Origin of the sequence: Aeromonas sp. A04 (genome assembly GCF_047780465.1) — a bacterium.
Lineage (GTDB): Bacteria > Pseudomonadota > Gammaproteobacteria > Enterobacterales > Aeromonadaceae > Aeromonas > Aeromonas bestiarum.
This window is the reverse complement of the sequence record NZ_JBLNHP010000001.1, coordinates 115344-230686: the sequence shown is the minus strand read 5'-3', so window position 1 is coordinate 230686 and position 115343 is coordinate 115344. Positions and strand designations below refer to the sequence as shown.

Annotated in this window: 97 protein-coding genes and 1 other annotated feature (2 of these 98 cut by a window edge); of the genes, 58 read left to right on the top strand and 39 right to left on the bottom strand. The window is 60.1% G+C overall.

Translation table 11 applies throughout. The features are described 5' to 3' along the window. Together ACM3N8_RS00975 and ACM3N8_RS00970 are read left to right on the top strand one after the other, a co-directional pair. Nucleotides 1-1174, top strand: partial view of an acyl-CoA synthetase gene (locus tag ACM3N8_RS00975; protein ID WP_290018286.1) — the 3' portion only. 449 nt of this gene lie to the left of the window's left edge; only the last 1174 of its 1623 coding nucleotides appear in the window; the start codon falls outside the window, past its left edge; the stop codon is at nt 1172-1174. A gap of 143 nt (nt 1175-1317) precedes the next feature. Next, nucleotides 1318-2802: a P-loop NTPase fold protein gene (locus tag ACM3N8_RS00970; RefSeq protein WP_416015303.1), complete on the top strand. Its 1485-nt coding sequence runs from the start codon at nt 1318-1320 to the stop codon at nt 2800-2802. A 31-nt stretch (nt 2803-2833) separates the two neighbouring features. Here ACM3N8_RS00970 and hisIE read toward each other — a convergent pair whose 3' ends face one another. The 11 genes from hisIE to hisG all read right to left on the bottom strand — a co-directional run bounded on the left by hisIE (nt 2834) and on the right by hisG (nt 17697). Continuing rightward, on the bottom strand, nt 2834-3469 hold the full coding sequence (gene hisIE / locus ACM3N8_RS00965; protein WP_290018284.1) for a bifunctional phosphoribosyl-AMP cyclohydrolase/phosphoribosyl-ATP diphosphatase HisIE: 636 nt from the start codon (nt 3467-3469) through the stop codon (nt 2834-2836). After that, nucleotides 3462-4235, bottom strand: coding sequence for an imidazole glycerol phosphate synthase subunit HisF (gene hisF / locus ACM3N8_RS00960; protein ID WP_290018282.1), 774 nt, complete (start codon nt 4233-4235; stop codon nt 3462-3464). Before hisF ends, hisIE begins: the two co-directional genes overlap by 8 nt. 180 nt (nt 4236-4415) lie before the next feature. Then, nucleotides 4416-8387 (bottom strand): PAS domain S-box protein, encoded by a 3972-nt coding sequence (locus ACM3N8_RS00955; RefSeq protein WP_290018280.1) that lies wholly within the window; start codon nt 8385-8387, stop codon nt 4416-4418. Then, nucleotides 8384-10543, bottom strand: a complete 2160-nt coding sequence (locus ACM3N8_RS00950; RefSeq protein WP_290018279.1) for a PAS domain S-box protein — start codon at nt 10541-10543, stop codon at nt 8384-8386. The genes ACM3N8_RS00955 and ACM3N8_RS00950 overlap by 4 nt, the downstream gene beginning before the upstream one ends. Continuing rightward, a complete protein-coding gene (locus ACM3N8_RS00945; protein ID WP_098984098.1) occupies nt 10536-11645 on the bottom strand; it encodes a two-component system response regulator in 1110 nt (369 codons plus the stop codon). Before ACM3N8_RS00945 ends, ACM3N8_RS00950 begins: the two co-directional genes overlap by 8 nt. A 153-nt stretch (nt 11646-11798) precedes the next feature. Next, nucleotides 11799-12545 (bottom strand): 1-(5-phosphoribosyl)-5-[(5-phosphoribosylamino)methylideneamino]imidazole-4-carboxamide isomerase, encoded by a 747-nt coding sequence (hisA, locus tag ACM3N8_RS00940; protein ID WP_241278785.1) that lies wholly within the window; start codon nt 12543-12545, stop codon nt 11799-11801. 5 nt (nt 12546-12550) lie between these two features. Then, entirely contained in the window at nt 12551-13174 is a 624-nt protein-coding gene (gene hisH / locus ACM3N8_RS00935; RefSeq protein WP_241278784.1) for an imidazole glycerol phosphate synthase subunit HisH, read from the bottom strand. 85 nt (nt 13175-13259) lie between these two features. After that, nucleotides 13260-14369 carry a bifunctional histidinol-phosphatase/imidazoleglycerol-phosphate dehydratase HisB gene (gene hisB / locus ACM3N8_RS00930; protein WP_290018278.1) on the bottom strand — a complete coding sequence of 370 codons (1110 nt, stop codon included), beginning with the start codon at nt 14367-14369 and terminating at the stop codon, nt 13260-13262. Between the two features lie 11 nt (nt 14370-14380). Then, complete coding sequence (hisC, locus tag ACM3N8_RS00925) at nt 14381-15481, bottom strand: histidinol-phosphate transaminase (RefSeq protein WP_416015302.1); 1101 nt, start codon at nt 15479-15481, stop codon at nt 14381-14383. After that, nucleotides 15478-16788: a histidinol dehydrogenase gene (gene hisD / locus ACM3N8_RS00920; protein WP_098984093.1), complete on the bottom strand. Its 1311-nt coding sequence runs from the start codon at nt 16786-16788 to the stop codon at nt 15478-15480. The genes hisC and hisD overlap by 4 nt, the downstream gene beginning before the upstream one ends. Before the next feature lie 12 nt (nt 16789-16800). Next, nucleotides 16801-17697: an ATP phosphoribosyltransferase gene (gene hisG, locus ACM3N8_RS00915; protein WP_043134870.1), complete on the bottom strand. Its 897-nt coding sequence runs from the start codon at nt 17695-17697 to the stop codon at nt 16801-16803. Between the two features lie 29 nt (nt 17698-17726). Further along, nucleotides 17727-17851 (bottom strand) — a sequence feature (His leader region). 186 nt (nt 17852-18037) lie between these two features. Here hisG and ACM3N8_RS00910 point away from each other — a divergent pair. The 7 genes from ACM3N8_RS00910 to rnd all read left to right on the top strand — a co-directional run bounded on the left by ACM3N8_RS00910 (nt 18038) and on the right by rnd (nt 25840). Beyond that, complete coding sequence (locus tag ACM3N8_RS00910; RefSeq protein WP_043134867.1) at nt 18038-18280, top strand: hypothetical protein; 243 nt, start codon at nt 18038-18040, stop codon at nt 18278-18280. A 67-nt stretch (nt 18281-18347) separates the two neighbouring features. After that, nucleotides 18348-20258: an ATP-dependent DNA helicase gene (locus tag ACM3N8_RS00905; RefSeq protein ID WP_416015301.1), complete on the top strand. Its 1911-nt coding sequence runs from the start codon at nt 18348-18350 to the stop codon at nt 20256-20258. Nucleotides 20259-20592: 334 nt separating this feature from the next. Continuing rightward, complete coding sequence (gene tsaB, locus ACM3N8_RS00900; RefSeq protein ID WP_043555648.1) at nt 20593-21291, top strand: tRNA (adenosine(37)-N6)-threonylcarbamoyltransferase complex dimerization subunit type 1 TsaB; 699 nt, start codon at nt 20593-20595, stop codon at nt 21289-21291. Between the two features lie 101 nt (nt 21292-21392). Continuing rightward, nucleotides 21393-21908 (top strand): Slp family lipoprotein, encoded by a 516-nt coding sequence (locus tag ACM3N8_RS00895; protein ID WP_416015300.1) that lies wholly within the window; start codon nt 21393-21395, stop codon nt 21906-21908. Between the two features lie 8 nt (nt 21909-21916). Beyond that, nucleotides 21917-22768 (top strand): alpha/beta fold hydrolase, encoded by an 852-nt coding sequence (locus tag ACM3N8_RS00890; RefSeq protein WP_416015299.1) that lies wholly within the window; start codon nt 21917-21919, stop codon nt 22766-22768. 198 nt (nt 22769-22966) lie between these two features. Beyond that, on the top strand, nt 22967-24646 hold the full coding sequence (gene fadD, locus ACM3N8_RS00885; RefSeq protein ID WP_103470893.1) for a long-chain-fatty-acid--CoA ligase FadD: 1680 nt from the start codon (nt 22967-22969) through the stop codon (nt 24644-24646). Between the two features lie 81 nt (nt 24647-24727). Further along, nucleotides 24728-25840 carry a ribonuclease D gene (gene rnd, locus ACM3N8_RS00880; RefSeq protein WP_416015298.1) on the top strand — a complete coding sequence of 371 codons (1113 nt, stop codon included), beginning with the start codon at nt 24728-24730 and terminating at the stop codon, nt 25838-25840. A 57-nt stretch (nt 25841-25897) separates the two neighbouring features. On the opposite strand, the gene ACM3N8_RS00875 is transcribed toward rnd, so the two are convergent. The 3 genes from ACM3N8_RS00875 to dusC all read right to left on the bottom strand — a co-directional run bounded on the left by ACM3N8_RS00875 (nt 25898) and on the right by dusC (nt 28161). Continuing rightward, nucleotides 25898-26656 (bottom strand): substrate-binding periplasmic protein, encoded by a 759-nt coding sequence (locus ACM3N8_RS00875; protein WP_416015297.1) that lies wholly within the window; start codon nt 26654-26656, stop codon nt 25898-25900. A 94-nt stretch (nt 26657-26750) separates the two neighbouring features. Next, entirely contained in the window at nt 26751-27119 is a 369-nt protein-coding gene (locus ACM3N8_RS00870; protein WP_241278776.1) for a TraR/DksA family transcriptional regulator, read from the bottom strand. 97 nt (nt 27120-27216) lie between these two features. Then, nucleotides 27217-28161 (bottom strand): tRNA dihydrouridine(16) synthase DusC, encoded by a 945-nt coding sequence (gene dusC / locus ACM3N8_RS00865; protein ID WP_241324924.1) that lies wholly within the window; start codon nt 28159-28161, stop codon nt 27217-27219. Between the two features lie 176 nt (nt 28162-28337). Between dusC and ACM3N8_RS00860 the strand changes: the two genes are divergently transcribed. The 4 genes from ACM3N8_RS00860 (at nt 28338) to ACM3N8_RS00845 (ending at nt 32601) form a co-directional block, all read left to right on the top strand. Next, nucleotides 28338-28715, top strand: coding sequence for a YbaN family protein (locus ACM3N8_RS00860; RefSeq protein WP_042871295.1), 378 nt, complete (start codon nt 28338-28340; stop codon nt 28713-28715). Between the two features lie 132 nt (nt 28716-28847). Then, nucleotides 28848-29393, top strand: coding sequence for an adenine phosphoribosyltransferase (gene apt, locus ACM3N8_RS00855; protein WP_043134853.1), 546 nt, complete (start codon nt 28848-28850; stop codon nt 29391-29393). A 179-nt stretch (nt 29394-29572) separates the two neighbouring features. Beyond that, on the top strand, nt 29573-32146 hold the full coding sequence (dnaX, locus tag ACM3N8_RS00850) for a DNA polymerase III subunit gamma/tau (RefSeq protein ID WP_416015296.1): 2574 nt from the start codon (nt 29573-29575) through the stop codon (nt 32144-32146). Nucleotides 32147-32271: 125 nt separating this feature from the next. Then, nucleotides 32272-32601 carry a YbaB/EbfC family nucleoid-associated protein gene (locus ACM3N8_RS00845; protein ID WP_042037688.1) on the top strand — a complete coding sequence of 110 codons (330 nt, stop codon included), beginning with the start codon at nt 32272-32274 and terminating at the stop codon, nt 32599-32601. 305 nt (nt 32602-32906) lie between these two features. Here the strand turns inward: ACM3N8_RS00845 and ACM3N8_RS00840 are convergent, their stop codons facing one another. Then, nucleotides 32907-34229: a YjiH family protein gene (locus ACM3N8_RS00840; protein ID WP_290018266.1), complete on the bottom strand. Its 1323-nt coding sequence runs from the start codon at nt 34227-34229 to the stop codon at nt 32907-32909. 622 nt (nt 34230-34851) lie between these two features. Between ACM3N8_RS00840 and ACM3N8_RS00835 the strand changes: the two genes are divergently transcribed. The 7 genes from ACM3N8_RS00835 to ACM3N8_RS00805 all read left to right on the top strand — a co-directional run bounded on the left by ACM3N8_RS00835 (nt 34852) and on the right by ACM3N8_RS00805 (nt 46297). Next, nucleotides 34852-35922: a helix-turn-helix transcriptional regulator gene (locus ACM3N8_RS00835; RefSeq protein ID WP_043134848.1), complete on the top strand. Its 1071-nt coding sequence runs from the start codon at nt 34852-34854 to the stop codon at nt 35920-35922. 85 nt (nt 35923-36007) lie between these two features. Next, on the top strand, nt 36008-36430 hold the full coding sequence (locus ACM3N8_RS00830) for a CBS domain-containing protein (protein ID WP_043134846.1): 423 nt from the start codon (nt 36008-36010) through the stop codon (nt 36428-36430). Between the two features lie 215 nt (nt 36431-36645). Beyond that, complete coding sequence (gene hrpA, locus ACM3N8_RS00825; RefSeq protein WP_290018264.1) at nt 36646-40575, top strand: ATP-dependent RNA helicase HrpA; 3930 nt, start codon at nt 36646-36648, stop codon at nt 40573-40575. Between the two features lie 96 nt (nt 40576-40671). After that, a complete protein-coding gene (locus ACM3N8_RS00820) occupies nt 40672-41529 on the top strand; it encodes a hypothetical protein (RefSeq protein WP_290018263.1) in 858 nt (285 codons plus the stop codon). Nucleotides 41530-41635: 106 nt separating this feature from the next. Then, entirely contained in the window at nt 41636-41923 is a 288-nt protein-coding gene (rplY, locus tag ACM3N8_RS00815) for a 50S ribosomal protein L25 (RefSeq protein WP_042037696.1), read from the top strand. Between the two features lie 205 nt (nt 41924-42128). After that, the gene (locus ACM3N8_RS00810; protein WP_416015295.1) at nt 42129-45299 is read left to right on the top strand and encodes a response regulator; all 3171 of its coding nucleotides are present in this window, start codon (nt 42129-42131) and stop codon (nt 45297-45299) included. After that, nucleotides 45296-46297, top strand: a complete 1002-nt coding sequence (locus ACM3N8_RS00805) for an HD domain-containing phosphohydrolase (protein ID WP_416015294.1) — start codon at nt 45296-45298, stop codon at nt 46295-46297. Before ACM3N8_RS00810 ends, ACM3N8_RS00805 begins: the two co-directional genes overlap by 4 nt. Here the strand turns inward: ACM3N8_RS00805 and ACM3N8_RS00800 are convergent. The 4 genes from ACM3N8_RS00800 to ACM3N8_RS00785 form a co-directional block, all read right to left on the bottom strand. Beyond that, nucleotides 46287-46931, bottom strand: coding sequence for an MBL fold metallo-hydrolase (locus ACM3N8_RS00800; protein ID WP_416015293.1), 645 nt, complete (start codon nt 46929-46931; stop codon nt 46287-46289). The two genes, ACM3N8_RS00805 and ACM3N8_RS00800, sit on opposite strands and share 11 nt — an antisense overlap. A gap of 31 nt (nt 46932-46962) precedes the next feature. Beyond that, entirely contained in the window at nt 46963-48078 is a 1116-nt protein-coding gene (gene mnmH / locus ACM3N8_RS00795; protein WP_043555681.1) for a tRNA 2-selenouridine(34) synthase MnmH, read from the bottom strand. A gap of 28 nt (nt 48079-48106) precedes the next feature. Further along, a complete protein-coding gene (gene selD, locus ACM3N8_RS00790; RefSeq protein ID WP_378080105.1) occupies nt 48107-49144 on the bottom strand; it encodes a selenide, water dikinase SelD in 1038 nt (345 codons plus the stop codon). Nucleotides 49145-49546: 402 nt separating this feature from the next. Beyond that, complete coding sequence (locus ACM3N8_RS00785; protein ID WP_290018255.1) at nt 49547-50731, bottom strand: acyltransferase family protein; 1185 nt, start codon at nt 50729-50731, stop codon at nt 49547-49549. A gap of 265 nt (nt 50732-50996) precedes the next feature. Between ACM3N8_RS00785 and ACM3N8_RS00780 the strand changes: the two genes are divergently transcribed. Then, nucleotides 50997-51641, top strand: a complete 645-nt coding sequence (locus ACM3N8_RS00780) for a glutathione S-transferase family protein (RefSeq protein ID WP_098984075.1) — start codon at nt 50997-50999, stop codon at nt 51639-51641. Nucleotides 51642-52102: 461 nt separating this feature from the next. On the opposite strand, the gene ACM3N8_RS00775 is transcribed toward ACM3N8_RS00780, so the two are convergent. Further along, on the bottom strand, nt 52103-53293 hold the full coding sequence (locus ACM3N8_RS00775) for a class I SAM-dependent methyltransferase (RefSeq protein ID WP_043134834.1): 1191 nt from the start codon (nt 53291-53293) through the stop codon (nt 52103-52105). A gap of 348 nt (nt 53294-53641) precedes the next feature. Here ACM3N8_RS00775 and ACM3N8_RS00770 point away from each other — a divergent pair, with 348 nt between their 5' ends. Then, complete coding sequence (locus tag ACM3N8_RS00770; RefSeq protein WP_290018254.1) at nt 53642-55156, top strand: flagellin; 1515 nt, start codon at nt 53642-53644, stop codon at nt 55154-55156. A gap of 150 nt (nt 55157-55306) precedes the next feature. Here ACM3N8_RS00770 and ACM3N8_RS00765 read toward each other — a convergent pair whose 3' ends face one another. Next, nucleotides 55307-56737: a methyl-accepting chemotaxis protein gene (locus tag ACM3N8_RS00765; RefSeq protein ID WP_290018252.1), complete on the bottom strand. Its 1431-nt coding sequence runs from the start codon at nt 56735-56737 to the stop codon at nt 55307-55309. Nucleotides 56738-56822: 85 nt separating this feature from the next. Here ACM3N8_RS00765 and ACM3N8_RS00760 point away from each other — a divergent pair, with 85 nt between their 5' ends. Further along, nucleotides 56823-57095 (top strand): acylphosphatase, encoded by a 273-nt coding sequence (locus ACM3N8_RS00760; protein WP_043134832.1) that lies wholly within the window; start codon nt 56823-56825, stop codon nt 57093-57095. 69 nt (nt 57096-57164) lie between these two features. Here the strand turns inward: ACM3N8_RS00760 and ACM3N8_RS00755 are convergent, their stop codons facing one another. Both ACM3N8_RS00755 and metG read right to left on the bottom strand, forming a co-directional pair. Next, entirely contained in the window at nt 57165-57800 is a 636-nt protein-coding gene (locus ACM3N8_RS00755) for a glutathione S-transferase family protein (RefSeq protein ID WP_290018251.1), read from the bottom strand. Between the two features lie 195 nt (nt 57801-57995). Continuing rightward, on the bottom strand, nt 57996-60029 hold the full coding sequence (gene metG / locus ACM3N8_RS00750) for a methionine--tRNA ligase (protein WP_290018250.1): 2034 nt from the start codon (nt 60027-60029) through the stop codon (nt 57996-57998). Between the two features lie 186 nt (nt 60030-60215). Between metG and apbC the strand changes: the two genes are divergently transcribed. From apbC to ACM3N8_RS00730, 4 genes are all read left to right on the top strand, one after another. After that, a complete protein-coding gene (apbC, locus tag ACM3N8_RS00745) occupies nt 60216-61298 on the top strand; it encodes an iron-sulfur cluster carrier protein ApbC (RefSeq protein ID WP_290018249.1) in 1083 nt (360 codons plus the stop codon). Nucleotides 61299-61407: 109 nt separating this feature from the next. After that, nucleotides 61408-62052: a uridine kinase gene (udk, locus tag ACM3N8_RS00740; protein WP_042866357.1), complete on the top strand. Its 645-nt coding sequence runs from the start codon at nt 61408-61410 to the stop codon at nt 62050-62052. Between the two features lie 63 nt (nt 62053-62115). Continuing rightward, entirely contained in the window at nt 62116-62697 is a 582-nt protein-coding gene (gene dcd / locus ACM3N8_RS00735) for a dCTP deaminase (protein WP_043134827.1), read from the top strand. 433 nt (nt 62698-63130) lie between these two features. Continuing rightward, the gene (locus ACM3N8_RS00730) at nt 63131-64603 is read left to right on the top strand and encodes an inorganic phosphate transporter (RefSeq protein WP_042866360.1); all 1473 of its coding nucleotides are present in this window, start codon (nt 63131-63133) and stop codon (nt 64601-64603) included. An 827-nt stretch (nt 64604-65430) separates the two neighbouring features. Here ACM3N8_RS00730 and rne read toward each other — a convergent pair. Continuing rightward, the gene (gene rne, locus ACM3N8_RS00725; protein ID WP_290018248.1) at nt 65431-68610 is read right to left on the bottom strand and encodes a ribonuclease E; all 3180 of its coding nucleotides are present in this window, start codon (nt 68608-68610) and stop codon (nt 65431-65433) included. 413 nt (nt 68611-69023) lie between these two features. Between rne and rluC the strand changes: the two genes are divergently transcribed. Together rluC and ACM3N8_RS00715 are read left to right on the top strand one after the other, a co-directional pair. Next, nucleotides 69024-69968 carry a 23S rRNA pseudouridine(955/2504/2580) synthase RluC gene (gene rluC, locus ACM3N8_RS00720; protein ID WP_241324943.1) on the top strand — a complete coding sequence of 315 codons (945 nt, stop codon included), beginning with the start codon at nt 69024-69026 and terminating at the stop codon, nt 69966-69968. Then, a complete protein-coding gene (locus ACM3N8_RS00715) occupies nt 69968-70615 on the top strand; it encodes an HAD family hydrolase (protein WP_416015292.1) in 648 nt (215 codons plus the stop codon). Before rluC ends, ACM3N8_RS00715 begins: the two co-directional genes overlap by 1 nt. 76 nt (nt 70616-70691) lie before the next feature. Here the strand turns inward: ACM3N8_RS00715 and ACM3N8_RS00710 are convergent, their stop codons facing one another. Further along, nucleotides 70692-71273: a Maf family protein gene (locus tag ACM3N8_RS00710; protein WP_241278758.1), complete on the bottom strand. Its 582-nt coding sequence runs from the start codon at nt 71271-71273 to the stop codon at nt 70692-70694. Between the two features lie 272 nt (nt 71274-71545). Between ACM3N8_RS00710 and ACM3N8_RS00705 the strand changes: the two genes are divergently transcribed. The 3 genes from ACM3N8_RS00705 to ACM3N8_RS00695 all read left to right on the top strand — a co-directional run bounded on the left by ACM3N8_RS00705 (nt 71546) and on the right by ACM3N8_RS00695 (nt 74511). After that, nucleotides 71546-72775 (top strand): MdtL family multidrug efflux MFS transporter, encoded by a 1230-nt coding sequence (locus ACM3N8_RS00705; protein ID WP_290018242.1) that lies wholly within the window; start codon nt 71546-71548, stop codon nt 72773-72775. A 2-nt stretch (nt 72776-72777) separates the two neighbouring features. Continuing rightward, nucleotides 72778-73746 (top strand): HTH-type transcriptional regulator YidZ, encoded by a 969-nt coding sequence (yidZ, locus tag ACM3N8_RS00700; protein ID WP_043134819.1) that lies wholly within the window; start codon nt 72778-72780, stop codon nt 73744-73746. Nucleotides 73747-73845: 99 nt separating this feature from the next. Further along, nucleotides 73846-74511: an START domain-containing protein gene (locus tag ACM3N8_RS00695; RefSeq protein ID WP_098984063.1), complete on the top strand. Its 666-nt coding sequence runs from the start codon at nt 73846-73848 to the stop codon at nt 74509-74511. Between the two features lie 83 nt (nt 74512-74594). Here the strand turns inward: ACM3N8_RS00695 and ACM3N8_RS00690 are convergent, their stop codons facing one another. Continuing rightward, entirely contained in the window at nt 74595-74900 is a 306-nt protein-coding gene (locus ACM3N8_RS00690) for a hypothetical protein (protein WP_290018236.1), read from the bottom strand. 61 nt (nt 74901-74961) lie between these two features. Here ACM3N8_RS00690 and ACM3N8_RS00685 point away from each other — a divergent pair, with 61 nt between their 5' ends. The 16 genes from ACM3N8_RS00685 to ACM3N8_RS00610 all read left to right on the top strand — a co-directional run bounded on the left by ACM3N8_RS00685 (nt 74962) and on the right by ACM3N8_RS00610 (nt 88283). Continuing rightward, nucleotides 74962-75360, top strand: coding sequence for a hypothetical protein (locus tag ACM3N8_RS00685; protein ID WP_098984061.1), 399 nt, complete (start codon nt 74962-74964; stop codon nt 75358-75360). 742 nt (nt 75361-76102) lie between these two features. After that, nucleotides 76103-76624: a 23S rRNA accumulation protein YceD gene (gene yceD / locus ACM3N8_RS00680; RefSeq protein WP_042866373.1), complete on the top strand. Its 522-nt coding sequence runs from the start codon at nt 76103-76105 to the stop codon at nt 76622-76624. 19 nt (nt 76625-76643) lie between these two features. Next, nucleotides 76644-76811 (top strand): 50S ribosomal protein L32, encoded by a 168-nt coding sequence (gene rpmF / locus ACM3N8_RS00675; RefSeq protein ID WP_005311492.1) that lies wholly within the window; start codon nt 76644-76646, stop codon nt 76809-76811. Between the two features lie 9 nt (nt 76812-76820). Next, entirely contained in the window at nt 76821-77840 is a 1020-nt protein-coding gene (gene plsX / locus ACM3N8_RS00670; protein WP_098984060.1) for a phosphate acyltransferase PlsX, read from the top strand. Between the two features lie 7 nt (nt 77841-77847). Continuing rightward, nucleotides 77848-78807, top strand: a complete 960-nt coding sequence (locus ACM3N8_RS00665) for a beta-ketoacyl-ACP synthase III (RefSeq protein WP_042866376.1) — start codon at nt 77848-77850, stop codon at nt 78805-78807. A gap of 72 nt (nt 78808-78879) precedes the next feature. Then, nucleotides 78880-79815, top strand: a complete 936-nt coding sequence (gene fabD / locus ACM3N8_RS00660; protein WP_042866378.1) for an ACP S-malonyltransferase — start codon at nt 78880-78882, stop codon at nt 79813-79815. A gap of 13 nt (nt 79816-79828) precedes the next feature. Beyond that, nucleotides 79829-80563 (top strand): 3-oxoacyl-ACP reductase FabG, encoded by a 735-nt coding sequence (fabG, locus tag ACM3N8_RS00655; protein WP_043134809.1) that lies wholly within the window; start codon nt 79829-79831, stop codon nt 80561-80563. A 157-nt stretch (nt 80564-80720) separates the two neighbouring features. Continuing rightward, entirely contained in the window at nt 80721-80957 is a 237-nt protein-coding gene (acpP, locus tag ACM3N8_RS00650) for an acyl carrier protein (RefSeq protein ID WP_005300909.1), read from the top strand. An 81-nt stretch (nt 80958-81038) separates the two neighbouring features. After that, complete coding sequence (gene fabF / locus ACM3N8_RS00645; protein WP_290018227.1) at nt 81039-82280, top strand: beta-ketoacyl-ACP synthase II; 1242 nt, start codon at nt 81039-81041, stop codon at nt 82278-82280. A 20-nt stretch (nt 82281-82300) separates the two neighbouring features. Beyond that, nucleotides 82301-83155, top strand: a complete 855-nt coding sequence (gene pabC / locus ACM3N8_RS00640; RefSeq protein ID WP_290018226.1) for an aminodeoxychorismate lyase — start codon at nt 82301-82303, stop codon at nt 83153-83155. Continuing rightward, on the top strand, nt 83145-84146 hold the full coding sequence (mltG, locus tag ACM3N8_RS00635; protein ID WP_043555702.1) for an endolytic transglycosylase MltG: 1002 nt from the start codon (nt 83145-83147) through the stop codon (nt 84144-84146). Before pabC ends, mltG begins: the two co-directional genes overlap by 11 nt. Continuing rightward, nucleotides 84146-84787, top strand: a complete 642-nt coding sequence (tmk, locus tag ACM3N8_RS00630) for a dTMP kinase (protein ID WP_290018224.1) — start codon at nt 84146-84148, stop codon at nt 84785-84787. Before mltG ends, tmk begins: the two co-directional genes overlap by 1 nt. Then, a complete protein-coding gene (gene holB / locus ACM3N8_RS00625) occupies nt 84772-85719 on the top strand; it encodes a DNA polymerase III subunit delta' (protein ID WP_290018223.1) in 948 nt (315 codons plus the stop codon). Before tmk ends, holB begins: the two co-directional genes overlap by 16 nt. Nucleotides 85720-85744: 25 nt before the next feature. Next, nucleotides 85745-86524, top strand: coding sequence for a TatD family hydrolase (locus tag ACM3N8_RS00620; protein ID WP_290018222.1), 780 nt, complete (start codon nt 85745-85747; stop codon nt 86522-86524). Between the two features lie 375 nt (nt 86525-86899). Beyond that, nucleotides 86900-87841 carry a site-specific integrase gene (locus ACM3N8_RS00615; protein ID WP_290018221.1) on the top strand — a complete coding sequence of 314 codons (942 nt, stop codon included), beginning with the start codon at nt 86900-86902 and terminating at the stop codon, nt 87839-87841. Between the two features lie 169 nt (nt 87842-88010). Continuing rightward, nucleotides 88011-88283: a RepB family protein gene (locus ACM3N8_RS00610; protein WP_241278745.1), complete on the top strand. Its 273-nt coding sequence runs from the start codon at nt 88011-88013 to the stop codon at nt 88281-88283. Nucleotides 88284-88493: 210 nt separating this feature from the next. Here ACM3N8_RS00610 and rsmF read toward each other — a convergent pair whose 3' ends face one another. The 4 genes from rsmF to ACM3N8_RS00590 form a co-directional block, all read right to left on the bottom strand. Then, nucleotides 88494-89924, bottom strand: coding sequence for a 16S rRNA (cytosine(1407)-C(5))-methyltransferase RsmF (gene rsmF / locus ACM3N8_RS00605; protein ID WP_241278849.1), 1431 nt, complete (start codon nt 89922-89924; stop codon nt 88494-88496). Nucleotides 89925-90054: 130 nt separating this feature from the next. Next, on the bottom strand, nt 90055-92607 hold the full coding sequence (locus ACM3N8_RS00600) for an MlaD family protein (protein ID WP_241278744.1): 2553 nt from the start codon (nt 92605-92607) through the stop codon (nt 90055-90057). A gap of 133 nt (nt 92608-92740) precedes the next feature. Continuing rightward, complete coding sequence (locus ACM3N8_RS00595; RefSeq protein WP_043134796.1) at nt 92741-93349, bottom strand: paraquat-inducible protein A; 609 nt, start codon at nt 93347-93349, stop codon at nt 92741-92743. Next, nucleotides 93327-93959, bottom strand: coding sequence for a paraquat-inducible protein A (locus tag ACM3N8_RS00590; protein ID WP_043134795.1), 633 nt, complete (start codon nt 93957-93959; stop codon nt 93327-93329). The genes ACM3N8_RS00595 and ACM3N8_RS00590 overlap by 23 nt, the downstream gene beginning before the upstream one ends. 148 nt (nt 93960-94107) lie before the next feature. On the opposite strand from ACM3N8_RS00590, the gene prpB reads away from it, so the two are divergent. The 3 genes from prpB to ACM3N8_RS00575 all read left to right on the top strand — a co-directional run bounded on the left by prpB (nt 94108) and on the right by ACM3N8_RS00575 (nt 97717). After that, nucleotides 94108-94995, top strand: a complete 888-nt coding sequence (gene prpB, locus ACM3N8_RS00585; protein ID WP_264303598.1) for a methylisocitrate lyase — start codon at nt 94108-94110, stop codon at nt 94993-94995. Between the two features lie 11 nt (nt 94996-95006). Further along, on the top strand, nt 95007-96134 hold the full coding sequence (gene prpC / locus ACM3N8_RS00580) for a 2-methylcitrate synthase (protein ID WP_290018220.1): 1128 nt from the start codon (nt 95007-95009) through the stop codon (nt 96132-96134). Nucleotides 96135-96271: 137 nt separating this feature from the next. Then, a complete protein-coding gene (locus ACM3N8_RS00575) occupies nt 96272-97717 on the top strand; it encodes a bifunctional 2-methylcitrate dehydratase/aconitate hydratase (RefSeq protein ID WP_290018218.1) in 1446 nt (481 codons plus the stop codon). An 84-nt stretch (nt 97718-97801) separates the two neighbouring features. Here ACM3N8_RS00575 and ACM3N8_RS00570 read toward each other — a convergent pair whose 3' ends face one another. Then, complete coding sequence (locus ACM3N8_RS00570; RefSeq protein ID WP_290018217.1) at nt 97802-98545, bottom strand: FFLEELY motif protein; 744 nt, start codon at nt 98543-98545, stop codon at nt 97802-97804. A 259-nt stretch (nt 98546-98804) separates the two neighbouring features. On the opposite strand from ACM3N8_RS00570, the gene ACM3N8_RS00565 reads away from it, so the two are divergent. Beyond that, on the top strand, nt 98805-99137 hold the full coding sequence (locus ACM3N8_RS00565) for a polyhydroxyalkanoic acid system family protein (RefSeq protein ID WP_043555719.1): 333 nt from the start codon (nt 98805-98807) through the stop codon (nt 99135-99137). Nucleotides 99138-99438: 301 nt separating this feature from the next. Then, the gene (locus ACM3N8_RS00560) at nt 99439-100866 is read left to right on the top strand and encodes a wax ester/triacylglycerol synthase family O-acyltransferase (protein WP_290018214.1); all 1428 of its coding nucleotides are present in this window, start codon (nt 99439-99441) and stop codon (nt 100864-100866) included. Nucleotides 100867-100946: 80 nt separating this feature from the next. Here ACM3N8_RS00560 and ACM3N8_RS00555 read toward each other — a convergent pair whose 3' ends face one another. The 4 genes from ACM3N8_RS00555 to ACM3N8_RS00540 all read right to left on the bottom strand — a co-directional run bounded on the left by ACM3N8_RS00555 (nt 100947) and on the right by ACM3N8_RS00540 (nt 104301). After that, on the bottom strand, nt 100947-101747 hold the full coding sequence (locus ACM3N8_RS00555; protein ID WP_290018212.1) for a hypothetical protein: 801 nt from the start codon (nt 101745-101747) through the stop codon (nt 100947-100949). Between the two features lie 42 nt (nt 101748-101789). Beyond that, nucleotides 101790-102440: a TetR/AcrR family transcriptional regulator gene (locus ACM3N8_RS00550; protein WP_043555722.1), complete on the bottom strand. Its 651-nt coding sequence runs from the start codon at nt 102438-102440 to the stop codon at nt 101790-101792. 1 nt (nt 102441) lies between these two features. Then, complete coding sequence (locus ACM3N8_RS00545) at nt 102442-103626, bottom strand: patatin-like phospholipase family protein (RefSeq protein ID WP_241278736.1); 1185 nt, start codon at nt 103624-103626, stop codon at nt 102442-102444. Between the two features lie 93 nt (nt 103627-103719). Then, on the bottom strand, nt 103720-104301 hold the full coding sequence (locus ACM3N8_RS00540; protein ID WP_290018207.1) for a phasin family protein: 582 nt from the start codon (nt 104299-104301) through the stop codon (nt 103720-103722). 247 nt (nt 104302-104548) lie between these two features. Here ACM3N8_RS00540 and ACM3N8_RS00535 point away from each other — a divergent pair, with 247 nt between their 5' ends. After that, the gene (locus ACM3N8_RS00535; RefSeq protein ID WP_290018206.1) at nt 104549-106519 is read left to right on the top strand and encodes an SDR family oxidoreductase; all 1971 of its coding nucleotides are present in this window, start codon (nt 104549-104551) and stop codon (nt 106517-106519) included. Between the two features lie 36 nt (nt 106520-106555). Here the strand turns inward: ACM3N8_RS00535 and ACM3N8_RS00530 are convergent, their stop codons facing one another. Beyond that, nucleotides 106556-107452 carry an esterase/lipase family protein gene (locus tag ACM3N8_RS00530; RefSeq protein ID WP_290018205.1) on the bottom strand — a complete coding sequence of 299 codons (897 nt, stop codon included), beginning with the start codon at nt 107450-107452 and terminating at the stop codon, nt 106556-106558. Nucleotides 107453-107624: 172 nt separating this feature from the next. Here ACM3N8_RS00530 and ACM3N8_RS00525 point away from each other — a divergent pair, with 172 nt between their 5' ends. The 4 genes from ACM3N8_RS00525 (at nt 107625) to fabA (ending at nt 112360) form a co-directional block, all read left to right on the top strand. Beyond that, nucleotides 107625-107945: a YebG family protein gene (locus ACM3N8_RS00525; RefSeq protein WP_043135339.1), complete on the top strand. Its 321-nt coding sequence runs from the start codon at nt 107625-107627 to the stop codon at nt 107943-107945. 292 nt (nt 107946-108237) lie between these two features. After that, on the top strand, nt 108238-109515 hold the full coding sequence (locus ACM3N8_RS00520) for a tyrosine-type recombinase/integrase (RefSeq protein WP_290018203.1): 1278 nt from the start codon (nt 108238-108240) through the stop codon (nt 109513-109515). 226 nt (nt 109516-109741) lie between these two features. Further along, on the top strand, nt 109742-111718 hold the full coding sequence (locus ACM3N8_RS00515; RefSeq protein WP_290018114.1) for a Lon protease family protein: 1977 nt from the start codon (nt 109742-109744) through the stop codon (nt 111716-111718). 81 nt (nt 111719-111799) lie between these two features. After that, entirely contained in the window at nt 111800-112360 is a 561-nt protein-coding gene (fabA, locus tag ACM3N8_RS00510; protein WP_042037785.1) for a 3-hydroxyacyl-[acyl-carrier-protein] dehydratase FabA, read from the top strand. An 84-nt stretch (nt 112361-112444) separates the two neighbouring features. On the opposite strand, the gene rmf is transcribed toward fabA, so the two are convergent. The 3 genes from rmf to ACM3N8_RS00495 form a co-directional block, all read right to left on the bottom strand. Beyond that, a complete protein-coding gene (rmf, locus tag ACM3N8_RS00505) occupies nt 112445-112624 on the bottom strand; it encodes a ribosome modulation factor (RefSeq protein WP_005315693.1) in 180 nt (59 codons plus the stop codon). A gap of 159 nt (nt 112625-112783) precedes the next feature. Continuing rightward, nucleotides 112784-114421, bottom strand: coding sequence for a DUF3466 family protein (locus ACM3N8_RS00500; protein ID WP_290018113.1), 1638 nt, complete (start codon nt 114419-114421; stop codon nt 112784-112786). An 8-nt stretch (nt 114422-114429) separates the two neighbouring features. Then, nucleotides 114430-115343 carry the 3' end of an ABC transporter ATP-binding protein gene (locus ACM3N8_RS00495; protein ID WP_290018112.1) on the bottom strand. 997 nt of this gene lie beyond the right edge of the window, so the window shows 914 of its 1911 coding nt (coding positions 998-1911); the start codon falls outside the window, past its right edge; it ends in the stop codon at nt 114430-114432.

Sequence of the window (115343 nt, the reverse complement as noted above, 5' to 3'; positions counted from 1 at the left end):
TCCCCTCTATCGGGAGGGGGAGCTGATAAGCGAGCTCGACTATGAACAGTTTCTTGCCCAGGGGAACGGGGATGAGCCCGGTTGGCTGCCGAGCGATGAATGGCAGGCGATCTCCCTCAACTACACCTCGGGCACCACGGGCAACCCCAAGGGCGTGGTCTATCACCACCGCGGCGCCCACCTCAATGCGGTCAACAACGTACTCTCCTGGGAGCTGCCCAAGCACAGCGTCTATCTCTGGACCCTGCCGATGTTCCACTGCAACGGCTGGTGCTTCCCCTGGACCCTGGCGGCCACCGCCGGGGTGAGCGTCTGCCTGCGCCATGTGCAGGCGGCGGCCATCTTTGATGCCCTGCGCGAGCACAAGGCGAGCCACTTCTGCGCCGCGCCCATCGTCCTCAATATGCTCAACAACGCCAGTCCTGCGCTTAAATACGGGCTCAATCATCCCATCAAGGTGATGACGGCGGGGGCGGCGCCGCCCGCCACCGTGATCGCCAGCATGGAGGCTATGGGGATCGCCGTGACCCATGTCTATGGTCTCACCGAAACCTATGGTCCCTGCGTGCTGTGCGAACCCCAGCGAAGCTGGCAGGGGCAGGATGCCACCACGCTGTCGCGTCTCAAGGCGCGCCAGGGGGTGGCATCCCCGCTGCAGGGGGAGATGCGGGTCATCAACCCGGTCAGCGGCGAGCCGGTTCCCCAGGATGGCAAGACCCTGGGGGAGATAGTGCTGCGCGGCAATGTGGTGATGAAGGGCTATCTCAAGAACCCGGCGGCCAGCGCCGAGGCGATGGCGGAGGGCTGGTTTCGCAGCGGCGATCTGGCGGTCTGGCACCCGGACGGTTATGTGGAGATCAAGGACAGATCCAAGGACATCATCATCTCGGGCGGGGAGAACATCTCCAGTCTGGAGGTGGAGGACGTGCTCTATCGCCATCCCGATGTAGACGAGGTAGCGGTGATCGCCATGCCGGACGAGAAGTGGGGGGAGGTGCCCTGCGCCTTTGTGAAGCTCAAGGAGGGGCGCGAGCTCACCCAGGCAGAACTCATAGCGTTTTGCCGCGAGCATATGGCCCATTTCAAGGCCCCCAAGCGCATCATCTTCACCCCGCTGCCGAAAACCTCCACCGGCAAGGTACAAAAATTTATGCTGCGCCAGCAGCTGGGATAATAGCTGGCGGTCACTGTCCTATGAACGTTTAAGTTGGCGTCATATTGCCCTGGGGTGATATGGCGCCAAATTCGTATGTTCATCAAACTCTTTCGGAACTCACTCTGGTAATATCCTACTCAATATCGAGACAGGGAAACACTATGACGGTTGCAGCATTTAATTGGGGTGAGCCACTCCCATGGGATGGCCCAGGAGCCATTGAAGGGATGGAGGAAACTCTCGCGGGAGATCGACTGGACCGCGCTCGCTATGCCGAGTTTCTGACCAACTATTTGGCAGCCGAGGGCAAGCAGCGCAACTATGTGCTCAACCTCAATGCTGAATGGGGGGCGGGCAAGACTTGGTTTATCAAGCGCTGGTATATGGAGCTGAAACAGCACTATCCCACCGTCTATATCGATGCTTGGCAGCAGGACTTTTCCGATGATCCTTTGCTGACGGTTATTTCATCGATTATCGACCAGCTAAAAGAAGTTGCAGGAAAAGAAAATAAAATCCCGGACGGTATGCGCCAGCGGCTACTTGGATTATTCAAGGTCGGCGGCAAGCTTGCGTTGAAAGCGGCCATCAAGAAAGCTGGACTGGAAGAAGACGATTTTTCTCTGGAAGGAGAGGATGCGAATCAGTTGGTCGATGCCCTTTGCAGCAATCAGAAAGAGCGTTATGAATCTATCCAGTATCTTAAACAAGAAATACGGCAATGGGTGGAGGGAGCTGTTGGATTAAGTAAAGGAAAACTGGATTATCCCGCCTTTATTTTGATTGATGAGCTGGATCGCTGTCGCCCTTCCTATGCGGTAGAAATGCTGGAAACAATCAAACATATATTCGATATCCCTAGAGTGGTGTTTGTGCTGGCAACAGATACCGAGCAGTTACAGCATGCAATCAAGGTGATTTATGGGGAGGGGTTTGATGGTAAAAAATATCTTGAACGATTTTATGATAGCCAACGTACTTTGAAACAAGGCTCTCGTTATGAGATGGCTAAGTCAAGATTAGATCTTTATGGTGATGACTTTTGGTTATCAGAAGAATTCTTTTTGTATCCCAAGATGTCAAAGATGCAGCTTTCTGAAACCATCGCTGATATTTCAAAGGCTTTTGAATTGTCGCTTCGAGATATGCATAGATTAATATCACATCTAGTTGCAATATTAACCAATATTAGGAAAAACATAGATATTGTGTTCTTGGTGACTCTTTATTGTATTCATCTTAGGAAACGAGATGCTTACAATACCTTGTTGATGGAACGGAATAACTTAAAAAGAGTTCTGTCAGAGGGGGGAGATCCAAATTTTGAATGGATAAAATGGGCACAAAAACTCGATATTCATGCATTGCAGTCTGTAAGTATTAGTTTTGATCTATCTGGATTAGATGAAAGGTGTCAATCTACAATATCAAAAGTAGATGCTCTAAATTACTTTATTTGGTTGTATGCTTTAAGTTTTGATTATAATACAGATATTGATTTTCTAGATAAGCAAATAGATTCTGGAATTATGTTTGATAGAACATCATATTCAATGCAGCAGGCAGTTATTCAATTAATCAATAAGCATTCTGATTTTAATATAATGGACTATGATGATTTTTTAATGCTCGGATTTAATGATTAAACGGGCTGTCAGCCCGTTTAATCATTTACGGTTATTTATTGTGGCGCTCATAGAGCCGCTGCACCACATCCTTCAACTCCAGTCCCTCGTTTTGCAGCAAGACTGTGAGGTGGTAGAGCAGATCGGCGGATTCGTTGATGAGCTCCTCACGATCCTTGGCCATGGCGGCCAGCGCCACTTCCACACCCTCTTCACCCACCTTCTGGGCGATGCGCTTGGTGCCCTTGCCATAGAGGCTGGCGGTGTAGCTGGTGGCCGGGTCGGCGCCCTTGCGCGATGCCAGGAGCTGCTCGAGCTCTGCCAGGAAGCCGAGCGGCGGCACAGGGTGGCCGTCGAAGCAGGAGGGCGTGCCCAGATGGCAGGTGGGGCCGACGGGGTTGGCGGCGATCAGCAGGGAGTCCTGATCGCAGTCGGTGCTGATGGCGACCAGCTTGAGCACATGGCCCGAGCTTTCGCCCTTGGTCCAGAGGCGTTGCTTGCTGCGGCTGAAGAAGGTGACCTGGCCGGTGGCCTGGGTCTTTTCCAGCGCCTCGCGGGTCATGAATCCCTGCATCAGCACCTCGCCGCTCGCGGCATGCTGGACGATGGCGGGGATCATGCCATCACACTTTGCCCAGTCCAGGCGCTCGGCGAGCGGTAGCTCGTTGTTTACAGCTTGATTATTCACGGATGGCGACTCCTTCGGTTTTCAGCCAGCGTTTCAATTCGGGAATGGGGATAAGGCCCTTGTGGAACACGGAGGCGGCCAGGGCCCCGTCCACGTCGGCGATAGTAAAAGCATCGAGGAAGTGTGCCATGGTGCCGGCACCACCGGAGGCGATCAGCGGCACCTTGCAGACGGCGCGCACCAGCTTGAGCTGCTCGAGGTCGTAGCCCTGGCGCATGCCATCCTGATTCATCACGTTCAGCACGATTTCGCCGGCGCCGCGCTTTTGCGCCTCCTGCACCCAATCCAGGGTATGCCAGGCTGTGGTGCGGGTGCGGCTCTCGTCGCCGGTAAACTGCTTGACCTGATAGTGACCGGTCTGCGCATCAAAATAGGAGTCGATGCCCACCACCACGCACTGCACGCCGAAGCGCTCCGCCAGTCGGGTGATGAGGGCGGGATCGGCCAGGGCCGGCGAGTTGATGGAGACCTTGTCTGCGCCAAATTCGAGGATCTGGCGGGCATCCTCCACGCTCTTGATGCCACCGGCGACACAGAAGGGGATGTCGATGACTTCCGCCACCCGGCTGACCCAGCTCTTGTCGACCACACGGGCATCGCTCGAGGCGGTGATGTCATAGAACACCAGTTCGTCGGCCCCTTCCTCTGCGTAGCGGCGGGCGAGCTCGACGATGCCGCCCATCACTTCATGATTTCGAAATTGCACTCCCTTGACCACAACGCCATCTTTGACGTCCAGACAGGGGATAATACGCTTTGACAACATGCTCGTTGCTCCATGTAACGCACGGTTAAAAACATCGTTATTGCCGGGTGACGCGGGCGTCAGACGGCCAATGAGTGAAGATCGTCGGCATGCTTCAACAGGTGGTGCCCAACCGGGCGACAACGTGGCCGCAAGGGGACGTGTTCGACAGGGGAACCAACACTATATGCATGACTTTATTCAGTGATTCAACCCTTTATCTCTCTTTGTCGCCGCAGGATGCCGGGTCGGCGCATCCGGGCTGGCCGGTTCAAATTCTGTGGTATGTTCCTGCGTTGCCTGCAGGCTGCGCAGGGTGAGCAGGGCGCCGTCGAAATCGAACACTTTCAACTGGCGTGCCAGAGTATCCCCTTTGGGCCCGAGGCTAAGGAGCAGGGGGCCGGCGTACTGCTCGAACAGCGGAATGACGGCTGTGTCGCTTTGCAGCAGCAGGTCTTCAATCTGGCGCAGCAACTGCTGCTGCCAGTGACCGTTGAGGGGGGCCGACACTGCGGCGGGTTCAGGCTCTTCCTGACCCAGCAGTTCAAGCAGGGCACCGAGTGCGTTCGCTATCTCCGCCATTTGATCGGTCAGCTCGCTGCCATCGCGGGACAGGTCGTGTTCCAGCCGCTGGCTCTGGTCGGCCAGGGATACCCAGCCCAGAGTCGCGGCGACGCCGCGCAAGGTGTGGGCGAGGCGCGTGGCGGCCGGTTGATCGCCCGCTTGCAGATGGCTGCTGAGCAGTTGCATGTCCTGGCTGTGCTCACTGGCGAAGTGGCGCAGCAAGGCGGCGTATTTCACCTGATTGCCCTGCAGCGCCGCCAACCCCTGTTGCAGATCCAGACCGGGGAAGGATTGCAGTCGGGCGAGCGGGGCTATCAGGGTATCGCTGGCCCTGCGCTGGTATTGAGGCTGCACCGGCGTGCTGGCGGGCAACCACAGTTGCAGCGCCTCAAACAGCTTGGCGGGGGTCACTGGCTTGGCGATGAAATCGTTCATGCCCGCCGCCTCACAGGCTTTTTTGTCCTCTTCAAAGGCACTGGCGGTCAGCGCCAGAATGGGGATCTTCTCCCAGCCCGGCAAGATACGGATGGCGCGGGTGGCACTGTAGCCATCCATCAGGGGCATCTGTATGTCCATCAGGATCAGATCGAAGGCGTGCTGGCTGACGCGCTCCAGCGCCTCCTGGCCGTTGACGGCGGTCTCGATGACGAGGCCGCTGTTGTTGAGCAGTTCCAGCACCACCTCGCGGTTGATGGCGTTGTCCTCCACCAGCAGCACGCGGGCGTGGTTGGAGAAAAAGAGCGCCTGCTGCACCGTCTGCTCGAGTCGCGCGGCTTGCTGCGGCTCGCTCTGCCCCGGAGAGAGCAGGGCGGTGAACCAGAAGCAGCTGCCCTTGCCCGGCACGCTGCTCAGACCGACCTCGCCCCCCATCAGGGTGGCGAGCCGGCTGGTGATCGCCAGGCCAAGGCCGGTGCCGCCGTACTTGCGGGTGGTGGAGACGTCGGCCTGCTCGAATGCCTGGAACAGCTTATCGCTCTGTTCCGGACTGATGCCGATGCCGGTGTCTTCCACCTCGAAGCGCAGCAGATACCCCGTGGGCAGCGGGCGCTCTATCCGTACCCGCAGGGTGACCGAGCCCTGTTCGGTGAACTTGATGGCATTGGCCGCGTAGTTGAGCAGCGCCTGGCGCAGGCGGGTGATGTCGCCATGGACCCAGGCGGGTGTATCCCCTATGTCGACTATGATGGTGAGCCCCTTGGCGCGGGCTTGCTCGCTCATCAGGGCGCTGACATTGTCCAGCATGGCGGTGAGGGAGAAGTCACTCTGCTCCAGCACCATCTTGCCCGCATCGATTTTGGAGAGATCCAGTATGTCGTTGATGATGGTGAGCAGGTGCTGGGCGGCGTTGTCTATCTTCTCCAGCCGATCGTGCTGGGTGTGATCCGGAGTGTCGCGCTTGAGCAGATAGGTGAGCCCCAAAATGGCGTTCATGGGGGTACGGATCTCGTGGCTCATGTTGGCCAGGAAGGCGCTCTTGGCACGGTTCGCGCTCTCCGCCCTTTGATGGGCCTGGGCCAGTTGCAGGGTGCGCTCGTTGACCATCTCTTCCAGGTGGTAGCGGTATTGATCCAGCTCCTCGCCGAGCTGTTTCTTCTCCGTGATGTCCGCCTGCACGGTTACATAGTGGGTGATGACGCCGTTCTCCTGCCGGATGGGGGAGACGGTGGCCAGCACCTGATAGTGGGAGCCATCTTTGCGGCGGTTGATGAACTCGCCATGCCAGCGCTGACCCTGATGGATGGCGTCCCACAGGGCAACATAGGTCGCCTTGGGGGTGAGACCGGAGCGTAGCAGGGAAGGGGTCTGGCCCAGCACCTCGCTCTGCTGGTATCCGCTGGCGGCCAGGAAGGCGACGTTGACGTACTCGATGCGCGCCTGGGTATCCGTGATGAAGACGCCATCCGGGCTCTGCTCCAGGGCCAGCGACAGTTGCCGCAACTGTTGTTCGGCCTGCTTGCGCTCCGTGATGTCCAGATTGATGCCGAGCAGGCGCAGCGGGCGCTGCTGGGCATCCCGATAGACGCTGCCCTTGCTCACCAACCAGCGGGTGTCACCGCTGGGCAGCAGGATGCGAAACTCTATCTCGAGCGGTTTGCCTGCTCCTGGCAAGTCGGACAGCAGCTTGTCGATGCGGACCTTGTCGTCCGGATGCACGCAACTCTGCCAGGTGCTGAAGGTGTTGAGCTGCTCCACACTGCGGCCATAGAGGCGGGCACATTCGGGGGAGAAGAACAGCTGGCCACTCGGGATGTCCCACTCCCAGATGCCGACGTGTGCCCCTTCCTGAGCCATCAGCAGGCGCTGTTCGCTATTGCGCAGGGCTGTGCTGGTGGTCTCTGCGCGGATGCGGGCGCTGATGGCATCGTCCATCAGATTCAGTGCCGCCAGACGGGCACGGCGCTGGGTATCGAGTGCCACCTGCTGGTTTTGCAGCAGCTGCTGCTCGGTCAGTTTGCGCTCCGTGATGTCCTGTACCGTGCCGTACAGCTCGACTATGGTGCCACTGCCATCGCGCAAGGCGGCGCCCCGGGCAATGATCCAGATGGGCTCCCCCTGTTCGTGTATCACCTCGGCATCGCACTCGTAGGGATAGCCGGTCTGCAGGCAATGCTCGACTGCCTGGGCGATGGCGCGCCACCCTTCCTGGGTGAAATATTTCCTCACCTCGGGATAGACGGCGGGGGGCAGAGACTGGTCGCGGCCATAGATACGGTAGATCTCGGGTGACCAGTAGTGGCTGTTGTCGGCAATATGCCAGCGCCAGTTGCCTATCTTGGCCAGATGCTGGGATTCGCGCAGGATCACCTCGTTGCGGCGCAGGGCCTCTTCGGTCTCCTTGCGTTGCTGGTTGTCCTCGATGATCGAGATGAAGTAGTCGGGCTCCCCCTTGAGATCCCGGACCAGCGCCACTGTGAGGGTGATCCAGAGAATGTCGCCCCCCTTGCGCAGGTAGCGTTTCTCCAGGGTGTAATGAGGCCGCTCGCCCGCCAGCATCTGGGTCACATAGGTCTGGTCGATGAAGAGGTCATCCGGGTGGGTGATCTGCTGGAAGGTCATGCCCATCAACTCATCGGCCTGGTAGCCCACCATGTCGCACAGCCGCTGGTTGACCCGCAGCCATTTGCCGTCCGGGGCGACCAGGGCAATGCCCACCGCCGCCTGCTCGAAGGTGGCCTGAAAGCGGGTTTCGCTCTGCTGCAGACGGGACTGGATGTTCATCAGCTCCTGCCAGCGCTGGGTCTCCCTGGCGCGGGAGCTGTGCATGGCGGCGCTGAGCAGGCTGATGAGGACGCCGTTGGCGAGCAGTATTCCCCATTGCACCAGATCCTGGCCGGCGGCAATGGTCAGCGAATGGATCGGGGGCAGCAGGAAGTAGGTAGTGACCAGGGCGCTCACCAGGGTGCTGAGCAGACCCGGCAGCAGGCCACCGAGCAGGGAGCAGAGGATGATTGGCAGCATGAAGAGCACCAGCAGCGGCCGTTCGCCAAAGGCGATGGGCAGCTGTATCCGGATCTGCAACATGAGAATGGGCAGCAGAATGGCCAGCAGGCAGACCCCCCACCGTTGCCGGGGCTGGCGGGTATGCCACAGCTGAGACCAGCTCATCATTGGGACTCCTCTGGCGGTGTGGGGGCTTGAGGGTAGGGCGGCTGCTGCCCAAGCTGAAGTGACAGCGCATTGATCTGGTGCTTGAGGGTCAACATGGCCAGCTCCCTGTCCACCATCACCTTGTTGAAACGCTCCAGCTCGCTGTTTTGCTGGCGCAGTTCCGTGGCCTGACGGGTCAGAGCCTGCTCGACCTGCTCCCGCTCGGTCACGTCCAGCAAGAGGCCGAGAACGGCGGGCTGGCCACGATAGTCGACGCGCCGCCCATACAGCTCCACCTCTATGTTCTGATGGTCGTGGTGCAAGGCGGTGAACCGGGTGTGGATCTCGGTATCTTCCTGCTCGCAGCGCAGCAATTGCTCCGCCACCCTGTCGCTGTCTTTCGGGCTGGCCAGAGCGTGCAGCGTGCCGACTTTCAGCAGGGAGTTGGTCGAGCTGTAGCCGAACAGGCGAGCGAAGCCCGGGTTGATGTAACAGAGCTGGCCCTGCTGGAGTATGTAGATGCCGGCCAGGGACTGTTCCACCAGGGCGCGAAACAGACCTTCCCGTTCCTTGAGGCCCGCCTCGGCCCGTTTGAAATCCGTTATGTCGCGGGAGATGCCGAAGATGCCGATCACCTGGCCCTCGTTGTCTTGCAGCGGCCCTTTGGTGGCGAGGAACACCCGATCGCCGCTGGGCAGGGTGAGGTACTCCTCCTGTGTCTGTACCTTGTTGCGGGCGATGACCTGCTGGCCCAGATCCATCAACATTCGTGCCTGGTCGGGTGGGAAGATGGCCATGTCATCCTGACCCAGCATATCGGCGGCCGGCTTGCCGACGAACTGGCTGGCGGCACGGTTGAACAAGATGTATTTGCCTTCCATGTCCTTGGCGAAGATGGCGTCTTCCGAGCTGTCGGCAATGGCGGAGAGCAGTTGCAACGCCTGCAGGCGTCCCGCCTGGGATTGGCGGATCTGCTCTGCCATGAAGAGCTGGGTATGCTGGCGTAGCAATATGATGCCGGCGTTGGCGATGAAGAGCACCAGCATGCCTATGAGCCCAATCCAGATACTCTCCCTGAAAGCAGCGTGGTTGAGCTCCGTCTTGTCTATCTTGGCGATTAGATACCAGTCGGTGCCGATGACGGAGTGGATGGTGCCAAAGACCTCGACCCCCCGGTAATCCTGGCCAAAGAACGTCTGCCTGAGCCCCTCTTTGGCACCGCCGTTGAGAAACTGGGCCGCCAGCAGCGTCTTGTTGTCGATGGGGATCTGCAGGGTGAGGGCAGAGTGGGGGCGATAGCGCACGTCATTGAGAAACTGCACCTGATTGCCGTGTTTGCGAAACAGCAGGGCTTCCCCGCTGCTGGCCGGTATGGGCCACTGCTTGAGAATGTGGTTGAGCCAGTCGCTGGAGCTGATCTGCAGCACGACAAGAGGGGCGCCGCTGCCAGGCATGGACAGCGGGGCTATGAAGTCGAGCCTGGGCTGGCCCTGCTCATCGAGATAGGGCCCCACCCGCATGACGTTGCCCGCTTCCACTTGAGCCAAGGCCTCGCGCAGTGGCGTGCCAAGACCGCTGGCCCCCGGGGTCTGCCACAGGGCTGTGCCGGCCGGGCTGAATACGGTCGCCGCGCTGAATCCCCTGATGGAGATGAACTCGGCCAGCCGGGTCATCAGGGGGGTATGTCCATCCGCCGGATGTGCAACTTGTCCCTGGCGATAGAGATTGGCATAGAGCGGGCTTTCGATCAGCAGGCGGGCATCGCGCTCACGTGCATTGAGCCACTCGGTGATCTGTTTGCTCTTGAGATCGGCGATGGCCTCGATCCTGGCTATCTCCTTGTCCTGGGTGTGACCCAGGCTCTGGGCGATGGCCATGCCGGTGAGCCCCAGGATCAGGCCGTTGATCAGGATAAGGGGCAAGAGCTGACGGCGAGAGAATTGACGGTTGACCACTGGCATGTCGATGCGACGGCGCAGCATGGCATAGAGCATGAGCGCCGTGATGAGGATGAACAGCCAACCCTTGATGGTGCTGGCCAAGGCAAACTGGGCCTGAGTGCTGAACAGCCACTCCACTGCCTTGTCGGAGAGCAGGATCCACAGGCTGGCCACGGCGGCATAGGTCAGCACTATGTTGAGAATGTAGGCCCGGGTGAGCGGGGGCTGGTCAGCCATGCTGTGCCTCGTTGTCATCCTTGTAGCGCTCGGCGATGGCGACGAACTGTTCGAAATGGCTGTCGAATGCCGCCACCACGTCCGGATCAAAATGCTGGCCGCTGCCGGTGAGGATCAGGGTTCTCGCCTCGTCATAGGGCATGGCGGCCTTGTAGACCCTTACGCTGATGAGGGCGTCAAACACGTCGGCCAGCGCCATCAGCCGGGCCGAGAGGGGAATATCATCGCCGTGCAGGCCGTCAGGGTAGCCGCTGCCGTCCCACTTCTCGTGGTGCCAGTGGGCAATCTCCTTGGCCAGGGTAAGGAATGCCAAGGGTTGTTCTATGTCTTGCTCCGCTTGCTCGATGGCATCGCTGCCGAGCTTGGCATGGGTGCGCATGGTGCCCCACTCTTCCACCGTCAACTTGGCCGGTTTGAGCAGTATGTGATCGGGAATGCCCACCTTGCCGATGTCGTGCAAGGGGGCCGAGCGGCTCAGCAGGTCTATGTAGCGAGGGGTCAGGGTCTCGGCAAAGCGGGGATGCGTGGCGAGGGCGCTGGCCAGTTGCCGCACGTAGCCCTGAGTGCGCAAGATGTGGTTGCCGGTTTCGGGGTCACGGATCTCCGCCAGGTGGGCGAGGGCACGGATGGAGACCTGCTGGATCAGGTCGTTCTCCATCATGCGGCGTGCCACCTCGGCCTCCAGCGCCGTGTTCTGGCTCTGCAAGCCGTCACGGGCCTGTTTGGCCTCCAGCTGGGTACGCACCCGGGCCTGGACGATGGCCGGTTTGATGGGCTTGGTGATGTAATCGGCCGCTCCCAGCGACAATCCGTACTCTTCACTCTGGGGATCGGCGAGGGCGGTGAGCAGCACCACGGGAATACGGCTGGTCTCGGGGGTGATGCGCAACTGTTTGAGCACCTCATAGCCATCCATGCCCGGCATCATCACATCCAGCAGGATGAGATCCGGCGCCGTCTTGCCAGTGGCGATCCGCAGGCACTTCTCTCCGCTCTGGGCGGCCAGCACCCGATAGGTGGGAGAGAGCAGATCGGTCAGCACCATCAGATTCTCGGGCGAGTCATCGACGATCAGTATGGTGGCGGCGTGAGATGTGAACATAAGTCCTCCGTGACGTTGTCTCAATGAGTTCGAGTATAGAGTCAATTGTTACCAAGTAATAAGGACTTACCCCGACTTATCTCTGGATGGAGAGATACCTGCCCGACCCCTGTGGCCAGGCAGGCTCTCATGTCACGGTGGCTGATCAAACCGTCAATCTGGCGTGCCGTTGGCCCAGCAGGTGATGGCGTCACCCACGGAGAATTTGCCCTCCAGCAGGGCACGGCCGAGGATGATCCCCTTGACCCCGGAGCCCTTGAGCGCCTCTATGTCCTGGATCCCGCCAATGCCGCCCGAGGCCTGAAAGGCCACGCTCGGGTAGCGGGCACAGAGATCCCGATAGAGCTCGACGTTGGTGCCCGCCAGGGTGCCATCGCGGCTGATGTCGGTGCAGAGCACATGCTTGAGACCGACCGGCAGGAAGCGCTCGATCAGCGCCTCTATGGTCACGCCGCTGTTCTCCTGCCAGCCTGCCACGGCGATATGGCGATTGCCCTGGGCGTCGATATTGACGTCCAGCGCCAGCACGATTTGCTCGGGGCCATACTTCTCCATCCAGCTCGCCACCAGATCCGGGGACTTGACGGCGGTGGAGCCGATCACCACCCGGCTGGCACCGGCGGCCAGCAGATCCGCCACATCCTGCTCGGTGCGCACTCCGCCGCCCACCTGTACCGGCGCCTCGGTGGCCGACAGCAGCTGGGTCAGCAGGGGGAGTTGGCGGGCCTGTGTCTCTTTGGCACCGTCCAGATCCACCAGGTGCAGTTGCACCGCCCCCTGGGAGACATATTCGTCAAAGCGGGCCTGCGGGCTGTCGCTGTAGGCGGTCTTCTGGTCGTAGTCACCCTGATAGAGGCGAACCACCTGACCCTTGATAAGGTCAATTGCAGGAATGATCATCCTTGTCATAGCTCCAAAAAGTTTTGCAGTAAACGGGCTCCCGCTGCGCCTGAGCGCTCCGGGTGGAATTGGGCGCCGAAGAAGTTGTCCCGCCCGACGATGGCGGTAAAGGGCGTGCCATAGTCACAGGTGGCGAGCGTCGCGTCTGTCACCTCCAGGGCGTAGGAGTGGACGAAGTAGAAGTAGCTGCCGCTCGGGATGCCCTTGAGCAGGGGATGGCGCTCGTCGTGCTCAATCTGGTTCCAGCCCATGTGGGGCAGGCGCAGCTTGCCCACCTCCATCAGCCGGATCTTGCCCGGCACTATGCCGAGGCAGTCGATCAGATCGCCGCTGCTGCCATCTGCACTCATGCTCTCTTCGGACGCCTCCGCCAGCATCTGCATGCCGAGGCAAAAGCCCAGCAGCGGCTGTTTGGCGGCGCGGATCAGGGGCACCAGATTGCGCTCGTTGAGGTTTTTCATGGCCGCCACGGCTGTGCCGACCCCGGGCAGGATCAGCTTGTCGGCACTCTCGATATCGGCCGCCTTGCTGGAAACCAGGGGCTGCACGCCGAGGCGCTCGAACGCCATTCTGACCGAGGCCAGATTGGCGCAGCCGGTGTCGATGATGACCAGTTTCTGAGTACTCATCGTGTGCCCCTACCCATGTCGATTGGCGAGATCCGCACCATCAATGCGGTATCGATAATCACCAGCTTTTGAGAGTTCGTTGCCATTACAAAACTCCCTTGCTGGAGGGGAGCTCGCTCCCTTCCACCCGGATGGCCTGGCGCAAAGCGCGGCCAAAGCCCTTGAACAGCGCCTCCACCTGGTGGTGGGTGTTGCCGCTGCCGACCTTCATCTGCAATGTGATGGCCATGGCGTCCGACAGGGAGCGGAAGAAGTGGGGCACCATCTCGGTGGCCATCTCGCCCACGCTGTCGCGGCCAAAGCCGCTCGGGCAGTCAAACACGAAGTAGGGGCGACCGCTCAAGTCCAGGGCGGTACTCACTTCCTGCTCGGTGAGCGGGCGGGCATCGATCACCGCCTGTACCTCATCCATCGCCAGCACGAAGCCGAAACGGCCTATGCCGCGCTTGTTGCCGAGCGCCTGGCGCATGGCCTGACCCAGCGCCAGCCCCACATCTTCCACAGTGTGGTGATCGTCGATGTGCAGATCGCCGCTCACCTTCAGCTTGAGTCTGAAACCGGCGTGGGTCGCTATCTGATCCAGCATGTGATCGAAGAAGCCGATGCCGGTGGCGATCTGGTTGCCGCCGATCTTGTCGAGATCCACCGCCACCTGGATGCGGGTCTCCTTGGTGTAGCGCTCCACTTCGGCCACGCGTCCCTTGGACAGCAACTGATCACGGATGGCGAGCCAGTCGTGATCCTGCGGCTGATAGCGAATGCCACGGATGCCCATGTTGTCGGCGAGCTGCAGGTCGGTCTGTCTGTCACCAATCACGAAAGAGTTGGCGAAATCGATGCGACCGGAGGCCAGATACTCCTTCACCAGTCCCAGATTGGGCTTGCGGCAGCTGCAGCCGTCGGTCGGGAAGTGCGGGCAGATCAGCACCTGTTCCCAGTGGACCCCTTGCGATTCAAACAGGTGCATCATCAGGTCGTGGGGCGGCTGGAAGTTTTCCAGCGGCAGGCTGGCCGTACCCAGCCCATCCTGGTTGGTCACCATCACCAGCACGTAACCGGCGGCCTGCAGCTCGCGCAGTACAGGGATCACCATGGGTTCGAAGCGCAGCTTGGCGAGGCTGTCCACCTGCTTGTCGGTCACCGGCTCTTCAATCAGGGTGCCGTCGCGGTCGATAAACAAAAACGGGGTCTTCATCAATGACATCCTTATACGCTGGCGGCAGACGGGTTGTTGAGTGGCATCCGGTTGGCCGAGACGTCTCGCAATACTGCGATCACGGCGTCCATTTCGCCCTGATAGCCGATGGTGATGCGAATGCTGTTGTCCAGGCCCGGCTTGGTGGAGAAATCCCGCAATATGATGCCGGCGGCCTTCATGGCGGCAAAGACGGTGGCGCCGTCAACGAAGCGCACCAGTATGAAGTTGCCCTTGTCCTCGAAAAGCTCCCGCACGCAGGCCAGGCTGGCCAGCTCGGCCTTGATCATCGCCTTCTGCTTGTTGAGCTCGGTGACCCGCTCCTGCATCAGCTCCAGTCCCATGGGGGAGAGCGCCTGCGTCGCTATCTGGGCGATGGGATCCGGGATGGGGTAGGGAGCTATCACCTTGGCCAGCATGGCGATCACCTCGGGGCTCGCCAGCGTAAAGCCGCAGCGGATCCCGGCCAGGGCAAAGGCCTTGGAGAGGGTGCGGGTCACCACCAGATTGGGGAAACGGGCCAGCAAGTCCACCACGGACGCCTCTGGACAGAACTCGATATAGGCCTCGTCGACCACGATAATGGCGCGTTTTCTGGCTTTCTCCAGCAGGGCGATCAGGCCGTCGCGACCCATCAGATCCCCGGTGGGGTTGTTGGGGGAGCAGAGGAACACCAGCTTGACGTCGGAGAGGCGGTCGGCGATGGCGGCCCAGTCCGGCTGACGGCTGGCAGTCAAAGGCTGTTCGACGATACCCACGCCACAGGTCTCGGCACTGATGGCGTACATGCCGTAGGTGGGCGGGCAGATCAGGATCTGATCCTGCCCCGCCTCGCAGAAGGTGCGAACTAACAGCTCTATGGCCTCGTCGGCGCCCCGGCTCACCAGCACCTGACTTGGGCTAACCCCCGCATAGGCGGCGTAGCCGTTGATCACCTCGGCCGGTTGGGGCTCGGGGTAGCGGTTGAGGCGACTCCCCTCGATGGTGAAGGGGTAGGCCTGGGGCGCCTCGTTGGCATTGAGCCAGATGTGGCCCTTGCCGCCGATGCGGCGGGCGGATTGGTAAGGGGTGAGGGCCCGCACCACGCGGCGGGCCAGATTGACGATGCTCATGACAAATCCTTTTGCGGCTGGTTTGAAAGTGCGCTCAACCTGAGGGTGACGGCGTTTTTGTGGCCATCGAGCCCTTCTGCCTGGGCGATGCGCTGGACTATGGGGCCGAGCCCCTGGATGCCCTCGACGCTGAGCTCCTGCACAGTGTAGCGGCGCTGGTAATCGGCCAGCCCCAGGCTCGAGCAGGTGCGGGCGTAGCCGTAGGTGGGCAAGGTGTGGTTGGTGCCGCTGGCGTAATCGCCGACCGACTCCGGTGTCCATGCCCCAAGGAAGATGGAGCCGGCGTTCTCGAGCTTGCCAAGCAGTTCCCGTGGCGCCCGGGTCTGCACTATCAGGTGCTCCGGCGCATAGGCGTTGGAGATGGCGCAGGCCTCGTCCAGGCTGTCGCAGAGGATCACCAGGCTGGCGCCCAGCGCCTTGGCGGCGATCTCGCGGCGGCTGAGCCGGGCCAGCTGGCCCTTGATCTCGCCGGCAATGGCATCGGCCAGCAGGGGTGAGGTGGTGACCAGCACCACCTGACTGTCGGGGCCGTGCTCGGCCTGGGAAAGCAGATCTGCAGCCACGAAGGCTGGATTGGCGCTCTCGTCGGCAATCACCAGCACCTCGGAGGGGCCGGCGGGCATGTCGATGGCGGCGCCGCGCCAGTCACGGGAGACCTGGCCCTTGGCCTCGGTCACGTAGGCGTTGCCCGGGCCGAAGATCTTGTCCACCTTGGGGATGCTCTCGCTGCCATAGGCCATGGCGGCGATGGCCTGGGCGCCGCCGATGGCGAATACCTTCTCGACGCCGCAGGCGCGGGCGGCAAACAGTATCTCGTCGCTGGCCGGCGACGGGGTGCAGAGCACCACCTCACGGCAACCAGCTAGGCGTGCCGGAATTGCCAGCATCATGACGGTGGAGGGGAGCGGTGCACTGCCCCCCGGCACATAGAGACCGACCCGGCTGATGGGCTGGGTGCGCAGCTCGCACACCACGCCGGGCTGGGTCTCGACCCGCACCACCGGCTGCACCTGGGCGGCGTGGAAGGTGCGAATATTGGCAATCGCGGCTTCGATGGCACTCTTGATGTCATCATCCAGCCGCGCACAGGCGGCCTCGATTTCGGCCTCGCTGACCCGCAGTTGTTCACGGGGGGCGCGTTCGAAACGCAGGCCGAGCTCGCGCAGGGCCTCGTCGCCACGGCTGCGCACGGCTGCGATGATCTCCTTGACCACGGCGCCTATGTCCGCCTCGTCATTGAGGGCGGGCCGGGTCAGCACGTCGGTTTGCTGGGCGGGGGAGAGGGTCTTCCAGATCAGGGTCTGCATGGTGTCCCCTCCTTATTCCATCATTTTTTCGATGGGCAGCACCAGGATGGAGCTGGCACCTAGGGCCTTGAGCTGCTCCATGGTTTCCCAGAACAGGGTCTCGCTGGATACCACGTGCAGCGCCACCTGATTGGTGTCACCGGCCAGCTGCATTATGGTAGGGCGCTCGGCGCCGGGCAGCAGATCCGTGATGGCATCGAGCTTGTCTTTGGGGGCGTGTAGCATGATGTACTTGCTCTCGCGCGCCTGTTGCATGCCCTGGATGCGGGGCAGCAGCTTGTCGATCAGCTTCTGCTTGGCCTCATTCAAGGGGTTGGGGGCCTGCACCAGCACCGCCTTGGAGCGGTAGATCACCTCCACCTCTTTGAGGCCGTTGGCCTCCAGGGTCGCGCCTGTGGAGACCAGATCGCAGATGGCATCGGCCAGACCAGCGCGCGGCGCCACTTCCACCGAGCCGCCCAGCATGACGCTCTTGAAATTGAGCCCCTTCTCATCGAAGAAGCGCTTGAGCAGACCTGGGTAGGAGGTGGCGATGCGCTTGCCCGCCAGGCTCTGCGGCCCCGTGTAGGCCACATCGTCCGGCACCGCCAGCGACAGGCGGCAGCCCCCGAAATCGAGCTGCTTGAGGGTTTTCACTTCCGCGGGCAGCCCCTGGGAGGCGCGAATGAGCTGCGCCTCTTCCAGCACGTTCTCACCTATGATGCCAAGGTCGACCACCCCTTCCATCACCAGACCGGGGATGTCGTCATCACGCACCCGCAGTATGTCGATGGGCATGTTTTCCACATGGGCGATAAGGCGCTGCTCGCGCAGGTTGATCTTGAGGCCGCAGCTCTTGAACAGGGCTTGGGAATCCTGGCTTAGACGACCGGACTTTTGCATGGCGATACGCAGGCGTTGTGTTTCCATTTGCTCGATTTCCTTCTAGTCAAAAACGAAAAAACCCTCGGAAGTATGTGCTTCCGAGGGTTTATGAATCTTGCGGTCCTTTTGGAAGTCACCAGTTAAGTGTCTTCCAGCAGTCAACCTCCTGAAAGACTAGTCGGGATGATGATGGTGGTGATGAGTCTTCAGCAGGGTGAACTTCATGTAACTAATCCTTTACAAATAAGATGTCGTAGTTGACGCCCGATTTAAACTACCTTCCTTGACGGAAAAAGCAACTCGAAAATGTGATTCCATCGATTAAAGTTGAGAAAACGGTTTCTTGGTCGATAACTAGACAAGATGCCCCAGAGGAGGCGAGATCATGCCCAGCCAGGACCTGTTGTTTCCCATTTTGCCGCGGGCGCCAGCGACCCCGAGTCCTGACGACATCAAGCGGGAAGTGACCCAGATCAGCCAGAAGCACCAGTTGCGCAAGACCAGCACCGACAACGGTGAGTCCCAGCAGCGCCAGCAGGCCTACCCCTCTGCCAAACGTGATCAGCCAAAGCCCGAAGAGGACGATCACAAGCCGGATCCCGAGCACCAGATCGATCTCTTCGTCTGAACGCATTATCAGTCCCGCTTTCACCGCATTTTTGGCATAATGCCCGCTTTTGCTGCGGGACGCCCTTTTGACCATCCAGACCCTGTTCAAGCCAGATGGCCCTCTGGCCAGCCACATTGACGGCTTTGTTGCCCGCGCCCCGCAACTGGCCATGGCCGAGGCCGTCTCCAGCGCCATCAAGAGCGGTGGCCGTCTGCTGGTGGAGGCGGGCACGGGCACCGGCAAGACCTATGCCTATCTGGTGCCGGCGCTGGAGTCCGGCAAGCGGGTGGTGATCAGCACAGGCTCCAAGAACCTGCAGGAGCAGCTCTTCTATCGCGATCTGCCTACCATCACGGGGGCGCTCTCCTACACCCCGCCGGTGGCCCTGCTCAAGGGGCGCAGCAACTACCTGTGCATAGAGCGCATGAATCGCCTGCTCAGCGAATCCCATCTGCAAAAGCCGGAAATCCTCAACGATCTGGTCAAGGTCAAGTCCTGGTCCACCGCCACCGACAACGGCGATGTGGGTGACATTCCGGGTCTGCAGGAGAACGCCGAGATCCTGGCCCACGTCACCAGTACCAACGACAACTGCCTAGGCCGCGACTGCCCCTATTACGACGACTGCCATCTGGTGGTGGCCCGCCGCCGTGCCATGGATGCCCAGGTGGTGGTGATCAATCATCACCTCTTCTTCGCCGATATGGCGGTGAAAGACACGGGATTTGGCGAGCTGGTGCCCGAAGCCCAGGTCTATGTGTTCGACGAGGCGCACCAGTTGGCGGAGATCGCCACCAACTACTTCGGCAAATCGGTGGGCAGCCGCACCATCCAGGATCTGGCGCAGGATATCCAGCTGGCCTATCGCGCCGAGGCCCACGACATGGGGCAGCTTGGCAAGGCAGCGGACCGGCTCTCCATCGCCAGCCAGGATCTGCGCCTCGCCTTTGGGGTGGACGGTGGCCGTGGCAATACCCGCGACATGTTGCGCCAGCCGCTCTGGGCCCAGGCGCTGGCCCGCCTCAACGATGCCCTCGGGCTCTGTTACGAGGTGCTCAAACTCGCGCTGGGGCGCGGTGAGCAGCTGGATCACTCCTTCGAGCGGATCTGCGAGCTGCGCGCCCGCCTTGGGGAGGTGTTGACTATCAACCAGACCGGTTTCTCCTACTGGTATGACTGCTCACGGCTGCACTTCTCCCTCAACATCACCCCGCTGTCGGTGGCCGAGCGCTTTGGCGCCGAGGTGCTGCGTCCCGAGGTGGCCTGGATCTTCACCTCCGCCACCCTGACGGTGGACATGCGCTTTGATCACTTTGTGGCTGAACTCGGGCTCGCGGGCAGCGCCGAGCTCATCCTCGACAGCCCGTTTGATTACGCCGAACAGGCGCGGCTGTGCGTGCCCCGTTTTCTGCCCGAGCCCAACGCCTTCGGGCGGGGCGAGCAGTTGGCCCAGCTGATGATCCCCCTCATCAACAAGACGCCGGGGGGTTGCTTCTTCCTCTGCACCAGCCATCAGGTGATGCGCCAGGTGGCCGAGGTGCTGCGCCGCGAGATAGGCCGCACCGTGCTGCTGCAGGGGGAGGACAACAAGCAGCGGCTGCTCAAGGAGTTCGTGGAGAATGGCCGTGCCGTGCTGGTGGCTACCAGCAGCTTCTGGGAGGGGATAGACGTGCGGGGAGCCGCGTTGTCGTGTGTTATCATCGACAAGCTGCCGTTTGCCAGCCCCGACGACCCGCTGCTCAAGGCGCGAGTCGATGATTGCAAGCTCAAGGGGGGCGATCCCTTCGCCGAGCTCCAGTTGCCCAAGGCGGTGATCGCGCTCAAACAGGGGGTGGGACGGCTCATTCGTGATCGCAGTGATCACGGTGTACTCGTCATCTGTGATCCACGCATGGTCAACAAACCCTACGGCGCCACCTTTATCAAGAGTCTGCCCGCCATTCCCCGTACCCGGGAGCTAGGGACGCTGGGGAGTTTCTTCGATCGCGGTGAATAAGACTGCCGGTTATGTGCCCTGCACTCGGGAACTGGAAACGCTGGGAAGCTTCATCGATCGCGGCGAATAAGACGGCCGGTTATATGCCCTGCACCCGGGAACTAGCAACGTAGGGAAGCTTCTTCGATCGTGGCGAATAGGTGCCCCGCTGATGGGTATCCAGTGGCCTGTTGACGGCAGTTAAGGCTATTTTTTCAAGAGATGCAGCGGCCACGCAGCCCGTATCGAGGTTTTTCATCGAGCCGCTTGCAGATAGATGACAGAATTGAACAACGGGCGAGCACAGCTTGCTTGCCTGTTATGTAATTGACTGATTTTATAGAGATTGGAAAGCATGAACGAGTTGAAGATCCTGGCCGTTGATACCGCCACCGAAGCCTGCTCCGCCGCCCTGCTGGTGGGTGACAAGCTGTTCTCCCGCTGGGAAGAGGCGCCGCGGGATCACACCCGCAAAATCTTGCCCATGGTTCAGGCTGTGTTGGACGATGCCGGGATAGCCTTGAGCGAGCTCGATGCCATCGCGTTCGGGCGTGGCCCGGGTTCTTTCACCGGCGTGCGGATCGGGATCAGCGTGGCCCAGGGGCTGGCCTTCGGGGTTGGCGTGCCGCTCATCGGCATCTCCACTCTGGCCGCCATGGCGCAGGGGGCTTATCGGCTGGAAGGCGCCGAGCGGGTGTTGACCGCCATCGATGCGCGCATGGGGGAGGTCTACTTCGGTCAGTACGCGCTGAAGGATGGCCGCATGCAGCTGGTGGGTGAGGAGGTCGTGAGCGATCCGGCTGCGCTGTTGGCGTCTGGCCCGCTGGCGGGTCGCTGGGCCCGTGTCGGCACCGGCTTTGAGACCTATGGCGAGATCCTGGGTGGTCTGGCCGAGGAGGTTGTCATGAGCCAGGTACGCTTCCCGGCGGCCGTCGACATGCTGCCGCTGGCGCGTGCCGCCTTGCTGGCGGGGGAGGCTGTACCTGTGGAGCAGGCCACCCCGGTATACTTGCGAGACAAGGTAACCTGGAAAAAATTGCCGGGTCGCGAATAAGGGCAGGAAGCGGCATGCCTGTCGCTCCTGCCGTAAACCAGGATCCCCATGCCGGACAGGGTCTGGTAACAGGTTCGGTATTCGGCAAACAGGAGAGTGACATGATGAAACGTGCGATTGTGATAGGGGTAGCTGGCTTGTTGCTCGGCGCGTGCAGCTCCGTGCCCAAGGAACTGGCCTATGAGCCGGAAAGCCAGCTGGTGGCGTATCAGCCAGCCCTGGCTGGTCAGGAAGGCAAGCCGGCGCGTTGGAGCGGGGTCATCTCGGCGGTGCATAATTTGACGGAAAAGAGTGTCATCGAAATGGTTTATCTGCCGCTCAAACCCAACGGCGTGCCGGAGCAGACCGAGCAGAGCCCGGGTCGGTTCTTCGCTGTCATGAAGGGCTTCGTCGATCCGACCCTGTATGCCAAGGGGCGCAGCCTGACGGTGCTCGGCACTGTCGACAAGCCGGTGGATGGCCAGATTGGCCAGCACAAGTATCGCTTCTCCGTGCTCGATGTCAGCTCCAGCAAGCTGTGGCCGCCGGTGAAGGAGGTGGAGATCCGTTACATGGACCCTTACTTCTACGACCCCTTCTATGATCCCTTCTGGCCGAGACGGCCGCTGCGTCGCTAAGGTTGCTCATGACACTCATCATGCAGGAGAAAATGGTCACCCTGACCGATGGTCGCCGGGTGGCCTTGCTTGACAACGAGCAGCAGGGCAAGCCGCTGCTGATCGCCTTGCACGGCTGGCTCGACAACGGCGCCAGCTTTCTGCCTCTGTCCCCCTATCTGGCGGATTTTCATCTGATCTGCGTCGATCTGCCGGGCCATGGCCACTCGGATCACAAAACCACCCCCTATGTCTTTGTCGACTGGCTGGACGATCTCTACCAGATCGTTCAGGCCGCAGGCTGGTCGCATTTCAGCCTGCTCGGTCACTCCCTCGGGGCGCTGATCGCCTCCGCCTATGCCGGTGTCTTTCCCGAGCAGGTGGAGCGGCTCATCATGCTGGAGGGGCTGGGCCCCTTGAGCCAGCCCGATGAGGAGGTGCCGGCCCAGCTGCGGCGGGCGATGTTAAATCGCAGCCGCACCCGTGAGCGGGTCTCCAATGGTTTTGCCTCCATCGAGGAAGCGGTAATGGCCCGTTGCAAGGTGGCGGACATTGCCCCGCACGCGGCGCGGCTTATCTGTGAGCGACAACTGGTGGAGCGGGCAGGGCGCTGGCATTGGCGCAGCGACCCCAGATTGCGGGATCTGTCGCCACTGCGCATGAGCGAAGGCCAGGCCCAGGCGTTGATCCGGGCCATCCGCTGCCCTGTGCTGTTTATCCGGGGCGAGCAGGGCTTTGCCAGCCTGCTGGCGCAGTGGCAGTTGCGTCATGGCGCATTCGAGCGAATAGAAATGGTCGTTTTAGCGGGAAACCATCATTTTCATATGGAAAATTCGGTCGATACCGCCGTTTGTATCGAAAAATTTTGTCAAATTCGGTAGAATCACCGGCTTTCAATAATTCCAGGTTTGTCTTCCCCCTCACACTTTTCCGTTGTTAATTTGCTGTTAATTGATGTTGCCCTATGTAAATATGTGCGGCATTAGAGCATGAGCTTAAAACAACCGATTTAAATGGATGTGAACAGGGACGGAGGCAACACAGTGAGCGCACAGGTGCTAGTTATGCAGGAGAAGTTCGTGGAAAAAGTCTGGCTGAAGCGTTATCCGGAAGGGGTCCCCGCCGAGATCAACCCAGACCAATACAGCTCCCTGGTCGACATGTTTGAGGCATCGGTGACCGAGTTTGCCGATCAGCCTGCCTTCGTCAACATGGGGCAGACCATCACCTACCGCCGACTGGAAGAGCAGTCCCGCGCCTTTGCCGCCTACCTGCAAAACGAGCTCAAGCTCAGTCAGGGTGATCGGGTGGCGGTGATGATGCCGAACCTGTTGCAATACCCCATCGCCGTGTTCGGCATACTGCGCGCCGGCATGATAGTGGTGAACGTCAACCCGCTCTATACCCCGCGCGAGCTGGAGCATCAGCTCAAGGACTCTGGCGCCAAGGCCATCGTCATCGTCTCCAACTTTGCCCATACCCTAGAAAAAGTGGTCTACGACACCCCGATCAAGCATGTCATCCTGACCCGCATGGGCGACAACCTGGGGCTGGCCAAGGGCACGCTGGTCAACTTCGTGGTGAAATACGTCAAGAAGCTGGTGCCCAAATACAATCTGCCCCACGCCAGCACCATGCGTCAGGCCCTCTCCAAGGGGCGCTACCTGCAGTACATCAAGCCCGAGATCACCAACGACGATCTCGCCTTCCTGCAGTACACAGGCGGCACCACAGGCCTCTCCAAGGGGGCCATGCTGACCCATCGCAACATGATCGCCAACGTCGAGCAGTGCCTCGGCGTCTACGGCCCCATGCTGGAGCGGGGCAAGGAGTTCGTGGTCACGGCACTGCCGCTCTACCACGTCTTCGCCCTGACCGTGAACTGCCTGCTGTTCATGCGCATGGGGGGATACAACCTGCTCATCAGCAACCCGCGCGACATCCCGGGCTTCGTCAAAGAGATCAGAAAATACCCCTTCACCTGCATCACAGGGGTCAACACCCTGTTCAATGCCCTGGTCAACAACGGCGAATTCCAGTCGATGGATTTCAGCAAGCTGAAGCTGACCATAGGGGGGGGCATGGCGGTGCAACGGGCGGTGGCCGAACAGTGGAAGGGACTGACCGATACCCCGCTGCTGGAAGGTTATGGCCTGACCGAGTGTTCGCCACTGGTGAGCGTCTGCCCCTACGATCTGCTCGACTACAACGGCTCCATCGGTCTGCCGGTTTGCTCCACCGACATCCGGCTGGTGGATGATGCCGGTCAGGTGATCACCGAGTTTGGCAAGCCCGGCGAGATGCAGGTGCGCGGTCCCCAGGTGATGGTGGGTTACTGGCAGCGTCCAGAGGCTACTGCCGAGGTGATGCAGGATGGTTGGCTCTGTACCGGCGACATCGCCGTGTGCGACGAGCAGGGCTTCTTCAAGATCGTCGATCGCAAGAAGGACATGATCCTGGTCTCGGGTTTCAACGTCTATCCGAACGAGATCGAGGATGTGGTGGCGCTTCACCCCAAGGTGCTGGAAGTGGCGGCGGTCGGCGTGCCGCACAAGGTTTCCGGCGAGCTGGTGAAGATCTTCGTGGTCAAGAAAGATGCAAAACTGCAGGAGGACGAGATTATTGCCCACTGCCGCACACATCTGACTGCCTATAAGGTGCCGAAACTGGTAGAATTTCGCGACGAACTTCCCAAGACCAATGTGGGCAAGATCCTGCGCCGCGTGCTGCGCGACGAGGAAATTGCCAAGCAGCAATAGCGGGCGATGCACCGCTGTCATGCAAAACCGTGGGTCATGCCACGGTTTTTTCTTTTGGCCCTGATCAACGCGCAGGCAAAGATGCACTATCAACTCATTTCACAGCAAGCCGAACTGGAACAGTATCTCGCTTCCCTGGCCGACGTTCCCCTGGCCATAGATACTGAATTCGTCCGCACCCGCACCTATTACCCCCAACTGGGCCTGTTCCAGATCTATGATGGCGAGCATCTGGCCCTGCTGGATCCTCTGGCCCTGGATCTCACCCCTCTCTGGCAACGGCTTGGTCGGGCAGAGCAGATCGCCATATTGCACGCCTCCGGCGAAGATCTGGAGCTGATCCAGCACGAGGCCGGCCATCTGCCCAATCAGATGCACGACACCCAGCTGGCGACTGCCTTCCTGGGGCACGGCGTCTCGGTGGGCTTCGGCGCCCTGGTCAAGGAGTTCCTCGGGGTGGAGTTGGAGAAGGATCAGGCCCGTACCGACTGGCTGGCCCGTCCGCTCACCGAGCGTCAGCTCGAATACGCTGCGGCCGATGTGTTCTACCTGATGCCGCTCTACGAGAAGGTGATGGCCCGGCTGCACGAGAGCGGCAAGTTTGCCTGGTTCGAGCAGGAGTGTCAGAACCACTCGGCCCGCAAAACCCAGGGCAGCGATCCCCGTCAGGCCTATCTCGAGATCATCAATGCCTGGCAACTGGGGCGCCGTGAACTGGCCATACTGCGCGAGCTGGCCGCCTGGCGTCAGCAAGAAGCGGTACGGCGGGATCTGGCCCTCAACTTCGTGGTCAAGGAGCTGCACCTGTTCAAGGTGGCGGAGCGCAAACCCACGTCGCTGCGCGATCTCAACGAGCTGGGGCTGGCTCCTATCGAAATCAAGATCCACGGCAAGCGGATGCTGGACATAGTCGCGACGGCCCAGCAGAGCGACCCTGCGAGCTGGCCAGAGCCCATTCGCCGGCTGGTGGATTATCCCCAGTACAAGGCCGAGCTCAAGCGCATCAAGGGGATGGTGGAAGAGAAGGCCAAGGCCAGCAACATTCCGCCGGAACTGGTGGCGAGCAAGAAGATCATTCACCAGTACTTCACCTGGAGCTGGCGCATGAGCGATGAAGAGCGCGCTCGCGCCGACAAGCCCATGCTGCTGCAAGGGTGGCGTCATGAGCTGGTAGGTCACCTGCTGGCACAATAAGCGACACAGTCAACAATGGGCCCGATGGGCCCATTTTTTTATCTGTCTCACTATGCCTCACTGCAGCGGGTAGCGGTAGCGTGCTAGGATCTGCCCATATTCCGGGCTCTGCAGCAGCGCCCGGATGGCCTCGTCGAGCCGTTGCAACTGCTGGGGCGTGGTGGTGCGGCGGCTCAACATCAGATGGACCGGGGTCTGCTGGATAGTGAGCAGTGTGGCCAGCTCATCGAGTGGCATGCCAACGAGGCTCAGTTCCTGCAGCCCCATGGGATCCATGACCACACCCTGGATGCGGCCTGCCAGCAGCAATTTCACCAGCTGGTCCAGCCGCAGCCTGACGAGCAGGCGATCTTTCAGCTGGGGAGATTGCATGAAGGCACGAAAATCCACGCCATAGTCAAAGTCGCGCAGCATGCCTATGGTGAATTCGGTGCGAGGCAGCAGATCGGAGAGCTGGGCTATCCCCTGCCAGCGTGACGCATCCTGGCGCCGGATGAGCAGCACAGTCTCTTCATTGCGATAGGGAATGGAAAAGCGGGCGAACTGTTCGCGCTGGGCGGTTTGACTGGCTGACATGGCCAACTGTATGGAGCCGAACTCCAGCTCGCGCAGCACGCGGGCCCAGGGCATCTCGCTGTAACTGGCGTCAAAACCGGCCCGGCTGAAGATGGCCTCCAGCAAGTCGATGTCCAGCCCCTGCAACTGCTGCTGTTCATCGCGAAAGCTGAACGGATGCCAGCTTGACCAGCCCACAACCAGTGACTCCTGTGCCCAGACGGTGCAGCACAGACACCATAACAACAAGACTCTGTACACGGATCTGTCCCTGTTCAGCGTGGTTGTTGTTGATTATTGGATAGAAACGGCAGGCTGACCAGCCCGGAAGCGAGGATGCACGAATGTGCATCCCTCAGAGTTCGTGGGCGTGGAATCCCTTGCGATAGCGGGCTTCGCAGCGCGGACAGCGTTGCAGGGTCGGATCCTGTTCTAGTTGTTCGATGGCAAGCGGCTCTTCGCAATCGGAACAGAGGCCATAGAGACCCAGATCCATTTGACAGAGGGCGGCATCGATCCGCTTGAGGCTGGCCACGCTCTGCTCCACCTTGGGCAAGTCGAGGCGACTGGTCAGATCCACCAGCTGATCCCGTTCGCAGTGATCCACTTTTTCCGCCCACTCGTCACGCCGACAGGCTTTGAGCTGACCGATCAACTCATCTCTTACTTGCGCCCAGTCAGTCAGCAGGCGATCACGCCACACGGCCAACCGAGCTTGCGTCATTTCACACACACTAGCCCCCAACAGACGAATTACAAATCCAGGGCAGTATAGGGAGACGACAGGATTATCAAGATGATATGCGTCAAGTAAAGGACGGTTAGATCACAGTTTTCGAGGCTTGCAGCAAGGCCTCCCGGATGGGATCCGTCTCTTTGTGCAGCCGGATGTCGCGAAACAGCAGATCGGCTTGCGGGTATTCCCGCTTGAGGTAGCTGAACCACTGCTTGATGCGGCTGGGGTAGTAGTCCGCCTTCTCGCTGGCCAGATCCTGTTCCGTGTAGTTCACCATCAGCTGCAGCACCTGGGCCCAGCTCATGTGGGCGCAACCCGTCTTCATCACGTTGGCTAGGTTGGGCAGGGAGATGGCGCCGCGCCCGACCATGAGGGCATCACAGCCGGAGACGCTGGCACAGGTCAGCGCATCCTGATGATCCCAGATCTCGCCGTTGGCGGTGACCGGGATGGGCAGGGCGCGGCGGATGGCGTCCACATACTCCCAGTGGGCCGGAGCCTTGTAGCCTTCGCGCTTGGTGCGGGCATGCACCGCCAGCTCGTTGGCACCCGCCTGATAGACGGCCTGGGCGTTCTCCAGGTAGAGATCCTTGTCATCGTATCCGAGGCGGATCTTGGCGCTGACCGGCAGGTGGGCAGGCACAGCCTCCCGTACCGCCTTGACGATGCGGTAGATGGTGTCGGGCTCTTTGAGCAAGACGGCGCCCCCCTTGCTCTTGTTCACCGTGGGGGCGGGGCAGCCGAAGTTGAGATCGACTCCGGGGGAGCCGAGTTCGATGGCGCGCACCGCGTTCTCGGCCAGCCATTCGGGGTGTTGCCCCAGCAGTTGCACCCGTACCGGGGTGCCGGCGCGGGTCTTGCCGCCCTGCTTGAGTTCGGGGCAGAGGCGATAAAACACCTTGGCAGGCAGCAGCTGATCGACCACGCGGATAAATTCGCTGACGCAGAGGTCGTAGTCGTTGACGGAGGTGAGTACCTCCCGCATCAGGTGATCCAGCACCCCCTGCATGGGGGCCAAAATAACGCGCATAGCTGCTTCCGAAGACAAGGGGAGAAAAAAGAGCGCAGATTGTAGTGGTAATGGCCGGTCTTGTCAGCCGTCAGCCCACTCGTTGAGCGTAATCAGCCGCCGTTCGCGGGGCTGGGCTGTCAGCTTTCGGGCCAACTCTGTTAGGCTAAGCAGAGCTGGATGGAAGAGGAGCGGCCATGAAACGTTGGTGTCTGATGGGATTGGGCTGGTTGGCATTCGTCACCGGCATCATAGGAATCGTGTTGCCCCTGTTGCCGACCACCCCCTTCATGTTGTTGGCGGCGGCGCTGTTTGCCCGCTCGTCCCCCCGTTTTCACCGCTGGCTGCTGGCTCACCCCTGGTTTGGCCCCCCCATCGCCGATTGGCAGCAGTATCGTGGCATTCGCCGCCACGCCCGGCGCCGGGCCATCATCTTCATCCTGCTCTCCTTCTCGGTGTCGCTGGCGGTGGTGCCCCTGCTGTGGGTCAGGCTGTTGCTCATTGCCATAATGGTGATCCTGCTCACCTGGTTAATGCGTCTGCCGGTACTGGAGCCAGTTGCAATGGCGAAGTGAAGTCCCTAAGCTATTGCGGCAATAATGCTATGGAGTCGGCCTGTCATTTTGCGTGACGGGCCTTTTTATTTCCCGCTGGCGGGAATCGAGAAATACGGCCACGCCTGGGCTCAAAAAATAAGCGGTCAAACAATGAATCCGGATACCCTGAAATTTATCGAAGCGAGCATCAAGACCATCCCCGACTATCCGAAGCCGGGCATTCTGTTTCGTGACATCACCAGCCTGATAGAGAACGCGGAGGCCTTCAAGGCCACCATCGATCTGCTGGCTGAGCATTATCGTGATCAAGGGATCACCAAGATCGTCGGCACCGAGGCCCGCGGCTTCATCTTTGGTGCGCCGGTCGCCTTCGCCATGGGCCTGGGGTTTGTGCCGGTGCGCAAGCCGGGCAAGTTGCCCCGCGACGTGATCGAGGAGTCCTATGCCCTCGAATACGGTACCGACACCCTGCAACTGCACACAGATGCCATAGTGCCGGGTGACAAGGTGCTGGTCGTCGATGATCTGCTGGCCACCGGCGGCACCGTCGATGCGACTGTCAAGCTCATCCGCCGTGCCGGTGGTGATGTGGCCGACGCGGCCTTCATCATCTCCCTGCCATCTCTGGGCGGCGATGCCCGCCTGACGGCGGCCGGCATCAAGGTCGTCTCACTGGTCGAACTGGCCGGCGAGTAATCCCCCAGGATGCAACGCAGGCCTCGTCAGCCTGCTGCGTGTCCCGAAACCGGTGCCCATCCGGGCATCGGTTTGAAATTCAAGCGATCCCTCCCGACCTCGCCGATAGCCGATACAGCCCGCCTGGCATTTGTGTTAGCATTCTGCCTCAATGCCTTGTCATCCCTGCATCGAGACTTATGAGCTATCAGGTTCTGGCGCGTAAATGGCGCCCCCATACGTTTGAACAAGTGGTAGGCCAGCACCATGTGCTGACCGCCTTGACCAACGCCCTGGATCAGGGACGGCTGCATCACGCCTATCTGCTGAGCGGTACCCGTGGGGTTGGCAAGACCACCATAGCCCGCATTCTGGCCAAGAGTCTCAATTGCGAGCAGGGGATCAGCAGCCATCCGTGCGGTGTGTGCGACACCTGCCGCGAGATCGATCAGGGCAATTTTGTCGATCTGCTGGAGATCGATGCGGCATCCCGCACCAAGGTGGAAGACACCCGCGAGCTGCTCGACAACGTGCAGTACCGGCCGGCCCGTGGCCGCTTCAAGGTCTACCTCATCGATGAGGTGCACATGTTGTCGCGCCACAGCTTCAACGCCCTGCTCAAAACCCTGGAAGAGCCGCCCCCCTATGTGAAGTTCCTGCTGGCCACCACGGATCCGCAGAAGCTGCCCATTACCATCCTTTCCCGCTGCCTGCAGTTCCATCTGAAGAGTCTGGATCAGACCCAGATCGCCAAGCAGCTAGAGTGGGTGCTGGATCAGGAGGGGCAACCGTTCGAGCCGCGCGCCCTGCTGGCCTTGGCCAAATCGGCCGACGGCAGCATGCGCGATGCCCTGAGCCTGACCGATCAGGCGCTGGCTCACGGTAATGGCAGCGTACGCCTCGAGAGCGTGCTGGCCATGCTGGGGACGCTGGATCATCGCCACCTTCACCAGTTGCTGGAGGCTATCCTGCGCCAGGATGCCCCGGCGACCATGGCCAAGATCACCGAGATTGCCACCCTGGGTCCCGATTTTGATCAGCTGCACGCCGAGCTGGAAGGGCTGCTCCATCGCATCGCCATGGCCCAGCTGCTGCCCGCCACAGTACAGGAGCAGGGGGCTGATGCCGATGCCCTGTTGCAGCTGGCCCAGGCCATGAGCCCGGAAGAGGTGCAGCTCTGCTACCAGATAGTGCTGGGGGGGCGCAAGGATCTGCCCTGGGCGCCCGATGGTCGCACCGCGCTCGAGATGACTTGCCTGCGCATGCTGGCGTTCTCGCCGCGCCGTGAGGCCGTGCACCCGGCCAACCTTGCTGCGCTGCCGCCCGGACTTGCCGTGGCAGGAAGGACCGCACCGGCCCCGCTGGGAAAGCCACAGGGGGTTGAGCCAGCCCCCGCTTCGGCCACAGCGACTGTGGCCCAACCGGCTGTATCTGGTGATGCTCCGCCCCCCACGCCGGGGGAGCACGCCCTTGTGCAGGCCGAGCCTGTCATCCCCTCTGCTGCGGATGAGCAAGAGAACGCCAGCGACGCGCTGAGTGCGCCGCTGTTTGCCGAGCAGGACGAGTTGCTGCGTGAGGCGCAGCAGATGGGCTATGAGGGATCCGCTGGCGCGAGTGAGCCAATGGCCTCCGTCTGCGAGAATAACTCAGCGATGCAGGACGTCTCATTGGCTGCACCGCCATCCTCCGAGCCTCATATGGAGGCGGCTCCCGTTGCCGAGCCGGAAGCTGCGCCCTCAGCCGCGTCCAGCATGCAGAGCCTGCTGGGCAAGCGCAATTTGCTGCGCAGCCGCCTGCGTGAGCCAGGAGCCCCCGCCGTTGCGTCTGCACCTCCTCGCGTTGCGCCCACCCGGCCGGTGGCGGCCCCCGAGGCCGACCCGATCGCGCAGCCGGTTGCGGCGCCCGCATCCCCCGCTTGGCAAGCCGCCGCCGTGGCGCCGGTCCAGCGTTCAGCGGTAGCGGGTTATGAGGATCTGCCGCCGCTCGATGCCTATGACGACAGTGGCAGCGACTATGAAGAGTATCTGAGCCAGGGCTTTAGCGATGCCGCTGCCAGTGCGCCCATGCCGAACCGGGTGCCGACGGCCAGCGCTGGACCTGCTTATGGTCAGGCTGCCCCGGCTCAGGCTCCCGCCAGAGCGAGTCCCAACCCGGACGATCTGCCGCCCTGGGATCTGGACGGTACGCCGGCCGCGAGGGCGCAGGTAGCGCCTGCCGTGCCCAGCCCCAGCGCCGCCCCCGCGACGCCCCGGGTTGCTGCTGCCAGCGAACCACAGCCGGCGGCGGCCTCCGTGATGGAGACCATCGACTGGGATGAACTGGAGAGCGACAGTCAACCCGAGGAGGGGGAAGAGGTCGCCAGACTGATCCCGTCCTCCTTGCTGGTCAACTGCGGCGATCCCTGGGCCGAGTTGATTGCCCGCACCGGGGTCGGTGGCCGGTTGCGTCAGCTGGCGATCAACTCCGTCATGAGCCAGCAGGGAGACACTGTGCTGCTGACCCTCAAGCCCGAGCAACGCCACCTCATCAGCGATCGGGCCCGCGCCGATCTGGCCGAGATCATAGGCCCCGAGCTGGGTCAGGCCGTGCAGGTGGAGGTGACCCTGGGCCTGGTGCCCGAGCAGGAGACGCCGCTGGAGATAGAGCATCGCCTCTATCTGGGCGTGCGCGAGCAGGTAAGCCGGGATCTGGAGCAGGATCCCAACGTGCAGTTTTTAGTTCAGCGATTCGGCGCCGTGCTCCACCACGAGAGCATAGAGCCGCTCAGCAATTGAATTCGATGCTTAATACCCATGCCGGGCTTTGTGCCCGGTTGAAAAGCGGTTTGCTTGTCCCCATCTAGGACAGACAAGCCCACAGCCCGGCGCTGGATGCCGGATTTCAAGACGAGAGACGACATATGTTTGGTAAAGGTGGAATGGGGAACCTGATGAAGCAGGCCCAACAGATGCAAGAGCGCATGCAGAAGATGCAAGAGCAGCTTGCCCAGATGGAAGTGGTCGGCGAAGCCGGTGCTGGCATGGTCAAGGTCACCATGGCCGGCAGCCACAGCGTGCGTCGCATCGAGATCGACCCGAGCCTGATGGAAGATGACAAAGAGATGATCGAAGATCTGGTCGCTGCCGCCGTCAACGATGCCGTTCGTCGTGTGGAAGAGCAGAACAAGACCAAGATGGGCGAACTGACTGGTGGCATGCAACTGCCCCCGGGCATGAAGCTGCCCTTCTAAGGATGTCAATCCAATGCTTCGACAGGGGCGCGGGCTAAGAGCCAGATCGGTCTGATGTTCCCGCGATGTGGCGCAGGGTGGGTGTTTCATTCGTTCCCCATCTGGCATGGCAAGCCCCATCAAGCATGACCAGAACGCAGTTGATGCAGGCACTCTGTATCAGCTGCGTTTTTTTATGCGTGCGTGCCAATCCAGCCCCTGTTGCGGCAGGAGCCATGGCTGCTGCGCAAAAAATGAAGGCGCCCTCGGGCGCCTTCCTGACTTGTGCACGCGCTTGCGCTTTATCACCAGCGTTGCCACCTCGCTTAACTCAGCCAGCCTGCCGCCATGGCCAGCTTGCCGCAGAGTGCGGCTAGCACTATGCCGAGCAGGGTGCGCAGGAACCAGATCACCACCAGCTGGCTCACGCTCACCGGGATCCTGGTGGCCAGGATGCAGGGAATGGAGGCGGAGAAGAAGAGGACAGAGCTGACCGAGACCACTGCGGTGACATAGCGCACCAGCAGATCCGCGTCCTTGAGCAGGATGGCGGGCAGGAACATCTCCGCCAAGCCGGCCGAGAGCGATCTGGCGGTCTCCAGTGGCTCGCCCAGATCAAGCAACCAGGTCAGGGGCCAGAGCAGCCAGCCCAGCAGATCGAACAAGGGGGTGTGCTGTGCCAGCAGCAGGCCGAGCAGGCCGACCGACAATATGGTGGGCACCACGGCGGCCGCCATGCTGAGGCCATCTTTGAGGTTGTCCTGCAACTGGCGCAGCACTGGGTCCGCCTGACGGGATTGAGCCAGCCCGGATGCCAGCGCGGCTTGCCAGCGGCGCATGCCGGCGGGCAGTGGCTCATCGGTCTCCCCGTGATGGGCCATGTTGGAGATGGGGGGCACGCGCGCCAGAATGGCGGTGATGACAAAGGTGATCACCAGGGTGGACCAGAAATAGAAGTTCCAGTGTTCCATCAGATTGAGGGTCTTGGCCACAATGATCATGAAGGCGGCCGACACGGTGGAAAACCCGGTGGCTATGATGACGGCTTCCCGCACCGTGTATTTGCCCGCGAGGAAGACCCGGTTGGTGATGAGCAGCCCAACCGAATAGCTGCCGACGAACGAGGCCACCGCATCGATGGCGGAGTGTCCCGGTGTGCGCCATAGCGGGCGCATCACGGGCTGCATCAGTACCCCGATCAGTTCCAGCAGGCCGAAGCCGAGCAGGAAGGTGAGGGCCATGGCACCTATGGGTACTATGAGGCCGACCGACATGGCCAGCTTGTCGAACAGAAAGGGCAGGCGATCCGGGGTCATCAGCCAGGCCGGTCCCAGCTCGGCGACATGCATCAATGCCAGCCCAAGACCGAGCAGCTTGAACAGGCTCAGGAGCCGGTCGATGGGACGCGCGCGCCAGCGGCCATCCAGCAGCGGAGTCACGGCCCCATAAGCGATCAGCAGCAGGATCAATCCCACCGCCAATGGCCGCTGTGCCATCAGCAAGCCAGCCAGATGATCCACTAGTATGGTGCTGCGTCCCGCCAGCTCGAACGGGATGAAAAAGATGGCGATGCCAAGCAGGCTGGTCAGCAACAGCTTGATGCCGGCACCTGATTTTGTGGGGGCTATGAGTACATTGTCCTGTTCCATACTGTCATTTCTCCTTGGGGTGTGACACCTGCCCGACATCTGACCGAGCTAATTGTATATACAATATCGTCACCGGCTCATAAATTAAACACAAAATTAACCAATGTGAAACATTGGCACTTTGAGTCCGGCATGAGAGGGCGAGCGGATGACCACGTCGATGGCGAGCTGGGTGCAGGGGAGGCAAAGGGTGGCGAGTGGGGTAGCCAGCCTGGCTGGGTAGATGGGCAGTAAAAGGGAGGCTCGCGGTTAGACAAGATGTGGCGCTGTCGTGTGGGCATCGCCAGACCAAGAATAACTAGGCCAGGGGAGGCAGGGGGCAGGAGCTTTATTGGAACCGGGCCGGTCGTCGGGGCCAAAGGGGAAAAAATGCGAGGTTTGTCGTGGGATACTGATCTCGCCGTGACGGGAACCCTGATGATGATAAAAAGATCTATAGCGACAAAAATCATATAAAACATTAACTTGGATTTCAGATTTTCGCTTTCGCTCATCCTTATGTACTTTCATCATTACTATTTATGGATCAGTTATAAAACCTTTGTTCATTTGACTACTTTTCGGGTTTCTCATTGCAGAGTAAGATGCCACTTCAATAAAAATAAGAATTAGGAGTTCGGGTGTGAAGGCATTAGCAAAAGAAAGGGTATCGCCCTATATAAGCCAGTTATATGAGTGCGGTATTAATGACTCTGACATTAAGTTGGTGGTGGATCAGTTCCGCTCCGATGTGTCGGGGAGTTCCTCGCTGTTTCTGTTACGGGATGATGACAAGAGCGACGGGATAAAACTCTTCTCCAGTGGGCTGACGGAGGCCCAGCAGCAGTTCTATGTGCAGCACCATCGCCAGGATGTGTGGTTCAATCACTATCTGGACAAGGGCTGCCAGGGCATAGTCAATGCCACCACATTGTCCAATTCGACCGGGCTGCTGGCCAGTTTCGGTGCCCAGTTTGCGGCCGGAGGCGTCTGCCGGGTGAAGGGGCGGGGCCTTAGCAGCCTGTGCACCTATCGCGGTGCCAGCCAGGATGACTTCAGCGCTCAGGATATCTCCTCGCTGACGGAGGTTTATTCTGGTCTTGCGGCCTGGAGCCACCATTATTGGAACCTGCTGGCCCTGGAAACCCAGAACTATCAGCTGCAGCAACTGGTTAAAAACCATAATAAGCCCAGCGCGATCGTCGATGACAAAGGTCATATCCATTATTCCAATGTGGCCTTCAATCGTATCTCCGATGAGAATGTGGAACTGCGGGCCATCAATGGTATTTTCTCGCTGCAAAATAAGGATCAACAACGCCAGTTCAAGGAGATCCTGAATGGCTTTGCCTACTTGTTGCCTGGGGCGAGCGCTTATATGTCGATTCCCCGCCAGGCCAATTTAAGGCCGCTGCTGATCCAGTGCACCCTGATGAGCGGTCTCAGCCGGTTCGAGCGCTATGTGGAAGTGGTGCTGCGGGATCCCGAGCACTCCTTCAATCCCGACATAGAAGCGCTGGCCAGCCTCTATCCGCTCACCATAGGCGAGAAGGAGCTGCTGGTGCTGATGAGCAAGGGTTACAGCAGCAACGACATCGCCGAGTTGCGCGGTGTCAAGGTGGAAACCGTCCGCTCGACCCTCAAGGGGGTGTTCAAGAAGACCGACTGCCACAGTCAGAACGAGCTGCTGCTGTTGCTGCAATCCATCTCCTGATCCGGTGCGAGCTATGCTTGGAGTGAGCCGGACATAGTGCCCGGCTTGCGCCTCCCGCCCGGGAGGCTGGTTGGGGGAACGCACAATGGAATCACTCAAGGCAAAGGATTACATGCAGACCCGGCCCATCACGTTCAGCGCTGACATGATGGTGCAGTCTGCGGTCGAAAAGTTTCTCAACAGCCACCAACTTGGTGGCCCCGTGGTGGATGCGCAAGGCCATCTGATTGGCTGGGTTTCCGAACAGGACTGCATCGCCGTCATGCTCAAGGAGGCCTATCACTGCGAGCAGGTCGCCCAGGTCAAGGATGTGATGCGCAAGGAGGTGCTGGCGGTCGGACCCGATACCAGCATTCTGGAGCTGGCCGAGATGATGATGGGGCAAAAGCCCAAGATCTATCCTGTGGTGGAGGAGGGGCACCTGCTCGGGGTGATCAGCCGTCACGATGTGATGCTGGCGATCCACGCCCAGCTGGGTACCTGTTTCGTACACAAGGCCCGGGCCTGATCGGATTGGGCACCATGCGTCATCGGGAGCAGGCCGGGTGCCTGCTCTTTTTATTCAGACGCGCCATTCAGATGCTTCTGCCCAGGCGCCCGTTATTCCGGTTTTCATCGCGACCCCAATCGCTTTAAGGCTTGCACCTCTCTTCCTCGCTCTTTAGGATCTCCCGACGCTTGTCGATATGGCCCCTCTGGGCACTCATTTAAGGAATTCGTACCTTGTCTCTCTCTATCGAGGCGCTGCGCCGCCGTCTTTCTGCCTGCATGAATCTCGATGCCCGTCGCCTTTCCAGCCGTCTGCACGGGGTCAAGAAGCTGCCCGAGGCCAAACAGACCGCCGTGCTGGAAACCATTGCCGCCGACCTGGATGTCGCCGAGGCGCGCTACCAGTCCCGTCTGGCGGGCGTGCCCAAGGTGACCTACCCGGCCAACCTGCCGGTCAGCCAGAAGCAGGCGGAGATCGCCAAGGCGATCAGCGAACATCAGGTGGTGATCATCGCCGGCGAAACCGGCTCGGGCAAGACCACCCAGATCCCCAAGATTTGTCTCTCGCTCGGGCGCGGGGTCAAGGGCTATATAGGCCACACCCAGCCACGGCGCCTCGCGGCCCGTACCGTGGCGGCCCGCATCGCCGAGGAGATGCAATCCGAACTGGGTCACTACGTGGGCTACAAGGTGCGCTTTACCGATCAGGTGAGCGAGCAGACCCACATCAAGCTGATGACAGACGGTATCCTGCTGGCAGAAATCCAGCACGACCGCATGCTCACCCAGTACGACACCATCATCATCGATGAGGCCCACGAGCGCAGCCTCAACATCGACTTCATCCTGGGCTACCTCAAGCAGCTGTTGCCAAGGCGCCCGGATCTCAAGGTGATCATCACCTCGGCCACCATAGATCCCCAGCGTTTCTCCCGTCATTTCAACAAGGCGCCGGTGATCGAGGTCTCCGGTCGCACCTATCCCGTCGATGTGCGCTATCGCCCCCTCGTCAGTGACAAGAGTGAAGGGCTGGAGGAGCGCGACGAGCTGCAGGGGATCTTCGATGCGGTGGAAGAGCTGGCCCGCGAAGGGCTGGGGGATATCCTCATCTTCATGAACGGCGAGCGGGAAATTCGCGATACCACTGAGGCCCTGCGCAAGCTCAACCTGCGCGATACCGAGGTGCTGCCGCTCTATGCCCGTCTCTCCAACGCCGAGCAGAACAAGGTGTTCCAGCAACACGCCGGCCGGCGCATAGTGCTGGCCACCAACGTGGCGGAAACCTCCCTCACTGTGCCGGGCATCCGCTATGTGATAGACCCGGGTACCGCCCGCATCAGCCGCTACTCCTGGCGTACCAAGGTGCAGCGCCTGCCCATCGAGCCCGTCTCCCAGGCCAGTGCCAACCAGCGCAAGGGGCGTTGCGGCCGGGTGGCGGACGGTATCTGTATCCGCCTCTACTCGGAAGAGGATTTCAACGGCCGTCCCGCCTTTACCGATCCGGAGATCCTGCGCACCAACCTGGCCTCCGTCATCTTGCAGATGCTGGCACTGGGGCTTGGCAACATGGAGGCCTTCCCCTTCGTCGAGCCGCCGGAATCGCGCCACATCAAGGATGGCCTGAGCCTGCTCAAGGAGCTGGAGGCGGTGCGCGAACTGCCTGCCCGTCACGCCACTGCCCAGCAAACCGGCCAGGAGCAGGATCTCGAACCCAAGTTGCAGCTGACCGACACAGGTCGCCAGCTGGCGCGCATTCCCCTTGATCCACGTCTGGCTAAGATGGTGATCACGGCGGCGCAAACCGGCTGCCTGAGCGAAGTCATGGTGATCACCGCCGGCCTCAGCATCCAGGATCCCCGCGAGCGGCCCATGGAGAAGAAGCAGGCCGCCGACGAGCAGCACAGACGCTTCGAGGACAAGGATTCGGACTTCCTCGCCTTCGTCAATCTGTGGAACTACCTGAAAGAGCAGCAGGATGCCCTTGGCAGCAACCCGTTCCGCCGCATGTGCCAGAAGGAGTTTCTCTCCTACCTGCGGGTGCGCGAGTGGCAGGATATCCACTTCCAGCTGCGCCAGACGGTGAAGGAGCTGGGCTTCAAGGCCAACCATGAACCGGCGGATTTCAAGACGGTGCACTGCGCCCTGCTGACCGGCCTCCTGAGCCATATTGGCAACAAGGATCTGGAGAAACCCGAGTTTCTCGGCGCCCGCAACGGCCGCTTCCACCTGTTCCCGGCTTCGGGCCTGTTCAAGAAGCCGCCCAAGTGGGTGATGGCCGCCGAACTGGTGGAGACCTCGCGCCTCTACGCCCGGGTCAACGCCAAGATTGAGCCGGAATGGGTGGAGCCGCTGGCGGCGCACCTCATCAAGCTGCACCACAGCGACCCGCACTGGTCGAAGAAAAGTGGCGCCGTCATGGCCAAGGAGAAGGTGACCCTCTATGGCCTGACCCTGGTCAACGAGCGCACCATCAACTTCAGCCGCCTCGATCCGGCCCTGTGTCGCGAGCTGTTTATTCGCCGCGCCCTGGTGGAGGGGGATTTCGAGACCCGTCACCGCTTCTTTGGCGAGAACCGCAAACTGCTCGCCGAGGTGGAGGCGCTGGAGCACAAGTCCCGTCGCCGCGACATCCTGGTGGACGACGAGGACCTGTTCCGCTTCTACGATGCCCGCTTGCCGGAAGACGTCATCTCCGCCCGTCACTTCGACAAGTGGTGGAAGGAGGCGCAAAAGCAGGATCCCGAGCAGCTCAACTTCGAAAAAGAGATGCTGATGAAGGGGGATGCGGCCCACATCAGCGATCTCGACTACCCCAACTTCTGGCAGCAGGGGCGACTCAAGCTCAAGTTGAGCTACCAGTTCGAACCGGGGGAGGCGGCGGACGGCGTCACCCTGCACATTCCGTTGCCGCTGCTCAATCAGGTGGAGGTGAAAGGGTTCGAGTGGCTGATCCCCGGGCTGCGCCATGAGCTGCTGGTGGCCCTCATCAAGTCGATGCCAAAGCCGATGCGCAAGAATTTCGTGCCGGCTCCCAACTACGCCGATGCGCTGCTCGCCAGCCTCAACCCAGAGCAGGGGCCGCTGCTGGACGAGATGGAGCGCCAGCTGCGTCGCATGACAGGCGTCTCCGTGCCCCGCGAATCCTGGGATTGGGCATCTGTGCCCGATCACCTGAAACTCACCTTCCGGGTGGTGGACGACAAGCAGAAGAAAGTGGCGGAAGGGAAAGACCTGGAAGCGCTGAAGGAATCCCTGCGCGGCAAGGTGCAGGAGACCCTCTCCCAGGTGGCGGACGATGACATAGAGCAGTCCGGCCTTACCCTGTGGAGTTTTGGCGAGCTGCCCCAGGAGTACAGCCAGAAGCGCGGCGGCTTCGAGGTGAAGGCCTATCCGGCGCTGGTGGATGAGAAGGACTCTGTCTCCATCCAGCTGGTGGAGAGCCCTGTGGCCCAGCAGCAGCTGATGTGGGCGGGTCAGCGCCGGCTGGTGCTGCTCAACGTGCCATCCCCCATCAAGTACCTGCAGGAGAAGCTGCCCAACAAGGCCAAGCTGGGTCTTTACTTCAACCCCTTTGGCAAGGTGGCTGAGCTGATCGATGACTGCATCGCCTGCGGCTGCGACAAGCTCATCGAGCGCCACGGCGGCCTGGCCTGGGAAGAGGCGGGATTCGAGGCGCTCAAGGAGTTCGTGCGCGCCGAGCTCAACGATGCCGTGGTGGAGGTGGCCAGCCAGGTGGAAGCCGTGCTGACCCTGTCTCACGAGATCAAGAAGCGGCTCAAGGGCAAGATGCAGCTTGATACCGCCTTTGCCATGTCCGATATCCAGCTGCAGCTGGGCAACCTCATTCACAAGGGCTTCGTCACCGAGACCGGCTGGCAGCGGCTGCCGGACTTGCTGCGCTACCTGCGCGCCATCGAGCGCAGGATGGAGAAGCTGGCCATCGATCCCAACCGGGATCGGGTCTATATGCTCAAGGTGCAGAGCGTGGAGGCCGATTACAAGGCGCTGCTCGCCAAGATCCCAAAATCCCAGCTGATCCCGGCCGAGGTGGCCAATATCCGCTGGATGATAGAGGAGCTGCGGGTCTCCTTCTTCGCCCAGAATCTGGGGACCCCCTATCCGGTGTCAGATAAACGGGTGCTTAACGCCATCGCCCAGTGCTAAGCTGCTATCTGTCTGTTTTAACTGCGTGATATAGCTTTATGAGGCGGCGCTGCCAGTCAGGCGGCCCCCTTCAAACCACAAGTCAGGGAGGCAAGGATGCTGGGGATCTGGTTGAGTGTGGCGCAGGTGGTGATCAGCGGTTACCAGCCTATTGCAGAGCAAACCTGGGTGCAGCTGAACCCGGAATATTACCCGCTGCACCGCTCACCGCCGGCCATGTTTGTGGCCTGGCGGGGCAATCAGTTTCCCCCTCTCGAGCTCAAGCAGAAAAAGGGGTGCTGGCAGGTGCTGTTTCCGGCCCGGCTGGTGCCGCCCTTCGATCTGTTCGAAGGGGAGGCGCAGCTCTCCAAGGCGTATCTGGCCAGGCTCAGGCGCATCGATGAGGCTGCCTATGGCCTGGCACCTGTCGCGCCCGTCACGTCGCCGTATTACAGCGAGCAGGAGGTGGCCGGTCTGGGAGTACCCTTCATGGCCGAATTCACGCCGCCAGTGATGCCGGGTCAGCCGCGCGCCGCCAGCCTGGGCACAGAACGGCTGGCGGTGAGCCTGGCTCTGAACGCGGCCCGGCGAGCGCCGGATACCCTGCTGGTCCGTGTTGCTAATGGTGAGACACCACCGGCGGTGAACGCATCCCCCGGCGGTGAGACGCTCACGCTCTCGGCGCCGGCGGCCGGCAATGGCAAGCGGGTCTGTCATCAGGTGGCATCCGGGGAGACACTGTGGCGTATCGCCGCCACCCTGGCCCAGAATGGCACCGTCACTGGGGCGGCGGGAGACACTTACAGCTATCTGCTGGCCATAGTCGATGACAATCGCCCGCTGATGGGCAACAGCATCCGGGTCAAGGCGGGGGATACCCTTTACTGTCCGGCGCCCCAGACCCTGGCCCGTTTCGATGCCCTGAGTGCGGCAGAGCGGCAGCAGCGGTTTGCCCGGCTGGAGCAGGGGCGTTAAGGTTTCTTGTCACTGTACTGGGCCCGTGCTAGTATGCGCCCTCGTTTTGCGAGGTGCTGACCGGTCGCAGTCAGCACCATAAATTCATCTATATGAGATAACCACTATGTCTTTCGTATTCCAAGCTGAAGTCCGTTCTGACCTGGGGAAAGGTGCGAGCCGCCGCCTGCGTCACGCTGACCAAGTTCCTGCCATCATCTACGGTGCAGGCAAAGAAGCCCAGTCCATCACTGTTGACCACAAAAAATTCATCATTGCCCAAGAGAAGCCGGAATTCTACGAATCCGTGCTGACCCTGGTCATCAACGGTGAAGAAGTCAGCGTTAAAGTGAAGGCTATCCAGCGTCACCCGGTTAAGCCGAAGCTGGTTCACCTGGACTTCGTTCGCGTTTAATCGGCAACGAACGTTCCTGTAAAGAGGCCACCCAATCGGGTGGCCTCTTTGTTTTTACGACGTTTTTTCCCGATAAAAATAAAATACTCAAATAGTACTGTTAGTCTTTACTTGTAGGCATGATTGACAGCAGGACACCCGTTGTGGTGCTCTGGCATATATAAAGTATTCGAACAAGTCCACATACGGGGTGATGTTGACCGTGATGAAGGGAATCATACGGGGATATTTCCTGCTGTTCTCACCCATTCTTGTGCTGGTTTTGGTGGGTGGGTATCTGCTGGGTGACGCACTGATCGAGCGTGAGCTCTACCGTGTACGTAGCGATGAGAGCACTTTTCTGACGCTCGCCAGCGGTCGTCTCGATGACGAGCTGGCGGTGCCGCTGCGCCATGTGCGTAGCATGTCTGAAGAGCCTATCCTGCTCGAGGCGGCGGGTCGCGACGAGCGTGACAACATTGCCGCCCAGTTCACCGTTCTGATGAACCGCAATCCCGACTATGCCCAGGTGCGTTGGTTGGCGCCGGATGGCATGGAGCTGGTGCGCTTCAATCGTCAGGGCCAGCATCTGCAGCGTGTGGCTGACGACCAGCTGCAAAACAAAAAGGATCGTTACTATTTCCGCGATGCCATGGCGCTGCCCTGGGAGCGGATCTACGTCTCGCCGCTCGATCTCAACGTCGAGCAGGGGGTGATCGATCGCCCCTTCAATCCCATGATCCGTATCGCCAAGCGCCTGCGCCTGGGGGATCGCGATCTGGGCTTGCTGCTTATCAACGTACAGGCCGGCCGTATGCTCAAGGTATTCGCCAACAGCAGTGGCAAGGCCGCCGATCACACCATGCTGCTCAATCAGGATGGCTATTGGCTGCGCAGCCCGGATCCGGCACAAGAGTGGGGCTTCATGCTCGAGCGTCCGGACCTCACCTTGAAGCAGTTTTCTCCCCAGGCCTGGCAGGCATTCTTGGGTGCTTCGAGCGGCCAGGTTGAGCTAGCCGACGGCCTGTGGAGCTGGACCACTCTGTACCCGGCCCTGAATCACGATCAGCTGGTCTGGAAGACTGCCTCCATGGTGCCACGCAGCGAGCTGCTGGCCATTCGCACTCACATCTGGGGGATCATCTCGGTCACCTGCGCCATCTTGCTGTTGCTGTTCGGTGCCGGAGTAGCCTCGCTGGTGCTCAGCCGGCATCGGGAGCAGCTGGCGCAGCAGGAGGCGGCCAGGCTGGCGCGGGTCAAAGGGGATTTCATCGCCAACATGAGCCACGAGATCCGTACTCCCATGAACGCCATCATGGGGTTGGCCTACCTGCTCGAACAAGGGGGGCTCGACGATGGCCAGCGCGCCCTGGTGCGCAAGATCCATCAGGCCGGGCAGGCTCTGCTCGGGATCATCAACGACATCCTCGATTTCTCCAAGATTGAATCGGGCCGGCTCGAGCTTGAGCAAGTGCCATTCAGCCTGGAAGAGGTGCTCGATCATGTGGCGGCCATCATGTCCACCTGCGTTGGCAACAAGCACCTCGAGCTGGTAGTGAGCAGTGCCCCCGAGCAGGCCGCTCATCTGGTCGGAGACGCCCTGCGCCTCGAGCAGGTATTGCTCAACTTGACGGGCAACGCCATCAAGTTCACCGAGCGCGGGGAGGTGGAGGTCAAGGTCGAGCTGGAAGCCGAGCAAGATGGCATGGCCACCTTGCTGTTTCGGGTGCGCGACACCGGGATCGGCATTCCGCCCGAGCAGCAGGCAAACATATTCAATGCCTTCTCCCAGGCCGACTCCTCCACCAGCCGCCGTTTTGGGGGAACCGGGCTTGGCCTGACCATCAGTCGCCGTCTGGTGAGCCTGATGGGGGGCGACATCGGCGTCACCAGCGAACTGGGCAAGGGGAGCGAGTTCTGGTTCCGCGTCCGGCTGGAGCAGGTAGAGCAGCCCGAGGCCTTCCACGAGCGGCTGCAGCACGTCTCGCTGCTTATCGCCGACGACAACCAGGTGACCCGCGATACCCTGTCGATGACGGTGGGCTCCCTCGGCTGGCAGTCACGGGTGGTGGAGTCAGGCGAGCAGGCCTTGCACCATCTGCTGCGTCAGGGGGAGCGTTTCGACGTGATCCTGCTCGACTGGATCATGCCGGGCATGGACGGGCTCGAGACCTGCGTGGCCATTCGCCGTGCCTTCGAGCTGCAGGAGCGCTCGCCCATCATCATCATGGCGACTGCCTATTCCCAGGAAGAGTTGATGCGCAGCCCCGGCTCGGAGCAGGTCGATCTGGTGCTGCACAAGCCGGTCACAGGTTCCAGCCTCTACAACGCGGTGGCACGCCTCATCCACGAGAAGCGCGAGCATGTGGATCTGCTGAAGAGCGGTCAGCGCCGTCTGCGCCTGCCTGGCGTTCATATACTGCTGGTCGATGACAGCGACATCAACCTGGAGGTGGCAACCCGCTTGCTGCAGCGGGAGGGGGCCGAGGTGATCACCGCCATCGACGGGGAGCGGGCCCTGGCCTGTCTTGCCGACCCGGCGCAGCGTATCGATCTGGTACTCATGGACGTACAGATGCCGGTGATGGATGGTTACGAGGCGACCCGTCGCCTGCGCCAGCTGCAGGGACGCAAGGAAATGCCCGTGCTGGCACTCACCGCCGGGGTGTTCAAGGATCAACGCGAGGCGGCGCTGGCCTGCGGCATGAACGATTTCATCGCCAAGCCGCTTGATGTGGAGCAGCTCATCGCGACCCTGCTGCGTTACCTGCCCGACAGTGTGGTGCCGCTAACGATCAGCGACGTGCCGTCTGCCCTGGAGCCGGTGGCCGGCATTGATATCGATACCGGACTTCGCAACTGGGGTGAGGCCTCCGTCTATCTCAAATACCTGCGCCGATTCCGCGATGACTACATGACGGTCGGTACCGTGCTGCCGGACTACATAGCCCAGCACGAGACAGATGCGGCCGCGAGCCTGACACACAAGCTCAAGGGGGTGGCGGGCAGCCTGTCGCTCACCGATGTGGCGCGCATCAGTGCAGAACTGAATGAGGCCATCGAGCAGGGGGGGGACACCAGCCAGCTCATGGCCCCCTTCCTTGAGGCGCTGGAACGGGCGCAGCAGGCCATCGACATCTATGCCGGGCGCGAGCCGGGGGCTGTCAACTCCCCGCTGGCTCAGGGCGAGGCGCAGGAGGTGTGTCTGCACGCTCTGCGTGAGGCCCTGATGAGCGAGGATCTGGAACTGATCGAACCGGCGTTGGGCCAGGCCAAGAGTTACTTGCCTTCTGAGCTGGTGAGCGAGATCAGTGCCGCCCTGGAGCTGTTCGACATCCAGCTCGCGACCTGCAAGCTGGAGGGGTATCTGGAAAATCGGGAGGCACCTAGATCATGAATCGACCGCGAGTGTTGATCATCGACGACGAGCCGAGCAACCTCGGGCTGCTGCGGCAAATCCTCAAGGAGGAGTACAGCCTCTTTTTCGCCAAGGGAGGCGAGGAGGGGCTGGCCGCCGTGGAGCGCCATGAGCCTGCCCTGATCCTGCTTGACGTGCGCATGCCTGATATGGACGGCTACGAGGTGTGTCGCCGGCTCAAGGCCGATCCGGCCCACGCCGGGATCCCGGTGCTGTTCATCACGGCGAGCGATAACGCAGACAGCGAGAGCCAGGGGTTCGAGGCGGGCGGGGTGGATTACATTTACAAGCCGGTTTGCCCAAGCACGGTGCGCGCACGGGTGCGCAACCACCTCTCTCTGGTACGCCTCGATCAGCTCGAGCGCAGCTACCGCACCGCCATCGTGATGCTGAGCGAGGCGGGTCACTACAACGACACCGATACCGGGGTACATATCTGGCGCATGGCCGCCTATGCCCGAGCCCTGGCCGACGCGGCGGGCTGGAGTTCGGAGCAGTCGGAGCTGCTGGAGCTGGCGGCCCCCATGCACGACATGGGCAAGATCGGGATCCCCGACTACATCCTCAAGAAGCCCGGCCCCCTCACCGAAGAGGAGTGGACCATCATGCGCACTCATCCGCGCATCGGTTACGAAATCTTGAAACGCTCCGACGGGCTCATCTTCCGTATGGCGGCGGAGATTGCCCTGCATCACCACGAGAAGTGGGACGGCTCGGGTTACCCCGCAGGAGAAACCGGCGAAGGGATCCCCGAGGCGTCGCGGATCGTGGCCATCGCCGATGTGTTTGATGCCCTGAGCGTGCGTCGCCCTTACAAGGATCCCTGGCCTCTGGAGCAGGTGCTGGCCACTATGCGTGACGGTGCTGGCCAGCACTTTGATCCCCGGCTGTTCGCATGTTTTCTCGAGATCATGCCGGAGATCTTGCGCCTCAAGGCCCAGTGGGACACCCGCGAGGAGCGGGGGGTTACCAGATAGGTTGCGTCAGGTAGGGATTGCTTGCCTTCTCACGGCCGAAGGTGGAACTGGGGCCGTGGCCCGGGATGAAGACGATCTCGTCACCCAGCGGCAGCAGGGTCTCGGTGATCGACCTAATCAAGGTGGCGTGATCGCCGCGCGGAAAGTCGGTCCGGCCAATGCTGCCGGCAAAGAGTACATCGCCGACCCAGGCAAGCCGCTCGCTCTGGCTGAGCAGGATGACGTGGCCAGGAGTGTGGCCCGGGCAGAAGTACACATCCAGCTCGCAGTTGCCCACCCTCACCTTGTCACCCTGCGCCAGCCACTGGTCGGGGGCGAAGGCGGGGGTATGGGCAAAGCCGAACATCTGGCTCTGCTGGGGCAGCATGTCGAGCCAGAAGGCGTCCTCCTTGTGGGGCCCCGTGATGGTCACGCCGGTCTTTTCACGCAGCTCGGCCGCTGCCCCCACGTGATCCAGATGACCGTGGGTCAGCAGGATATGGGTCAGGGTAAGCCCGCGCTTGGCGATGGCGGCCAGCAGCTTGTCCGCTTCGCCACCCGGGTCGATCAGCGCCGCCTGATGGGTCTCGTCACACCAGATAAGGGAGCAGTTCTGGGCGAACTGGGTGACCGTGATCACCTCGAATTTCAACATGTGGGGTCCTCTTGTTGGAAAGGCGACGGGGTCAGCCCTGTTGCGCTCTGGCGTGCTGCTCGGTGAAGTAGTCGAGACAGGCCTGTTTGTCACCCCGGAACACGATGCGCTCACGCTTGTTGCCAAGCTGGTAAAGATACATGGGGTCGTAGTAGCGGGTCAGCAGCAGGGTGATCCAGGCCAGATGCAGCTCGGTCGCGCCACTGCTGGCCTGCTCGGTGAGGGCCGTTTGCATCAGCGCATCCAGCTCGCGGTGAGCCTGATCCCCGAGGCGGCGTTTGAGGCGGGCCAGCGCATCTGTGAGGTAGGCGGCAAACAGCGGCCAGCCCGCTTCAGCGCCGAACATGGCCTGATAACGCAGCCAGAGATCGTGCACATAGTCCTGGCGGATCTGTTCGGCCCGCTCGCTCTGCGGCACATCCACCACCACCAGCGGGGCCTCGCACATGGCATCGAACAGGGTGTTCGGCAGGCAGCAGCGACCGATGAGCCGGCTCTCGTCCTCTACCACGAAGGCCTGTTCGCCCTTGTGGCGGCGCTTGAGCAGCTCGATGGCCATGTTGTTTTCAAAGTTGATGTTGCCGGGCTGGCCGCCGGGCAGCTGGCCAAAGGAGGATCCCCTGTGGCGGGCATGGCCTTCCAGGTCGAGCGCCTGGGTCACATGGCCCAGCATATGGGTCTTGCCGGAGCCTGTCATGCCGGTCAGCACAGTCCAGTGGCACTCGGCAGAGGCCTTGTCCTGGGTGTCGATGAGGAAGCGGCGCAGCTCCTTGTAGCCACCGGCGACGCGGGGACGAGTGACCCCGGCCTCATGCAGCCACAGTTGTACGGTTTGCGAGCGCAGACCGCCGCGAAAGCAGTAGAGCAGGGCGTCGGGCTGCTGGCGCAACTGCGCCAGCCAGCCTTCGAGGCGTTCGGCCCGCACGGCGCCCCCCACCAGCTTGTGGCCCAGTTCGATGGCGGCCGCCTGACCCTGCTTCTTGAAGCAGGTACCGACCTGGGCGCGCTCATCGTCTGTCATCAAGGGCAGATTGGTCGAGCAGGGGAAGGCCCCCTCCTTGAACTCGATGGGCGCACGCAAGTCGATGAGCGGGACATCGTCCAGAAAAATCCGGGCCAGATCCGTGGCCAGTGGCAGTTGGCTCATAGCATGGCCTCCGCAAGCAGCCGCTGACTCATTGGACAACCTCGATAAACTGATCGCCGGTACGCGCCTTCAGCTTGCCGACGGGGGAGAGGGTCAGCCCCGCTTGCGTCGCGATGGCAAGGAGCTCGGCTTCGCTTTCTTTACCGACGGCTACCAGCAGGCCGCCGCTGGTCTGCGGGTCGCACATGATGTTGCGGGTACGATCGTCCATGGCATCGAGCTTGTGGCCATAGGAGTCGAAATTGCGCAGGGTACCGCCCGGTACGCAGCCCTCGCTCAGGTAGTAATCCACCTCGTCGAGCAGCGGCAGCGCCTTGAAATCGAGGGTGGCGCACACCCCTGATCCTTCGCACATCTCCAGCAGGTGACCCGCCAGACCAAAGCCGGTCACATCCGTCATGGCGTGCACGCCGGGCAGTTCGGCAAAGCGCTGGCCAATCTTGTTGAGGGTGCACATGGCGTTGGGGGCCAGTTGCTCGTGCTCTGGCTTGAGCTTGCCCTTCTTCTGGGCCGTGGTGAGTATGCCGATGCCAAGGGGCTTGGTCAGATAGAGGATGTCGCCCACCTGGGCGGTGTCATTCTGCTTGATGGCATCGAGCGGCACTATGCCGGTCACGGCGAGGCCGAAGATGGGCTCGGGCGCGTCTATGCTGTGGCCGCCAGCGAGTGAGATGCCCGCTTCGTGGCACACCTGACGGCCGCCGTCGATCACCTGCTGCGCAATCTCGGGAGCGAGCGTATTGATGGGCCAGCCGAGGATGGCGATGGCGACGATGGGCTTGCCGCCCATGGCGTAGATGTCGCTGATGGCATTGGTGGCGGCGATGCGGCCAAAGGTGAAGGGATCATCGACGATGGGCATGAAGAAGTCGGTGGTGGAGACGATACCCTGACCGTTGCCGATATCGACCACGGCCGCGTCATCCTTGCTGCTGTTGCCGACCACCAGGGTCGGGTCGTCAAAGCCCGGGATCTGGCTCTTGAGAATGGTGTCGAGCACCTTGGGAGAAATTTTGCAGCCGCAGCCAGCGCCGTGGCTGTATTGGGTCAGACGAATGGAAGACATACTTACCCCTTATGCAGAGGCTCTGTGGAGCCGTCTTGGTCAATGGGCGGTCATCCGTCGCCTTGTAGACAGGCAGACAAGATACCGCAAAAAATGGGTGGCCTCGGTGCCAACAGGGGCAACGATTTCAGGCGGCCATGAGAAGGCCGCCAAGCCGGACGGGGGAGGAGGGGCGACATGGTGCGCCAGAGCAGCCCCGCCAAGGGCCACAGGACGGGCCATTATGCCACAAATGCCCTCTCTGGTTCGAACTGGAATTCACACAAAGCGCAGGGGATTGGCGGGAAAAATGAGAGAGGGGGACAGCCTTAGCCATACGCTGGCGGTGAGGCATATCCCCCTGTGTTACCCCCGATAAGGCCGAGCCTGTCTCACTTCGGGGCCATGTTTGGGCGGCGGACCTTACCCGGCTTGCTCCATCACCGGCTGGCGAGCCTTGCCCCAGCGACGCAGGCGCCGTTGCAGCGGTCGCTCCAGCAGGCTGTAGCTAAGGGCCGAGAGGCCGATCAGTACCGCCAGCATCAGCAGGGTCGCCGCTACCCCCAGCAGCGGGTGGGTCTGGGCATACCACCAGTCGGTGAGTCCCGGCGCCAGATAGTGGATCATTTCGCACCCGGTGAGCAGCACCAGCGCGTGCAGCAGGTAGATGGAGTAGGAGAGATCCCCCAGCCAGTTGGTGAAGCGGTTGTCCAGCAGGCGCAGCAGCGGGCTCCGGCGATCCCCCTGGCAGGCCGCAATCCAGATCAGCAGTACGTAGGAACTGATCAGCAGCAGGGTCAGCTGCGGCGTCATGGTGAACTGCATCAGCGCGAAGGGCAGCACAAAGGCGACCAAGAGAGGCAGATCCCGTTGCATCATGGGCAAGTGTCGCGCGGCCTTGACCCTGGGCAGCAGCCAGAGGCCGAGCACGAATTCACTCACCCCGCGTCCCACCGCCAGCGCGCCGCTGGTGACATCCAGGGTGCCCCGGCTGTGCACGATAAAGGCCAGCACCGTCAGCGCCAGCAGGGGCGCGAGATGGCTCCAGCGACTGCGGGTCACGGCGAGCGGAATAAGCAGCGGGAACAGCAGGTAGCTTATCCACTCCACGCTCAGGGACCAGGCGGCGAAGTTCCAGGTCAATCCGTGATCGGTCACCACCTGCAGCAGCAGGAAGGCGCTTGGCAGGGCCTCGGCCGGGGTGAAGGGGGAGCCGAAGGGAGGCATTCCCTCCCACTCCCACATCTTGAACAGGGGGCCGGCATAGAAGCCCACCCCATGGCGGGCCTTGTAGAGTTCCCAGCCCACCAGCAGCACCAGGGTCACAAAGTAGAGAGGGTAGACGCGGGTCAGCCGCAGCCAGAGGAAGCGGCCATAGCCCAGGGTGCGGGGCGTGTGGCTGAAGGCCTCACCGTAGACGTGGGCCAGCACCAGGCCGCTCAAAATAAAGAAGAGATCGACCCAGAGGTAGCCGTTCTCGATGAGTTGGGTGTGGCCGGCGATCGACTCCATCCACTGGGGAAAGAGCAGCAATCGGGCATGGAACAGCACCACCATCAGGGCAGCTATGCCCCGCAGCGGCGTCAACAGCGGCAATGATTGATTCATATCGGGATCCCTTGCGATGTTCAGCTTGGCCTGACATCGATTTTGTTGTTGTGCTGGGGCATCGAGCCTGATGCCCCAGCAGCCTGGACTCATGCTGGTCACAGGCGGGATCACCCTATCTAAAAGAGAGTCATACGGGTGTGATTTTCGTCATAAATATGCGTTTTTTACGCAAAAACAGCCAGCTGTATGGGGGCAAGATCAGGGGCTGGCGTGGGGATCTAGACTAGGGATGTCGTCCATCTGATCGCAAGGAGCACGCCCGATGAAACTCTATGCCCATCCCTTCTCATCCTACAGCCAGAAGGTGCTGATCGCCCTCTACGAGAATGCCACTCCGTTTGACTATCAGGATCTCGAAGATCCGGCGGCCAACGCCGAGCTTGCCGCGCTCTGGCCGCTCAAGCGCTTCCCCGTGCTGCTGGATGACGGGCGCTGCATCCTCGAGAGCAGCACCATAGTCGCGCATCTGCAGGCGCACCATCCGGGCCCCATCAGCCTGATCCCGGCTGGTGATGCGGGTCTGGAGGTTCACATGCTGGATCGCGTCTTCGACAACTACGTCATGACGCCGATGCAAAAAGTGGTGCTGGATGCGCTGCGCCCGCAGGCCGAGCGCGACGGCTATGGCGTGATGGAGGCCCGTGAGCTGCTCGACCAGATCTACTCCTGGCTCGATCAGCGACTCGAAGGGCGTCACTGGATCACCGGCGATGGCTTCAGCCTGGCCGATTGCGCCGCCGCCCCCTCGCTCTTCTATGCCGACTGGGCCCATGAGATACCGCACTCCCACGTCAGACTGCGGGCCTACCGTGCCCGCCTGCTGAGTCGGCCCTCTGTGGTGCGCGTGGTGGATGAGGCGCGGCCATTTCGGCATTATTTCCCGCTGGGGGCGCCGGCCCGTGACTGAGCCGGGTGCTTGAGCCCAACGACAGGCCTGCTGCCGACCCAGAGATGATGTGCAGCCGAAATGGGGGAATGGCCGGGAGCAGGAGAGGGGGAAAACTGATTTATGCAGCAGAGTGATTTTCGATGCGATTTATACCGATATTTCCCCGAGGATTTTCCAATCTTGATGATTTTATTTTCATATTTTCGCATAAATAAAAGATCGGTCAGGTTCCCGTAGGTGGACTGAGTGCCATTCCCTGGGTGGATGCTGTGAGCACAGGGCTTGGTTAAAGGGCTGGAAACGCACGCTAGAGGGATGGCAGCGGCAAGCCGAGGAGAGGGAGTGAGCGGCGTTATCTCTTTGGAGTGCAATGCAAAAAAGGCCCGCTAGCGATAGCGGGCCTTTTGATGGCTGGCTTGCCGCACCAAGCCCGGGTCTGGAACCGGGGTCAAGGGGCGGCCAACTCTGGTCGGCGGCTCTTAGCGGGCGCGCACCACCAGACCCTTGAGGTAGAAACCTTCCGGATAGGCGGTGCCGATCGGGTGATCGGAAGCCTGGGACAAGAGCTCCAGGATCTGGGCATCGCGACCGGCGTCGAGCGCCGCATCGGCCACTATCTTCTGGAACAGGCTCTGCTCCATCAGGCCGGAGCAGGAGTAGGTCAGCAGCACGCCACCCGGCGCCAGCAACTGGAACGCCAGCATGTTGATGTCCTTGTAGCCACGGCAGGCGCCCAGCAGCTGGGCCTTGCTCTCGGCAAACTTGGGCGGATCCAGCACTATGACGTCGAATTTCTCGCCCTTCTCGCGGTATTCGCGCAGCAGCTTGAACACGTCGTGACGGATGAACTGGGTGTTGGAGATATCCAGCCCGTTCAGCTCGGCGTTCTGGCGGGCGATGTCCAGCGCAGTCTGGGAGAGATCCACGTTGACCACTTCCTTGGCGCCGCCCTTGAGGGCATAGATGCCAAAGCCACCTGTGTAGCTGAAGCAGTTGAGCACCCGCTTAGCCGAGGTGTACTTGGAGACAGCCTGGCGGTTGTCGCGCTGATCCAGATAGAAGCCGGTCTTGTGGCCGTTGCGGATGTCCACCAGGATCTTGACGCCGTTCTCTTCGATCACCACAGGCTCGGTCGGAGTCTCGCCATGGATGACGCCGGTACGCTCTTTCAGCCCTTCCTTCTTGCGTACCGCCACGTCGGAGCGCTCATAGATGCTGCATTCGGGGTAGAGGGTACGCAGCGCCTGAGTGATGAGCTCGCGCTGGAACTCGGCACCGGCGGAGAGGATCTGGCACACCAGGAAATCGGCATAACGGTCTATGGTCAGACCCGGCAGGCCGTCGGATTCGGCGGCGCACAGGCGATAGCCGGTGAGGCCCTGACGCTTGATCAGCGGATCCCGGGACTCCTGGGCATATTTGAGGCGGCGCAGGAAGAAGTCGAGATCGACTGTCTCCTCTTTATCGAAGGTCCAGACCCGGGCACGGATCTGGGAGCTGCCTGACCAGGCACCACGGGCGAGCCATTTGCCATCGTTGGCGTAAATCTCGACGGTATCGCCGTCAACGGGGTTGCCTTCAACCCGCTCAATCCCTTTGGAGAAGATCCAGGGGTGACGGCGCAGCAGGGATTTTTCGCGGCCTTTGACGAGATAGATGAAAACGCTCATGGGTGTTTGCCGATGGTAAAAAGAAAAGGGGCCACATTCTATGTGCAATGGGGCGGCTAAGCCAGTCTTTGCTGGTATATGACGGACGTACTCACGTTGCTCTTGGATAACGGCCGGGCATCGGTTCTGCAAGGTTTGAAGAATCTCAATGTTGGCGTTTCACACGACTTATTTTGTTGGCTTTGGTTGGTTGTGCTTGTTTTGTGTTCAATACATGTTTTTAAGTGCACAAAATATAACCAATTTAGTGTTTTTATCTTTTCTTTGTGTGATTTTCTTTAAAGAGTCATTTGGTAATGTCGATAGAGGGGAAGACCATTTTGAATCTTTCCACTTATCGAGCTGTCCATGTCCCTCTCCATTGCCACCAATGTTTCCGCCCTTAGCGCTTCTCGCCATCTTGGTCAATCATCGAGCACACTGGACTCTGTGTACCGACGGATCTCATCCGGATTGCGCATCAACAGCGCTGCCGATGATGCGGCCGGCTTGCAGATCAGCAATCGCCTCACCAGTGAAGTGAACGGGACCAATACGGCTATTCGCAATGCCAATGATGGGATCTCGGTGATCAACGTGGCCGATGGTGCGCTCGATGAGTCGGTGAACCTGATGCAGCGGATGCGCACCCTGGCACTGCAGTCAGGAAGTGGTGCCAACACGGCAGAGGATCGCGTGGCCTTGAATGCTGAATTCAAGCAACTGCAGTTGGAGATGGATCGGATTGCCACAGGCACCCGGTTTGCCGGACAGGATCTGCTGGCCGGGAGCTATAAAGGCATCTTCTCGGTCGGTGCTTATGCAGGACAGAATACCGTCATTACCGATATCAATGCCCAGACCAAAAACCTGGGCGAAATGGAGTGGCAGGCGCGCAGTCTGGCAGGTAGCAAGCCGGGGGCGTATGACATTGCTGATCTCAAGCTTTCATCTCAGCCTGTCACTCTCAACGGCGTGACCTTTGACAAGGATTATTCCACCCTGGAAGCATTCGTGGCAGATATCAATGGCACTACCTTTCCCAATAATCAGGGGCCGGTAAAAGCGCAACAACTGCCATTTTCAGTCGCCTCCGCCGTCGATTTATCCGCCCTGCCATCCTATATCGATGTGGCGGGTCACTCTGTGGATCTGACTACCGGCATTGATATGACGGGTTGGCATCCGGTCAATCCGACAGCCAAAAATAGTGCAGTCATGGCAACGGTGGTTCAACGAATCAATGTGGCTGCTCATGCGGCGGGACTGGACTTTTATGTGAGTGGTTCAAGCGGTTGGAACCCGACCAGTAATGAACTGACTATTCATAGCTCTCAGGGCAGTAGCCTTGCGCTTGCAAATGGCACAACGCCACCTCCGCAGCCAGCACCACCGGCGCCTCCAATTATCAGCAATCCTTCTCTGAGCACTCTGCTACCCGATGTCACCCCCACGACCTATATTGGCCAGATGGAACTGCACTCATCAGGTGACAAGTATTCCAATATTGATATGCAAGGATCTAGCTTGAATGCACTGGGTTTTTATCAAGCAGACAAGAAGAAATATACCGTTGATAATATTGATGTTTTGAATGATGAGAACGCCAGCAGAGCCATCAAGACGCTGGATGCGGGCATGAAACAGCTGGGTGTTCAGCGTTCGCGACTCGGCGCCCAGGCCAATGCGCTGGATTCACGGGTGCGCAATCTGGCCAATGCCAATGAGAACCTCGGTGCCGCCCGCTCAAGGATCCGGGATGCAGATATGGCAAGTGAGTCGGCTCGTCTGGTACGTACCCAGATTTTGCAGCAGGCCAGTTCGACCATATTGAGCCAAGCCAACAGTCGGCCCAATATGGCACTCAGCCTGCTGCAGTCATGACCATCAAGTCGACATGGATGGACTCTGCCGCTCTGCAATCAGTTCAGTCGAGAGTCATGTGTCCATAGCAGGGCATTGTGAAGTATTGACTTGATGCTGAAACAACAGAGGCCATCCATGGGATGGCCTCTGTTGTTATTCCACAGTATGTCAGATCTTGAGCCCCTTCAAGGCCTGGGCCAGCTCGGTGGCGGTGGCCTTGAGGCCGGCGGTGCCGGCCACAGAGGCGCTGGCGGATTCTTCTACCTGGCCCGCTTCGTGGCGCACTTGATCCAGGTTGCGGGTGATCTCTTCGGCGACCGAGCTCTGCTCCTCGCTGGAGGTGGCTATCTGGGTGCTCATCTCCAGCACGGCATCGCTATGGTTGCTGAGCTTGTCGATGTCGAGCCCCACTTCGCTGATCAGCGCCTGGCTGCTGGCGGCGCGGCCAACTGTCTTCTCCATGATGTCGTTGAGGGCACCTGTGCCGGCCTGCAGCTCTTCGATCATCTGCTGGATCTCCACCGTGGCTTGCTGGGTGCGGCTGGCGAGGGTGCGCACCTCATCGGCCACCACCGCAAAGCCGCGACCCTGCTCGCCGGCGCGGGCCGCCTCGATGGCGGCATTGAGTGCCAGCAGGTTGGTCTGCTGGGAGATGGCGTTGATGACGTTGACCACCTCGTTGATGCGATTGGCGTTGTGGGTCAGCTGCTCGACGGCGCCTGAGGCGTTGCCTATCTCGTCGGCCAGGGTGCGGATGGCGGCTATGGTGCGCGATACCCGGGCGGCGCCATTGGCCGCCTCTTCGCTCGACTGGCGCGTCTGCTGCAGGGTGTCGTTGGCGTTGCGGGCCACTTCGCGAATAGCGGCCGACATCTGCTCCATAGCGGCGGCCAGGGAGTCCATATGCTGGCGCTGGGAGCGGGCCATGGTTTCCCCTTCGCTGGCGTGATCGCGAAATTCGTCGGCGGCTATGGTGAGCGCCTCGGCGGATTCTTCCACTAGCTGTACTATCTTGTGCTGGCGGTCGGTGAATCTGTCTATGCTGCCCGCCAGGATGGAGAACTCGTCCCGCACCGGGAAGAAATTGAGGCGGAAGGTGAGATCCCCGCCCGCCACGGTCTGCAACGCCTTGTTGGTGGAGTAGAGGGCGCCGGAGACAAAGGTCATCAGGTAGTGGGTGATGAGGGCCAGCAAGGCCGCCAGCACGGCGATGATGGTGAGGGTGGTGCCCTGGCCGTCCCACATGGAGTAACGCCCCGCATCCAGGCTGCCGGTCACGAAGCCGGCCTGGCCTGCGCTGGCGCTGAAACGGTAGTGGTCGCCCTGCTGGCTCAGGCCGGCACTGCCGGTCGGGCTGAGGATGAGATCGGCGGGCAGGGTGAGGCTGGCGTGCTGGCTCACCAGCTGGGCGCTGGTCTCGACCCTTTGCTTGAGTTGATCCAGCCGAACCTGCATCTGCTGATCATGAGCGTCGGCCAGCAGGTACCCGGTGAGCAAGGCGATGAACAACAGAGGGCACCAGAAGGTGATGAGAAATTTTTCGCTGATCGTGAGGTGAATGAGATAACGGTCAACCCACCGAAACTTTACTTCTTTCATAATGGTATTGCGTCCTGCAAGGGGAAGAGAGTGTCGCGCTCATTATCGCCTTGGGGGAAAATTTCTTAAGGGGAAGGTGTGAGAAATGGGAGAGCAATCGTTTGTCGTGCGCGTCTGGGGTCAGGTGCAAGGGGTGGGATTTCGCTACTTCACCCGGGAGCGGGCGCTGCAACTGGGACTGCGTGGCCACGCCTACAACCTGGAGGACGGGTCGGTGGAGATCCTGATCTGCGGGCCCGAGCACGGGGTGCAGATGATGCTGGGCTGGCTGGAACACGGGCCGCGCACCGCCGAGGTGACCCGGATGGAGTATGAAGAGGCGCTGCCGCCCAAAGGGAGTGGCTTTCATACCAATTGAGCGGGGTGAAACCGCCCATCCACGCATAAAAACGGGAGCCATCGGGGCTCCCGTTTGTGCATGTTGGCGTCAGCCGGCCTGGGCGGCGTCGGCGATGGCCTGGGTCTTGGCCAGCACGGCTTGCAGGGCGGGGCGTTTGGCCAGACGATCCCGATAGGCGGCCAGCTTGGGGGGAATGGTCTGCTCGAAGCGGGTGGCCCACATCAGGGTATGGGCCAGCAGCAGGTCCGCTATGGTGATCTGCTCCCCCAACAGGTAGCCCTGCTCGGGCACCCAGGACTCGGCGATGGCCGCCGCCTTGTCGAACTCCCACTTGGCGGTGGGGAAGATGGCTGGCAGGCGCTGGGGCTCCGGCAGGGCAAACTTGTGCTTGCCTATGGTCCACAGGGGTTGCTCCAGCTCGCAGGTGATGAAGCTGATCCACCTGGCGTGCAGCGCCGAGGCTTGCGTCCCTCTGGCTGGCAGCCAATCCGGGCCATAGACTTCGGCCAGGTACTGCATGATGGCGGCGGATTCGGTCAGCACGAAGTCCCCATCTTTGAGCACCGGCATCTTGCCGCTCGGGTTCAGCGCCAGAAACCAGTCGCTGTGATTCTCGCCCTTGGCGAAGTCGAGAAACTGAAACTGCCACGCCACGCCCAACTCTTCCAGTAACCAGGATATGCGCAGGGCTCGACTGACTGGGGTTCCGTATAAGGTGATCATGCTTGCTCCTTGCCTGATGGAGGGTGGGTCCATGTGCGACCCTAGGTGAACAGGCAGTCTAGGCAAATTGCGCGGTGGCAACAAGCCCATATGGGAGTGCTGACGATGGGGTGCAGCTGCCATGCCGTGGGAAAAGGGGATAAAAAAAGAGAGGCCGGATGGCCTCTCTTTTCATGGGGGTTGCAGCCAGCGCGCTTATTTGACGCGCATGCCTGGCTGGGCGCCTTCCTGCGGCTCCAGGATCCAGAGATCCTTGCCGCCCGGGCCTGCGGCCAGCACCATGCCTTCAGACATGCCAAAGCGCATCTTGCGCGGCGCCAGGTTGGCCACCATCACGGTCAGCTTGCCTTCCAGATCTTCCGGGTTGTAGGCGGACTTGATGCCGGCGAATACCTGACGGGTTTCACCGCCCAGATCCAGTTGCAGCTTGAGCAGCTTGTCCGCTTCCGGCACGGCTTCGGCCTTCTTGATCAGCGCCACCCGCAGATCCAGCTTGGCGAAATCCTCATAGGAGATGGTTTCACTGATGGGGTCGTCTGCCAGCGGGCCTGTCACTTTCGGTGCCTGCTCCTTGGCCAGATCTTCCTTGGAGGCCTCGATCATGGCTTCAATCTTCGCAGGTTCGATGCGGGAGAAGAGGGCCTTGAACGGGGCCAGCTGATGGTGGGTCAATGGCAGGGCGACGCCATCCCAGGTGAGGGTCTCGCCCAGGAAGGCCTCGGCGCGCTCGGCCAGCAGCGGCATGACCGGCTTGAGGTAGGCCATCAGTACCCGGAACAGGTTGATGCCCACGGAGCAGACCGCTTGCAGCTCGGCGTCTGCGCCTTCCTGCTTGGCCAGCACCCAGGGCGCCTTCTCATCTACATAGCGGTTGGCCTTGTCGGCCAGCGCCATGATCTCGCGGATGGCGCGGCTGAATTCGCGCGCTTCATAGGCCTCGCTGATGGAGGCGCTGGCATTGGCGAATTCGGCATAGAGCTCGGGCTCGGCGCAGGTCGCGGCCAGCTTGCCGTCGAACCGCTTGGCGATAAAGCCGGCGTTGCGGGAGGCGAGGTTGACCAGCTTGTTGACCACGTCGGCGTTGACGCGGGCCACGAAGTCATCCAGGTTCAGGTCCAGATCGTCGATGCGGCTGTTGAGCTTGGCGGCGTAGTAGTAGCGCAGGCACTCAGGATCCAGGTGATTCAGGTAGGTGGAGGCCTTGATGAAGGTGCCCTTGGACTTGGACATCTTGGCGCCGTTGACGGTCACATAGCCGTGCACGTTGACCTTGGTCGGCTTGCGGAAACCCGCGCCTTCCAGCATGGATGGCCAGAACAGGCAGTGGAAGTAGGCGATGTCCTTGCCGATGAAGTGATAGAGCTCGGCGGTGGAGTCTTTCTTCCAGTAGCTGTCGAAATCGATGTCGCCGCGCTTGTTGCACAGGTTCTTGAACGACGCCATGTAGCCGATGGGAGCATCGAGCCAGACGTAGAAGTACTTGCCCGGTGCGCCCGGGATCTCGAAACCAAAATAGGGGGCGTCGCGGGTGATGTCCCACTGCTGCAGGCCGCTCTCGAACCACTCCTGCATCTTGTTGGCCATCTCTTCTTGAATGGCGCCGGAACCGCGCACCCAGCCGGCCAGCCAGGTTTCAAACTGCGGCAGGTCGAAGAAGAAGTGCTCTGAATCCTTCATCACAGGCGTGGCGCCCGAGACGGCGGATTTCGGATCGATAAGCTCGGTCGGGCTGTAGGTGGCGCCGCAGCTGTCGCAGTTGTCACCGTATTGCTCCGGAGACTTGCACTTGGGGCAGGTGCCCTTGACGAAGCGGTCCGGCAGGAACATGGATTTTTCCGGATCGAACAGCTGAGTGATGGTGCGACCCTTGATGAAGTCACCGGCTTTCAGACGACCGTAGATCAGCTCCGCCAGCTCGCGGTTCTCATCGCTGTGGGTGGAGTGATAGTTGTCAAAGCTGATGTTGAAGCCGGCGAAGTCGGTCTGGTGCTCTTTGGAGACGGCGGCGATCATCTCTTCCGGGGTGATCCCCAGCTGTTGTGCCTTGAGCATGATGGGGGTGCCGTGGGCATCATCGGCACAGATGAAGTGCACCTGATGGCCACGCATTCGCTGATAACGAACCCAGATATCGGCCTGGATGTGTTCCAGCATGTGGCCAAGATGGATGGAGCCATTGGCATAGGGGAGGGCGCAGGTTACCAGCATTGTACGAGGATCAGTTGCCATATAGTCGTTCTTGATGTGCTTGTTGGGATGATACAGTGCCGTGCATGTTACCCGAATTGGGGGTAGCCTGCCTAGGGTTGTGGCGCTGTCCGCCCTGGTGCTCGCGCTGGTTGGCAAGCAGGCAAGCCACTGATTTGTGTGCGGTAACCGTTCACCTCAAGATAATGACAAGATAATGAGGAGTTAATGGTGATTGATTCAGTAAAACAGATCCTGGCCGAATTTAAGCCGACAGGGTGGGGCAAGGATCTGGTTGCGGCCGGGTTTGTGCGCAGCGCAGTGCAGCAAGGGCAAAGCCTGACCATCAGGCTGGTGTTGCCCTTTGCCGGACGTTCCCTGTTTGAGCAGATCAAGCAGGACTTCGATGCCCGGTTGCGCAGTGCCACCGGCGCTACCCGCATCGACTGGGTATGTGACATCGAAGTGGCCAGCCTGCCGCGGGCGCAAGGGCTGGCGGCGGTGCAGGGCATTCGCAACATCCTGGTGGTCGCCTCAGGCAAGGGCGGGGTGGGCAAGTCCACCACGGCCGTCAACCTGGCGCTGGCGCTGCAAAAGGAGGGGGCGCGAGTCGCCATTCTGGATGCGGACATCTATGGCCCCTCCATTCCGACCATGATGGGCACGGTCAAGGAGCGCCCCGTCAGCCATGACGGCAAGCTGATGGAGCCTGTGATGGCCTGCGGTCTCAAGAGCAACAGCATCGGTTATCTGGTGGACGAGCAGGATGCCACCATCTGGCGCGGCCCCATGGCGAGCAAGGCGCTGGCCCAGATCCTGCACGAGACCCGTTGGGGCGAAGTGGATTATCTGGTGGTGGACATGCCACCAGGCACGGGTGACATCCAGCTCACCCTGGCCCAGCAGGTGCCGACCTCGGCGGCGGTGATCGTGACCACGCCGCAGGACGTGGCGCTGACGGATGCCCGCAAGGGGGTCGCCATGTTCAACAAGGTCAATGTGCCCGTGCTCGGCATCATAGAAAACATGAGTTATCACGTCTGCAGCGCCTGCGGTCATCACGAGCCCCTGTTCGGTACCGGCGGCGGCCAGAAGATGGCGGAGCAGTATCATGTGGCACTGCTTGGTCAGCTGCCGCTGCACATAGATATCCGCCAGCATATGGATGATGGCTGCCCGACCGTGTTCGGCGCACCGGAAGGAAGCCTGGCTCAGGCCTATATGAAACTGGCTCGCCGAGTGGGTGCCGAGCTCTATTTCAGCGGTAAACCGATTGCGACCCCCCTTTATACGATGGCGGTGGATGAATAATCGGCTGTCGTGTGGTTGAGGTGGATTTGAGGGTGGGCATGGCTCACCCTTTTTTATATAATGGATCGGTTTAAACAATCCCCACTGCTCTTCTCTTTAGGTATTTTCAATGTCTGATACTCAACATTCGTGTGTGATCATCGGTATTGCTGGCGCATCCGCGTCCGGCAAGAGCCTCATAGCCCAAACCATTTATGAAGAGCTGGTGGCCGAACTGGGCGCGGGTCAGATTGGTGTGATCACCGAAGATTGCTACTACCGTGATCAGACCCACCTGACCATGGAAGAGCGGGTCAAGACCAACTATGACCACCCCAATGCCCTGGATCACGATCTGCTGGTACAGCACCTGAGCCAGCTGGTGAAAGGCGACGCGGTCAACATTCCCCAGTACTCCTACACAGAGCACACCCGCATGAGCGAGGTGACCCCCTTCGCCCCGCGCCGGGTGATCATTCTGGAAGGGATCCTGCTGCTGACCGACAGCCGCTTGCGGGATCTGATGGATGCCTCCATCTTCATGGATACCCCGCTGGATATCTGTCTGCTGCGCCGTCTGGTGCGTGACGTGCAAGAGCGCGGTCGTACCATGGATTCCGTGCTCAAGCAGTATCAGAAGACGGTACGTCCCATGTTCCTGCAGTTTATCGAGCCTTCCAAGCAGTACGCGGACGTGATAGTGCCACGCGGTGGCAAGAACCGCATCGCCATCGACATGCTCAAGGCGCGTATCCGCCACATGTTGATTGGTTAAGATGAAACAAGCCGGGTGATGCCCGGCTTTTTTAAATGAACATTTTGTCAGGAGAGTCGCCCAATGCGCCTTTGTGATACCGATATTGAACGTCATCTGGATGAAGGCAAGATCGTCATTGAGCCAAGACCCGGTGTTGAGCGGATCAGCGGCGTCAGCGTCGATGTGCTGCTGGGCAACGAGTTTAGAGTGTTTCGCGATCACACCGCCCCCTATATCGACTTGAGCGGCCCGAGCAGCGAGATGGCCGACGCCATCGATCGGGTGATGAGCGACGAGATCCACATCGCAGATGGGGAAGCCTTCTATCTGCACCCGGGCCAACTGGCACTGGCGGTGACTTATGAATCCGTTACTCTGCCGGCCGACATCGTTGGCTGGCTGGATGGTCGCTCCTCTCTGGCCCGTCTCGGCTTGATGGTGCACGTGACCGCGCACCGCATCGATCCGGGCTGGTCCGGCCGCATCGTGCTGGAGTTCTACAACGGCGGCAAGTTGCCGCTGGCGCTGCGTCCCAAGATGAAGATAGGCGCACTGAACTTCGAGATGCTCTCCGGGGCCGCGGCACGTCCCTACAACAAGCGGGAAAATGCCAAGTACAAGAGCCAGCAGGGCGCCGTTGCCAGCCGTATGAATCAGGATTGAGATCGGCGGTGCGTGATCCGGTCGACAGCGGATCCGGTTGCAATCTGTTAAACAAGAGGGCGCCATTGGCGCCCTTCGCCGTCGGATTTGGGCGGCAAGGCAAGATGGGACGGGTGTGATGGGGCAGGGGAGTGGCTTGCTTTTGCTTGTCCTTTGTACAGATGTCGCGATTCTGTCGGTCGAAAGCTGACGGTGACGCCGAGCAAGATCCGGTGCCGCCGGGCGATATCGTGATGAATTGTTCCCGTTTGGAGACTGTTTTTGTCAGCTTGGATCTGTTTAATTAATCATGGACAAGCCGCATGAATGCTGGCTCTAAGCTATTTTTTGAGAGAATGCTCTTTTTTTTTCTTACTGAAATATTTCAACAACGGGTATGGCGCAACCAGCCTTCTGGCATAATCCGCCGCAACTCATAAACAGGTTCGTTTTTATGTTTGAAATGTTTAGTGGTTTGGGTTTGTTATGGTCAATCGGTTTGGTATTGGCCGTTTTTTTTGTGTTGGCCTATGAATTCATCAATGGCTTTCACGATACCGCCAACGCGGTAGCAACGGTTATCTATACCAAGGCGATGCCGGCTCACCTGGCGGTCGTCGCATCCGGGATCTTCAACTTTTTTGGCGTCATGTTCGGCGGTCTGGGCGTAGCCTATGCCATTGTCCACTTGCTGCCGATTGATTTGCTGTTGGGCATGGATTCCACCCAGGGGTTGATCATGGTGTTCTCCCTGCTGTTTTCCGCCATTGTCTGGAATCTGGGGACCTGGTTCCTGGGCATTCCGGCCTCCAGTTCTCACACGCTGATCGGTTCCATCCTGGGGGTGGGCGGTGCCTATGCCTGGCTCAACCATCAGCCGCTGACTCAGGGTATCAACGTCGCCAAAGCGATCGATATCATGCTTTCCCTGATCATCTCCCCGACCGTCGGCTTTGTCGTGGCAGCCCTGTTGCTGTTTGCCATGAAGCGAGTCTGGCTGGGCAGCAAGATCCACAAGACCCCGGAAGAGCGCCTGCTGGTGGACGGCAAGAAGCATCCGCCGTTCTGGGCTCGCCTCACTCTGGTCGCTTCCGCCATGGGCGTGAGCTTCGTGCACGGCTCCAACGATGGCCAGAAGGGCATCGGTCTGGTGATGCTGGTGCTGATCTGCATGGCACCCGCCTATTTTGCTCTGGACATGAACAGCCGCTCCTACGATCTGGATCGCACCCAGGATGCCAACCAGCGCATCATGGAGATCTATCAGCGCAACCATGAGCAGGTTGCTCATGTGGTGGACTTCAAGGTGCCTGCTCAGGCCCAGGAAGAGCTGATGACCCATTGTGCGGCGAATGGCGCACTGCAAGCCATGGCAACCCTGGACAATCGTCTCGGCCAGGTACGGACCTATGAAGAGCTGGATCTGACCGACCGTCGTGAAGTGCGCCGTCTGCTGCTGTGCATCGACGATACCGCGCGCAAGGTCTCCAAGCTGCCGTTGCCGGCCAAGGAGCTGACCGATCTGGCCAAATGGCGCAAGGATCTGACTGCGACCGCCGAATATGCCCCGACCTGGGTTATCGTCTCCATCGCACTGGCGCTGGGTTGCGGTACCATGGTGGGCTGGCGTCGCATCGTCTACACGGTCGGCGAGAAGATTGGTTCCACCGGCATGACGTACAGCCAGGGCATCGCCGCCCAGATCACGGCAGCTGCCTCCATCGGTGTTGCCAGTTTGACCGGTATGCCCGTCTCCACCACTCATATCCTCTCCTCTGCGGTAGCGGGGACCATGGTGGCGAACAAGTCAGGCCTGCAGAGCCAGACCATCAAGACCATACTGATGGCCTGGGTGCTTACCCTGCCGCTCACCATGCTGCTCTCTGGTGGCCTGTTCCTCATCAGCCACCACCTGTTTGGCGGCTGATGACAGCGCAACCTCAGATATTGACGAAGGGCCTACGGGCCCTTTTTTCATGTCTACAGATCCCGCACAGCACCGTTCTTTGGTTGGGAGAGTGCAAATCATCTGCCCGGGCAGACGGGCAGAAAGAGAGTCGATGACCTGCTTCTGATGTTTTCACTCTTCATATGCCATCAAACTTGTAATGTTAAACACATAGCAACACAGATTGAGCGAAGTGAATAATCCAGCCTGCTCAACAACTGTCTACAGCAATAGGGACGTCAAACCCGGATGCTCCTATGCTGCGCTGTGTGCCATCCGTTGCAAGACACAAGGTCTTGCTCCGTATTTGATAGGGATTGAAGCGGGGAGCCAAGAGGGCGAAAAGGCGCAACCTCTCATTCTGTTGTCTGTGCTTGGCGCTGCGCGCGGGAGCGTTGTCACCTGGGGCAAGCCGAGCTGATGGGCGACCAGGATAGGCCAGGGTGCTATTCATTGACGAGGCATGGACAACAAGTCTGACGGGCACACAGGGTGACTCATAAGCGGCAGGGGGGATAAAGAATGAGATCTTGGCTTGGGTCGCCAGTGGCTTGGATGTGACAGCGAAAGGGGTAACCAGGCGTTGCAGCTTATTGGGGCGTACAACGGGCGAGTCTCTTCTTGCATTGGCTGACGTGCGAGGAGAAGGAGTGGCTCTGGTGTGACCGAGTGCTCGGTGCGACAAGAGAAAAGCGATGGGGGAAGGCTGGGAGTCAGTGACTCGGTTCACACCCAAGCCTAAACAGAAGATAAAAAAAGAGCCACACAGTGTGTGGCTCTTTTCCATCAGGCTAGCTGGCTGGCAATCAAGGACGACCAGCCGGGCTGGTTGCCACGTTGACAGCAGCCGTGCTGCCACCATGACGGCCAGAGCTTGTCACGTCATTGCGCACCAGCGGTGCCTGCTCGACAGGTGCCTGCGCAGGCAGGGCTGGGGCCGCCGCCGGCGTTGCCATCGGGGCAGAAGCCTTGCGGGCACCGGCTAGCAGACCGGCGCCTTTCTTGGCCTGGTTGACCACAGGCGCAGCAACGGCAGCGGGTGCTACCGGCTCTGCCTGGGCAACAACCACGGCTGCGACTGGCTCGGCAGCTACGGCAGCTACGGCAGCTACAGGTTCAGCAACCTGGGGCGCTGGTTCAACTGCAGGTGCGGCTTCCACGACAACGGGTGCAACAACCTCGGCAGCCGCCTCGATGACAGGGGCCACAGTCGCAACGACGTCGTCAGCAGGTGCGACAACGACGCTCGCTTCGGCAACCACAGCTGTGGCCACCACGTCTGCGACAACCGGCTCGGCAGCCACAACAGGGGCAGCTTCAACCTGGGCTTCGGTCACGACGGGGGCGGCGGTCGCCACGGCTTCGGCTTGCTCACGGTCTTCTTCGGCAACGGCTTCCACCACCACATGCTCGGTCAGTGCAGCAGAGGCTTGTACGGCGGCGGCAATGGCTTCGGCGCTCGGGATTGTGATGACGGGCACAGCCGGCTCTTCCACTTTCACCTGAGCCGCATCAGCCTGGGCTGCCGTGGTCAGGATAGGGGTGTCTGCTTGCTGCTCTTCATCATCGCGCTGACTGCGGGCATCTTCGTTGATGCGCTTGCGACGCTGACCTTCGATACGCTGGCTGCGCGGCGTACGACGGGAGCGACGCTGGCCGTCGGCCTGTTCGTCACTCTGTTCCACTGTGTCAGCGGCATCGGCCACGGCAGCAACCGGCTCATCAGTCGGCTGGGCAGCAGGGTTGCTGGCCGGGACATCGGCACGGATCTGCTTGCGCAGTTGACGACGTTCGCGGCGCTCGGCGACTTTCTGCTCTTTTTCCTGCTGGGGCTCGGCACTGACGACGGCAGTTTCAACGGTTTCTACCGCTTCAACGACCAGCTCGGCACGGGGCTCACGCGGTGCACGGGGCTCACGAGCCGGACGCGGGGCGCGCGGTTCGCGTTCCTGACGAGGTTCGCGGGGCTCACGTTCCATGCGCTGTTCAGTGCGCACTTCACCGCGGGCTTCACGTTCCTGACGGGGCTCACGCTCTTGACGCGGTTCGCGTTCTTTACGCGGACGACGATTGCGGTTCTCACCACCCTCGCGATTGGCCGCGCCTTCGCGCTTCTCGCCGGCTTCCGCCGTGTTGCGGTTGCTGCGGTTGTCGTCGCGACGGGGACGCTGGCCACGGCCACGGTTTTCATCACGCTGGTGACGATGACCTTCATCCTTGCGCGCTTCCCGCGGCGCAGCCGGTTTCTCGGCAGGAGCCTTCACGTCGGCAGGGGCGGTGTCGGAACCGAACAAGCCGGAGATGGCCTTGAACAGCTTGCCAAACAGACCCGCTTCGGCGGCAACCTGTGGCTGTGCCGCGACGGGCGCAGGAGCAGCAGGGGCGGCCGGTTGAGGAGCCTGGACGAAGCCTTGCAGCAGCGGTTGCTCGCGTTCGATCACCTGAGCCTGCTTCGGCTGGTAGACCGGCTTGGCAATCTCGGTTTTCAGCTCGTAGCTGGCCGCTTCCGGGATCTCGTTCTGACGAATGCGGGTCACTTCGTAGTGCGGGGTTTCCAGATGCTGGTTCGGAATGATGTACAGACGTACTTCATTACGCTGTTCCAGACTGGCGATGGAGGCGCGCTTCTCGTTGAGCAGATAGGCGGCAACATCGACCGGCACCTGAGCATGAACCTGCTCTGTGTTGTCCTTCATGGCCTCTTCTTCGATGAGACGCAGGATGGACAAGGCCAGTGATTCGTTGTCACGGATGACCCCTTGACCCTGGCAACGGGGGCAGATGTGGCTGCTGGACTCGTTGAGGGAGGGACGCAGACGCTGGCGAGACATCTCCAGCAGACCGAAACGGGAGATCCGGCCCAGCTGGATGCGGGCGCGATCCTGATGCACGGCTTCACGCAGACGGTTTTCCACTTCGCGCTGATGGCGAACCGGCGTCATGTCGATGAAGTCGATGACGATCAGACCCCCCAGGTCGCGCAGACGCAATTGACGGGCAATCTCGTCGGCCGCTTCCAGGTTGGTTTGCAGCGCCGTCTCTTCGATATCGCCGCCCTTGGTGGCGCGGGAGGAGTTGATATCGATGGAGGTCAGTGCTTCGGTCGGGTCTATGACTATGCTGCCGCCGGAGGGCAGGCGCACTTCGCGCTGGAAGGCCGACTCGATTTGGCTCTCAATCTGGAAGTGGTTGAACAGGGCAACTTCACCCTTGTACAGCTTCACGCGGTTGAGGAAATCGGGACGAACCAGCTCGATGTGAGCACGGGCACGTTCAAAGATGACAGGGTCGTCGATCAGGATCTCGCCGACATCGCGACGCAGGTAGTCACGAATGGCGCGCACGATCACGTTGCTTTCCTGGTGGATAAGCACGGGAGCGGTACGGTCCTGTGACGCCTTGTGGATGGAATCCCAGTGGTTGAGCAGAACGTTGAGATCCCATTCCAGCTCTTCCGGGGATTTGCCCACACCGGCGGTACGCACGATGAGGCCCATGCCGTCCGGCACTGTCAGGCCGCTCAGGGCTTCTTTCAGTTCTGTCCGTTCATCACCCTCGATGCGGCGGGAGATACCACCGGCACGGGGGTTGTTCGGCATCAGCACCAGGTAGCTGCCGGCCAGGCTGATAAAGGTAGTGAGGGCTGCACCCTTGGTGCCACGCTCTTCCTTATCGATCTGGACGATCACTTCCTGGCCTTCGCGGACCACTTCTTTGATGTTGGGACGACCCTGATAGGAGTAACCGGAGGGGAAGTAATTGCGGGCGATCTCCTTCAATGGCAGGAAACCGTGACGCTCGGCGCCATAGTCGACAAAAGCAGCTTCGAGACTGGGTTCTACGCGGGTGATTTTACCCTTGTAGATGTTCGCTTTTTTCTGCTCGTGTCCCGGACTTTCAATATCCAAATCGTAGAGCTGTTGTCCGTCAACCAGCGCTACGCGCAACTCCTCTTCCTGAGTCGCGTTGATTAGCATTCTTTTCATTGAGTTCTCGTTATTTTGTCATTTTGATTTCCTCCACAGGATCCTGCCGGCGCCGGCCTCGGGTCTTCAGCATACTTGGGCAACCTCCCGGTTGGGGTATGCATGAGGCGCAAACTAAGGGCGCTCTGGTTCGGCCTTCTCGAGAAGGCATGAATTAAGGATGCCGGTGTGGAGACAAATAATCGGTTCTGTTTGTGTTCTCCATGCGCTGTACCTCGCACCCGGGAACCGTCATGTTCTTATATACACGGTGTTTCGGGATTGGGTGGCATAAATTTTGGCCACTTAGTACAAGGCTTGAACACAATGACAAAACCTTGTTTATTATCCCATTTAAACCACTTTTATAGCAAGGCGCCATTTTTCAACAAAGCATGCAGCCAAGGGCCGCCGGCGGTGTTAAAATCCGCGCCATGACACAGATACAACAACAAGTGCAGCTGCTCACCATCGAAGCTGAGCATGAAGGGCAGCGCATCGACAATTTTCTCAAGACTCAGCTAAAGGGCGTCCCCAAGAGCCTGATTTATCGTATCCTTCGAAAAGGGGAAGTGCGCGTCAACAAAAAGCGCATCAAACCGGAATACAAGCTTTGCCCAGGCGACGAGGTGCGGGTGCCTCCCGTGCGGGTTGCCGAGAAAAACGAACTGCCCTCGGCCAACCTCGGCAGCATTCAGCGTCTGGAGAGCCAGATCCTGTTTGAAGACGACGCCATGATAGTGCTCAACAAACCGTCCGGCATGGCCGTGCACGGTGGCAGCGGCTTGAGTTTCGGCGTCATCGAGGGGCTGCGCGCCCTGCGCCCGGATGCCCGCTTCCTGGAGCTGGTACACAGGCTGGATCGCGATACCTCAGGCGTACTGCTGGTTGCCAAGAAGCGTAGCGCCCTGCGCAGCCTGCACGAGCAACTGCGAGTCAAGACCATGCGCAAACAGTATCTGGCGCTGGTACGCGGCCAATGGCAGGCACACGTCAAGGTGGTCAATGCGCCGCTGCGCAAGAACGATCTGCAATCCGGTGAACGTGTGGTGCGGGTCAGCAGTGACGGCAAGCCATCCGAAACCCGTTTCCGCATCGCCCGTCAATTTGCCGAGGCCACCCTGGTCGAGTGCAGCCCGATCACCGGCCGTACCCACCAGATCCGGGTGCATACCCAACATGCCGGTCATCCCATCGCCTGTGATGACAAGTATGGGGAAGCGGCCTTTGACGAGAAAATGCGCAGCCAAGGGCTGAAACGGCTGTTTTTGCATGCCTGGAAGCTGAGCTTTACCCATCCGGTCGACGGCCGCGAGATGCAGGTGGAAGCACCGCTCGCGCCTGAACTCGACAACTTCCTGAACAAGCTGGCTCGCTGATGAAGGCGGTCCGACTCGCCATTTTCGACTGGGACGGTACCCTGATGGACTCGGTGGGCCGGATTGTCGCCTGCGTCGCGGGGGCGGCTCGCGATTGTGGCGAGCCAGTGCCCATGGCGATAGAGACGCATCAGATCATAGGGCTCAGCCTGGAGGTCGGCATTCCACAGCTGTTTGCGCTGGCGCCGGGTGGTGAGCAGGCCAACGCCCTGATCGCCCGCTATCGTCACCATTATGTGCATGACGCCACGCCCAGCCCGCTGTTTGTCGGGGCGAGCGAGCTGCTGCACCACTGGCACGGGCAGGGGATAGCGCTGGCGGTGGCCACCGGCAAGTCGCGCCGTGGCCTGGATCGGGTGCTGGATGATACCGGACTGCGGCCGCTGTTTGCCGCCACCCGTGGTGCGGACGAGGCCAACTCCAAACCCGATCCCTTGATGCTGACGCAAATTCTGGATGAGCTGGGCTTGGCTGCGCACCAGGCGGTGATGATTGGCGACTCCATCCACGACATGGCGATGGCAGAGGCGCTGGCCATGCCGCGGATCGGGGTGAGCTGGGGCGTGCATGACAAGCGCCGGTTGCAGGCACATGATCCGCTTGCCGTTGTCGATACCATGGATGAGCTCAAGCGGTTGTTGGGTTAGCCTGCGATATAGCGGATGAATAGATGAAAAACGGGAGCCTTGGCTCCCGTTTTTCATTGCTGGCATGTCGCTCCCGTCAGGGTAGAGCGAGGCCATGGCGCGCCAGCAGCTCGATCAGGCCGATCAGCGGCAGACCGATCAGGGCGTTGGGATCGCGCCCCTCCAGCCCCTTGAACAGCACTATCCCCATGCCTTCACATTTGAAACTGCCCGCGCAATCGAGGGGCAGCTCAGCCTCGACATAGCGGCGAAGGGCGGCCTCGTCCAGGGTGCGAAAGTGCACGGTGAAAGGCTCCACCAGCTGCTCGGCCCGGCCGCTGGCGGCATCCAGCACGCACAGGCCGGTATGGAAGGTGACGCTGCGACCTTGCGCGGCCATCAGTTGTGCCACCGCTTTTTCCACAGTACCCGGTTTGCCCAGGATCTGGTCGTCGCAGACACACACCTGATCGGACCCTATGATCAGTCCCTGATCAAACCGGTCGGCAATGGCGCTTGCCTTGGCAAGGGCCAACCGCGCCACCAGCGCCTCGGCCGGTTCGCCGGGCAGGGGAGACTCATCCACCTCGGGGGCCGCGCATTCAAAAGGAAGCGCGAGCTTTTCCAGCAGGGCTTTTCGATAACGGGAAGTGGAGGCGAGGATCAGCTGTGTTGGCATTGTGATGTCCTGGTTCGATGCGGTCAGGCGCCGATGGTATCGCCGCGCCGTGAGCCGGGCAAATACCTGATGGGATTTTCGTATTTGGCATGATCTGCTGGTATCCCGGATTCATTCCGTGTGGCCGCAGTGCGAAGGGCGTGCGATTGCCCCCGGTTTCCAGATTGGAAAGTGTCGCTATCGACTCATTCATCGGCCTCTTCCCTATAGTGGCAGGCTTATCCGACTGTCATGCCCTGGGTGGGCGACAGTCCCCTGCTGCTGGAGTTGTCATGCGTCCCTACCTTGTTTGCTGTTTCTTGATGATCACCCTCTACCCGGTGGGCATAGATCTCTATCTGGTCGCGCTCCCCCAGATAGGAGTCGCGCTGGAGGCCAGTGCGGCGCAGTTGCATACCGCGTTTTCAGCCTATCTGTTTGGCATGGCCGCTACCGTGCTGGCGGGCGGGCTGCTGGCCGACCGATATGGCCGCAAGCCGGTGATCCTGGGGGGCGCCCTCATCTTTGTGCTGGCCTCGCTGGCTGCCGGCAGTGCCGACTCGATCACGGCATTTCTGCTGGGTCGCATCGGTCAGGGGATAGGGGCCGGCACCCTCTACATCATGACCTTTACGGTGCTGCGGGATGTGCTGGTGCCGGCCAGGCTGGCGGCTGTCCTGTCGATGATCAACGGTGTCATCTGCGTGATCCCCGTGCTGGCGCCGCTGCTCGGTTATCTGATCCTGGCCCGCTTCGACTGGCCTGCCATCTTCCAGGCCATGGCCCTGCTCGGCGCCGTGGTGGCGCTGGTGACCCTGCTCTGGCTGCGGGAAACCCGCCCAGGGGAGGGGAGACAGACAGTTTCCCATACTGCCGAACGCCTTGGATTTTTGCGCACGAGACAGTATCTGTGGATGTGCGGCCTGACCAGTACCGGCATGACCTGCATCCTGACCTATGTCAGTACCTCACCCATGATATTGATGACGGGGATGGGGCTGGATACCGCAGGTTACGCCGAGATCATGATGGCGATGGCTGCGATCAGCATGATCACCTCTTTTCTCAATCCCGTGCTGATCCGCCGGTGGGGCAAGGAGAGGGTGCTGGCCTGGGCCCACGGCGCCCTGGGGGTGGCACTCTTGTTGCTGCTGGCCTCCCGGCAGGAGGCGTTGTTGATGGCGCTGGCCCATGATGGTTCCTCGCCGTTGTGGGCGCTCTGGCTGATCCGTCTTGGCTTTGCCTTCGTTTGCATCGGTTTTTCCGCCAGCTTCGGCATCGCGATGGGCGAGGCTCTCGCCAGTTGCCGGCACCAGATCGCCCTGGCCAGTGCGACCCTGTGCATCATTCAGATAGCCAGCTCGGCGCTCTATATCTGGCTGATGGGCTGGCTTGGTCTGGCGCCCCTCCTGTTGCTGGCTTATTCGCTCCTCCTCGCCGTGCTACTCTATCTCGCCTTTCGCATCATGGGGCCTGTGGCCGACCAGGTGCCCTGCGATCCCCAGTCCGTGGAGAAAATCTGATCATGCGCCCTCTGGTCGAACTCGATCTCAATCTGTTGGTGGTATTCAGGTTGTTGTTGCAAGAGCGCAGCGCGACCAAGGCGGCCAAGCGGCTCAATGTCACGGCGCCGACGGTCAGCAAGGCGCTGGCTCGCCTGCGCGACTGGTTTGACGATCCGCTCTTTATCCGTACGCAGCGGGGACTGGAGCCCACCAATTTGTCGCTGAGTCTGGAAGAGGAGCTCAAGGAGTGGTTTCAGCTGTCGGGCAACATAGCCTCCCTCTGCGGCAACGCGATTCCGGAAGGGGCAGCCTTCAGACTGGTGCTGGAGTCCCCCTTTTACATCAGCTTTCTCAACAGCCTGCCCATGGTCATCTACGAGAAGTACCGCAAGTCGACCATCAAGGTGATGAATTGGGATCACCACTCCCTCAGCGACATCATCAATGGCGATGCCGATCTCGGTTTCTGTGCTCGCGAGACGCACCCCAGCTCCTTGGCCCGGGTCAACCGCCTTCCTTATTACATCGATCACGAGGTGTTGTTCGAAGACAGACCCGTGGTGTTTCTGCGCAAGGATCACCCCCTGCTGGCCCGCAAGTGGAGCCTGGACAATTTTCTTGCCTACCCCCATGTGAGCGTGGTGTGGGAGGCCAGCGATGCCTGGGCGCTCGACAGCCTGCTCGATGATGAGGGACTCAGCCGACGGGTGCCGATCCGGGTCTCCAGCTTCGAGCAGGCGCTGCACATTGCCGCCCAATCCGCCCACGAGCTGATAGCGGTCGTGCCGTCCTATTGCGCCAGCTATGCCAGCTTGCATCACGACAACCTGATCTCCTTGCCACTGCCGCTGGAAGAAACGCTGTATCGCCAGCTCGACATCGCCTTTATCCTGCTCTGGCACAAGCGCAACAACTACAACACCAAGGTGCTCTGGCTGCGAGACGAGATAAAGCGGCTCTATCACGAACACATGGGGGAGCCCGGCTAGCCACCATCTGCCCGGTACATGTCGGCCCGCCAGCAGACAGACCGCCCTGCCAGCCAAAAAGCGGCTATAAGCATAAGCAGGATCAGGCGAGGGCATCAGATGACGAGACATGGAATATGGCTGCTGTGGCTGCTCTGTTTGCCGGCATGGGGACAAGGGTGGCAACTGCAGACGGGGGAGGCCGGCATCTTGTTATGGACCCGCGCCCACCCACCGGGGACATTTCTGGCCCTGCGCCTGGAAATGAACGTAGCGGCGCCCCCATCCGCCTTGCTGGCCGTGCTGCGCGATACCGCCCGTCATCAGGAGTGGCTGCCCCAGAGCCTGGAGGTGCGCGTGCTGGCAAAGCCGGCGCCCGATGAAGATCTGGTGTATACCCGCTTGTCGGCTCCCTGGCCGGTGCAGGAGCGAGAGCTGATCACTCATTCTCGCCTGCGGCGCAATGCCGATTGCAGCCTGCAACTGACGGTATGGGCGGCGCCCGATGCACTGCCACCCCATCCGGGGCGAGTGCGGATCCGGGCCAGTGAAGGGCGCTGGGAGGCATTGCCACAACTGAACGGCACCACCCTGGTGCGTCTTGAAACCTACACCAACCCGGGCGACAGCCTGCCGAGCTGGCTCGTCAATCCGATTGCCGCCCAAGCGGCGCTGGACAGCTTTCGAGCCATTCGCCGGCTGATGGAAGCAGTGCCACCCCAACCTTGCGCTTGTGCGCGGCAACACTCTGCTGACAAGTGGCATTCATGCCAGGTTCTTCCTTGAGGTTTGCCCTTGATGGGTATTCTCCCGGCTTAAGCCGGGGCGTTTTTAAATATCATCCTTATCAATAATCTTGCATGTGTCTTTCACTGCCAGACCATCAGGGTAAATAGTGTGTCGCTCATATCTAGGTCATGAAAAACGGTATATAGCGCCAACCTCATGATATTTATCATACTTCTTTCATTCCCCATCTTTATCTGCATTGTGTCAGACAAGTCTTTGTCAGTTGTTTTGACCGGGGCGGGAATATCACGCATGAATAAATCATTCTCGTTAATTTCCAGTTCAGGTTTTAACACCTTTTTTACCTTATCGTCATTTCTGGCACCAATATCTCCATCCGTTACAAACGAATGAAGAGCCAATGGCAAGGAGGCTAATATAGCCACCCTCAAGAAACAGGATCTTTCTTGCCGTGCTAGTCACCATCTGACCATATAAGGATATATCATGAAAAAATTACCTATATTTGCGGCCCTGCTGTGCTTGTCACTGGGCACTATGGGCGGCGTGGCGGCTGATGAGGCGCAGCCTGCGGCCGCTCCGGCGGCGATGGATGCGCTCAGTGCCGCGGCTGCGCAGACGCCAAGAGACTTTGTGAGTCTGACGCTGATGAATCAGAGTTCCCGTGCCAGTGCCTATATTGAAATCATAGGAGAGGGCATTTATGACACCAGAGATGTTCCTGCGGGAAGCTCCACCTTTATATCTTATCCTCGGGGGACCTATATCAGTACCCTGCGCGCCACCGATGGGGCAATAGGTTATGCCCATTGTGCCCCGGTTCTGCTGGATGCGAGTAAAACGTCATTCATGAACCTTGAAACCCACTCTTGTTATACACAGTGATGGGTATCGATGACATGTCATGCGCCAGCACTGCTGGCGTATTTAATCTAGGGTGGAGGTTCCCGATAATGTCCTGGCGTCAGCCATGACATGTAATCAGAACAGTTGATATAAAATATTCCCCATCGCAGTCATATGAGGGAGTTACTTCTATTCCATCTTCACCAAATATTGACTCTGCCCTTGCTGACCGTGATAACGCCCTTATTTTCAGAAGGCTCAATATCGTTAATCGGTGGCTGGATATAAGAGCCTGCTGGTAACTACAGGGGACGTGAATGAAAAACGGTCATGACTTGGCATGAAAAGCATCTGTGAACCGACATCCTCTCGCAGTCACATCGGTGCCTCGGTCGATCGCAGGGGGTTGGAGTGAGATAGCTGAGTTGGCTTTCACGCTGAACGCTGCCGCCAGACAAACATGGCCAGTGGTCAGCAGACATTGCCTGCGGATTGCCGCGGCGAATGAAAGGGAGTGGGAGCATGTGGCGGTCATATGACGACAAGACTTCGGATTACGCACTCTTGAGGGGGCAGCAGAGACAAGGTCAGCGAGACCGCGGCACACTCGATATGTGCCGAATGCAGGCAGGATCCTGTGTAGGATCCTCAGGTTTATGGCATAATCAGCCACCGATGAGAACAAGTCCCGGCATCTCAGGGACTTGTATGGTTAAAATCATCGGCGGTAAGGACTTTTTCCTTTGACTATCAGTTGTTGGACCTATAATATTCGCGCCCTATGCAAAAGGTGAAGTTGCCCGTTAAGGTTGATCCAGTCCGTAATGCCTTGAAGCTGCTCGACTATGTCGGGATAGTGGAAAAGTCGCAGATGCCCAGGCTGGAGGCATCAACCGCAGGCTTGCAGAGTGATGTCGATGTATCACTGCACTTTGGCAAAGATGTCCAGAAGTTGACCGTTATGAAAGGCACTGCCCATGCCAAGGTTGACCTGGTTTGCCAGCGTTGTGGAGATACATTCGAACACCTTTGTGAAGCTGATTTTATCTACACTCCGCTGTTTGAAAAAACAAACGAGGAAGAACTGCCGGAAGCTTATGAGCCCATTGAGTTGGACGAAAACGGCGAGATAGATCTTCATCAAATCCTGGAGGATGAACTCATCCTCTCGTTGCCTCAGGTGGCGATGCATCCGATGGATGCTTGCCCGCGTGGTAACATGGAGATGACTTGGGGTGATATCGAACCTGCTGATGAGCGGCCGAATCCCTTTGCAGTTCTTGAAGAGCTTAAACGTAAGTGAATCTAGGAGTTAGCCTACAATGGCCGTACAACAGAACCGTAAAACCCGTGCCAAGCGTGGCATGCGTCGTTCACACGATGCGCTGACCAGTGCAGCTCTGACTGTTGATCAGACCAGTGGTGAAATTCATCGTCGTCACCACGTGACTGCCGATGGTTTCTACCGCGGTAAAAAGGTAATCGCTTAAGGATTGCCTTTGTCTACGCAAACTGTCGCGCTAGACATAATGGGGGGAGATATTGGCCCCTCGGAAACAGTGCCTGCCGCCGTGCAGGCACTGTCTCTTTTGCCCCAGTTAAAACTGATCCTGGTCGGTGATCAGCACCAGACTACCTCCTTGTTGCAGCAACATGGCTTGCTGACTCATCCTCGCGTTCGTTTCGTGCATGCATCCCAGGTGGTTGGCATGGGCGACAAGCCGATCGTGGCGCTGCGTACCCTGAAAGACTCCTCCATGCGGGTTGTGCTCAATCTGGTGAAAGCCGGTGAGGCCGATGCCTGCGTCAGTGCCGGCAATACCGGTGCCCTGATGGCCATGGCCAAGTGCGTGCTCAAATCCCTGCCCGGCGTCGACAGACCCGCGCTCATCAAGGCGCTGCCGACCTTGGGCGGCAAGCGTACCGTGATGCTGGATCTGGGGGCGAACGTGAGCTGCGATGCCGATACCCTGCTGCAATTTGCGGTGATGGGCTCAGTGGTGGCCGAGAAGGTGGAAGGCATCGCCTTTCCCCGGGTCGCCTTGCTCAACGTGGGGGAGGAGGAGATCAAGGGCAACGATCTGGTGCGTCACAGCGCAGAGCTGCTGCGTCAGTGCAGCGCGCTCAATTTCGTCGGCTTCGTCGAGGGGGATCGCATCTTCAGCGGCGAGTGCGACGTGATTGTCTGCGACGGTTTTGTCGGCAACGTTGCCCTCAAGACGGCGGAAGGTGTGGTACGGATGATGGCCCAGCTGGCCGGATATCCCCGCAAGAAACGCAGTTTTCTTGGCCGTATCGCCGGATTTATGTTCAAACGACGTTTTTCTTACCTGAACCCCGACCAGTATAACGGCGCAAGTCTGTTAGGATTGCGCGGCATTGTGGTAAAAAGCCATGGGCGGGCCGAACGGCGCGCTCTGTGTAATGCGATCCTGCTGGCCGCACAAGAGGCCAAGCATCAACTTCCATTGCAAATAGCAGATCGCCTTGAATCTGTCTTTTCCGACAGGGATCTATAAGAACTCTATGCATAGCAAAATTCTGGGTACTGGCAGTTATCTGCCGAGTTCAGTGCGTACCAACGCCGATCTCGAGCAAATGGTTGAAACCAGTGATGAGTGGATCGTGGAACGTACCGGGATCCGTGAACGCCGTATTGCCGGTGCCGACGAAACCGTCGCCACCTTGTCTCACCAGGCCGCCCTGCGCGCCCTGGATGCTGCGGGTCTGACCGCGGCCGATCTCGACATGATAGTGCTGGCCACCACCAGCGCCGAGAACGCCTTCCCGGCCGCCGCTTGCGAGTTGCAGGGGCTGCTCGGCGTGCCCGGCATCCCCGCCTTTGATGTGGCGGCCGCCTGCGCCGGTTTCACCTACGCACTCTCCATCGCCGATCAGTTCGTCAAGTCCGGCGCCGCCCGCCATGTGCTGGTCGTTGGTGCCGATGTGCTCTCCCGCATGTGCGATCCGCAAGATCGCGGCACCATCATCATTTTCGGGGATGGTGCCGGCGCCGTGGTGATTGGTGCCAGCGAGACGCCAGGGATACTGTCGACCCACCTCCATGCCGATGGCCGTTATGGCGATCTGCTCAAGCTGCCGCAACCCCGTCGTGGCATGCCGGGAGCCGAGCTCGAAGCCTACATGTATATGAAGGGCAACGATGTGTTCAAGGTGGCGGTAACCCGTCTGAGCGAGCTGGTGACCGAAACCCTGGCCGCTGCCGGTGTCGAGCCGAGCGAGCTCGACTGGCTGGTGCCGCACCAGGCCAACTTCCGCATCATCAGCGCGACCGCCAAGAAGCTCGGCATGAGCCTCGACAAGGTGGTGCTGACCCTCGACAAGCACGGCAACACCTCTGCCGCCTCCGTGCCCATCGCCTTCGATGAAGGGGTGCGCGACGGCCGGATCAAACCGGGTCAGCTGGTGCTGCTGGAGGCCTTCGGCGGTGGTTTTGCCTGGGGCTCGGCGCTGGTTCGCCTCTGATCTTCAGCGGGATGGGGTCCTGCACCATCCCGCGACCGATTTCGTTTTCGTCTTACCTTAAAGGAATCAATGATGACCCAATTTGCCATTGCCTTCCCGGGACAAGGCTCCCAAACCGTCGGCATGCTGGCCGAGCTGGCCGAGCAGCACGCCGTGATCAAGGAAACCTTCGCCGAGGCGAGCCAGGTGCTGGGTTATGACCTGTTTGCCCTGGTCATGGATGGTCCGGTTGAAGATCTGAACAAGACCTGGCGTACCCAGCCGGCGCTGCTGACAGCCTCCGTCGCTCTGTGGCGTTTGTGGCAACAGCAGGGTGGGGCAACCCCCGCCGTCATGGCCGGTCACAGCCTGGGGGAATATTCCGCCCTGGTGTGCAGCGGTGCCCTGGCCTTTGGCGACGCGGTCAAACTGGTTGAACTGCGTGGTCTGGCCATGCAGGAGGCGGTACCGGAAGGCACAGGCGCCATGGCCGCCATCATAGGTCTGGACAACGAGGCCATCGCCGCCAATTGCGAAAAAGCGGCGCAAGGTCAGGTCGTGTCCCCGGTCAACTTCAACTCCCCGGGCCAGGTGGTGATCGCCGGTCACAAGGAAGCGGTGGAGCGCGCCAACGTCTTGATGAAAGAGTCTGGTGCCAAGCGTGCGCTGCCGTTGCCGGTCTCCGTACCCTCCCACTGCGCCCTGATGAAACCGGCGGCAGAAAAACTGGCGGCTGCGCTGGACGGGATCGAGATCAAGGTTCCAACCATCGCAGTCATCAATAATGTCGACGTGTCCTGTGAACAGGATCCGGCCGCCATCAAGCAGGCCCTGGTGCGTCAGCTGTTCAGTCCGGTCCGTTGGTCCGAGACGGTGGAGCGGATGGCCAATGAGGGTGTCACCCTCGAGATCGAGATGGGGCCGGGCAAGGTATTGACCGGGCTGGCCAAGCGCATCGACAAGCGCGTGGAAGGCATTCACGCCAACGATGCCGCCTCATTCGAGCTGGCGCTGGCCCAGTCCAAGTAAACAGGAGCAGATCATGAGTTTTACCGATAAGGTTGTATTGGTGACAGGTGCCAGTCGTGGCATCGGCCGGGCAATTGCCGAAACATTTGCGGCCCGTGGCGCAAAAGTCGTCGGCACTGCGACCAGCGAGAGCGGCGCAGAGGCGATCAGCGCCTATCTGGGCGAGCAGGGTTGCGGCATGGCACTGAACGTGACCAGTCCGGAATCCATCGAAACTATCTTTGCGGCCATCAAGGCACGCTTTGGCGAGATCGACATCCTGATCAACAATGCCGGCATTACCCGCGACAACCTGTTGATGCGCATGAAAGATGATGAGTGGAATGAAATCATCGACACCAATCTCACCTCACTGTACCGTCTGAGCAAGCCGGTATTGCGTGCCATGATGAAGAAGCGTCATGGCCGGATCATCAGCATAGGCTCAGTGGTCGGTACCATGGGCAATGCGGGCCAGGTCAACTATGCCGCCGCCAAGGCGGGTCTGGTTGGCTTTACCAAATCGTTGGCACGGGAAGTGGCATCCCGTGGTATCACAGTGAATGCGGTTGCGCCCGGTTTCATCGAGACCGACATGACCCGTGCCCTGAATGACGATCAACGTGCCGGCATCATGAATCAGGTGCCTGCTGCCCGTTTGGGCGATCCAAAAGAAATTGCCGCAGCTGTGGTATTCTTGGCGTCTGATGACGCCGCCTATATCACTGGCGAAACCCTGCATGTTAATGGCGGGATGTACATGGTGTAATCAATTTGTCGTGAGATCTGTTCAAATTTGCGATAGTACGCCGAAGTTTGGCGAATTTCGTGGTTTGACCAGCGGCAAGCTACTTGCAAACTCACGTCAATTGAATAAACTACCCCAACCAGACGCAATAGCGTATTTTTAAAGGAAAATTCAGGTCATGAGCAACATCGAAGAACGCGTAAAGAAAATCATCATCGAACAACTGGGTGTTAAAGAGGAAGACGTTAAAAACGCTGCCTCCTTCGTCGACGACCTGGGCGCTGACTCTTTGGATACCGTTGAACTGGTAATGGCGCTGGAAGAAGAATTCGATACCGAAATTCCTGATGAAGAAGCCGAGAAGATCACCACTGTTCAAGCGGCTATCGATTACATCACCGCTAATCAGGAATAAGTTCCTGTTCTGAAAGAAGCGGCCCAAGGGCCGCTTCTTTTATGTTTACCCCTTTCAAAATAGCTCTCGGAGACTAGCTCAGTGTCAAAACGCAGAGTCGTGGTGACCGGCCTGGGGATGCTTTCCCCGGTGGGCAACACTGCCGAATCCAGCTGGCAAGCCCTGCTCAACGGGCAGAGCGGCATTTCTCCCATCGAACACTTTGATGCCAGCGAGTTTGCGACCCGTTTCGCAGGCCAGGTCAAAGAGTTTGATCCCGAACAGTACGGCATCAACCGCAAAGAAGCCCGCAAGATGGATCTCTTCATCCAGTACGGCGTGGCGGCGGGGATCCAGGCACTGGATGACTCGGGTCTGGTGATCAACGAAGAGAACGCAGAACGGGTTGGCGTGGCCATAGGTTCCGGCATCGGCGGTCTGGGTCTGATCGAACAGAACCACAGCAGCCTGATCAACGGTGGCCCGCGCAAGCTGAGCCCCTTCTTCGTACCGTCCACCATCATCAATATGGTGTCCGGTCATCTCTCCATCATGAAGGGTCTGCAAGGCCCCAACATAGCCGTGACCACAGCCTGTACTACGGGTACCCATGCCATCGGCATGGCCGGCCGCATGATCGCCTACGGTGATGCGGACGTGATGGTGGCCGGTGGTACCGAGAAAGCCTCCACCCCGATGGGGATGGGCGGTTTTGCGGCGGCCAAGGCGCTCTCTACCCGCAACGACGAGCCGCAAAAGGCAAGCCGTCCGTGGGACAAGGATCGCGATGGTTTCGTGCTGGGTGATGGCGCCGGTGTGCTGGTACTGGAAGAGTACGAACACGCCAGGGCCCGCGGCGCCAAGATCTATGCCGAGCTGGTTGGCTTTGGCATGAGTGGCGATGCCTATCACATGACGGCACCGCCCGCTGACGGCAACGGTGGCGCCCGCGCCATGAAGAACGCCATCAAGGATGCCGGCATTGCCCCCGAGCAGATTGGTTACATCAATGCTCACGGCACCTCCACCCCGCTGGGGGATGTGGCCGAGCTGCGCGGCATGAAGCAGGTGTTTGGCGAACATGCCAGCGCCCTGATGATCAGCTCCACCAAGTCCATGACCGGCCATCTGCTGGGTGCGGCTGGTGCGATAGAAGCCATCATCACAGTGCTGGCACTGCGTGATCAGATGGCACCGCCCACCATCAATCTGGACAACCCGGACGAAGAGTGTGATCTGGATCTGGTGCCTCATGTGGCCAAGGCCGGTCACTTTGAGTATGCCCTCTCCAATTCCTTCGGTTTTGGTGGCACCAATGGCTCACTGATCTTCAAACGCGTATAATTCGCCCCAGGGCGGACAGTATGGGCCCGATACGTCAGTATCGGGCCTTTTTTATCGGAGGGATCCTTTTGCTTATCAATGGAATGCAGACAGATGCTGTGTCCGCCAGGGATCGTGGGCTGGCCTATGGGGATGGTCATTTCACCACCATGCTGATCAAGCATGGTCAGGTTGTCTGGTGGCCGGCCCATCTGACGCGCCTGCAGCAGGCCAGTGCCAGACTCGGGTTTGCCGAGATGGACTGGTCAACCCTGACCCGCGAGGTGGCGCAGCTTGCCGCCGGCCAGACGCAGGCTGTCGCCAAGGTGATGCTGACCCGTGGCACAGGTGGCCGAGGCTATGACGGCAGCGGCTGCCAGACGCCGACCCGGATCGTCTCCCTTGCCGATTATCCGAGCCACTATCTGGGCTGGCAGCAAAACGGCATTCCACTGCTGGTTTGTCAACAACGGCTCGGTGATGCCCCCATGCTGGCCGGACTCAAGACCCTGAACCGGCTGGAGCAGGTGTTGCTGAAAAGCGAACTTGCGGCGCGTTCGGGAGTCGAAGGTATAGTCTTGAACAGTCGCGGATTTCTGGTAGAAGGTGTCAGTGCCAATCTGTTTTGGCGCCGTGGCAAGACGGTGTTTACACCGGATCTTTCTCACTGCGGTATTGATGGCATCATGCGGCGACACGTGATGGGGATGCTAAAACAGATGAGTATTGAACTGCGTGTCGTGGAGGCTCCGTTGGAGTCACTGTGGCAGGCCGAAGAGGTATGGCTGACCAATACCCTGATGGGCATAGTGCCGGTGAGCGGCATCGGGGATACCCAGTATCCCAGCCCGGTATTGATCCGCCGTTTACAGGAGCGTTTGGTCATTGAAGTTTAATCGGCTTTACACCCTGCTCGCGGGCGCGGCACTGACAGTTGCCGTGGCCGGGGGCTATGTACATTACAAATGGCAGCAGGTGGAGACGCTCACCAACAAGGGGCCGACGCGCCTCTTTACCGTCGAGAAGGGAGCCCACGCGGCGCGTTTGATCGCCGAGCTGGGGGAGGGGGAATCCAGCCCCTGGGCGGTGCGACTCTGGCTGCGAGGCCATCCCGAGCTGGTTGCCATCAAGTCTGGCACCTATGAAATCAAGGAAGGGGCGCCACTCAAGGAGACCCTCTCCCTGTTTGCCTCCGGCAAGGAGTTTCACTTCAGCCTCACCTTCGTCGAGGGTTCCCGTTTCGAGGATTGGCTGAAGCAGCTCTCCGGCGCGCCCTATCTGGAGCGGCTGACTGTGGAGCAATCTGAAGCCGACCTGGCCCAGGAGCTCGGCATCGACAATGGCAAGCTGGAGGGCTGGTTCCTGCCGGAAACTTACGCCTATACCACCCATGCCAGTGACATCTCGATCCTGCGTCGGGCCTATCAGGACATGAGGGCTTTCCTGCAGCAGAGCTGGGACAATCGCCAGGCCAATCTGCCCTACAAGACCCCTTATGAGGCGCTGATCATGGCCTCCATCATCGAGAAAGAGACGGGTCAGCCAGACGAGCGGGCGCAGATCGCCTCCGTGTTCGTTAACCGCCTGCGCCTTGGCATGAAGTTGCAGACAGATCCCACCGTCATCTACGGGGTCAAGGATCGTTACGATGGCAATATCCGCCGCAGCGATCTGACAGACGTGAATCCGTACAACACCTATGTGATCGACGGCCTGCCGCCCACGCCCATCGCCATGCCGGGCAAGGCCTCCATCGAAGCGGCGCTCAACCCCAAGTCGACCGACTATCTCTATTTTGTCGCCAAGGGGGGCGGTGCCCACTATTTCTCCAAGACCCTCGATGAACACAATCGGGCGGTTCGCGAATACATATTGAAGAAGCCCTAATGTCTAAATTTATTGTGATTGAAGGACTGGAAGGGGCAGGGAAGAGCTCCGCGGTGCGTTATGTCACCGATTATCTGCAACACCACGGCATAGACCAGATCGAATGCACCCGTGAGCCGGGGGGAACCCCGCTGGCCGAGCGGATGCGTGCCATCGTCAAAGAGGTGCACGACGAGCGCCTCACCATAGAAGCCGAGTTGCTGCTGATGTATGCCTCCCGAGTGCAGCTGGTCGAAACCCGGATCAAACCGGCACTGGCTGAGGGTCGCTGGGTGGTGGGGGATCGTCACGATCTCTCCTCCCAGGCCTATCAGGGCGGCGGGCGTGGCATAGATGCGGGGCTCATCGGTGCCATCAAGCAGGCGGTGCTCGGTGACTTCAAGCCGGATCTCACCCTCTATCTCGATATCGATCCTGCCCTTGGTTTGCAGCGTGCCCGTCATCGCGGCGAGCTGGACAGGATCGAGCTCGAGCAGCTCAGCTTCTTCGAGCGCACTCGCAGCCGTTATCTCGAACTGGCCGCCAGGGATGATTCCATCCGGGTGATCGATGCCGGACAAACCCCGGATCAAGTCAAGGCCGCCATCGAGACTGCATTGGCCCACTACCTGAAAGATGAGCCCTCATGTATCCCTGGTTGATCCCGGATTGGCATGCCCTGAGCCAGACGGCCCAGGCCGGTCGGCTTGGCCATGCCTGGCTGCTGCTCGGGGACCCCGGTCTTGGCAAGGAGCAGCTTGCAGAACGATTGGCGCGCTTGCACCTCTGCCAGCAACCGGATCGCGGAGAGCCCTGTGGCCTTTGCCACTCCTGCCAACTGTTTGACAAGGGTCATCACCCGGATCTCGGTACCCTGCCTGCTGACAGCAAGACCATAGGGGTCGAGGCCATTCGCGAGATCTGTGCTCGCTTGCAGAACTCGGCCCAGCTCGGCCGTGGCAAGGTGGTGATCATCCCGGATGCGGAGCGCATGACGGAGTCCGCTGCCAACGCCTTGCTGAAAACCCTGGAGGAGCCGGCCGGCGACAGCCTCTTGCTGCTGATCGCCTCCCAGGTTTCCCGTCTGTTGCCCACCATTTTGAGTCGCTGCCACAAGCATGTCTGCCAGTTGCCGACGGAAGGTGAGACGGTGCGCTGGCTGGCCGAGCAGGGTCATCAGGCCACATTGGCCCAGGTGCGGATCTGTCAGGGGGCCCCGCTGCGGGTGCTGCGCTACATCGACGAGCAGCAGGATGGCAAACGCCGGGAGTTGCTGGAGAGTTTCGTCTCCCTGTCACAGACCCCGACCCGGGCCACCCATGTCTGCAGCCAGCTGGCGGATGAAACCCAGGTCAGACTGCACTGGTTGCAGCTGTTCTTGTGCGATGCACTCAAGACTCAGGCCGGCTGTGGTCATCATCAGCTGGCGATGCCGGATCTGGCGGCCCTCAGCCAGCAGTTGGCCGAAGGCAACTCCAGCGAAAAATTGCTGGAGGCGGAGCAGCAGCTCGTGGCGCTCAAGGCTGCCTGCCAACCTGGCCAGCTCTCCAATCCCACCATTCATCTGATGAACTGGCTCAGCCGCTGGTTATAACACTGACAAGACGCAAAGGTTCTTTATGTTACTCGTTGATTCCCATTGCCACCTCGATCGCCTCAGCTATGGCAGCAAGCAGACCGACATGGCCGACGTGCTGGCCAAGGCCGCGCAGCAGGACGTGGGATACTTTCTGTGTGTGAGCGTCACCCAGGCACAATTCCCGACCATGTTGGCGGCGATCGCCCCTTATCCCCAGGTGTTTGCTTCCTGTGGCGTGCATCCGCTCAATCAGGAACCCGGTGTCGATGCGGAGCTGTTGCTGACGCAGGCCAGCGATGAAAGAGTGGTGGCCATAGGAGAAACCGGGCTCGACTACTTCTACTCGCCGGAAAACAAGGAGGTGCAACAAGCCTCCTTCCGCGAACACATCCGGGTCGCTCGTGCCTTGAACAAGCCGCTGATCATTCACACTCGTGATGCCCAGCAAGATACCCTGCAGATCATGCGTGAAGAGGGCGCCGACCAGGTGGGTGGTGTGTTGCACTGTTTCACCGAATCCCTGGAGATGGCCCAGGCCGCGATGGAGATGGGCTTTTATATTTCCATTTCCGGCATAGCGACCTTCAAGAATGCATCCGCGCTGCAAGCCGTGGTCAAGGCGTTGCCGCTGGCGCGCCTGCTGGTTGAAACAGACTCTCCCTATCTTGCCCCCGTTCCTCATCGGGGGAGGGAGAACGAACCCGCCTTCGTACGCGATGTTGCCCAATTCGTTGCCGACCTTCGCCAGATCCCGCTGGCCGAGTTGGCGGAAGCGACCAGCCGCAACTTCTTCGAACTGTTCAAGTTGGCAAAAAAATAGAAGAAGAGGCCCCGGGTAACGGGGCCTCTTTATTTCAAATCATCCGCATACTTCCCCTCGTCAGCATTGCCTACACCACCTGTTATCTCTCACTGGTATTGAATGTCAGCATAATGACATCGCTGATAAACCGGCCTACTAAAGATGCTGTTGCTGCAGGTGAGCATCGAGGTTCAAAAGGTTTAATTAAGGTCTCTATAAGTATCGATAATATTCATTATCGATACTTGATGTATATGAAGGATCCTGTAAGATCCTCTCAAACTTTATATTGAATCATAGACTTACGTGGCTTATCCGACCCTTTCCCCCTCAGCTCATCAGTCATTGCAGACTGTGTTCGATCCTCAGCTCAATAGTCGGGCGAGACGCTTCTTGCGCAGTGCCAAGGCGGATTCCACCCTCAATGCCTATCAGGCTGATACCCGTATCTTCGTATTCTGGTGCCAGCTCCACGGGCTTGACCCGCTGCAAACTACTCATCACGACATCATGAATTTTCTGGCGGATCAGGCCGATGGCATATTGGCGGACTGGGTTTGGCTGGATAAAGAGGAAGGGAAAGGGGAACTACGCAATGGTGAACCACGCAAACCTGCGACCCTGGTCAGGCGACTGGCCGGGATCCGCTACGCCTTCAAGCAGAAGGGCGTTCATCCCATGCCGACCGAGCATGCCGAAATCAAGGAGATGATGCGTGGCATAGTGCGCCTTGGCGATAACCGCAAGCGCAAGACCGGGGCGCTGACCCTGCAACCCTTGGCCAGGGTACTCGATGAAATCGATACTTCCAGTCTGGCCGGTTTGCGGGATCATACTCTGCTGCTGTTGATGTTCAGCGGGGCTCTGCGCCGCTCGGAGGCGGCCAGAATCGAGGTCAGCGACCTCGATTTTGTGGGGCAGGGGATCCGGCTTCGACTCAAGCCGAGCAAGCATCAGCTCCATGAAACCGAGATAGCCCTCATACCCGGCAAGCAATATTGTCCCGTCTCGGCGCTGCACACCTGGCTTAAAAAAAGCCGGATCGGCGAGGGGGCGCTGTTTCGTCGCATGAACCGCTGGGGTCAGCTTATGTCGGAACCCCTCGGTCCCCAGGGGATAAACCTGATGATCAAACGGCGTACCGGCCAGGCCATCGACGATCTCTATGTCAGTGGCCACAGCCTGCGACGGGGATTCATCACCTCGGCCGTCACCGCCGGCAAACCCATGAACAAGATCATCGAGGTGACTCGCCACAAGGACATGCGTACCCTACAGGAGTATTTCGACGACGCCCACAAGTTCTCCGATCACGCCCTGGATGGCTTGTTGTGACATTCCGCGTCACTGCATTTTTTATGTTAAATTGCATCTTGTTGATCTGATGATATATTTATCGCGCTTTGCCAAGGTGCCCGATGGAAGGGGAAAGTCCTCTTGTTCAGGCAACAATGCGCCACAGGTAAGAGATAACAAACGTTAAAGCAAAACATTGCAAGGTTATATGAGCCAGGAAATAAACGTGAATGAGCCCCAAGCGGCTGCTCCACACAACAATGCCGAACGACAACGCCAGCATGTGAAACGCAAACAGGAAACCCATAGCAGGTTGCAGTGCTGGATAAGCAATCGCCACGCCGAGCGGTTACAGGAATTGGGGATGCACCTTGAAGACAGTCAGGCCTCACTCATCGAGCAGGCGATCGATCTGCTCTATCAACATGAGCTGTCATCCCAACCCCAGGTTGAGCAAGAGATGGCTGAGGCACTCGAGTGAGAGACGGGAAACTGAACGTGCTGACATAAAAAAAGCCAGGTACGAATTCCTTGTACCTGGCATAGGGGAATTGGCTCCTTGCAGAGCCGTGCGCTAACTGGTGTTCGGATAGCCTTAAGCTTAGACAAGGCTCAAGGCTTTTCAAGATCCGAGCAAAAGTTCAACCCGAGTGTGGGTTTTCAAGACTCGATCAGACGTGAGTTCACGCACTCAGGCGCCGAACAGATTGTTGTCGCGCACCAGCTCACGGGGCAGGGCATTCTTGACCCGGCTGCCGACCCACTTCCCCATGCCCAGGGTATGACCCTGATAACGAACGATCACCTCGCCCGAACCGGCTTCCTGCGCTGGCCAGACATCCCGCCCCATCATGAACTCCCGTGCATTGGCGCTGTCGAGTTCGATAATCCCGAGCGTGGCCTTGTCGCCATAGGCCAGCGCCCACTCATGGGTGAGGCGATAACCCTTCTTGAAGGTCTCCGCCAGCTTGATGCCGATGCGATCGAACCGCAGCTTGCCTTGCACCTGCCCAAACAGGTGAGGGAACAGCCAGATCTCGTCATTGCGACCAAACAGCTGGCCCAGGGGGGCCACGCCAAAATTGGCTTCAATCTCGCGCAACATGGGCTCGGCCTCTTTGGCCGGCAGGGGCGAGAAGGGGAACTTGCCGAGTTTGCCCGGCTTGAACATGGTGTTGGGCACAGAGTGATGCTTGCGCAATCTGGCGACGAAAAAGCCCTCACTGTCGAAGATCTGGGGCCAAACGTGCAGATATCCTTCGGGTGTACAGGCCTGCTCCGCATGGGGGAACAGGTCGGCCAGCGAGTCAACGCTCAGGGCATCGCCGAACTTGTCCAGCAAAGACTGACAGACCGCCTGGTTCTCCTGTTCGCTCAAGGTGCAAGTGGAGTAGACCAGCACACCACCGGGCTTCAGGGCATGAAAGGCGCTCTCCAACAGCCCTTGCTGCACAGCCGCAATCTCGTCGATGCTCTCGATGCTCCAGTTGCGCAGGGCGTCTTCATCCTTGCGTACCGTCCCCTCGCCGGAGCAGGGGGCGTCGAGCAGTATGGCGTCGAAGGTCTCCGGCAACCACTGGCCAAACACCTTGGCATCGAAGTGGGTCATGCCCACATTGGTCACGCCGCAGCGCTGAATGTTGGCGCTGAGCACCTTGAGCCGGCTGCTGGAATATTCATTGGCAACCAGCATGCCCTGGTTGTTCATCAAGGCCGCGATCTGGGTAGTCTTGGAGCCGGGGGCGGCGGCGGCGTCCAGCAGCATGCCATCCCGCTTGACCTGAGCGCTGGCAAATAGCGCCGTCACCGGCAGCATGGAACTCGCTTCCTGGATATAGAAGAGGCCACTCAGGTGTTCCGCGGTATTGCCAAGGGGCACGCTCTCGTCGCTGCGACTCAGCCAGAAGCCGGTCTCGCACCAGGGTACGGGCTCAAGCTGCCAGCCCAGCGGTTGCATCTGTTCGACAAATGCGGGCACCGAAATCTTCAGGGTATTGACCCGTATGCTGCGGCGCAGTGGGCGCCGGCAGCTGGCCACGAACGCATCCATGGTGAGATGCGCCGGCATGATGGCCGCAATATGGTGCAAGAAGTGATCGGGAAGGTAGGTATTGTCGTGCACTGTGCCGTCTCGCTGACCCAAAAAGAGGGGCGACATCTTATCACAGGGCCAGGAATATTCTTAACGGCCAATGAGAAAGGGGGAAATGAACAAGCCCGACACAGGGCCGGGCTTGAAACAAGTGAGAAGATCAGGGCTGGATGCGAGGACTCCACTCCTGCCACTCCTTCTCCGCCTTGCCATACAGCGGGTAGCTGTGGCCGGCCTTGACGGTCGACCCCATCTCCCGCTCCGGGGTATTGAAGGCGATGCCGCCCGCCAGCAGGCTCTGCACTGTTTCCACCTCTATGGTGCCGCCGGTCAGGCCTATGTCGGCCTTGACGCCGGAGACATTCCAGAAGCGGGTGTTGGCCCGCACCAGATGGACATATTCCTTGTCGACATTCACCTCGATCAGCACCTCGCTGCCATCGCGCGCCAGCGCGACCCCGGTGACGCTGCCCACCACCATCTTGCGAAACAGCAAGGGGCTGCCGACACTCAGGCCATTGACCGAGGGGCTCTTGAGGGTCAAGGCCAGACCAACCGGACCACTCTGACTCAAAGGGAAGCGATCCTTGCCGGCTCCCTGACCTGGCTGAGCCTCCACGAAGGCCCCCTTGATCAGGGTGTCGAGGTGGGCGACGCCGCCCAGCCCCAGCTTGGCCTGCACCAGAGTGAAGCGGGCGCCGGATTGCAGGAATCGCTCGGCATACTGCCCCTCCAGCTCGGCCTTGAAGATAACCTGACCCAGCGACGGCTCCAGCTCGATCTGCTCAATCTTGCCGATGTCGACCCCGCGATAGCGGATCGGGCTGCCGAGGCCCAGACCCGGGTTGCTGTCGGCTACCAGGGAGAGGCTGCGCACTTTCGCCTTGGCCTGCTCCTTGCTGTCAAACAGCTGGTGACTGCTGCGGCCGGTGCCGAGTCGATCGAACTCGATGGCGCCGCGCAGCAGGGTGGCCAGATTGCCCACCTTCACCTGCACACCATCGACCCGCACCCGGGTATCTAGCGCCGGTTTTTTCCAGAACTGCGGCTGTTGTGAGAGCAGGGGGGCATAGACGCCGTCGATTTCGAGCTCGATCTCGACCCCTTCCTTGGCGGCGCGCAGCTGCTTGACCTTGCCAGCTTCCAGCCCCAGATAGAGCACGGGGGAGCCGATGCCGATGCCATCGGCCTGTTCGGCTTTCAACAACCAGCGCTGGGGCTTGGCGTCCCGGGTGCCGAGCAGAGCCAGCTCCTGACTCGGGTAGAGACGGTTGATCCGCTCGCCGCTCGCCGCCTGCACCAGCTTGATGCCGCCGCCGATCCAGGCGCTGGCCGGACTGGTCTCCACCTTGATGCCGCTGAGATCGGCATCGATCTGCAGCGGCGCCGCCCGATAGAAGCGGGCCCGTGCCAGCAGATGCTGATACTGGCTGTTGACCACCAGGGCGACGCTGGCATTGCCCCTGGCATCCAGGGTCAGCTGGCTGATCTGGCCGACCTGCAGCCCCTTGTACCAGAGCGGCGCCCCTTCATTGAGCCCCGCCAGATCGTCGGCCTGCAGAGTGACCCGGGTGCCACTGACCTGATCCTTGCTGCTCAGTGTCATGGCCTTGACCCTGTCGCCTTCCACGTAGTCGAGGCGAATGGCCGGGCCGGCCAGCAGGCGATCCGCATGCTTGAGACCGGCCGCACCGAGGGAGACAGTCTCCCAGACGAGGCGGCTGTTGCCGGTGATCCTAAATGCCTGTTCAGGGTTGATCAGCGCCGTCACCAGCCGACCCTTGTCGGTCAGACGAATGGGGTCAACCCGGCCGATTTCGATCCCTTCATAGAGGATGGGCATCCCCTCCTTGATGGGCAGATCACCGGCCACTATGTCGATCCGCTCGCCACGGGCCGCTTCGGCCAGCCCCTTGTAGAGGACAAAGGTCTGGCCTTTCTCCGGCTCGGGGGAGGCTTTGGGGGAATCAAACGCTATGCCGCCACTCAGTATGGAGGTGAGGCTGCCGGCTTCCACATTGACCCCGGCCAGGCTGAAGGAGCCCTTGATGCCGCTGATGTTCCAGAAGCGGGTGTCGGCCTTGATGAGGTGTTCAAAACGCGGCTCGATCACCAGATCCAGGATCACGTTCTGGTTGTCCTGGCCAAGGCGGGTGTTGATGACGCTGCCCACCTCGATGCCGCGGAAATAGAGCTTGGCGCCGATGCCGACCGATCCCAGCGAATCGGCGGTCAGGTGCAGCATGCGCCCCTGTGCCTGATAGCCGGGGGGAGGGCCGTCCAGCGCATCGAACTCCTCCTCCAGCGGGTTGTTGTCCCGACCGGGTTGCAGGTTGATGTAGTTGCCGGAGACCAGGGTATCCAGGCCTGAGATCTCGGTGAGCGAGGCCTTGGGGCTCACCAGCCAGAAGTCGGAGCCCTTGCGGATCAGCGGCCGGGCCCGGCTGTCAATCTTGGCCAGTACGGCTATCTTGCGACCGTCCGCGGCCAGCTCCAGCTCCTGCACCACACCGATGGCCACGCCCTGATAGCGCAGCTGAGTTTTGCCCGGCAAGATACCGTTGCCCTGGGCAAAGTTGATGCGAATAAGTTGGCCACTGCTCGCAAACTGCTGGTAGATGAAGCCACCCGCCAGCAAGAGGGCGATAACGGGCAACAACCAGACTGGCGACAACCAGCGACGCTTCTCAATGACGGGTTCAGCCCCGATCATACCGACTCCTTAATTGGCTGAGATAAACAGCAGTTCAGATACATAGTCCCCCGCGCTTTGCCTTGTGACAGCGCAGGCGGTTATTCACCATTCGGGCATCCACAGACAGGCGGGATGCGTGTTCAACAGGCCATCAACGGGCCGCCTTGTCCCATAGCAAGCGGGTATCCAGCATGCGGGCCGACATCATGGTCAGTACCACCACACCGGCAAACGCCGTGGCGCCGGGCCCAGCCCGCACATTGAGCAGCACGCCGCGATCCACCAGGGCCACCATCAGCGAGATGACGAACAAATCCAGCATGGACCAGCGGCCGATGAAGTCGATGATGCGATACATGATGAGCTGGCGCTTGCGGCGCACCGGCTTGCTCCGCTGCAACTGCCAGCAGATCCAGCCCAGCCCCAAAATCTTGCCCACCGGCACTATGATGCTGGCGGTCAGCACTATGGTGGCGATCCCCGACATCTTGCTGCGATAGAGCATCATGATACCGCTGAAGATGGTGTCGGACTGCAATAATCCCTTGTTGTAGAAGTGGGTGATGGGCAGCAGATTGGCAGGCAGCAACATGAAGGTGGCCAGCGCCAGCAAACCCCAGGACCAGGCCAGGGAGTGGGGGATGCGCACCTGCAACCGGCTGTGGCAACGGGGGCAGACGCTGCCCGCCCGATAGCGCACCAGCAGGCCGCAGGTGTGGCAGCGGCACAGCCCCAGCTCACGGGCGCTGGTCTGGGACATGATCCGGTTCCTCCAGAGGTACGCGCTCCCAGTAGGGGGCGGGGTCAAACAGGATCAGCAGCGTCATGTTGAGCAGCATCAGGATCCCCAGGCTCAGCAAGCCGCCACCGAGGCGCACATCGGCGATGTCGATCAGCTTGAACAGGGCGACCAGCAGGCTGACGATGTAGACCTCCAGCATGGCCCAGTGACGAAACACCTCCACCGCCTTCAAGGTCGGCGCCAGTATGTGCCAGCGCTTGGCAAGGCCGGAGGCCAGCGCAAAGATCCCCAGCAGCAAACCCACGGGTGCCAGCACGGCGCACCAGAACACCAGTCCCGCCACCCAGAATTCGTGCTCGACCATCAGCACCAAAATGCCCTTGAGCAGGTTCGCATCCGAGTTCACCCCGGCCAGACGCAGGTAGATGAGCGGTTCGAAGAAGGCGGAGGGCAGCAGCAGGAACCCCGTGATGGTCAGCGCCATCAACTGGGAGGGGCGAAAGGCGTAGCGTCCATACAGATGCTGGTGACAGCGGGGACAGTGAGCGTGGCGGCGCAGAGGCAATAACTTGCGTTCGATCAGCAAGTCGCAAGCCGGGCAGACGATCACGGGATTGGGATCCGACATTACGATTCAACCTGTTGAAGGAATTGGTGAAATTTACCCTAAAACCCGCGTCCTGTCTTGCCTGGCGCCGTTCTGCCACGAAAGTATGATTGACGTTAACGTAAACGTGATATTAGATAGTCGAACCAGACAAATGAAAGGAGTCATGATGTCCAGCCTTACCCCCTCGGCAGGTCTGCGGTTTCGCACCGCCCTTGCCAACGAACGGCCACTGCAGATCGTCGGCACCATCAATGCCTACATGGCCCTGATGGCCGAGCGTAGCGGCTTTCAGGCTATTTACCTCTCCGGTGCCGGGGTGGCCAATGCCTCCCATGGCCTGCCGGATCTCGGCATGACCTCCCTCAACGACGTGCTGATCGACGCAGAAAGGATCACAGCGGCGACCAAGGTGCCGCTGCTGGTCGACATCGACACCGGCTGGGGCGGCGCCTTCAATATCGCCCGTACCATTCGCGCCTTCGAACGCGCCGGTGTCGCCGCCGTGCACATGGAAGATCAGGTGGCCCAGAAGCGCTGTGGCCACAGGCCCAACAAGGCGGTGGTCTCGCAGGAGGAGATGTGCGATCGCATCAAGGCGGCGGTGGATGCCCGTGAGAACGGGGAGTTCGTCATCATGGCCCGCACCGATGCGCTGGCGGTGGAGGGGATAGGCCCGGCGCTGGAGCGCGCCGCCGCCTACGTGGCCGCCGGGGCCGACATGATCTTCGCCGAGGCGGTGACCGAGCTCGGTCAGTATGACAGCTTCAAGCAGGCCGCCGGGGTGCCCATCCTCGCCAACATGACAGAGTTCGGCAAGACAGATCTGTTCGACAAGGAGGCGCTCGCCGCCCACGGCGTCGACATGGTGCTCTACCCGTTAAGCGCCAGCCGGGCGGCCAATCAGGCCGCGCTCAACGTCTACCAGCACATTCGCCAGGATGGCCACCAGAGGGCCGTCGTGGACACCATGCAGACCCGGGAAGCCTTGTATGACTTCCTAGGCTATCACCATTACGAGCAGACACTGGATCGTCTGTTCACATCCAGGGATTAGGAGGCAAGGTTATGGGACAACAGAAGCCATTGGGCGGCGCCGGCCTGCGGGGTCAGAGCGCGGGGGAGACCAGCATCTGTACCGTGGGCAAGAGCGGTACCGGGCTCACCTATCGCGGCTATGACATTCAGGAGCTGGCAGACGGCGCCCAGTTCGAGGAGGTCGCCTATCTGCTGCTCAAGGGCGAGTTGCCCAGTGAACAGCAACTGCGGGACTACAAGCGCGAGCTGCGTCGCCTGCGCAGCTTGCCCAAGGCCCTGCTGGAGGTGCTTGAGCTCATCCCCGCCAATGCCCATCCCATGGATGTGCTGCGCACCGGCTGCTCCATGCTCGGTGATCTGGAGCCGGAAGAGGGCTTCGAGCACGAACATGAAGTGGCCGATCGCCTGCTGGCCGCCTTCCCTGGCATATTGATTTATTGGTACAAGTTCAGTCATGAAGGGGTGCGCATCGCGCTCGATACCAACGAGGAGTGCATCGGTGGCCACTTCCTGGCCCTCTTGCACCAGAAGGTCCCGAGCGAGCTGGAACGCCGGGTCATGCACGTCTCCCTCATTCTCTATGCCGAGCACGAGTTCAACGCTTCCACCTTCGCGGCCCGGGTCTGTGCCTCGACCCTGTCCGATCTCTTCTCCTGCGTGACCGCCGCCATCGGCACCCTGCGCGGCCCGCTGCACGGCGGCGCCAACGAGGCCGCCATGGCGATGATCGAACCCTGGCAGGATGAGGTTCAGGCCAGGAGCGAGCTGCTGGCAAAACTCGCAGCCAAGGAGAAGATCATGGGCTTTGGCCACGCCGTCTATCGCACCTCGGATCCGCGTAACGTCATCATCAAGGCGTGGTCGGCCAAGCTGGCCGAGGCGGTGGGAGACACTCGTCTCTACCGCGTCTCCTGCGAGGCTGAGAAGGTAATGTGGGAGGAGAAAGCGCTCTTCCCCAACGCCGACTTCTTCCATGCCAGCGCCTATCACTACATGGGGATCCCGACCAAGCTGTTTACCCCCATCTTCGTCTGCTCGCGGGTCACCGGCTGGTGCGCCCACGTGATGGAGCAGCGCGAGCACAACAGGATCATTCGCCCGAGCGCCGATTATGTCGGCCCGGCCCCCCGTCATTTCGTCTCTTTGCAACAACGATAAGATGCAGCGCCCTGCCATCGTCGACATCCACCACGGCCCGGCGCCTGCGCAAGCAGGCCTGTGTGGTCATGTGTCGGCGATGGCGGCCCAGTCGCGCGTCACCTCCTTCTATTCACAACAACGATAAGGAAATCACGATGTCCGCCAACGTCGACGTCAACCACAGACCCGAACCCGATCAGGTGCTGGTCGATATTGCCGATTATGTCTGCAGCCACCCCATCACCAGCCAGGCCGCCCTCGATACCGCCCGCTACTGCCTGATGGATACCCTGGGCTGTGGCCTCTTGGCCCTGCGCTTTCCCGAGTGCACCAAGCATCTGGGCCCCGTAGTCGCGGGCACCACTGTGCCCCATGGCGCCCGGGTGCCCGGCACCCAGCTCTGTCTCGATCCGGTCAAGGCGGCCTGGGACATAGGCGCCATCATCCGCTGGCTCGATTACAACGACACCTGGCTTGCCGCCGAATGGGGCCATCCTTCCGACAACCTGGGGGGCATTCTGGCCACAGCCGACTGGCTGTCGCGCACTCGCGTGGCCGAGGGCAAGGCGCCGCTCACCATGGCCGATGTGCTGACGGCCATGGTCAAGGCTCACGAAATTCAGGGAGTGCTGGCGCTCGAGAACTCCTTCAACCGGGTCGGTCTCGATCACGTGGTGCTGGTGAAGGTCGCCAGCACCGCAGTGGTGACCCATATGCTGGGCGGAAGTCGGGATCAGGTGATCGATGCGGTCTCCCAGGCCTGGGTCGATGGCCAGAGCCTGCGCACCTATCGCCATGCGCCGAACGCCGGGTCGCGCAAGAGCTGGGCCGCCGGGGATGCCACTTCCCGCGCAGTGCGTCTGGCAATGATTACCATGAGCGGCGAGATGGGCTATCCCGGCGTATTGAGCGCACCCAAGTGGGGCTTCTACGACGTGCTGTTCAAGGGCAACCAGTTCGCCCTGCATCAGGGCTACGGCAGCTATGTGATGGAGAACGTACTGTTCAAGATCTCTTACCCCGCCGAGTTCCACGCCCAGACCGCCGTCGAGTGCGCCATGAAGCTGCATGGGGAGGTGAAAGGACGGCTCGACGAGATCGACCGCATCGAGCTCACTACCCACGAATCGGCCATTCGCATCATCAGCAAGGTCGGTACCCTCAACAACCCGGCGGACCGGGATCACTGCCTGCAGTACATGGTGGCCGTGCCGCTCATCTTCGGGCGCCTCATTGCCGAGGATTACGAGGATGGCATAGCGGCCGATCCCCGCATCGATGCGCTGCGCGCCAAGATGGTGGTACAGGAAGAGAAGCGCTACAGCCGCGAATACCTGGAGGCGGACAAGCGGTCGATTGCCAATGCCATCCAGGTCTTCTTCAAGGATGGCAGCCACAGCGCCAAGGTAGAGGTGGAATACCCGGTCGGTCACCGCCGTCGTCGGGAGGAGGGGATACCGCTGCTGGTGGAAAAATTCCAGCACAACCTGGCCACTCGTTTCCCGGCCAAGCGGGTCCACGAGATCCTCGCCCTCTGCCAGGATGGCAAGCGACTGGCCGCCACGCCGGTCCACGCCTTTATGGACTTGCTGGTGATTTGACCGCTTTCCTATCGGCGCACAGCGAGAAACGAGAAGCGGGCCATTCGGCCCGCTTTTTCATGTCTGCCTGCATGACTCCCGAGGTCAATCCAGCACTGTGCTGTCACCCGCCAGCAGCGCCTGCATGATGGCCGTCTCGCGGCTGGCGATGGTTTCCAGAAACTCGTTGGCCCGCCCCATCTGATGGCAGACCCGATAGCCGCGCTCGACAAACGAGAAGAGCTCGCCGAGCCCTGCCAGATGGGCCGGTCCCGAGATCAGCTTGAGAGTGGTGCCAAGGAAAGGCTTGCGGGCCAGCCTGTCCAAGGTGAGCCCCAGCTCGGTGACCAGGGTTATCTGATGAGCCCGCCGCTCGGGTTCGCCCACCTCCCGATAGGCGAGGGCATACGCCTCTGCCGTCAGTCGATGGATGGCACCCCTGCGGCGCAGCGCCACCACCATCAGGTAGTCGAGCTCCTCGGAGAGAGCATCGAGTTCAATAGCCTGCGCCAGCACCTTGAGGCCGGACTCCGGCAGCAATCGCTCGGCGGTGGGCATGACCCGCATCACGTCCGCATCGCGGCGTGCGCAATCGCCCGGGCCGTAGAGATCCGTCAGGAAGAACTGTGCGGCCGGCCCGTAGCGTTTGCTCTGCAGCAGATCGCCGTGGGTGCGGCCCAACCGATCCGCCTGCCACTGGCGCAAGCTGTCCCTGTCTTGTTGATCTTCCGGGTGGGTACGCATCTGTTCGCGCAGGGAGGCAACCCGGTTGAGCTGGCGATAGAGCCGCCCCAGGGTACTCTCGTCGTCAGCTTCTGGGTCATCGGCTATGTGTGTTTCTTGGGTCATATGCTGCTCTCTGGTGACCTGCACCGAATGGCCTGACGGCCAGATAAAACGAGGACATGAACCCTGACAGGGAAGCGGAACTGCCACTCGGGTACGCCTTTGCCTGTTAGTGTAACGCGAGCGGGAACGAGGAGAAATGCATGGAGCATTTACTCAACCGGCTTTGTTAAGTGAGTCCCAATTATGTTGCAAATGGCTTTCACTTGTTTGATTCATATGTTTAATATCAATAAATATTGTCACAGCTCAGAGAGTTAGCATGTTTCTATACGATCCCCTTGTCGGCAGCAGCCTGTCGACCATCAAGGTCAACCGTCAGCATCCCTTGGGATTGGCGGGGGCACGGCTCGCCGCCGAAGCCATCGCGCAGGACATGAGCGAAGAGTACGAACTCGACTGTGAGTGGGAAGATGAGGAAGAGACCCGGCTGATGTTTCGTGGCGCCGGGGTCAATGGCTTTCTCTGCCTGACCGACAACAGCCTGCAGCTGGAGGTGCGTCTCGGCCTGATGCTGCTGCCGGTACGCAGCGTACTGGAGCAGGAGATCCTCGAATATGTCGATCATCGTCTGCCTTGTCCCAGTCAGGGATAACCCGAGCGGGAATTCAACATTCACCCAATACAGTCGCCGAAATATCAGGGAATTCGTATTCCTGTATATTAACTGAACGAAACGCATCCTCCGGATAACAATAATTCGGAAGGATGCGAGCGGGCGGATTATGTGTTCTGCGATGAAATGTTCACGGCGCTACGTGTTGTTCTGCTCCGGCAGAAAGAATTAATCGAAGCGTATTGGCACCAACATATACGACACCTGTTTGTTCGCCATCGAGTATTTGGTTTTCATGAGAAGGGCGCGGACAAATAAGCGAAACGGTAGGGAAAATACCATGTCACCCTGTGAACTTATCTCCTGTGTCGATACCGCCTGGCTGCGGATGGACAGGCCCAACAATCTGATGCAGATCGTCGGTGTACTGATGTTTGACGGTCAGCTGGATGAAACCCGACTGCGAGAGAGCCTGCTGCACACAGTACGGGTACAGCCGCGCTTTGGGCAGAAAGCCTGTCTGGAGGGGGGCGAATATTACTGGCGCACCGATCCTGACTTTGATCTCGACCTGCACCTCAAGCGGGTGATCCTGCCGGGCAAGGCCGGCAAGGAGGAGCTGGAGCGGCTGGTGGCCGATTTTGCCTCCACCCCGCTCAACCACCAGCGTCCCCTGTGGGAGATGCACCTGGTGGATACCTCCCTCGGCGGGCAGGCGTTGGTGATGCGTTTTCATCACGCAATGGGGGATGGTTTTTCACTGGTGCGGGCCATGCTGACCATGATGGATGAGAGCCCGATCTCGGCCCCCAGACCGCAACCCGAGCCGGTGGCCAACGACGACAGCGACGAGGATCACGATCATCAGGGCAGCCGCCTGCTGCGAGCCGGGCTCAAGCTGACCGGCACCCTCTGGTCCAAGTATGTCGAGGTGCTGACCCATCCCACCAAGGCGATGGATTACCTCAAAACCAGCCGGGACGTGACCGCCGAGCTCTACACCATAGCCACCCTCTCCGACGATGCCAAGACCCGGCTGAAGGGGGAGACAGGCAGCACCAAGCGGGTAGCCTGGTCTGAGCAGATCCCGCTACCGGACGTGAAGGCGGTGGGGCGGGTGCTCGGCTGTTCGGTCAACGATCTGCTGATCGCCGCCACCGCAGGGGCGTTTCGCCACTATCTGCTGGCGCAGGGGGACCAGGTCGATGGCGTCGAGATCCGTGCGCTGGTGCCGGTCAACATGCGCGCACCCGACGACAAGGGGGCCCTTGGCAACCGCTTCGGGCTGGTGGCCCTGGACCTGCCCATCGACATAGCACACCCGTTGCAGCGGCTCCATGCGGTGCGGGATCGGATGCAGGCGCTCAAATCCTCCCTGCAACCGGCCGTGGTGCTGAATTTGCTGGAGGTGATGGGCATGGCCCCCAGGGCGGTACAGCAACAGGCCATCGACATACTGTCGGCCAAGGCCAGCGCCGTCATCACCAATGTGCCCGGCCCCCAGCAGACCCTCTATCTGGCCGGCGCCCGCCTGCGCCAGCCGCTGTTCTGGGTGCCTCAGGCCGGTGACATCGGGGTCGGCGTCTCCATCCTCTCCTATGACAACAAGGTGCAGCTCGGCCTCATCACCGACAAGAAGCGGGTGCCGGACCCTGATCTCATTGCCCTGCGCTTCGCCGTGGAGTTCGAACAGCTGCTGTTGCTGGTGCTGATGGAGCCGGACTTGCTCTACGATCCCGAGATGCTGGATCAGCTGCTGCACGGCTGAACCGCTCAGGCACGCCACCTGACATGAAACAAAGAGGCCAACCCGGGGGTTGGCCTCTCTCATTGCGCAGCGCCGCCGGACTATTCGTCCTCCAGCTCCTCACGGGCGGCTTCCACGTCGAGCCGCTCCATGGCATCCACGGGTTCGCACTCGGCCGCCTCGCCGTAGAGCGCCTCGGCGGCCGCCATCTTGCTCTTGCCATGCATCATCACCATGGCATTGGCGTACTCCATGCGAGCGATGGCGGAGTGGGGGATGATGGCCAGCGCCGCCTTGAAATGGCGATCGGATTCCTCTTTTTTGGCGCCATAGGTGATGCCACCTATCATGGCCCCCAGCTTGTCGATGATCTCGGCGTGCCAGGCACCGAAGGCGATGTGGGCTTCCGCATGGTCGGGGGCAAGTGCCAGCGCCTTTTCCAGACAGGTCTTGATCTTGTCACCTATGCCGATGGATAACGCCTTGGAGACAGAAATCACCTGGCTGTAACGGCCCAGCGCCAGGGCGTGAAAATACCAGGCGTTGACGTTGTCGGGCTGACGCTTTTGCAGCTTCTCGGCGTTGCTGGCGGCCAGCTCGAACGCTTCCCGCTTGGCATACTTGTCATCCAGCAGGTAGCTGGCGTGGATCACCAGCGCCTTGTTCGCCACGTTGAGGCCATCCTCGCCGGCGCCCAGACCCAGGGCGACGGCCCGGGCGAAATCACCGGCGTGATAGGCCCGCCAGGCTTCCTGTACCTGCTCATCTTCCGGCCAGGGTTCGGCATCCCCCTGGTGCAGGCGATCCCAGTTCTGCTCAAGGCGCTCTCCGGCATAGTCATAGGCCGCCTCCGGCCAGGGGAAGGGGGTGAAGTCGGACAAGTTGGGTTGTGAAGTGGTCATATGATTCTCCCTGTTAAAAACACAATCAAAAACACAGTTCTGTTAACCCGCCGTCGTGGCAGGCTGGTAATGGGTGGCGATGGCATCCAGATGGGCGCGGGCATTGGGCCGCAGACGAGGGGCCACCAGCTGCATCACCTGAAACACCCCCAGGGCTATGTCGGCATCCGCACGCGGGTGCAACGCCCGCTGGTAGGAGATCCAGAAAGTGCCCACCAGCGCTATGTTGGCCGCCAGAGCGCCGATCTGGGCGTCGCTGCCCAGCAGCAAACCACTGCCGGACAGGCTGTGGCAGATGGCGGCGGCGGTCTGCTCCTTGCGCCTCAGCAGAGCCGAGAAGCGCAGCTCCACCTTGTGGTTGCCGCTCATCAGGGTGCTGATGTCGTAGTAAAAGAAGCGATACTTCCAGATGAGCTCGAACATCAGGTGCAAGAAGAACCAGATGTCTTCCGTCTCGTCCAGTGGGGGGGTGACAGTGTCGAGCAGATGGGCCATCTCCTGTTCGAACTCGCCGAACAGGGCGTTGACTATCTCCTCCTTGTTATGGAAGTGGTAATAGAGATTGCCCGGACTCATCTCCAGCTCGGCCGCGATGGCGGAGGTGGTGACGGTCGGCTCTCCCAGCAGGTTGAACTGGGCGAGGGCGGTGGCCAGGATGCGATCCCGCGTCCGCCGCTTGGGTTTGCGGTCCATGCTACTCCTTCGGTTGGCGACGACCCTTGCCGCCATAACGGTGGGTCAGCCAGTGCTGCAACTGGGTCAGTGAGGCATCCAGCGCCGCTACCGAGCCGGTGCCCGGGGTCAGCAGGGAGCGCTGTTCATCGGCCAGTGCACTCAGATCAAGCTCCAGACCATGCCTGGCGAGAATGGGACCAAGCTCGGCCCGTCGCTGCCACAGATCCCGGCGGGTATGCTGGAAGGCGTGCTCGCACAGACGGCGGCGATCCCGGTAACTGAACACATTGGTGAAGAACATCTTGCCATCGGCCGGAGAGGGCTCGAACAGCAGGGCGTCTGCCTGTGGATACTGGTGCTTGTAGCGATCCATGCCCACGTGCATGCGCGAGTGGATGATGGCGCGAAAGGTCTGGGCCAGTACCACCGGCAGGCCGCTATCCACCAGACTGGCGGGGTGCTCGCTCGCCAGCCCTGCATCAAACGGCACCAGCGGATTGATGCAGAACACCAGATCGGCCCCCTCCTGCAGCGCCACCGAGGCGTGCAGCGTCTTGATCAGGGCCCCGTCCACGTAGTAGCGACCATTGATCAGCGACGGGGGAAACAGACCGGGCAGGGCGGCAGAGGCTTGCACCGCCGCCGAGATGGGCACCTGATCCAGCCCCGGGCTGCCAAAGGCGACCGCGCGGCCGGTATCGAGCTCGGTGGCGATGACGAACAGGCGGTTCTTGAGTTCACGAAAATCGTTGCTGCGGCCCCGGCGAGAGAAGAACTGGGTCAGGATCCTGTCCACCCCGCGACTGTCGAACAAGCCGGTCGGGATCGCCTTGGACAAGCCTTGCAAGGAGCCGAGCAGGCTCTTGTGCCAGGGGGCGGAGAGGTAATCGGCCAGGCACTCCCAGGCCAGTGGCGGCAAGGAGGAGAGCCGCTTCGCGTATTCACCGAAGGCGGGACGCAACAGGGTGGAGGGATCGAAAAATTCGCCGCTGTCGTCGCTGAGCAGGATCCGCACCAGCTTGTCGGGGGAGATGCCATTGGCCAGTGCAGAGGCGATCACGGCCCCCGAGCTGACCCCAACGTAGATGTCGGCCTGCTCGAAACGCAGCCCCTTGATGCTGTCAGCCAGGGCGGCGCAGGCTCCGATCTCGTAAATCCCTCCCAGAGGTCCACCTCCGGCGAGGGCAATCGCAATCGTGCTCATGACATGGCCTCCCTTCTCAAGCAAAACCGGCCCAGCAAGAGGGCATGGGCCGGTGGGTTATGACGCAAGGCCAATCAGGCGTTGCTTGTCAGATCAGGAGAGTGCGGTCTCGCCTTTCTCCTTGACCTCTTTCACTACGCTCTCGACCTCGGTCGCCAGTGCCTTGACCTCTTCCTTCACCTTGGCGATGGGGGCAGCGGCGGCTTTCTTCACCGGTGCCTTCTTGACAACCGGTTTCTTGGCGGCAGTCGCGGCGGCGGGTTTGTGCTCCGCGACCGGCGCGTCCTCTTCATCCTGCGCATCGATGAGTTGTTGCACCACCTCGGTCAGCTCGGCCATGCGCTTGGAGAGCTTGTCGATGTCCTTGCGGGTCGGGATGCCGAGGCTGGCGACGGCACGGGCCACGCGATCCTCGAACACTTGCTCCAGACGACCCCAGGTACCCGTGGTCTTGTCGGTCATGGCAGCGATCTTCTCGTCTGCGCTCTGACGGGTACGGGTCTGCAATGCCTCGCCTTCCTGTACCAGGGCTTCGAAGATCTTGCCCCCTTCCTCTTGCGCCTTGGCGTAGGCGCCCAAGCCCGCCAGCCAGATCTGCTGGGTGGATTCCTTGATGGTCGAGGTGAGCTGGTTGTCGGTCACCGAGCTTGCCAGCGCTTTCAATTTCTTGGCCATGATTGTTTCCTTACTGGTGAGTGGGATATAGGTAATGACAACAACCTTGGTACATTCGTTGTGGCATTACTGAGCTTTCATCCTCAGTCTATGGAGAAAAAATAGAGGGTTCTACCTAATAACGGAACAGGCAGTCGTGGTAATTTTGGTCTGGGTCACGAAGATGACGTTCAAATGAATATTTCCATTTGAAGCGTGATATATCTAACAGCAACTAACAGCCCAATCAGTAAGGGAAATAAATACCATGGACTATTTCATCACGGGGGGCAGCGGTTTTATCGGCCGCCGGCTGATAAAAAAACTGCTGCAGCGCCCAAATAGCCGGGTGCATTTCTTGATGCGCGCAGCCCATCTTGAGCGGGTACCCGATCTGCTGGCCTACTGGGGGGTCGACGCGCAGCGCGCCATTCCGGTTGTCGGGGACATGACCCATCCGCAACTCGGCGTGAGTGTGGCCGAGCAGGAGCCACTCATAGGCCGGATCGATCACTTCCTCCATCTCGCCGCCATCTATGATCTCAACGCCAAGGCGGGCATTCAGCAGCAGGTCAACGCCGAGGGTACCCGTCAGGCACTGCAACTGGCCGAGCGACTCGGCGCCCGCGGCTTCCATCACTGCAGCTCCATAGCAGTGGCCGGCCTGTTCGACGGCCTGTTCAGGGAAGACATGTTCGATGAGGCCGAACACCTCGACATGCCCTATTTCCAGACCAAGCACGAGGCCGAGGGCATAGTGCGCCAGGAGAGCACCATGCCCTGGCGCATCTACCGACCCGGGATAGTGGTGGGGGATGCCAATACCGGCGAGATGGACAAGGTGGACGGCCCCTATTACTTCTTCAAGACCATCCAGAAGCTGCGCCGCATGCTGCCGCCCTGGATGCCCGCCATCGGGGTCGAAGGGGGGCGCATCAACCTGGTGCCGGTCAACTTCGTGGTGGATGCCATCGATCATATCGCTCACCTGGAGGGGGAGGACAACAAGGCGTTCCACCTGACCGACTCCCATCCGATGCGGGTTGGCGACATGCTGAGCACCTTCTCCCGCGCAGCCCATGCACCCGAGCCCGCCATTCGCATCAATGCGGCCCTGTTCAGCTTCATCCCCCGCCATCTGATGACCATGCTGATGGCGCTGACGCCGGTGCGGCGCATTCGCGATGCGGCGATCGCCGATCTCGGACTGCCCAAGGACATCTTCCGGCTCATCAACTATCCCACCCGCTTCGACAACCGCGAAGCCCAGCGGGTGTTGAAAGGGACCGGCATCGAAGTGCCCCCGCTGCACAGCTATGCCTGGCGGCTGTGGGATTACTGGGAGCGTCACCTCGACCCCGAGCTGTTCATCGATCGCACCCTGCGCGGCCGGGTCGAGGGCAAGGTGGTGCTGATCACAGGCGCCACCTCCGGCATCGGCAAGGCCACCGCAAGAAAGCTGGCCGAGGCGGGTGCAACAGTGCTGACCATTGCCCGGGACGAACACAAGATTGCCGAAACCCAGGCCGAGTTTGCCGAGCAGGGCTTGACCCTGCAGGTCTATCAGGGGGATCTGGCGGATCTGGCGCAGGGGGAGGCGATCACCCGGCAGATAGTGGCCGAGCATGGCGGGGTGGACATCCTCATCAACAATGCCGGCCGCTCCATCCGCCGCGCCATAGAGGACTCTTTCGAGCGCTTCCACGATCTGGAGCGCACCATGCAGCTCAACTACTTCGGCACCCTCAAGGTGATCATGGGGGTGCTGCCCACCATGATCGAGAAGAAGAAGGGCCACATCATCAACATCTCCTCCATCGGGGTGCTGACCAATGCGCCGCGCTTCTCCGCCTATGTCGCCTCCAAGTCGGCGCTCGACGCCTGGGTGCGCACCGCGGCGTCCGAGTTTGCCGACAAGGGGGTCAACTTCTCCATCATCAACATGCCGCTGGTGAAAACCCCCATGGTGGCGCCGACCAAGGTGTATGAGCAGGTGCCCATGATGACGCCGGAAGAGGCCGCCGATCTGGTGTGCGACACCATCATCAACAAGCATGTGCGACTGGCCACCCGGCTCGGGGTGTTCGGTCAGGTGATCCATGCCTTGGCGCCGCGGGTGGCCCAGGTGATCATGAACACCAGCTTCCGCACCTTCTCGGATCCCAAAGAGGGCGGCGAGTCCAAGGCCTCTGCGGATCAGATGGCGGTATCTACCCTGATCAAGGGCATTCACTTCTGATTTGAGGAAGCATTCGACAAACCTGGGCCTGAGCAATCAGGCCCTTTTCGTTTGTGGCAGGGAGCGGGCAAGCAGGGTCAGCAGCAGGGCCGTGGTACGGCGCGAGTAGATGAGGGAGAGGTGACCAAGGGCCGCGAGCTCTATGTCCTCCATGCCCTCCATCCGCTGACGGGACTGGGGCAACACGAAGTTGTCATGGCTGGTGCGCACCGAAATTCCGGGTACGCACAGCGGCACGGCGGCGAAGCGTTGCAGCCAGCCGGAGCCCGGCTCCATCTCCCGCGCGTTGTCTCCCAGGCCAAGGGCAGCCAGCTGACTGCCCTGATGAGGGGTCGCCAGGGTGATGAGTTGTGTCACCTTGCCACCACCGGCCAGGGCCAGATAGTCACGGCACACCAGCCCGCCCATGCTGTGGCCGATCAGCACCAGCTGAGCGGCGCCGGTGGCGGCCAGCACCTCGTCGATGCGCCTGGCCAGCAGGGGGACCATGTCATCGAGATGACCAAAGGGAGGAGTCAGGGTCACGGTGGCAACCACGTGGCCGGCGGCTTCCAGGCGGGTGCGCTGCAGCCGCCAGATCCCGCGACTGCAGCCATAACCATGTACCAGCAGCAGGGGCAGGGGAGAAGGGGTGAGCCTGTCCGGCGCCATCAGCAGCCGCTCAAACGGCAGCAGCCAGGTGAAGGTGAGCAGGTAGGCGAACATCTCCCGGATCACCATGTGCAGCCAGGCACGAAGACCGATGGCGGGGACAGGGTAGAAGCGGGAGAACCCCCAGGTCAGCAATACCACCAGGCAGCGCAGCCCCAGCAGCGCCAGCACCACAAACAGCAGGGAGAGCAGGGGAGAGAGACCAATGACCAGATGAGCGATGCCCCCGAGGAGCGTCACTTCAACCAGCAGCAGTATGAGCAGTTGTCTTGTGATCGTCATGAGCCCATCATCCGACTTGCGTAAAGCGGATGTCAAATGACCCTTTCATCAATGTGATAACGGCCGCGTAATCGGCCAGACCACCATGATAAACGCCCGTTGGACAGGGTTATTTGCAATACTGTATATCCGTACATATACTTGTGGTCACTATCATGAGGAGGACGCCACTATGGCCGTTGAGATCAAATATGTTGTCGTGCGTGGGGGAGTGGAGAAGATGACCTTTGCCAGCAAGAAAGAGGCGGATGCCTATGACAAGCTGCTGGATACCGCCGATGAGTTGATGACCCTGCTGGCGGGGGCACCTGTCGCCCTCGAACCCGAACAGCAGGAGAGCCTGGCCTTCTACCTGGCCGAACAGCGTGATGTACTGCAAAACGTGCTGCGCGGTGGCAAGGGGCAGGGGAGCCCCAAAGAGGAGCCCCAAAAGACGGCAGAGAAGAGCGATGCCGACAAGCCCAAGGGGAAATCCCTCAAGAGCGTGGCCTGAGGGACGGGGGAGAGGCGCCGGGTTGACATTATCCTCATGGCTCCTCCACAAGCCATTCACATATTGAGCATTAAAAATCATTTTTACGGCTATTTGTCCCGAGAATTTTCCAACCAGCGTGCATATCCATTGAATAATGACGGCATGTTGTGCACACAGGTTGCAACGGACGATTCAATCTCACACACGCCCGGATTGTCAGTCACACAGTGATGCCGATAACCCCATTTATCGGCATCAGCTTTTGAGCGGGGCTGCCGGCCTCCATTCCATGAACCAAGCAAGCACCACCATGACCTCTATGTTACTTCCGCCCGCCATGCCGCTGTTTGATGGCCTGGCTCACCTGGAGGCGGGCAATCCCCAGGTCAACCAGTATCTGGCCAACCTCAGCCTGAACGACGTGCCCGATGCGGGTCTCGTCTACGAACTGGCGGTCGACTGGCTGCTGGAACAGCGCCACAACGAGAACAACTACAAGACCTATCGCAGCGAGTTGACGACGTTTCTGCACTGGTGTTTCAGCGAGCTGGCCATCAGCCCGAAAGATCTGACCCGGCGCATCATGATGCGTTATCTCGACTACTGCCAGGCGCCGCCAGAGCCGCTGATTGCCTACCGCAACGTGGCACAGTTCATCCTCGACAAGGAGTGGGGAGAGCGGCTGCCCAATCCCTTGTGGCGACCCTTTCTCGGCAAACGGGAACTGGGCCGCGAGCTGCCATACCGTCTGAGCGAGCAGGCAATGAAGACCAAGCTCGCCATCCTGTCGGCCTTCTTCCAGTTTTTGATCCAGGAAGAGTACATGGACAGAAATCCGGCTCTGCTGCTGCAGCGAGTCAAGCGACCGGTCCAGCAGGAACCTGATGATCAGGGCCAGGCCTTCAGCGAGTTGCAATGGTCCTACGTGATGCAGGCCGCCGACCGGCTGGCAACCGAATCACAAGATCAGCACGAGCGCAGCCGCTTCCTGATAAGCCTGATGTACGCCTGTTATCTGCGCATCTCCGAGGTGGCAGCCAGACCCGGTTTCACACCCGTCATGGGCCAGTTTCGCCGCGATGGAAAAACCGGCGTCTGGGGGTATTACATTCCACGCAGCAAGGGTGGCAAGCGGCGCACGGTGGCGGTATCCCATGCCTTGCTGGAGGCCCTCGAACGCTATCGTATCTTTCTGGGATTGTCGCCATTACCGGCACCCAATGAGCAGACGCCGCTCTTTGTACGCCACAAGGCCGCCGCACACGGCCGGGAACAAGGCGAACTCAATGCCAATCTCGGGATCCGCCAACTGCGTGAACTGGTCATGACGGTCATCCAGACCGCAGCGAACCTGGCTGAACAAGACGGTTTTGCCCAGGACGCCGCCGAGATGCGCAACCTGACCCCGCATTCCATTCGCCACACCGGCATTACCCACGACATCAATCTCAACGGGCGGCCGCTATCCCATGTACAGGCCGATGCAGGCCATGACAGCATAGACACCACCTCAAAGTATCTGCACACCGGCAACAGCGAACGCCATGAAAGTGCCAACCACAAACCGCTGGATCGGTTACACGAATGAACGGGCAATGAGTGAGAGATAACAATCAAGATGACATGCTCAATGGCCAACCCAATGGCGAGAATCTCCGGCCTGATAAACCCGAACCTGGCACCTCGCTCAGCCCAACAAACCACAACCGCGCATAATGTATATTATGTTAAATTCGATATCTTGTTTCCTGTTCCCACTAATTGAACTGTGTATAATGGAAACAATTGATCCTATCTCCGACCGGATGTCTTAAGTGGCTGAATTAACATCAGAACAACTAAAACCCGCTTTTGCGATTGAACAGTTCCCTGCCCTCAGCGAGATCGAACCCATACCCTTCGCCGCCTTGCAACCCAGAGCCATTTCCGGCATCAAGCGTCTCGCCAGTTTTGATGGCGACTGCCCGGTCATGCTGCTCAACGGCTTCCCCGGTGCAGATTATGAAGGTGTGTGTCAGACACTGATCGCCGCCTCCAATGGCAAGGACGGTGACCTGTTCGATCTCTGTTACACAGAAAACCTGAACAACCCGTTCAAACCTATCTGGTTGCGTCTGCAGCCCGGTAGCGGCATCGAATTTTGTGAAATGGTTGGCGAGCTGCTCAAGCTGATGAGTCACCACCTGGATGCCGAGCGCCTGGTCACCCGCATCATGCGCAAGCAGAACAACGATCCCAAGATCGATGACTTCCTCTCCGATCTGGCGGCCCATGTGGCCCAGGGACTCGAGTTCCAGCATCCCGTGCTCATCAACCTGCTGATCCATCATGAAGAGCAGGAAGCGCCCGTGATTTATGGCCGGGATCTGAATTGGGATACCCTGTTCGGCTCCATCAACTATCAGACCGAGCAAGGCTCTGTGTATGCCAACCAGCATCTGCTGGAGCCGGGCCTGTTGCGCCAGGCCAACGGTGGCTACCTTATTCTGCAACTCGACGAGCTGCTGGATCAGCCCCACCTCTGGTTCAAGCTCAAGAACGCCATCCAGAAAGGCGAGCTGGACTGGAACGCCTATCAGGAAGGCAAGACCCTGACCCCCTTCTTCACCCCCGAAGCGACCCCTATCCGGCTGAAGCTGATCCTGGTTGGCGATCGCCTCGAAGTGGCCGAGTTCCAGATGCTGGACAGAGACATGTCCGAGCGCATCTTCCTGCGCGCGGATCTGGTGTCAGAGGTCAATATTGAGGAAGACTTGCCAGAGTTCCTGCAATACCTCGCCTGGATCCGTGAACGCTGGGCTCTGCTGGACTTCACCCCTGCCGCCATTGCGGCCATCTGCCGTCACGCCAGCCGCCTGTGTGATCATCAGGAGTGGCTCTCTCTGTCCGAGATCCAGCTTGGTGCCATCATGCGCATGGCCGACAGCCTGGCCCGCGAGATGGAAGCCGAAACCGTGACCGATGAGCATATCCGGCTCGCCCTGGAAGAGCAGGACTACCGCCTCAACTACCTGGTGGAACAGTCCGATCAGGGCGTCATCGATGGTCAGATCCTGCTGCAGACCGATGGTGAAGAGATTGGCCAGATCAACGGCCTCTCCGTCATCCAGGTCTCGGGCCACCCCTATGATTTCGGTGAACCGGTGCGCCTCACCGCGACCGTGCATCTGGGCGATGGCGATGTGGCGGATATCGAGCGCAAGGCCGAGCTGGCTGGTCATATCCACGCCAAGGCGATGATGATCATCCACGGTTATCTCTCCAACAAATTTGGTGCCGAGAACCCCTCGCCGCTTTCTGCCAATCTGGTGTTCGAGCAGTCCTACCACGAGATCGATGGTGACAGCGCCTCCCTCACCGGCCTGTGTGCCCTGCTCTCCGCCCTCGCCCGCCAGCCCATCTATCAGCACTTTGCCGTCACCGGCGCCGTCGATCAGTTCGGCAATGTGCAGGCGGTGGGGGGTGTGAACGAGAAAATTGAAGGCTTCTTCCGGGTGTGCAAGATCCACGGCCTCAATGGCAAGCAAGGCATACTGCTGCCTGGCACCAATGCCCAGCAGCTCAACCTCTCCGACGAGGTGATTGCAGCCGTCGAGGCGGGTCAGTTCCACATTCATCCGGTGGATCATGTGGAAGAGGCTATCGAGTTGCTGACCGGCTGCGTGGCGGGTGAACCGGATATGCCGGATACCCTGTTCGGCCGAATTCAACAGCGCCTGGATGAACTGAATGGCACAGCGTTCAAAGGTGGCTTGCTCCGTCGCCTGCTGGGCCGGTTGTTCAGCTTGTAATAAAAGAAGAGATCGGAGTTGTTTAGCGCACAAGTGTACGCTAAATTGGCCCGGCTTTGACCCATATGAAGGATAAACAGCGTGACCCTAGACAATACCGCCATTGATGCCCGCCTTTCCCTGTGTGAACAAGGCAAAGACTCGTTTACCCGTGAAGAGCTGCTTGCCTGCAGCCGTGGCGAATTATTTGGTGAGGGTAACAGTCAGCTGCCCGCCCCCAACATGTTGATGATGGATCGCATCGTCAAGATCAACGATAACGGTGGCGAGCATGGCAAGGGCGAGATCCTGGCAGAGCTCGACATTACGCCGGACCTCTGGTTCTTCGATTGCCACTTCCCGGGTGATCCCGTGATGCCTGGCTGCCTGGGGCTGGATGCCATGTGGCAACTGGTCGGCTTCTTCCTCGGCTGGAAGGGTGGCCCGGGCAAAGGCCGTGCACTGGGTGTAGGCGAAGTGAAATTCACCGGCCAGATCCTGCCGACCGCCAAGAAAGTGACCTACAAGATCACCTTCAAGCGCGTGATCAACCGCAAGCTGGTGATGGGGATCGCCGATGGCGTGGTGGAAGTGGATGGCCGTCCCATCTATAGCGCCACCGACCTGAAAGTGGGTCTGTTCAAAGATACCACCGCATTCTGATCGACTGATCCCGTGGTAAGACAGAGATAACGTAAAGGGGCCGCGATGGCCCCTTTCCTTTTGTAATGAGTGATGAAGTACCTATTACTTCATGAAGAGGCCTGAGCCCCGCCCTTCCATGGCGTCACGCCAACCACCAAGCCAATGCCCTCGGGCATCCAGGCATTGATACGGACACGCTTCTTTCTGTTTGCCGACCACGCCAGCCTGATAACCACGAGCACGAGCTCTTTCCAGACGGTCCCGTTTCTGTCTCTTCATCATCTACGACCCTCTTCGTGGAACAAAAAAAGCGACCAATTTTTCATCGGTCGCTTTCATCTTTACCCCACAGGGTGGGCAGGGTCAAACAAAAAATTCCATGCTATCCGGTCATTGTGACACAAGACACTGAACCGCATTAATTTTTAGTGACATGCCTTTTTATCGTTGGTAGCGGCGCAGCCAGGTAAATGGCAGGGCCAGCAGAGTCAACCAGAACAGGCTGCCACCACCGCTGCCACCATCCTGACCGGTCTGGTTGCTGACCGGCGCATTGGCGACCACGTAGTTGGCAGGCTCATTGTTTTTGTAATCCTTCACAACCGGCGCCAGCTTCACGCTGACCACAGTGGCATTGCTGCGGTTGTTGAGCTCGCTCTCGCTGTTGTAGCGGAAAGCCGTCGCCGCCACGGTACCATCCGTGCTGATGCCACTGGCATAAGCGATATGGTAGTAGTAGCCGTTCTGGGCACACTGCTTGGCACCCGCATCATCCAGCCCGCAGATCAGGTCGTTCAGATACCAGTTGTTGCTGGTCGCCGCGTTGAGCAGGAAACCTTCCTGCATGCGATTGGTGCCGTTGACCACAGGCTGAGTCTGATGACGGGAATCGCGCCAGCCAACCACCATGTTGTGGTTGTTGATGGCGGCAGCCTCGGAACCAGAACCGCTCAGCGGCTTGTCCTGCAGGGAAACAACGGCATTGGTGGTCGGGGTGTTGAGATTGAATACGAACATCTCGACCGGGCGGTTTTGGCCCTTGTTGATGCGATAGAGCTGGTTGCCAATCACATAACCGTTGTCATTGACCCCCACGGCCCAGCTGTGTTGCAGCTTGGCGTCATCCTTGCCCGGCTCGCCTTCGGCCAGCGGTATGATTTGGGTGGTGCCCACCTTGCTGTTATCCAGGTCCAGCGTCCAGTATGCCGCCAGGTTGCGACCATCCAGGTAGTTGGTCCCTATCTCGCCGGTGGAGGAGTAACCCACCCCGTAGAGGCTGCCGTTGAATTTGCCAACGCCGAGCGCGGAGGCGGTCTGCACCACCTCGTTGCGGGCGCGGGCATATTCATTGGCCTGAACCAGCTTGTTGAAGGTGCCTGTGCTGTTGAGCAGCCAGAAGCTGGCCTGGGTGTTGAGGCCAGGGCAGTAGCGATAGTCACCATACTGGCCATCGTTGCCGGCGAAGCACCAGTTGTAGGTCTCGGAATTGACGGCGATGTTCTTGCCGGTGGCGGCGGTGCCGGTCACCAGGTACTGACCGTTGTCCAGCTTCTTGATGCTGGTTGGCACGCTCAGGCTGTGGGTGCTGGCGCCATCCTTGAGGTTGACGCTGTTGCCTTCCTCGACGACGGCAAATGCGGTGCGCAGCTTGCCATCCATCTTGTAACCGACGCGGGTGCCCGATACGTCGCCCAAAGCGGTGACCAGACCATCGGTTTCGTTGCTGACCACAGACCCTACGTTGCTACGCTGATCTGTTTTGGCCAGAAAGTCGACCCGCCACTGATAAGCAAAGTTGCTCTTGTCGTTCCAGAAGGAGTTGCAGACCGAGTTGGAGAGCATGCAGCCCTGCTCAAAACGGAAACGATCGACCAGGAAGTCGGCAAACTGCACGGTCGAGAAGTGTTCGGCCATGTTGTTTTTGGTGTTGATCCCGATGAGCCCGTTGCCATCGGCACTGATCCCGCTGGCATATCCCTTGTCAGACCCGTCGACAATGGTGAAAAAGGGGCTTTGTGCCGCCTGGGCATGCAGGCTGGCGCTGACCAGAATGGCCAGCATGGATAATTGCTTTTTCATCTACTTCCTTAGTCCTGATGTTTCAACGCTTCCAACTCCTCCCAACGGGAGAAGGCTTGTTCCAATGCAGCCTCTGCTGCATTCAGGGCATCCAGTTTGAGCTGGGTTTGATCGCTCGGCAGGGCGAAGAAACCGGGATGGTTTACCTCGGCCTGCAGGGCATCAAGCTCAGTCTCCAGCTGTTCCAGTCGGGCTGGCAGATTATCCAGCTCCAGCTGCAACTTGTAAGAGAGTTTTTTGGTTTTTGTGACCGCCTGGCTCGCCACAGCGACAGGCTCTGCCGTTTTGGCCTGCGCCACTTTCGCCGCCTGTTGCGTGCTTTGCAAGGCACGGGTTGCCATCATGTCGGCATACCCCCCCACGTAATCACTGATGCGGCCATCCCCTTCAAACAACCAGCAACCGGTCACCGTATTGTCGATAAACCGACGATCGTGGCTCACCAGCAACAGGGTGCCAGGATAGTCTGCCAGCAGCTCTTCCAGCAGTTCCAGCGTTTCGACATCCAGGTCGTTGGTTGGTTCATCGAGGATCAGTAAATTACTGGGCTTCAAGAACAATTTGGCCAACAGTAAACGGTTTTTTTCGCCTCCTGACAAGGCTTTCACCGGGGTTCGTGCCCGCTTGGGTTCAAACAGGAAGTCCTGCAGGTAACCCAGAATGTGGCGGGAGCGACCGCGCACCATCACTTCCTGCTTGCCCTCCCCCACGTTGTCCATCACAGTCTGCTCGGGATCGAGCTGATCACGATACTGGTCAAAATAGGCCACTTCCAGCTTGGTGCCGCCTTTGACCAGACCACGGCTGGGTTCGAGTTGACCGAGCAACAGCTTGATAAGGGTGGATTTGCCGCAACCGTTGGGCCCCACCAAGGCAATCTTGTCGCCGCGCAGCACCTGCAGATCCAGCCCCTGGAACAGGG

Bases quoted from the DNA above. Each gene is read 5' to 3' on its own strand.
- ACM3N8_RS00755 (WP_290018251.1), bottom strand. From the start codon at position 57,800: ATGATCACCTTATACGGAACCCCAGTCAGTCGAGCCCTGCGCATATCC.
- ACM3N8_RS00775 (WP_043134834.1), bottom strand. From the start codon at position 53,293: ATGAGCGTTTTCATCTATCTCGTCAAAGGCCGCGAAAAATCCCTGCTG.
- hisA (WP_241278785.1), bottom strand. From the start codon at position 12,545: ATGATCATTCCTGCAATTGACCTTATCAAGGGTCAGGTGGTTCGCCTC.
- udk (WP_042866357.1), top strand. From the start codon at position 61,408: ATGTCTGATACTCAACATTCGTGTGTGATCATCGGTATTGCTGGCGCA.
- tsaB (WP_043555648.1), top strand. From the start codon at position 20,593: ATGAACGAGTTGAAGATCCTGGCCGTTGATACCGCCACCGAAGCCTGC.
- ACM3N8_RS00760 (WP_043134832.1), top strand. From the start codon at position 56,823: ATGGGAGAGCAATCGTTTGTCGTGCGCGTCTGGGGTCAGGTGCAAGGG.
- ACM3N8_RS00595 (WP_043134796.1), bottom strand. From the start codon at position 93,349: ATGTCCCAGACCAGCGCCCGTGAGCTGGGGCTGTGCCGCTGCCACACC.
- rpmF (WP_005311492.1), top strand. From the start codon at position 76,644: ATGGCCGTACAACAGAACCGTAAAACCCGTGCCAAGCGTGGCATGCGT.
- tmk (WP_290018224.1), top strand. From the start codon at position 84,146: ATGTCTAAATTTATTGTGATTGAAGGACTGGAAGGGGCAGGGAAGAGC.
- ACM3N8_RS00695 (WP_098984063.1), top strand. From the start codon at position 73,846: ATGACGAGACATGGAATATGGCTGCTGTGGCTGCTCTGTTTGCCGGCA.
- mnmH (WP_043555681.1), bottom strand. From the start codon at position 48,078: ATGAGCCAACTGCCACTGGCCACGGATCTGGCCCGGATTTTTCTGGAC.
- ACM3N8_RS00800 (WP_416015293.1), bottom strand. From the start codon at position 46,931: ATGTTGAAATTCGAGGTGATCACGGTCACCCAGTTCGCCCAGAACTGC.
- pabC (WP_290018226.1), top strand. From the start codon at position 82,301: ATGGGCCCGATACGTCAGTATCGGGCCTTTTTTATCGGAGGGATCCTT.
- rnd (WP_416015298.1), top strand. From the start codon at position 24,728: ATGCACTATCAACTCATTTCACAGCAAGCCGAACTGGAACAGTATCTC.
- prpC (WP_290018220.1), top strand. From the start codon at position 95,007: ATGGGACAACAGAAGCCATTGGGCGGCGCCGGCCTGCGGGGTCAGAGC.
- ACM3N8_RS00860 (WP_042871295.1), top strand. From the start codon at position 28,338: ATGAAACGTTGGTGTCTGATGGGATTGGGCTGGTTGGCATTCGTCACC.
- ACM3N8_RS00765 (WP_290018252.1), bottom strand. From the start codon at position 56,737: ATGAAAGAAGTAAAGTTTCGGTGGGTTGACCGTTATCTCATTCACCTC.
- ACM3N8_RS00540 (WP_290018207.1), bottom strand. From the start codon at position 104,301: ATGGCCAAGAAATTGAAAGCGCTGGCAAGCTCGGTGACCGACAACCAG.
- ACM3N8_RS00665 (WP_042866376.1), top strand. From the start codon at position 77,848: ATGCATAGCAAAATTCTGGGTACTGGCAGTTATCTGCCGAGTTCAGTG.
- ACM3N8_RS00890 (WP_416015299.1), top strand. From the start codon at position 21,917: ATGACACTCATCATGCAGGAGAAAATGGTCACCCTGACCGATGGTCGC.
- hisC (WP_416015302.1), bottom strand. From the start codon at position 15,481: ATGAGCATCGTCAATCTGGCCCGCCGCGTGGTGCGGGCCCTCACCCCT.
- rplY (WP_042037696.1), top strand. From the start codon at position 41,636: ATGTCTTTCGTATTCCAAGCTGAAGTCCGTTCTGACCTGGGGAAAGGT.
- ACM3N8_RS00525 (WP_043135339.1), top strand. From the start codon at position 107,625: ATGGCCGTTGAGATCAAATATGTTGTCGTGCGTGGGGGAGTGGAGAAG.
- ACM3N8_RS00530 (WP_290018205.1), bottom strand. From the start codon at position 107,452: ATGACGATCACAAGACAACTGCTCATACTGCTGCTGGTTGAAGTGACG.
- dusC (WP_241324924.1), bottom strand. From the start codon at position 28,161: ATGCGCGTTATTTTGGCCCCCATGCAGGGGGTGCTGGATCACCTGATG.
- ACM3N8_RS00500 (WP_290018113.1), bottom strand. From the start codon at position 114,421: ATGAAAAAGCAATTATCCATGCTGGCCATTCTGGTCAGCGCCAGCCTG.
- ACM3N8_RS00550 (WP_043555722.1), bottom strand. From the start codon at position 102,440: ATGGACCGCAAACCCAAGCGGCGGACGCGGGATCGCATCCTGGCCACC.
- ACM3N8_RS00945 (WP_098984098.1), bottom strand. From the start codon at position 11,645: ATGTTCACATCTCACGCCGCCACCATACTGATCGTCGATGACTCGCCC.
- ACM3N8_RS00620 (WP_290018222.1), top strand. From the start codon at position 85,745: ATGTTACTCGTTGATTCCCATTGCCACCTCGATCGCCTCAGCTATGGC.
- ACM3N8_RS00870 (WP_241278776.1), bottom strand. From the start codon at position 27,119: ATGACGCAAGCTCGGTTGGCCGTGTGGCGTGATCGCCTGCTGACTGAC.
- ACM3N8_RS00785 (WP_290018255.1), bottom strand. From the start codon at position 50,731: ATGAATCAATCATTGCCGCTGTTGACGCCGCTGCGGGGCATAGCTGCC.
- ACM3N8_RS00970 (WP_416015303.1), top strand. From the start codon at position 1,318: ATGACGGTTGCAGCATTTAATTGGGGTGAGCCACTCCCATGGGATGGC.
- ACM3N8_RS00565 (WP_043555719.1), top strand. From the start codon at position 98,805: ATGTTTCTATACGATCCCCTTGTCGGCAGCAGCCTGTCGACCATCAAG.
- ACM3N8_RS00610 (WP_241278745.1), top strand. From the start codon at position 88,011: ATGAGCCAGGAAATAAACGTGAATGAGCCCCAAGCGGCTGCTCCACAC.
- ACM3N8_RS00845 (WP_042037688.1), top strand. From the start codon at position 32,272: ATGTTTGGTAAAGGTGGAATGGGGAACCTGATGAAGCAGGCCCAACAG.
- hisH (WP_241278784.1), bottom strand. From the start codon at position 13,174: ATGAGTACTCAGAAACTGGTCATCATCGACACCGGCTGCGCCAATCTG.
- ACM3N8_RS00520 (WP_290018203.1), top strand. From the start codon at position 108,238: ATGACCTCTATGTTACTTCCGCCCGCCATGCCGCTGTTTGATGGCCTG.
- ACM3N8_RS00545 (WP_241278736.1), bottom strand. From the start codon at position 103,626: ATGAGCACGATTGCGATTGCCCTCGCCGGAGGTGGACCTCTGGGAGGG.
- ACM3N8_RS00535 (WP_290018206.1), top strand. From the start codon at position 104,549: ATGGACTATTTCATCACGGGGGGCAGCGGTTTTATCGGCCGCCGGCTG.
- apbC (WP_290018249.1), top strand. From the start codon at position 60,216: ATGGTGATTGATTCAGTAAAACAGATCCTGGCCGAATTTAAGCCGACA.
- prpB (WP_264303598.1), top strand. From the start codon at position 94,108: ATGTCCAGCCTTACCCCCTCGGCAGGTCTGCGGTTTCGCACCGCCCTT.
- ACM3N8_RS00570 (WP_290018217.1), bottom strand. From the start codon at position 98,545: ATGACCCAAGAAACACACATAGCCGATGACCCAGAAGCTGACGACGAG.
- ACM3N8_RS00840 (WP_290018266.1), bottom strand. From the start codon at position 34,229: ATGGAACAGGACAATGTACTCATAGCCCCCACAAAATCAGGTGCCGGC.
- acpP (WP_005300909.1), top strand. From the start codon at position 80,721: ATGAGCAACATCGAAGAACGCGTAAAGAAAATCATCATCGAACAACTG.
- ACM3N8_RS00780 (WP_098984075.1), top strand. From the start codon at position 50,997: ATGAAACTCTATGCCCATCCCTTCTCATCCTACAGCCAGAAGGTGCTG.
- metG (WP_290018250.1), bottom strand. From the start codon at position 60,029: ATGGCAACTGATCCTCGTACAATGCTGGTAACCTGCGCCCTCCCCTAT.
- rmf (WP_005315693.1), bottom strand. From the start codon at position 112,624: ATGATGAAGAGACAGAAACGGGACCGTCTGGAAAGAGCTCGTGCTCGT.
- ACM3N8_RS00555 (WP_290018212.1), bottom strand. From the start codon at position 101,747: ATGACCACTTCACAACCCAACTTGTCCGACTTCACCCCCTTCCCCTGG.
- ACM3N8_RS00820 (WP_290018263.1), top strand. From the start codon at position 40,672: ATGCTGGGGATCTGGTTGAGTGTGGCGCAGGTGGTGATCAGCGGTTAC.
- ACM3N8_RS00710 (WP_241278758.1), bottom strand. From the start codon at position 71,273: ATGCCAACACAGCTGATCCTCGCCTCCACTTCCCGTTATCGAAAAGCC.
- fabD (WP_042866378.1), top strand. From the start codon at position 78,880: ATGACCCAATTTGCCATTGCCTTCCCGGGACAAGGCTCCCAAACCGTC.
- selD (WP_378080105.1), bottom strand. From the start codon at position 49,144: ATGTCTTCCATTCGTCTGACCCAATACAGCCACGGCGCTGGCTGCGGC.
- yidZ (WP_043134819.1), top strand. From the start codon at position 72,778: ATGCGCCCTCTGGTCGAACTCGATCTCAATCTGTTGGTGGTATTCAGG.
- ACM3N8_RS00685 (WP_098984061.1), top strand. From the start codon at position 74,962: ATGAAAAAATTACCTATATTTGCGGCCCTGCTGTGCTTGTCACTGGGC.
- ACM3N8_RS00715 (WP_416015292.1), top strand. From the start codon at position 69,968: ATGAAGGCGGTCCGACTCGCCATTTTCGACTGGGACGGTACCCTGATG.
- ACM3N8_RS00705 (WP_290018242.1), top strand. From the start codon at position 71,546: ATGCGTCCCTACCTTGTTTGCTGTTTCTTGATGATCACCCTCTACCCG.
- dcd (WP_043134827.1), top strand. From the start codon at position 62,116: ATGCGCCTTTGTGATACCGATATTGAACGTCATCTGGATGAAGGCAAG.
- ACM3N8_RS00895 (WP_416015300.1), top strand. From the start codon at position 21,393: ATGATGAAACGTGCGATTGTGATAGGGGTAGCTGGCTTGTTGCTCGGC.
- ACM3N8_RS00590 (WP_043134795.1), bottom strand. From the start codon at position 93,959: ATGTCGGATCCCAATCCCGTGATCGTCTGCCCGGCTTGCGACTTGCTG.
- ACM3N8_RS00560 (WP_290018214.1), top strand. From the start codon at position 99,439: ATGTCACCCTGTGAACTTATCTCCTGTGTCGATACCGCCTGGCTGCGG.
- ACM3N8_RS00830 (WP_043134846.1), top strand. From the start codon at position 36,008: ATGGAATCACTCAAGGCAAAGGATTACATGCAGACCCGGCCCATCACG.
- hisG (WP_043134870.1), bottom strand. From the start codon at position 17,697: ATGGAAACACAACGCCTGCGTATCGCCATGCAAAAGTCCGGTCGTCTA.
- ACM3N8_RS00950 (WP_290018279.1), bottom strand. From the start codon at position 10,543: ATGGCTGACCAGCCCCCGCTCACCCGGGCCTACATTCTCAACATAGTG.
- ACM3N8_RS00955 (WP_290018280.1), bottom strand. From the start codon at position 8,387: ATGATGAGCTGGTCTCAGCTGTGGCATACCCGCCAGCCCCGGCAACGG.
- dnaX (WP_416015296.1), top strand. From the start codon at position 29,573: ATGAGCTATCAGGTTCTGGCGCGTAAATGGCGCCCCCATACGTTTGAA.
- yceD (WP_042866373.1), top strand. From the start codon at position 76,103: ATGCAAAAGGTGAAGTTGCCCGTTAAGGTTGATCCAGTCCGTAATGCC.
- apt (WP_043134853.1), top strand. From the start codon at position 28,848: ATGAATCCGGATACCCTGAAATTTATCGAAGCGAGCATCAAGACCATC.
- ACM3N8_RS00910 (WP_043134867.1), top strand. From the start codon at position 18,038: ATGCCCAGCCAGGACCTGTTGTTTCCCATTTTGCCGCGGGCGCCAGCG.
- ACM3N8_RS00770 (WP_290018254.1), top strand. From the start codon at position 53,642: ATGTCCCTCTCCATTGCCACCAATGTTTCCGCCCTTAGCGCTTCTCGC.
- hisF (WP_290018282.1), bottom strand. From the start codon at position 4,235: ATGTTGTCAAAGCGTATTATCCCCTGTCTGGACGTCAAAGATGGCGTT.
- rluC (WP_241324943.1), top strand. From the start codon at position 69,024: ATGACACAGATACAACAACAAGTGCAGCTGCTCACCATCGAAGCTGAG.
- hisD (WP_098984093.1), bottom strand. From the start codon at position 16,788: ATGCAGACCCTGATCTGGAAGACCCTCTCCCCCGCCCAGCAAACCGAC.
- ACM3N8_RS00575 (WP_290018218.1), top strand. From the start codon at position 96,272: ATGTCCGCCAACGTCGACGTCAACCACAGACCCGAACCCGATCAGGTG.
- rne (WP_290018248.1), bottom strand. From the start codon at position 68,610: ATGAAAAGAATGCTAATCAACGCGACTCAGGAAGAGGAGTTGCGCGTA.
- ACM3N8_RS00810 (WP_416015295.1), top strand. From the start codon at position 42,129: ATGAAGGGAATCATACGGGGATATTTCCTGCTGTTCTCACCCATTCTT.
- fabG (WP_043134809.1), top strand. From the start codon at position 79,829: ATGAGTTTTACCGATAAGGTTGTATTGGTGACAGGTGCCAGTCGTGGC.
- ACM3N8_RS00600 (WP_241278744.1), bottom strand. From the start codon at position 92,607: ATGATCGGGGCTGAACCCGTCATTGAGAAGCGTCGCTGGTTGTCGCCA.
- hisB (WP_290018278.1), bottom strand. From the start codon at position 14,369: ATGAAGACCCCGTTTTTGTTTATCGACCGCGACGGCACCCTGATTGAA.
- ACM3N8_RS00730 (WP_042866360.1), top strand. From the start codon at position 63,131: ATGTTTGAAATGTTTAGTGGTTTGGGTTTGTTATGGTCAATCGGTTTG.
- holB (WP_290018223.1), top strand. From the start codon at position 84,772: ATGTATCCCTGGTTGATCCCGGATTGGCATGCCCTGAGCCAGACGGCC.
- ACM3N8_RS00805 (WP_416015294.1), top strand. From the start codon at position 45,296: ATGAATCGACCGCGAGTGTTGATCATCGACGACGAGCCGAGCAACCTC.